The sequence below is a fragment of the Streptomyces sp. NPDC021622 genome, from assembly GCF_040640795.1.
GTDB lineage: Bacteria > Actinomycetota > Actinomycetes > Streptomycetales > Streptomycetaceae > Streptomyces.
On record NZ_JBFACK010000005.1, the window covers coordinates 341,106 to 453,229 of the forward strand.

Annotated in this window: 109 protein-coding genes and 1 pseudogene (2 of these 110 cut by a window edge); 36 read left to right on the plus strand and 74 right to left on the minus strand. The window is 70.8% G+C overall.

What is annotated here, in order from left to right; genetic code table 11:
* From AB0G47_RS12390 to AB0G47_RS12400, 3 genes are all read right to left on the minus strand, one after another.
* Window positions 1-28, minus strand: partial view of a hypothetical protein gene (locus AB0G47_RS12390; RefSeq protein ID WP_360767599.1) — the start only. It extends 134 nt beyond the left edge of the window; the window shows 28 of its 162 coding nt (coding positions 1-28); it begins with the start codon at window positions 26-28; the stop codon falls past the left edge of the window.
* 140 nt (window positions 29-168) lie between these two features.
* The gene (locus AB0G47_RS12395; RefSeq protein WP_360767602.1) at window positions 169-633 is read right to left on the minus strand and encodes a molybdenum cofactor biosynthesis protein MoaE; all 465 of its coding nucleotides are present in this window, start codon (window positions 631-633) and stop codon (window positions 169-171) included.
* Window positions 634-726: 93 nt separating this feature from the next.
* Window positions 727-1,839 (minus strand): SDR family oxidoreductase, encoded by a 1,113-nt coding sequence (locus AB0G47_RS12400; protein ID WP_135334375.1) that lies wholly within the window; start codon window positions 1,837-1,839, stop codon window positions 727-729.
* A 191-nt stretch (window positions 1,840-2,030) separates the two neighbouring features.
* On the opposite strand from AB0G47_RS12400, the gene AB0G47_RS12405 reads away from it, so the two are divergent.
* Window positions 2,031-3,476 carry a zinc-dependent metalloprotease gene (locus AB0G47_RS12405; RefSeq protein WP_360767606.1) on the plus strand — a complete coding sequence of 482 codons (1,446 nt, stop codon included), beginning with the start codon at window positions 2,031-2,033 and terminating at the stop codon, window positions 3,474-3,476.
* Complete coding sequence (locus AB0G47_RS12410) at window positions 3,473-3,997, plus strand: NUDIX hydrolase (RefSeq protein WP_360767608.1); 525 nt, start codon at window positions 3,473-3,475, stop codon at window positions 3,995-3,997. Before AB0G47_RS12405 ends, AB0G47_RS12410 begins: the two co-directional genes overlap by 4 nt.
* An 83-nt stretch (window positions 3,998-4,080) precedes the next feature.
* Here AB0G47_RS12410 and AB0G47_RS12415 read toward each other — a convergent pair whose 3' ends face one another.
* From AB0G47_RS12415 to AB0G47_RS12430, 4 genes are all read right to left on the minus strand, one after another.
* A complete protein-coding gene (locus tag AB0G47_RS12415) occupies window positions 4,081-4,836 on the minus strand; it encodes an AIM24 family protein (RefSeq protein WP_360767611.1) in 756 nt (251 codons plus the stop codon).
* Window positions 4,837-4,852: 16 nt separating this feature from the next.
* Window positions 4,853-5,533: an AIM24 family protein gene (locus AB0G47_RS12420; protein ID WP_135334379.1), complete on the minus strand. Its 681-nt coding sequence runs from the start codon at window positions 5,531-5,533 to the stop codon at window positions 4,853-4,855.
* 11 nt (window positions 5,534-5,544) lie between these two features.
* Window positions 5,545-7,260: a TerD family protein gene (locus AB0G47_RS12425; RefSeq protein ID WP_360767614.1), complete on the minus strand. Its 1,716-nt coding sequence runs from the start codon at window positions 7,258-7,260 to the stop codon at window positions 5,545-5,547.
* A gap of 139 nt (window positions 7,261-7,399) precedes the next feature.
* Window positions 7,400-7,996 carry a M48 family metallopeptidase gene (locus tag AB0G47_RS12430; protein WP_360767617.1) on the minus strand — a complete coding sequence of 199 codons (597 nt, stop codon included), beginning with the start codon at window positions 7,994-7,996 and terminating at the stop codon, window positions 7,400-7,402.
* 211 nt (window positions 7,997-8,207) lie between these two features.
* On the opposite strand from AB0G47_RS12430, the gene AB0G47_RS12435 reads away from it, so the two are divergent.
* Both AB0G47_RS12435 and AB0G47_RS12440 read left to right on the plus strand, forming a co-directional pair.
* Window positions 8,208-9,341, plus strand: coding sequence for a ThiF family adenylyltransferase (locus AB0G47_RS12435; protein WP_360767620.1), 1,134 nt, complete (start codon window positions 8,208-8,210; stop codon window positions 9,339-9,341).
* 41 nt (window positions 9,342-9,382) lie between these two features.
* Complete coding sequence (locus tag AB0G47_RS12440; RefSeq protein ID WP_360767623.1) at window positions 9,383-10,768, plus strand: AarF/ABC1/UbiB kinase family protein; 1,386 nt, start codon at window positions 9,383-9,385, stop codon at window positions 10,766-10,768.
* A gap of 32 nt (window positions 10,769-10,800) precedes the next feature.
* On the opposite strand, the gene AB0G47_RS12445 is transcribed toward AB0G47_RS12440, so the two are convergent.
* The 5 genes from AB0G47_RS12445 to AB0G47_RS12465 form a co-directional block, all read right to left on the minus strand.
* Window positions 10,801-10,992, minus strand: a complete 192-nt coding sequence (locus AB0G47_RS12445) for a hypothetical protein (RefSeq protein WP_360767626.1) — start codon at window positions 10,990-10,992, stop codon at window positions 10,801-10,803.
* Window positions 10,993-11,136: 144 nt separating this feature from the next.
* Complete coding sequence (locus tag AB0G47_RS12450; RefSeq protein ID WP_360767629.1) at window positions 11,137-11,463, minus strand: hypothetical protein; 327 nt, start codon at window positions 11,461-11,463, stop codon at window positions 11,137-11,139.
* The gene (locus AB0G47_RS12455) at window positions 11,460-11,828 is read right to left on the minus strand and encodes a WhiB family transcriptional regulator (protein ID WP_360767632.1); all 369 of its coding nucleotides are present in this window, start codon (window positions 11,826-11,828) and stop codon (window positions 11,460-11,462) included. Before AB0G47_RS12455 ends, AB0G47_RS12450 begins: the two co-directional genes overlap by 4 nt.
* A gap of 170 nt (window positions 11,829-11,998) precedes the next feature.
* A complete protein-coding gene (locus AB0G47_RS12460) occupies window positions 11,999-12,364 on the minus strand; it encodes a hypothetical protein (protein ID WP_360767635.1) in 366 nt (121 codons plus the stop codon).
* A 163-nt stretch (window positions 12,365-12,527) separates the two neighbouring features.
* Entirely contained in the window at window positions 12,528-14,819 is a 2,292-nt protein-coding gene (locus AB0G47_RS12465) for an ATP-dependent DNA helicase UvrD2 (RefSeq protein WP_360768016.1), read from the minus strand.
* Between the two features lie 68 nt (window positions 14,820-14,887).
* On the opposite strand from AB0G47_RS12465, the gene AB0G47_RS12470 reads away from it, so the two are divergent.
* Entirely contained in the window at window positions 14,888-15,130 is a 243-nt protein-coding gene (locus AB0G47_RS12470) for a mycoredoxin (RefSeq protein ID WP_249587883.1), read from the plus strand.
* A gap of 4 nt (window positions 15,131-15,134) precedes the next feature.
* Here the strand turns inward: AB0G47_RS12470 and nudC are convergent, their stop codons facing one another.
* The 6 genes from nudC to AB0G47_RS12500 form a co-directional block, all read right to left on the minus strand.
* On the minus strand, window positions 15,135-16,082 hold the full coding sequence (gene nudC, locus AB0G47_RS12475; RefSeq protein WP_360767638.1) for an NAD(+) diphosphatase: 948 nt from the start codon (window positions 16,080-16,082) through the stop codon (window positions 15,135-15,137).
* A 51-nt stretch (window positions 16,083-16,133) separates the two neighbouring features.
* Window positions 16,134-17,573, minus strand: a complete 1,440-nt coding sequence (locus AB0G47_RS12480; RefSeq protein ID WP_360767641.1) for a dipeptidase — start codon at window positions 17,571-17,573, stop codon at window positions 16,134-16,136.
* Between the two features lie 10 nt (window positions 17,574-17,583).
* Window positions 17,584-21,198 carry a UvrD-helicase domain-containing protein gene (locus AB0G47_RS12485; RefSeq protein ID WP_360767644.1) on the minus strand — a complete coding sequence of 1,205 codons (3,615 nt, stop codon included), beginning with the start codon at window positions 21,196-21,198 and terminating at the stop codon, window positions 17,584-17,586.
* Between the two features lie 76 nt (window positions 21,199-21,274).
* On the minus strand, window positions 21,275-21,970 hold the full coding sequence (locus AB0G47_RS12490) for a hypothetical protein (RefSeq protein WP_360767647.1): 696 nt from the start codon (window positions 21,968-21,970) through the stop codon (window positions 21,275-21,277).
* 109 nt (window positions 21,971-22,079) lie between these two features.
* Window positions 22,080-25,529 (minus strand): ATP-dependent DNA helicase, encoded by a 3,450-nt coding sequence (locus AB0G47_RS12495; protein WP_360767650.1) that lies wholly within the window; start codon window positions 25,527-25,529, stop codon window positions 22,080-22,082.
* A 189-nt stretch (window positions 25,530-25,718) separates the two neighbouring features.
* Window positions 25,719-26,126 carry an MGMT family protein gene (locus AB0G47_RS12500; protein ID WP_360767652.1) on the minus strand — a complete coding sequence of 136 codons (408 nt, stop codon included), beginning with the start codon at window positions 26,124-26,126 and terminating at the stop codon, window positions 25,719-25,721.
* 161 nt (window positions 26,127-26,287) lie between these two features.
* On the opposite strand from AB0G47_RS12500, the gene AB0G47_RS12505 reads away from it, so the two are divergent.
* The 3 genes from AB0G47_RS12505 (at window position 26,288) to AB0G47_RS12515 (ending at window position 32,456) form a co-directional block, all read left to right on the plus strand.
* On the plus strand, window positions 26,288-29,128 hold the full coding sequence (locus AB0G47_RS12505; RefSeq protein ID WP_360767655.1) for a lysylphosphatidylglycerol synthase transmembrane domain-containing protein: 2,841 nt from the start codon (window positions 26,288-26,290) through the stop codon (window positions 29,126-29,128).
* Between the two features lie 116 nt (window positions 29,129-29,244).
* Window positions 29,245-30,789, plus strand: coding sequence for an alpha/beta hydrolase (locus AB0G47_RS12510; RefSeq protein ID WP_360767658.1), 1,545 nt, complete (start codon window positions 29,245-29,247; stop codon window positions 30,787-30,789).
* A 104-nt stretch (window positions 30,790-30,893) separates the two neighbouring features.
* Window positions 30,894-32,456 carry an alpha/beta hydrolase gene (locus AB0G47_RS12515; RefSeq protein WP_360767661.1) on the plus strand — a complete coding sequence of 521 codons (1,563 nt, stop codon included), beginning with the start codon at window positions 30,894-30,896 and terminating at the stop codon, window positions 32,454-32,456.
* Between the two features lie 106 nt (window positions 32,457-32,562).
* On the opposite strand, the gene moeZ is transcribed toward AB0G47_RS12515, so the two are convergent.
* The 12 genes from moeZ to AB0G47_RS12575 form a co-directional block, all read right to left on the minus strand.
* The gene (gene moeZ, locus AB0G47_RS12520) at window positions 32,563-33,741 is read right to left on the minus strand and encodes an adenylyltransferase/sulfurtransferase MoeZ (protein WP_266870597.1); all 1,179 of its coding nucleotides are present in this window, start codon (window positions 33,739-33,741) and stop codon (window positions 32,563-32,565) included.
* Window positions 33,742-33,804: 63 nt separating this feature from the next.
* Window positions 33,805-34,554 carry a spherulation-specific family 4 protein gene (locus tag AB0G47_RS12525; RefSeq protein ID WP_360767664.1) on the minus strand — a complete coding sequence of 250 codons (750 nt, stop codon included), beginning with the start codon at window positions 34,552-34,554 and terminating at the stop codon, window positions 33,805-33,807.
* Window positions 34,542-35,495 (minus strand): NAD-dependent epimerase/dehydratase family protein, encoded by a 954-nt coding sequence (locus AB0G47_RS12530; protein ID WP_266870595.1) that lies wholly within the window; start codon window positions 35,493-35,495, stop codon window positions 34,542-34,544. The genes AB0G47_RS12525 and AB0G47_RS12530 overlap by 13 nt, the downstream gene beginning before the upstream one ends.
* Before the next feature lie 169 nt (window positions 35,496-35,664).
* Complete coding sequence (locus AB0G47_RS12535) at window positions 35,665-37,014, minus strand: hypothetical protein (RefSeq protein WP_360767667.1); 1,350 nt, start codon at window positions 37,012-37,014, stop codon at window positions 35,665-35,667.
* Window positions 37,011-38,774 carry a DUF3492 domain-containing protein gene (locus AB0G47_RS12540; RefSeq protein ID WP_360767670.1) on the minus strand — a complete coding sequence of 588 codons (1,764 nt, stop codon included), beginning with the start codon at window positions 38,772-38,774 and terminating at the stop codon, window positions 37,011-37,013. The genes AB0G47_RS12535 and AB0G47_RS12540 overlap by 4 nt, the downstream gene beginning before the upstream one ends.
* Before the next feature lie 201 nt (window positions 38,775-38,975).
* The gene (locus AB0G47_RS12545) at window positions 38,976-40,586 is read right to left on the minus strand and encodes an ABC transporter ATP-binding protein (protein WP_360767673.1); all 1,611 of its coding nucleotides are present in this window, start codon (window positions 40,584-40,586) and stop codon (window positions 38,976-38,978) included.
* Entirely contained in the window at window positions 40,583-41,572 is a 990-nt protein-coding gene (locus AB0G47_RS12550) for an ABC transporter permease (RefSeq protein WP_360767676.1), read from the minus strand. The genes AB0G47_RS12545 and AB0G47_RS12550 overlap by 4 nt, the downstream gene beginning before the upstream one ends.
* Entirely contained in the window at window positions 41,569-42,561 is a 993-nt protein-coding gene (locus AB0G47_RS12555) for an ABC transporter permease (protein WP_360767679.1), read from the minus strand. The genes AB0G47_RS12550 and AB0G47_RS12555 overlap by 4 nt, the downstream gene beginning before the upstream one ends.
* A 39-nt stretch (window positions 42,562-42,600) precedes the next feature.
* Window positions 42,601-44,328 (minus strand): ABC transporter substrate-binding protein, encoded by a 1,728-nt coding sequence (locus AB0G47_RS12560; RefSeq protein ID WP_360767682.1) that lies wholly within the window; start codon window positions 44,326-44,328, stop codon window positions 42,601-42,603.
* Window positions 44,329-44,465: 137 nt separating this feature from the next.
* Window positions 44,466-44,558, minus strand: coding sequence for an Ms4533A family Cys-rich leader peptide (locus AB0G47_RS12565; protein WP_323178664.1), 93 nt, complete (start codon window positions 44,556-44,558; stop codon window positions 44,466-44,468).
* Window positions 44,559-44,636: 78 nt separating this feature from the next.
* Window positions 44,637-46,034, minus strand: a complete 1,398-nt coding sequence (locus tag AB0G47_RS12570) for a DUF3152 domain-containing protein (protein WP_360767686.1) — start codon at window positions 46,032-46,034, stop codon at window positions 44,637-44,639.
* A gap of 8 nt (window positions 46,035-46,042) precedes the next feature.
* Window positions 46,043-47,038 (minus strand): alpha/beta hydrolase, encoded by a 996-nt coding sequence (locus AB0G47_RS12575; RefSeq protein ID WP_360767689.1) that lies wholly within the window; start codon window positions 47,036-47,038, stop codon window positions 46,043-46,045.
* 186 nt (window positions 47,039-47,224) lie between these two features.
* Here AB0G47_RS12575 and AB0G47_RS12580 point away from each other — a divergent pair, with 186 nt between their 5' ends.
* The 4 genes from AB0G47_RS12580 to AB0G47_RS12595 all read left to right on the plus strand — a co-directional run bounded on the left by AB0G47_RS12580 (window position 47,225) and on the right by AB0G47_RS12595 (window position 49,048).
* The gene (locus AB0G47_RS12580; protein ID WP_360767692.1) at window positions 47,225-47,437 is read left to right on the plus strand and encodes a hypothetical protein; all 213 of its coding nucleotides are present in this window, start codon (window positions 47,225-47,227) and stop codon (window positions 47,435-47,437) included.
* 144 nt (window positions 47,438-47,581) lie between these two features.
* Window positions 47,582-48,223: a TetR/AcrR family transcriptional regulator gene (locus tag AB0G47_RS12585; protein WP_360767695.1), complete on the plus strand. Its 642-nt coding sequence runs from the start codon at window positions 47,582-47,584 to the stop codon at window positions 48,221-48,223.
* 144 nt (window positions 48,224-48,367) lie between these two features.
* A complete protein-coding gene (locus tag AB0G47_RS12590; protein WP_360767698.1) occupies window positions 48,368-48,595 on the plus strand; it encodes a DUF3107 domain-containing protein in 228 nt (75 codons plus the stop codon).
* Window positions 48,596-48,775: 180 nt separating this feature from the next.
* The gene (locus AB0G47_RS12595) at window positions 48,776-49,048 is read left to right on the plus strand and encodes a hypothetical protein (RefSeq protein WP_360767701.1); all 273 of its coding nucleotides are present in this window, start codon (window positions 48,776-48,778) and stop codon (window positions 49,046-49,048) included.
* 75 nt (window positions 49,049-49,123) lie between these two features.
* On the opposite strand, the gene AB0G47_RS12600 is transcribed toward AB0G47_RS12595, so the two are convergent.
* Complete coding sequence (locus AB0G47_RS12600; protein ID WP_135336531.1) at window positions 49,124-49,861, minus strand: ferritin-like fold-containing protein; 738 nt, start codon at window positions 49,859-49,861, stop codon at window positions 49,124-49,126.
* A 462-nt stretch (window positions 49,862-50,323) separates the two neighbouring features.
* On the opposite strand from AB0G47_RS12600, the gene AB0G47_RS12605 reads away from it, so the two are divergent.
* From AB0G47_RS12605 to AB0G47_RS12615, 3 genes are all read left to right on the plus strand, one after another.
* Entirely contained in the window at window positions 50,324-52,513 is a 2,190-nt protein-coding gene (locus AB0G47_RS12605) for a DEAD/DEAH box helicase (protein WP_360767704.1), read from the plus strand.
* A gap of 183 nt (window positions 52,514-52,696) precedes the next feature.
* A complete protein-coding gene (locus tag AB0G47_RS12610) occupies window positions 52,697-53,569 on the plus strand; it encodes an alpha/beta hydrolase (RefSeq protein ID WP_360767707.1) in 873 nt (290 codons plus the stop codon).
* A gap of 43 nt (window positions 53,570-53,612) precedes the next feature.
* Window positions 53,613-54,308, plus strand: a complete 696-nt coding sequence (locus AB0G47_RS12615) for an ester cyclase (protein WP_360767710.1) — start codon at window positions 53,613-53,615, stop codon at window positions 54,306-54,308.
* A gap of 20 nt (window positions 54,309-54,328) precedes the next feature.
* Here the strand turns inward: AB0G47_RS12615 and AB0G47_RS12620 are convergent, their stop codons facing one another.
* The gene (locus AB0G47_RS12620; RefSeq protein ID WP_360767713.1) at window positions 54,329-55,228 is read right to left on the minus strand and encodes an NYN domain-containing protein; all 900 of its coding nucleotides are present in this window, start codon (window positions 55,226-55,228) and stop codon (window positions 54,329-54,331) included.
* A gap of 211 nt (window positions 55,229-55,439) precedes the next feature.
* Between AB0G47_RS12620 and AB0G47_RS12625 the strand changes: the two genes are divergently transcribed.
* Complete coding sequence (locus AB0G47_RS12625) at window positions 55,440-55,592, plus strand: hypothetical protein (RefSeq protein WP_266870575.1); 153 nt, start codon at window positions 55,440-55,442, stop codon at window positions 55,590-55,592.
* Window positions 55,593-55,653: 61 nt separating this feature from the next.
* Here AB0G47_RS12625 and AB0G47_RS12630 read toward each other — a convergent pair whose 3' ends face one another.
* The 3 genes from AB0G47_RS12630 to AB0G47_RS12640 all read right to left on the minus strand — a co-directional run bounded on the left by AB0G47_RS12630 (window position 55,654) and on the right by AB0G47_RS12640 (window position 58,143).
* Window positions 55,654-56,259, minus strand: a complete 606-nt coding sequence (locus AB0G47_RS12630) for a MarC family protein (protein ID WP_360767716.1) — start codon at window positions 56,257-56,259, stop codon at window positions 55,654-55,656.
* 75 nt (window positions 56,260-56,334) lie between these two features.
* The gene (locus AB0G47_RS12635; RefSeq protein ID WP_360767719.1) at window positions 56,335-57,201 is read right to left on the minus strand and encodes a PHP domain-containing protein; all 867 of its coding nucleotides are present in this window, start codon (window positions 57,199-57,201) and stop codon (window positions 56,335-56,337) included.
* Between the two features lie 300 nt (window positions 57,202-57,501).
* The gene (locus AB0G47_RS12640; protein WP_360767722.1) at window positions 57,502-58,143 is read right to left on the minus strand and encodes a DUF6758 family protein; all 642 of its coding nucleotides are present in this window, start codon (window positions 58,141-58,143) and stop codon (window positions 57,502-57,504) included.
* Between the two features lie 172 nt (window positions 58,144-58,315).
* Between AB0G47_RS12640 and AB0G47_RS12645 the strand changes: the two genes are divergently transcribed.
* Complete coding sequence (locus AB0G47_RS12645) at window positions 58,316-59,569, plus strand: MFS transporter (RefSeq protein ID WP_360767725.1); 1,254 nt, start codon at window positions 58,316-58,318, stop codon at window positions 59,567-59,569.
* Between the two features lie 18 nt (window positions 59,570-59,587).
* Here AB0G47_RS12645 and AB0G47_RS12650 read toward each other — a convergent pair whose 3' ends face one another.
* On the minus strand, window positions 59,588-60,172 hold the full coding sequence (locus AB0G47_RS12650; RefSeq protein WP_266870569.1) for a suppressor of fused domain protein: 585 nt from the start codon (window positions 60,170-60,172) through the stop codon (window positions 59,588-59,590).
* 472 nt (window positions 60,173-60,644) lie between these two features.
* Between AB0G47_RS12650 and AB0G47_RS12655 the strand changes: the two genes are divergently transcribed.
* Both AB0G47_RS12655 and AB0G47_RS12660 read left to right on the plus strand, forming a co-directional pair.
* A complete protein-coding gene (locus AB0G47_RS12655) occupies window positions 60,645-61,760 on the plus strand; it encodes a magnesium and cobalt transport protein CorA (RefSeq protein WP_266870568.1) in 1,116 nt (371 codons plus the stop codon).
* Between the two features lie 24 nt (window positions 61,761-61,784).
* Window positions 61,785-62,291, plus strand: coding sequence for a hypothetical protein (locus AB0G47_RS12660; RefSeq protein WP_360767728.1), 507 nt, complete (start codon window positions 61,785-61,787; stop codon window positions 62,289-62,291).
* 109 nt (window positions 62,292-62,400) lie between these two features.
* Here AB0G47_RS12660 and AB0G47_RS12665 read toward each other — a convergent pair whose 3' ends face one another.
* A complete protein-coding gene (locus AB0G47_RS12665; RefSeq protein ID WP_360767731.1) occupies window positions 62,401-63,174 on the minus strand; it encodes a hypothetical protein in 774 nt (257 codons plus the stop codon).
* A 188-nt stretch (window positions 63,175-63,362) separates the two neighbouring features.
* Here AB0G47_RS12665 and AB0G47_RS12670 point away from each other — a divergent pair, with 188 nt between their 5' ends.
* From AB0G47_RS12670 to AB0G47_RS12680, 3 genes are read left to right on the plus strand one after another with little or no spacing between them, the layout of a single operon-like run.
* A complete protein-coding gene (locus AB0G47_RS12670) occupies window positions 63,363-64,643 on the plus strand; it encodes a CBS domain-containing protein (RefSeq protein ID WP_360767734.1) in 1,281 nt (426 codons plus the stop codon).
* Window positions 64,630-65,211 carry a DUF1003 domain-containing protein gene (locus AB0G47_RS12675; RefSeq protein WP_360767737.1) on the plus strand — a complete coding sequence of 194 codons (582 nt, stop codon included), beginning with the start codon at window positions 64,630-64,632 and terminating at the stop codon, window positions 65,209-65,211. Before AB0G47_RS12670 ends, AB0G47_RS12675 begins: the two co-directional genes overlap by 14 nt.
* A gap of 44 nt (window positions 65,212-65,255) precedes the next feature.
* Window positions 65,256-66,389 carry an Mrp/NBP35 family ATP-binding protein gene (locus AB0G47_RS12680; RefSeq protein WP_360767740.1) on the plus strand — a complete coding sequence of 378 codons (1,134 nt, stop codon included), beginning with the start codon at window positions 65,256-65,258 and terminating at the stop codon, window positions 66,387-66,389.
* A gap of 71 nt (window positions 66,390-66,460) precedes the next feature.
* On the opposite strand, the gene AB0G47_RS12685 is transcribed toward AB0G47_RS12680, so the two are convergent.
* The 5 genes from AB0G47_RS12685 to sigE all read right to left on the minus strand — a co-directional run bounded on the left by AB0G47_RS12685 (window position 66,461) and on the right by sigE (window position 71,519).
* Window positions 66,461-67,129 carry a hypothetical protein gene (locus AB0G47_RS12685; RefSeq protein WP_360767742.1) on the minus strand — a complete coding sequence of 223 codons (669 nt, stop codon included), beginning with the start codon at window positions 67,127-67,129 and terminating at the stop codon, window positions 66,461-66,463.
* 175 nt (window positions 67,130-67,304) lie between these two features.
* Window positions 67,305-67,754, minus strand: coding sequence for a sec-independent translocase (locus AB0G47_RS12690; RefSeq protein WP_360767745.1), 450 nt, complete (start codon window positions 67,752-67,754; stop codon window positions 67,305-67,307).
* Window positions 67,755-67,836: 82 nt separating this feature from the next.
* Entirely contained in the window at window positions 67,837-69,606 is a 1,770-nt protein-coding gene (locus AB0G47_RS12695; protein ID WP_360767748.1) for a trypsin-like peptidase domain-containing protein, read from the minus strand.
* 126 nt (window positions 69,607-69,732) lie between these two features.
* Window positions 69,733-70,755 (minus strand): zf-HC2 domain-containing protein, encoded by a 1,023-nt coding sequence (locus tag AB0G47_RS12700; protein ID WP_360767751.1) that lies wholly within the window; start codon window positions 70,753-70,755, stop codon window positions 69,733-69,735.
* Window positions 70,752-71,519 carry an RNA polymerase sigma factor SigE gene (sigE, locus tag AB0G47_RS12705; protein WP_360767754.1) on the minus strand — a complete coding sequence of 256 codons (768 nt, stop codon included), beginning with the start codon at window positions 71,517-71,519 and terminating at the stop codon, window positions 70,752-70,754. The genes AB0G47_RS12700 and sigE overlap by 4 nt, the downstream gene beginning before the upstream one ends.
* A gap of 153 nt (window positions 71,520-71,672) precedes the next feature.
* Between sigE and AB0G47_RS12710 the strand changes: the two genes are divergently transcribed.
* A complete protein-coding gene (locus tag AB0G47_RS12710) occupies window positions 71,673-72,371 on the plus strand; it encodes an O-methyltransferase (RefSeq protein ID WP_135333317.1) in 699 nt (232 codons plus the stop codon).
* Window positions 72,372-72,458: 87 nt separating this feature from the next.
* Here AB0G47_RS12710 and AB0G47_RS12715 read toward each other — a convergent pair whose 3' ends face one another.
* Window positions 72,459-72,626, minus strand: coding sequence for a DUF3117 domain-containing protein (locus AB0G47_RS12715; RefSeq protein WP_003966491.1), 168 nt, complete (start codon window positions 72,624-72,626; stop codon window positions 72,459-72,461).
* A gap of 320 nt (window positions 72,627-72,946) precedes the next feature.
* On the opposite strand from AB0G47_RS12715, the gene AB0G47_RS12720 reads away from it, so the two are divergent.
* Window positions 72,947-73,747, plus strand: a complete 801-nt coding sequence (locus AB0G47_RS12720) for an enoyl-CoA hydratase-related protein (RefSeq protein ID WP_360767757.1) — start codon at window positions 72,947-72,949, stop codon at window positions 73,745-73,747.
* A 7-nt stretch (window positions 73,748-73,754) separates the two neighbouring features.
* Here the strand turns inward: AB0G47_RS12720 and AB0G47_RS12725 are convergent, their stop codons facing one another.
* On the minus strand, window positions 73,755-74,336 hold the full coding sequence (locus AB0G47_RS12725; protein WP_360767759.1) for a DNA-3-methyladenine glycosylase I: 582 nt from the start codon (window positions 74,334-74,336) through the stop codon (window positions 73,755-73,757).
* Window positions 74,333-74,725: a DivIVA domain-containing protein gene (locus AB0G47_RS12730; protein ID WP_360767762.1), complete on the minus strand. Its 393-nt coding sequence runs from the start codon at window positions 74,723-74,725 to the stop codon at window positions 74,333-74,335. Before AB0G47_RS12730 ends, AB0G47_RS12725 begins: the two co-directional genes overlap by 4 nt.
* 149 nt (window positions 74,726-74,874) lie before the next feature.
* Here AB0G47_RS12730 and folP point away from each other — a divergent pair, with 149 nt between their 5' ends.
* A complete protein-coding gene (gene folP / locus AB0G47_RS12735) occupies window positions 74,875-75,735 on the plus strand; it encodes a dihydropteroate synthase (protein WP_360767765.1) in 861 nt (286 codons plus the stop codon).
* Between the two features lie 51 nt (window positions 75,736-75,786).
* Here folP and AB0G47_RS12740 read toward each other — a convergent pair whose 3' ends face one another.
* Together AB0G47_RS12740 and dapE are read right to left on the minus strand one after the other, a co-directional pair.
* Window positions 75,787-76,536, minus strand: coding sequence for a TIGR00730 family Rossman fold protein (locus AB0G47_RS12740; protein ID WP_360767767.1), 750 nt, complete (start codon window positions 76,534-76,536; stop codon window positions 75,787-75,789).
* An 86-nt stretch (window positions 76,537-76,622) separates the two neighbouring features.
* A complete protein-coding gene (dapE, locus tag AB0G47_RS12745; RefSeq protein WP_360767770.1) occupies window positions 76,623-77,714 on the minus strand; it encodes a succinyl-diaminopimelate desuccinylase in 1,092 nt (363 codons plus the stop codon).
* Window positions 77,715-77,776: 62 nt separating this feature from the next.
* Here dapE and AB0G47_RS12750 point away from each other — a divergent pair, with 62 nt between their 5' ends.
* Together AB0G47_RS12750 and AB0G47_RS12755 are read left to right on the plus strand one after the other, a co-directional pair.
* The gene (locus AB0G47_RS12750; RefSeq protein WP_360767772.1) at window positions 77,777-78,697 is read left to right on the plus strand and encodes a heavy metal transporter; all 921 of its coding nucleotides are present in this window, start codon (window positions 77,777-77,779) and stop codon (window positions 78,695-78,697) included.
* Between the two features lie 303 nt (window positions 78,698-79,000).
* Complete coding sequence (locus tag AB0G47_RS12755; protein WP_360767774.1) at window positions 79,001-79,483, plus strand: ATP-binding protein; 483 nt, start codon at window positions 79,001-79,003, stop codon at window positions 79,481-79,483.
* 55 nt (window positions 79,484-79,538) lie between these two features.
* Here AB0G47_RS12755 and AB0G47_RS12760 read toward each other — a convergent pair whose 3' ends face one another.
* Window positions 79,539-80,633 carry a bifunctional succinyldiaminopimelate transaminase/glutamate-prephenate aminotransferase gene (locus AB0G47_RS12760; protein ID WP_360767777.1) on the minus strand — a complete coding sequence of 365 codons (1,095 nt, stop codon included), beginning with the start codon at window positions 80,631-80,633 and terminating at the stop codon, window positions 79,539-79,541.
* 94 nt (window positions 80,634-80,727) lie between these two features.
* Window positions 80,728-81,048: a ferredoxin gene (gene fdxA / locus AB0G47_RS12765; protein WP_030573070.1), complete on the minus strand. Its 321-nt coding sequence runs from the start codon at window positions 81,046-81,048 to the stop codon at window positions 80,728-80,730.
* 143 nt (window positions 81,049-81,191) lie between these two features.
* On the opposite strand from fdxA, the gene AB0G47_RS12770 reads away from it, so the two are divergent.
* The gene (locus AB0G47_RS12770) at window positions 81,192-82,202 is read left to right on the plus strand and encodes a GNAT family N-acetyltransferase (protein WP_360767780.1); all 1,011 of its coding nucleotides are present in this window, start codon (window positions 81,192-81,194) and stop codon (window positions 82,200-82,202) included.
* A 43-nt stretch (window positions 82,203-82,245) separates the two neighbouring features.
* Window positions 82,246-83,082, plus strand: coding sequence for a transglutaminase-like domain-containing protein (locus AB0G47_RS12775; protein ID WP_360767783.1), 837 nt, complete (start codon window positions 82,246-82,248; stop codon window positions 83,080-83,082).
* On the opposite strand, the gene AB0G47_RS12780 is transcribed toward AB0G47_RS12775, so the two are convergent.
* Window positions 83,075-83,899 carry an AraC family transcriptional regulator gene (locus AB0G47_RS12780; RefSeq protein WP_360767786.1) on the minus strand — a complete coding sequence of 275 codons (825 nt, stop codon included), beginning with the start codon at window positions 83,897-83,899 and terminating at the stop codon, window positions 83,075-83,077. The genes AB0G47_RS12775 and AB0G47_RS12780 overlap by 8 nt on opposite strands.
* 121 nt (window positions 83,900-84,020) lie before the next feature.
* On the opposite strand from AB0G47_RS12780, the gene AB0G47_RS12785 reads away from it, so the two are divergent.
* A complete protein-coding gene (locus AB0G47_RS12785; protein ID WP_360768019.1) occupies window positions 84,021-84,446 on the plus strand; it encodes a DUF2000 domain-containing protein in 426 nt (141 codons plus the stop codon).
* Window positions 84,447-84,504: 58 nt separating this feature from the next.
* Window positions 84,505-85,335: a transglutaminase-like domain-containing protein gene (locus AB0G47_RS12790; RefSeq protein ID WP_360767789.1), complete on the plus strand. Its 831-nt coding sequence runs from the start codon at window positions 84,505-84,507 to the stop codon at window positions 85,333-85,335.
* A 502-nt stretch (window positions 85,336-85,837) separates the two neighbouring features.
* Here AB0G47_RS12790 and AB0G47_RS12795 read toward each other — a convergent pair.
* The 9 genes from AB0G47_RS12795 to AB0G47_RS12835 all read right to left on the minus strand — a co-directional run bounded on the left by AB0G47_RS12795 (window position 85,838) and on the right by AB0G47_RS12835 (window position 93,735).
* On the minus strand, window positions 85,838-86,074 hold the full coding sequence (locus AB0G47_RS12795; protein ID WP_360767792.1) for a hypothetical protein: 237 nt from the start codon (window positions 86,072-86,074) through the stop codon (window positions 85,838-85,840).
* A 91-nt stretch (window positions 86,075-86,165) separates the two neighbouring features.
* A complete protein-coding gene (locus AB0G47_RS12800; RefSeq protein WP_360767795.1) occupies window positions 86,166-86,813 on the minus strand; it encodes a response regulator transcription factor in 648 nt (215 codons plus the stop codon).
* Window positions 86,810-87,991, minus strand: a complete 1,182-nt coding sequence (locus tag AB0G47_RS12805) for a histidine kinase (RefSeq protein WP_360768021.1) — start codon at window positions 87,989-87,991, stop codon at window positions 86,810-86,812. Before AB0G47_RS12805 ends, AB0G47_RS12800 begins: the two co-directional genes overlap by 4 nt.
* A 50-nt stretch (window positions 87,992-88,041) precedes the next feature.
* Window positions 88,042-88,776 carry an ABC transporter permease gene (locus AB0G47_RS12810; RefSeq protein ID WP_360767798.1) on the minus strand — a complete coding sequence of 245 codons (735 nt, stop codon included), beginning with the start codon at window positions 88,774-88,776 and terminating at the stop codon, window positions 88,042-88,044.
* A complete protein-coding gene (locus tag AB0G47_RS12815) occupies window positions 88,770-89,684 on the minus strand; it encodes an ABC transporter ATP-binding protein (protein WP_360767801.1) in 915 nt (304 codons plus the stop codon). The genes AB0G47_RS12810 and AB0G47_RS12815 overlap by 7 nt, the downstream gene beginning before the upstream one ends.
* Before the next feature lie 117 nt (window positions 89,685-89,801).
* Window positions 89,802-91,946 carry a hypothetical protein gene (locus AB0G47_RS12820; RefSeq protein ID WP_360767803.1) on the minus strand — a complete coding sequence of 715 codons (2,145 nt, stop codon included), beginning with the start codon at window positions 91,944-91,946 and terminating at the stop codon, window positions 89,802-89,804.
* Between the two features lie 142 nt (window positions 91,947-92,088).
* On the minus strand, window positions 92,089-92,469 hold the full coding sequence (locus AB0G47_RS12825; RefSeq protein ID WP_360768023.1) for a DUF6113 family protein: 381 nt from the start codon (window positions 92,467-92,469) through the stop codon (window positions 92,089-92,091).
* Between the two features lie 89 nt (window positions 92,470-92,558).
* On the minus strand, window positions 92,559-93,509 hold the full coding sequence (gene mshB, locus AB0G47_RS12830; RefSeq protein ID WP_360767806.1) for an N-acetyl-1-D-myo-inositol-2-amino-2-deoxy-alpha-D-glucopyranoside deacetylase: 951 nt from the start codon (window positions 93,507-93,509) through the stop codon (window positions 92,559-92,561).
* A gap of 31 nt (window positions 93,510-93,540) precedes the next feature.
* The gene (locus AB0G47_RS12835) at window positions 93,541-93,735 is read right to left on the minus strand and encodes a hypothetical protein (RefSeq protein ID WP_360767809.1); all 195 of its coding nucleotides are present in this window, start codon (window positions 93,733-93,735) and stop codon (window positions 93,541-93,543) included.
* Window positions 93,736-93,884: 149 nt separating this feature from the next.
* Here AB0G47_RS12835 and AB0G47_RS12840 point away from each other — a divergent pair, with 149 nt between their 5' ends.
* The gene (locus AB0G47_RS12840) at window positions 93,885-96,062 is read left to right on the plus strand and encodes a prolyl oligopeptidase family serine peptidase (protein ID WP_360767812.1); all 2,178 of its coding nucleotides are present in this window, start codon (window positions 93,885-93,887) and stop codon (window positions 96,060-96,062) included.
* Window positions 96,063-96,209: 147 nt separating this feature from the next.
* Here AB0G47_RS12840 and AB0G47_RS12845 read toward each other — a convergent pair whose 3' ends face one another.
* The 8 genes from AB0G47_RS12845 to AB0G47_RS12880 form a co-directional block, all read right to left on the minus strand.
* Window positions 96,210-97,280, minus strand: coding sequence for a dipeptide ABC transporter ATP-binding protein (locus AB0G47_RS12845; RefSeq protein ID WP_360767815.1), 1,071 nt, complete (start codon window positions 97,278-97,280; stop codon window positions 96,210-96,212).
* The gene (locus AB0G47_RS12850) at window positions 97,255-98,280 is read right to left on the minus strand and encodes an ABC transporter ATP-binding protein (protein WP_360767818.1); all 1,026 of its coding nucleotides are present in this window, start codon (window positions 98,278-98,280) and stop codon (window positions 97,255-97,257) included. Before AB0G47_RS12850 ends, AB0G47_RS12845 begins: the two co-directional genes overlap by 26 nt.
* A gap of 6 nt (window positions 98,281-98,286) precedes the next feature.
* On the minus strand, window positions 98,287-99,291 hold the full coding sequence (locus AB0G47_RS12855; RefSeq protein ID WP_360767821.1) for an ABC transporter permease: 1,005 nt from the start codon (window positions 99,289-99,291) through the stop codon (window positions 98,287-98,289).
* A complete protein-coding gene (locus tag AB0G47_RS12860) occupies window positions 99,284-100,207 on the minus strand; it encodes an ABC transporter permease (protein ID WP_360767824.1) in 924 nt (307 codons plus the stop codon). The genes AB0G47_RS12855 and AB0G47_RS12860 overlap by 8 nt, the downstream gene beginning before the upstream one ends.
* Window positions 100,208-100,280: 73 nt before the next feature.
* On the minus strand, window positions 100,281-101,912 hold the full coding sequence (locus tag AB0G47_RS12865; RefSeq protein ID WP_360767828.1) for an ABC transporter substrate-binding protein: 1,632 nt from the start codon (window positions 101,910-101,912) through the stop codon (window positions 100,281-100,283).
* A gap of 579 nt (window positions 101,913-102,491) precedes the next feature.
* The gene (locus tag AB0G47_RS12870; RefSeq protein WP_360767831.1) at window positions 102,492-102,998 is read right to left on the minus strand and encodes a GNAT family N-acetyltransferase; all 507 of its coding nucleotides are present in this window, start codon (window positions 102,996-102,998) and stop codon (window positions 102,492-102,494) included.
* Window positions 102,991-103,188 carry a DUF397 domain-containing protein gene (locus AB0G47_RS12875; RefSeq protein WP_360767834.1) on the minus strand — a complete coding sequence of 66 codons (198 nt, stop codon included), beginning with the start codon at window positions 103,186-103,188 and terminating at the stop codon, window positions 102,991-102,993. Before AB0G47_RS12875 ends, AB0G47_RS12870 begins: the two co-directional genes overlap by 8 nt.
* Window positions 103,189-103,200: 12 nt before the next feature.
* A complete protein-coding gene (locus AB0G47_RS12880; protein WP_360767837.1) occupies window positions 103,201-104,082 on the minus strand; it encodes a helix-turn-helix transcriptional regulator in 882 nt (293 codons plus the stop codon).
* 229 nt (window positions 104,083-104,311) lie between these two features.
* Here AB0G47_RS12880 and AB0G47_RS12885 point away from each other — a divergent pair, with 229 nt between their 5' ends.
* Both AB0G47_RS12885 and AB0G47_RS12890 read left to right on the plus strand, forming a co-directional pair.
* Window positions 104,312-104,860, plus strand: a complete 549-nt coding sequence (locus AB0G47_RS12885; protein ID WP_360767839.1) for an ATP-binding protein — start codon at window positions 104,312-104,314, stop codon at window positions 104,858-104,860.
* Window positions 104,760-104,981, plus strand: coding sequence for a hypothetical protein (locus tag AB0G47_RS12890; protein WP_360768037.1), 222 nt, complete (start codon window positions 104,760-104,762; stop codon window positions 104,979-104,981). The genes AB0G47_RS12885 and AB0G47_RS12890 overlap by 101 nt, the downstream gene beginning before the upstream one ends.
* A gap of 271 nt (window positions 104,982-105,252) precedes the next feature.
* Here AB0G47_RS12890 and AB0G47_RS12895 read toward each other — a convergent pair whose 3' ends face one another.
* The 4 genes and pseudogenes from AB0G47_RS12895 to AB0G47_RS12910 all read right to left on the minus strand — a co-directional run bounded on the left by AB0G47_RS12895 (window position 105,253) and on the right by AB0G47_RS12910 (window position 108,019).
* Complete coding sequence (locus tag AB0G47_RS12895; RefSeq protein ID WP_360767842.1) at window positions 105,253-105,924, minus strand: hypothetical protein; 672 nt, start codon at window positions 105,922-105,924, stop codon at window positions 105,253-105,255.
* Window positions 105,917-106,449, minus strand: a pseudogene (locus AB0G47_RS12900) (SigE family RNA polymerase sigma factor). Before AB0G47_RS12900 ends, AB0G47_RS12895 begins: the two are co-directional and overlap by 8 nt.
* A 117-nt stretch (window positions 106,450-106,566) precedes the next feature.
* On the minus strand, window positions 106,567-107,580 hold the full coding sequence (locus tag AB0G47_RS12905) for an NADPH:quinone oxidoreductase family protein (protein WP_360767844.1): 1,014 nt from the start codon (window positions 107,578-107,580) through the stop codon (window positions 106,567-106,569).
* A 67-nt stretch (window positions 107,581-107,647) separates the two neighbouring features.
* Window positions 107,648-108,019: a MerR family transcriptional regulator gene (locus AB0G47_RS12910; protein ID WP_360767846.1), complete on the minus strand. Its 372-nt coding sequence runs from the start codon at window positions 108,017-108,019 to the stop codon at window positions 107,648-107,650.
* A 176-nt stretch (window positions 108,020-108,195) separates the two neighbouring features.
* Here AB0G47_RS12910 and AB0G47_RS12915 point away from each other — a divergent pair, with 176 nt between their 5' ends.
* Complete coding sequence (locus AB0G47_RS12915) at window positions 108,196-108,738, plus strand: hypothetical protein (protein WP_360767849.1); 543 nt, start codon at window positions 108,196-108,198, stop codon at window positions 108,736-108,738.
* Between the two features lie 87 nt (window positions 108,739-108,825).
* Entirely contained in the window at window positions 108,826-109,425 is a 600-nt protein-coding gene (locus AB0G47_RS12920) for a hypothetical protein (RefSeq protein WP_360767852.1), read from the plus strand.
* Between the two features lie 82 nt (window positions 109,426-109,507).
* On the opposite strand, the gene AB0G47_RS12925 is transcribed toward AB0G47_RS12920, so the two are convergent.
* The 3 genes in view from AB0G47_RS12925 to AB0G47_RS12935 are tightly spaced (at most 11 nt apart) and all read right to left on the minus strand, a layout consistent with a single transcriptional unit that may run on beyond the window.
* Window positions 109,508-110,656 (minus strand): dipeptide ABC transporter ATP-binding protein, encoded by a 1,149-nt coding sequence (locus AB0G47_RS12925; RefSeq protein WP_360767853.1) that lies wholly within the window; start codon window positions 110,654-110,656, stop codon window positions 109,508-109,510.
* A complete protein-coding gene (locus AB0G47_RS12930) occupies window positions 110,649-111,710 on the minus strand; it encodes an ABC transporter ATP-binding protein (RefSeq protein WP_360767856.1) in 1,062 nt (353 codons plus the stop codon). The genes AB0G47_RS12925 and AB0G47_RS12930 overlap by 8 nt, the downstream gene beginning before the upstream one ends.
* 11 nt (window positions 111,711-111,721) lie before the next feature.
* A protein-coding gene (locus tag AB0G47_RS12935; protein ID WP_360767859.1) for an ABC transporter permease crosses the window boundary here: on the minus strand, window positions 111,722-112,124 show its final stretch. It continues 560 nt past the right edge of the window; 403 of the gene's 963 nt are visible here — the last part of the coding sequence; its start codon lies off the right edge, out of view — the gene reads right to left on this strand; it ends in the stop codon at window positions 111,722-111,724.

A 112,124-nucleotide genomic window follows, 5' to 3' on the forward strand; every position in this document is an offset into this window, starting at 1 on the left:
GAATCAGCAACCAGGCAAGTGATGCCATGTCGACCTCCTGACCCCACGAGCGACCGCAACTGACTGATCAGCAGATTAACCATCCGCTCTGTCAACGCTCACGGCAGGGGTCGGGTTACGCAACCGGAAGCTCGTGGGCCGCCTGGCCAGGGAGGGGAGGCGGCAGACTCAGCAGGCGCCGACCCACTCTTCCTGCCCGTCGGAGAAGCGCTGGTGCTTCCAGATCGGCACCTCGTGCTTGAGGTCGTCGATCAGTTTGCGGCAGGCGGCGAAGGCCTCCGCGCGGTGCGGGCAGGAGACGGCGACGACGACCGCCAGATCACCCACGGCCAGGTCGCCGATGCGGTGGACGGCGGCAAGGGCACGTACCGGGAATTCGGCGACGACCTTCTCGGCCACCCGGCGCATCTCCGCCTCGGCCGTGGGGTGGGTCGAGTACCCCAGCTCGTCGACGTCCGCGCCGCCGTCGTGATTGCGCACGGTCCCCACGAAGAGCGCCGTGCCGCCGGCGGCGTCGTCACCGACGGCCCGGAACACCTCGTCCAGGGAGAGCGGGGTGTCACGGATCGCGAGAAGCCGGATCGGATCCTGTGCAGCCTGCTCGCCGGGGTGCTCGTTCGTGGTGCGTGCCATACGGCCATCGTGCCGCACGGCACGGACATCACGGAATACCGTTTTCGCCCGGCACGCACGCGTACCGCTTTGGAGATCCCTACAGGCAGGCCCTCAGATCCGCCGCCGCGCCTTCCGCGCCCGGCGGACCACCGCGGCCGCGCCCAGCAGCGCGACGGTCGCACCCGCGGCACCCGCGGCGGTCGCGTCCTTGCGCCCGAGCCGCCGCCCGGCGACCGTACGCCTGCCGGACACCTCTTCCAGGAGCTCCGCGAGAACCTCCTCGTTGGTCCACTGCGGCCGCCACCCCGCGTCATGCAGCCTGCTGACGCTGACCACCCACGGATACATCGTGTACGCCAGGTCACCGGCCGGAGAGGGAGTGAGACCGATCCGGTGCAGCCGCGCCGCGGCACCGAGCGCGACGGTGGAGGGCAGCTCCATGCGCCGGATCTCGCTGAGCTCCTCGACCTCTTCCTGCTCGAGCCACCCGTCACAGCCGACGGCGAGCTCCCCCTCGACCTTCTCCAGGACGGCGTACTCCAGGGCGCTGCACAGATCCTCGACGTGGCAGAACTGCCAGGCCGGCCGCGACCCCGCCACCACAAGGAGCCGGGGCGACTCGAAGTAGCGCGTGAGGGCCGTGTCCGTGCCGCCCACGAGAATCGCGGGCCGTACGACGGTGACATTCAGACCGGGGTGCGCGCGCGGCGCACGCCGGGCGAGCCGCTCGACCTCCAGGAGATCGCCGACCCCGGTCGCCTCCGCGGTCGCGCGCAATTCGGCGTCTTCGGAGAGGGGCAGTTCGTTCTCGGCCAGCGCTCCGTAGACCATCGCCGACGTGCACAGGACGACACGGTGGACGCCCGCCGCGGCAGCCGCCGTCAGCACGGTCTGTGTACCGCGCACGTTGTACGCCGTACGGGCGGCGGCGTCGGTCTCCAGGTCGAGATCGAGCGCGAGGTGCACCACGACGTCCGCGCCCCGCAGCTTCTCGGCGATCGCGGGGTCCCGTACGTCCAGGATGTGCCACTGGGCCTGGGCGCATTCGCCCCGGCGCTCGTCGATGGCGATGACCTGCTTGATCTCTTCCGACGCCGCGAGGCGCTCGGTCAGCAGCGCGCCCACGCCGGACGCGGCGCCCGTGACGGCTACCACCGGCCCGCGGACGGGGGCCGGAGTTGAGAGGTTTCGCGCTGCGCGAACCTGTGGATCTGGGGAACTCACGGGGCGTCTCCAGCGGTTGTCTTCAGTAGATACGCGAATGACGCGTACGTACCAGGTGGCATCCATCCTGCCGCAGGCCATGAGTAGGCGAAGCACTGAGGCCCGAACCCGTCACGGTGTCTACGCTGGGTGGTGTTGTAGGGCAGCCGCCGCCGGAACCGTACCGGCGGCCTGACGAGCCGAGGAATCCCGTGAGTGACACCCCATTCGGATTCGGCCTTCCGCCGGAGGAGCCGGAAGACGGCGACGAGGGCAAGAAGAAGGACACCCCCGGAGGGGGAGGTCAGGGCGCCGGTGGCCCCGCGAACCCGTTCGGTTTCGGGTTTCCCGGAGCGGGCGGGCAGGGCGGCGACAATCCGTTCGCCGCGATGTTCGGTTCGATGAACCCGAACGATCTGGGTGCCGCCTTCCAGCAGCTCGGCCAGATGCTCTCGTACGAGGGCGGCCCGGTGAACTGGGACATGGCCAAGGACATCGCCCGCCAGACCGTCTCCCAGGGCACGTCCGACGGCGTCAAGGACGCCAGCGTCGGCCCCGCCGAGCGCTCCGCCGTCGAGGAGGCCGTGCGCCTTGCCGACCTGTGGCTGGACGACGCGACGTCGCTCCCGTCGGGCTCCGGCGTGGCCGTGGCCTGGAGCCGCGCCGAATGGGTCGAGGCGACCCTCCCGGTGTGGAAGGAGCTGGTCGACCCGGTCGCCGAGCGCGTGGGTCTGGCCATGGGCGATGTGCTGCCCGAGGAGATGCAGGCCATGGCGGGCCCGCTGATCGGCATGATGCGCTCCATGGGCGGCGCCATGTTCGGCCAGCAGATCGGCCAGGCCGTGGGCGTGCTCGCGGGCGAGGTCGTCGGTTCCACCGACATCGGCCTGCCGCTCGGCCCGGCGGGCAAGGCCGCGCTGCTCCCGGTGAACATCGAGTCCTTCGGCAAGGACCTGGGCATCGACAAGGACGAGGTGCGGCTCTACCTGGCCCTGCGCGAGGCCGCTCACCAGCGACTCTTCGCCCATGTGCCGTGGCTGCGCTCGCATCTGTTCGGCGCGGTCGAGGGGTACGCGCGCGGGATCAAGGTCGACACGGCCAAGCTGGAGGACGTGGTCGGCCAGCTCGACCCGCAGAACCCGGAGCAGCTGCAGGAGGCGCTCCAGCAGGGCATGTTCCAGCCGGAGGACACGCCCGCCCAGAAGGCCGCCCTGGCCCGTCTGGAGACGGCTCTGGCGCTCGTCGAGGGCTGGGTGGACGCCGTGGTGCACGCCGCCGCCAAGCCGCGTCTGGCATCGGCCGACGCGCTGCGCGAGACGCTGCGTCGCCGCCGTGCGACGGGCGGCCCCGCGGAGCAGACCTTCGCCACGCTGATCGGCCTTGAGCTGCGTCCACGCCGGCTGCGGGACGCCTCGCGCCTGTGGGCCTCGCTCACGGACGCACGCGGCGTGGACGGGCGCGACGGCCTGTGGGCCCACCCGGACATGCTGCCGACGGCCTCCGACCTGGACGACCCGGACGGCTTTGTGCACCACGAGCAGCTGGACTTCTCGGAGCTGGACAAGATGCTCGGCGAGGCGGCGGGCGGCGGCGCCGCGAAGCCGGACCTCAAGAAGGACGCCAAGGACACCGAGAACGAGGACGACAGCGACAAGTGAGCCTGCACGACGACGCGGTCCTCGTGCTGAAGGGCTACGAGGACCAGGAAGAGCTGCGCCAGTACTACCTGGACCATCTCGCCGCCCACCCCGACGACGGCATGTGGAAGGCCTGCACGGACGGACACGTGACGGCGAGCGCGCTGGTCATCGACCCGTCACGCGGCCGCGTGCTCCTGACGCTGCACAAGAAGCTGCAGATGTGGCTCCAGATGGGCGGCCACTGCGAGCCGGGCGACGCCTCCCTGGCCGCGGCGGCGCTGCGGGAGGCGACGGAGGAATCCGGCGTCCGAGGGCTGACCCTGCTGCCGGGCGGTCCCGTCCGCCTGGACCGGCACCCGATCCCGGGGCCCTGCACGCAGCATCTCGACGTGCAGTACGCGGCACTGGCCCCCGCCGACGCGGTCGAAGCCATCAGCGACGAGTCCCTGGACCTGCGCTGGTTCGCGTACGACGAAGTGGCGGCGGTGGCCGACGAGTCGGTCGTACGCCTGGTGGAGGCCACGCGAGCGCGGCTGTAAACGCGCCCCTATAAGGGGCGCGGGGAACTGCACGACCAGCCACGTACGGCCCGCAGATCCCCACGCCCCTTCCCCGTGGAGGGTCAACTCCAGACGTTGCCCTGGTTCTGCCCCCGGGCACCCTGCTGCCCCATGCCGAACTGGGCCCTGGCGCCCTGCCCGATAACGGCGTTCTGCGGCGGCAGCAGCTCGCTGGGCTGGACGAGCGCGTAGCCCTGGCCCATGAAGCTGAGCTCCCAGCCCTCACCCGTGTTGCCGCGGCGCCGCCACACGCCCGATGAGTGCGTCTGGGCCTGCATCTGCACCCGCAGACCGTTGGACCAGGCGACGATCGCGTCGGCGTCGGCGTTCACGTACTTGTCGGGCGTGACCTCCATCATCAGCGGCTGCCCCGAGGTCATCAGGGCGACCTTGCCGCGACCGGTGATGTTGAGCTGGTACTTGCCCGAGCCGGAGATGCCGTACTGGCTGTCCACGGCGATGACCTGGTGGGTCAGCGACGAGTCGAGCGCGAGGACATAGCTGCTGTCCACGGTCAGACCGTCCCTGTCCACATCCACTACGTGGATGTACTGGGCGAGGTTGGCGAGATAGACCGTGCCCTGCCCGTGGCAGCGCATCAGGTCGAGGCCCTCACCCGTGTGCGCGCGGGCGCGCTGGTTGCCCTGGCTCTGGTACTCGGCGTCGAACTCGATCAGACCCTGGTAGGCGACCATGGCGCCCTTGCGGGCCAGGATGTCGTCGTGGCCCTCCAGGGCGACCCGCAGCAGCTGCGGGTTCTGGACGGTGTAGCGCTCCTGAGTCTGCTGCTCGGTGTGCGCGAAAAGTGGGCTCTGCATGGTGTGTTGTTCCCCCTCAGCCCCGTGCCCGGAGACGGTCGGTGCTGTCCTCGCTGGGCTGTACGACGACGATGCCCTCTCCGGAGAAGCCCATCTGATAGGCCTCGCCGCTGCCACGCCCGATGAGCGAGCCGGCCTTGAAGCTGCGCTTGCCCTTCACCTTGAGGTTCGGGGACCAGGCGAGCAGCGCGTCCGGGTCGACGTACGTCTCGTCGTCGCCACGGCCGCAGTCGACGACGACCGGCGTGCCACGGGAGGTCAGCGCGACCCAGCCCTGGCCCGAGATCTTGATGTTCCACAGGCCCTGTCCTGCGAACTTGGCCAGGCCCTTGACCCGCTCGACGCCCCACTGGAGGGACGCGTCGAAGGCGAGCAGGTTCGTGCCGTTCACCGAGAGCGAGTCGCCCGCCAGGTTGATGACGACGACGTCGGCTCCGTAGTCGGCGAGATAGAGCAGGCCGTCTCCGGAGCACTTCATCAGAGGTGCTCCCTCGCCGGTCATCCACTCCTTGGCGATCTGGCGGACCGCGGGGGGATTGGGCTCGTACGTGACGAACCCTTCGTAGGCGACCATCGAGCCCACGCGCGCGAGGAGGTCGTTTCCGGTCTGCATGGCCACCTTGAGCATGTGGTTGCCATGGTTCTCCATACGGGCGGCGACAGGCGCCGGGGCAAAGCCCGCGAGTTGCTGATTCATGACGGGCTCCCTCAGACCTCGTACGGCTGGACGATGATGAAGTTGCCGGGCGCGCCCCGGAACTGGAGGTTCACGCTCTCCCCCGTGGAGCCGGCGTACGCGTTGCTGCGCAGCCGCACCTGGCTGGAGACGATCGCCTGGGCGGCCGCCGACCAGGCGACCACGGACTGGCAGTCGGCGAATGTCGTCGGCGTGACGGGCAGGACGACGGGCACGCCGTGCGTCTTGACGATGACCGTGCCGGTGCCCTGGAACTGCATCACGAACAGCGCGCCACCGGGGATGCCGTGGCCCTCGATCCTGCGCACCTCGTGCTGGAGCGTCTCGTCGAACGCGAGGACGTTCTCGGCGGAGACGCAGATCGCGTCCCCCTGGAGCTCGATCGGGTGCAGGTGCGTGGCTTCCTCGGCGAGGAAGACCTGGCCGCGGCCGGTGCAGCGCATCAGCTGCATCTCCTGGCCGGTCTGGTTGCCCACGACGCGGCCCGCGAAGCCCGCGCCCTTGTAGCTGAACTCGACCTTGCCCTGGTAGAGCACCATGCTGCCCTGGCGGGCGAGGATGGCCTGTTCGGCGATGCCGAGGTCGACGCGGATCAGCTTCTCGTTCTGCTGCGTCCAGCGCTGACCCGTGGGCGCCTCGCGGTACTTCTGGAGGGCGGAAGCCACACCGGCGCCCTGGGGTGCCGCGCCCTGCGGGGCGGCGGGCTGGCCGGGGAACTGGCCGCCGGGGGGCTGCTGGCCGTAGCCGGGCGGCATCGGGGCGCCGGGCTGCTGCCCGTACCCGGGAGGCATCGGCGCCTGGGGCTGCTGGCCGTATCCCGGCGGGGGCGGCGCGGTCTGGCCCGGGGCCTGCTGCTGGCCGGGGACCTGGCCGAACTGCGGCGGCTGCGGCGGCTGCTGGCCCGGCTGCCCGTACGGCGCGGCGGGCGCAGGCGGCACGGCACCGGCCGGCGGCTGGTTCATGGGCGCCACGATGGTCTGCGCGGCGTGCACCGACGGGTCGGCGGGAGCGGGCGCCGGAGGCGGCGTCGCACCCTGCGGCGGCGCGAAGTTCTGCGCGGGAGCCGGAGCGGGGGCGGGAGCCGGTGCCGGGGCGGGCGCGCCGCCTGCCGGAGCGCCGAACGCGGGCGGAGCCGCGGCCTGGGCGGGCGGCGCGAAGGACGGTGCGCCGGCCTGCGGCTGCTGCGCGGCGGGCTCCTCTTCGGCGACCTCGCCGCCGAAGTTCCTCAGGAGCGCGTCGAGCCCGCCGTCGAAGCCCTGCCCGATCGCGGCGAAGCGCCAGACGTCCTTCAAGTAGAAGTCGCCCAGCATCACCGCGCGTTCGGTGGAGAACTCGGCGCCGTTGAAGGAGTAGCGGGCCACTTCCTCGCCGCCCGCGACGATCCGGATGTAGCCGGGGGCGACCTGCGACATCTGCCCGGCGCCGTCGATCGTCGCGGTGAACGACAGCTTCTGGATCTTTGCCGGGATCCGGTCCAGCGTGACCCGGAAGGACTCCGTGTCGCCGGCCTGCGCGCCGAGGAGCTGGATGGACTCCTCGGGAGACTTCGGCTGGTTGAAGAAGATGAAGTAACTGTCGTCCGAGAGGCGCTCGTCCGCGTCCAGGCCGAAGCAGCTGATGTCGAAGCTCAGTCCAGGGGCTGAGATCTGCACACCTACGTACAGATCGGTCCCCGAAGTGAGGTCACTGATCTTGGCCTTGTGGCCGCGTTGGAATTCCCTGGCCATACGTAACGACCGTCCCCCATCCCGAATGTAAATGCGTCGCGCCAGGCTAACCGCAAAGTCCGACAGTGAGCCAAGCCGGTACAGACCCGGTACACAACCCCGCCATCCCGCCTACACAACCCCGGCGTCCCGCGGAAGTTCACTCCACGCGGGCGGCGGGCAAATGGGGCAGCCGGTCGGCCGCGACCACACCCTCGAGGTACCCGCGGGCCCGCTCCGTACGGGGATAGGCCTCCAGGAGCCGCCAGAAGCGGGGTCCGTGTCCGGGGACGAGGAGATGCGCGAGCTCGTGGACGAGGACGTAGTCGACGACGTACTCGGGCATGCCCTGCAGCCGGTGCGACAGGCGGATGCTGCCCTCCGACGGGGTGCACGATCCCCACCGGGTGTTCTGGTTTGTGACCCAGCGAACGGACGACGGCCTGGCCCGGCCCTCGAAGTACTGCTCGGACAGCAGCTCGGCACGCCCGGCCAGTTCCGCGTCGCCCAGGACCCGCTTGCTCTCCTGGGCCGCGAGCTTGTCGAGCATGACGTCGACCCAGCGCTTCTCCTCCGCCTCGGACATCCGGGCGGGGATGAGCACAACGGTGCGGTCGCCCTCCCGGTACGCGGAGACCGTTCTGCGGCGGCGGGCGCTCCGTCTGACCTCGACCGCGCTCGCCCCCGAGCCGGGTGACGGCGGGCTGGTCGTGCTGCGCTGTGGATTTCCGGCGCGGTGCAGTGGGTCGGCGGGCACGCCCCGACGTTACCCGCTGCGTGTGGGGGAAGTCCCGCCTCCGGGACGGTTCGGCGGTGTTCCGCTCCCCGTGCGATCGATTAGTACGACGAATACCCACTGCCTGTGGACAATTTTCCGCGGCCGTTCGCCCCGGCGGGCATTCTGGCAGTCGACCGGCGATGCGGACGGGGACCGCGCCGGAGGACATCAGGGGACACGGGGGACGACCATGCATCCGATCTTGAAGCCGGCGCTGCGCCGCGGCTGGCGCGACCTGAACACCGTCCAGTTCGGCGTGGCACCCGCGCACGCGCTGGTGCTCGGCCCGGTGGACACGGCGACCGGCAGCTTCCTCAACCTCCTGGACGGGACACGCGGGCTGCCGCTCCTGCGTGAGGAGGGCAAGCGGATGGGCCTGCCCGACGATCACGTGGACACCCTGGTGCGACGGCTCTCCAGGGCCGGGCTCCTGGACGACGCGACGGGCGGCGGCCCGGCCGCCGACGCCCTGCGCAAGCGGAGCGGGGCCATGGACCGGCTGCGCCCCGATCTGGCCTCCCTGTCGGTGGTGACGCCCGAACCGGGCGACGGCATGCGGAAGTTGGCGGCGCGCCGTGCCATGCGGGTCCAGGTCCGGGGCGCGGGCCGGGTGGGCGCCGTGCTGGCATCGGTTCTTGCGGGGGCGGGTGTGGGACAGGTCGATGTGCGGGACGGGGGCCTCGTCGAAGCGTGGGACGTGGCGCCGGGAGGTCAGCCCGCCGATGCGGTCGGGGACAGGAGGGACGCGGCGGCACGGCGGGCGGTGCGCCGCTCGGCTCCCGACCGGCCACCCCGGCCGGGCAGGACCGATGAAGGGGAGCCGGGCCTCTCCCTCGTCGTCATCGCGCCGCGGGACGGGCTCGACGCCCATGCCCCGGACCCGGTCGCCGCCGAGCCGCTGGTCTCCTCGGGGACACCGCATCTCTATGCGGGGGTGATCGAGGGAACCGGAGTGGTGGGGCCGCTCGTCCTGCCGGGAGCGACGGCGTGTGCGGGCTGTCTGTCGCTGGAGCGGGCGGACCGGGATCCCACCTGGCCGCGCATGCTGGCCCAGTGGCGTTCGGGACGTGCGCGCCATGTGACGGCGTGCGATCTGGCACTGTCGACCACGGTCGCCGGCCTGGCCGCGGCGCATGCGCTCGCCTTTCTGGACGGGGCGGCACCGGCGAGCGCGGGGGTCCGCTGGGAGGCCTCCGTGCCCGGTCTCGACTGGCACACACGGCCGGTGCTCCCCCATCGCACGTGCCCATGCGGGGCGGGTGCGGTGGATAAGGGGGAACACCCCGCCGGGACCCGAGAGCGGCACGACACAATGGCCGGGTAGGCGCCGGACAAGGCGCGGCTGTCTGGGACTTGGAGGGGCGCATGTCTGATCTTCCCCGGAAGGCGGTTACCCGTACCGCCAAACTGGCCGCGCTGCCACTCGGCTTCGCCGGGCGCGCGACCTGGGGGCTCGGCAAGCGGATCGGGGGCAAGTCGGCGGAGATCGTCGGGCGCGAGCTGCAACAGCGCACGGCGGAGCAGCTGTTCAAGGTGCTCGGCGAGCTCAAGGGCGGGGCCATGAAGTTCGGCCAGGCCCTGTCGGTCTTCGAGTCGGCGCTGCCCGAGGAGGTTGCGGGGCCCTATCGCGCCGCGCTGACGAAGCTGCAGGAAGCGGCGCCGCCGATGCCGACGAGCACCGTGCACGCCGTGCTCGAGGAGCGGCTCGGCGAGGACTGGCGCGAGCTGTTCCTGGAGTTCGAGGACAAGCCCGCGGCCGCCGCGTCGATAGGGCAGGTCCACCGGGCGGTGTGGGAGGACGGGCGCGAGGTCGCGGTCAAGGTGCAGTATCCGGGGGCGGGTGAGGCGCTGCTCTCCGATCTGAATCAGCTCAGCCGGTTTGCCCGGCTCCTGGGGCCGCTGATCCCGGGGATGGACATCAAGCCGCTCATCACGGAGCTGCGCGACCGGGTCTCCGAAGAGCTCGACTACGGCCTGGAGGCGCAGGCGCAGCAGGCGCACGCCGAGGAGTTCGCGGACGATCCGGATGTCGTGGTGCCCGCGGTGGTGCACCAGTCCGAGCAGGTGCTCGTGACGGAGTGGATCGACGGCGTACCGCTGTCGGAGGTGATCGCCGACGGCACGGGGGAGCAGCGCGACCGGGCCGGGCAGCTGCTTGCCCGCTTCCTGTTCTCGGGCCCGGCGCGCACGGGCCTGCTGCACGCCGATCCGCACCCGGGCAACTTCCGTCTGCTGCCGGACGAGAAGGACGGCTGGCGGCTCGGCGTCCTCGACTTCGGCACGGTGGACCGCTTGCCCGGCGGACTGCCCGTCACGATCGGCGAATCCCTGCGGATGACGCTCGAGGGCGAGGCCGCCGCGGTCTACGAGATGCTGTGCGAGGAGGGCTTCGTCAAGGAGTCGGTCGACCTCGAGCCGGACGCGGTCCTTGACTATCTGCTGCCGATCATCGAACCGATGCTGGTCGAGGAGTACACGTTCACGCGCGGCTGGATGCGCAGCCAGGCGGCGCGGGTGGCCGATCCGCGTTCCCCCGCCTACCAGTTGGGCAAGCAGCTGAACCTGCCGCCCGCGTATCTGCTGATACACCGTGTGACGTTGAGCACGATAGGGGTGCTCTGTCAGCTCGGTGCGACGGTGCGGATGCGGGACGAGCTCGAGGCGTGGCTTCCGGGCTTCCTGGAGGAGGAGCTTGAGTTCGAGGAGAAGCTTGCGGAGGAGGAGGCCGACGATCCGGCGGCCGGGGCCTGAGGTGACGGCTCGCGCTCACCACCAGGTGGAACTCACCACCAGCTGGAGTCGAGCCGTCCCTCGATGGCTCTGAGGTTCTCGCGCGCGCAGGATTCACAGAAGTAGCGTCGGGCGCCGTTCTCCACGGAGCAGGTCCAGGTGAGCGGCGCGCCGTCGGCGACCGTTCCGCAGCGGGAACACACGAGATTCTCGGTACCCGCGGGCTGAGGAGGCTGCTGGTCCACCCGGCGACCATATCGCCGCTTCCGGAGCTGCGCCCGGCACAACGCACCGCGGGGGCCGGTCCGTTCGGACCGGCCCCCGCGGGCTCTTTCGTGGTGCGCGATGTTCTGGCGCTCAGCCGATGCGTCGGCGTGTCAGTCGCCAGGTCAGTGCATGACCGCCATGGCGAGCGCGCGCCGGGCACGCAGTGACGCGCGCTCCGCGCGGCGCTGCATCCGGCGGGCCGCCATCAGTCGCACGGCCGGACGCTGGGCGTCGGCCTCACGCATGCGTTCGTGCATATGCGCACGCGCCATGGCTTCTGGGATGAGTTGCATCTCGCGGGTCCTGTTCTGGCGCGAGTCGTTCGCGCCGGTGGTGGTGAAGTCCGGGGTGGCCGAGCCGGCGGGCTCGGTCGTGACTGCTGCCTTCATCGGGGCCTGCTTCTGGGGGTCGTGCGTCAGGGGGCGATCAATCGTTCCGGTGGTGCTCATGCCGCGACCGGGTTCTTGCGCGGACGGCCACGCGGCCGCTTGCGGGCCACGACGACACCCTGGACGAAGAGCTCGCCGCCCCAGACGCCCCAGGGCTCACGCCGCTCCTTGGCGCCGGCCAGGCAGGCCTCCATCAGCGGGCAGGTACGGCAGAGGGACTTGGCGTACTCGACGTCCGCCGGCGACTCGGCGAAGAAGACCTCCGGGTCGTAGGCACGGCAGGGGACGGGTACGCCGAGGTTCTCGATGGCGTCGTCGAGCGCGGTGAGCGCAGTGAGGGGAGTCAAGGTGGGGTCCTCCGTGGGAGCGGGCGGGGAGAGAGTCTCTGAAGGCGGTACGGACGGGGCGTGCGCTTCGAGTTGCACGGTGGTGTTCTTCCTCGTCTGGTCGTGCCGGCCTGGGTCGGCCGGTTGGCGGCTGGTACCGGGTCTTGCTCTTGGCCCCTTCGCTCTGTCTCCCTGTTTTGGGGAAAACAGAAGGGCCGCGGATCCCGGGTGGGGTTCCGCGGCCCTGAAGGCGCCGGTCTGATCGAGGATCAGACTGGATCACTCCAGGGTTCGAGCCCACGGAAGGCCCACATCGTGTGGTGGTGCGTCGTCTGCTTCTTGGCTCCGGCACCGGCTGCGGCAAAGGCATAGGCCTGCGCCTGTGCCGTCGCTACTGCTTCCGGTGCCTTGGTCGCTCGCTCGCTGCCTTCATTGACCTCACGCATCGGAAGAACGTTGAGAGCGGTGCGCGGGAGGGACAGAGGCAGGACAGAGGACTCCGGACGGACGGCGGCGGCAGCGATGCCACCGGACAGACCGGTGCCCAGGTTCGAGAAGCCGAGCAGGCAGGAAGCGACGACCGAGCGATCGGTCATTTTCGCGGTGCTGATGAAGCTCTGGTTGATGCTGATCACTGGAATCGCCTCCTCTCGGCGTCTATGGGATCGACCGAAACCGATCCTGCGGGCTATTAAGTACAGCACGGGGCGAGGGCTTCGGAGAAGCCGCCGTTCCCGTGCTTAAGAACCTATGGGTCTTCCTTGCGCATGCGCAAACTATTTTTTCGACGAGTTTGAATCAGTTGTCATCGGCGCCCCTTACAGGCTCTTGACCTGCACAGATGGCGAGGACGTCGGCGCCGAAGCGATGAAACTTACGAACGCCGACGCCGGGGATCCGGGCCAACTCGCCCTCGTCGTCCGGCTCGGCCTCCGCGATGGCGATCAAGGTCTTGTCCGTGAAGACGCAGTACGCGGGCTGTCCCAGCTGCCTCGCCTGGCCCGCGCGCCACTCCCGCAACCGTTCGTAGAGCCCCTCGTCCATGTCGGACGGGCAGTCCTCGCACCGCATGAGCTTCATCTCGCCCGCGTCGGTCAGGGACCGCCCACAGACCCGGCACCGGGCCGGCGTCCTGCTGGTGCGCCGACGGCTCCGGGCACCGCCGCCGCTCCCCTCTGCGGAGCTGCCGCGCTCCACCCCGCCGGGTCCGCCGCCGGCGGCCCGGGCTCCGGCTCCCGCACCGGAGCCCGGACGCAGTCCGTCGAGGAAGCGGCTGGGTCGGCGGTTGGGCCGCCCGCCCGGCGAACGGGAGAGCGCCCAGGAGAGGGAGAGGTGGAGGCGGGCCCGGGTGACGCCCACGTAGAGCAGGCGGCGCTCCTCCTCGATCTGTTCATCGGTCTTGGCGTACGTGATCGGCATCATGCCCTCGGCGAGACCGACCAGGAAGACGGCGTCCCACTCCAGGCCCTTGGCAGCGTGCAGCGAGGCGAGGGTGACGCCCTGCACGGTGGGCGCGTGCTGGGCGGCCGCGCGCTCGTCGAGCTCCGCGACGAGGTCGGAGAGGGTCGCCTCTGGCTTGGCCCGCACGAAGTCCTCGGCCAGGCGCACAAGGGCCGCCAGGGACTCCCAGCGGTCACGGGCCGCGCCGGAGCCCGCCGGGGGCTGGGTCGTCCAGCCCTTCGTGGACAGGACGGCCCGCACCTGCGACGGCAGGTCGACGACGTCGTCCAGGAGCGAGTCGTTCCCCCCGAAACGGGCCGCTCCGCGCAGGGCAGCGCCCGCCTCGCGGACCTCGGTGCGCTCGAAGAACCGCTCGGCGCCGCGCAGCTGGTAGGGCACGCCCGCGTCGGCCAGCGCCTGTTCGTAGATCTCGGACTGGGAGTTCGTGCGGAAGAGGACCGCGATCTCGCTCGCCGGGACGCCGTCGGCGAGCAGGGCGCGGATGCGGCGGGCCGCGCCCTCGGCCTCGGCGGGCTCGTCCGCGTACTCCGTATAGACCGGTTCGGCTCCGGCGTCGCGCTGCGAGATCAGTTCGAGGCGGTGGTCGGCGGCGCGGCCGCGGGCCTGGGAGAGCAGGCCGTTGGCGAGGTGGACCACCTGGGGTGTGGAGCGGTAGTCGCGGACGAGCTTGACGACCGTCGCCCCGGGGTGGCGGGTGCGGAAGTTCAGCAGGTGGTCGGGGGTTGCGCCGGTGAAGGAGTAGATCGTCTGGCTGGCGTCGCCGACGACGCAGAGGCTGTCGCGGTCGCCGAGCCACAGCTCCAGGAGGCGCTGCTGGAGCGGGCTGACGTCCTGGTACTCGTCGACCACGAAGTGCTGGTACTGGGCGCGGACCTGGTCGGCGATGTCGTGCCGGTCCTGGAGGATGCCGACGGCCAGGAGCAGGACGTCCTCGAAGTCGATGACCGCGCGGTCGCGCTTGAGGTCCTCGTACGCGGCATACAGCTGGGCGATCTCCGCCGCGTCCCGGGGGATGAGGCGGCCCGACTTCGCGGCCGCCGCGACATAGTCGGCGGGCACCGTCTGGGTGACCTTGGACCATTCGATCTCGCTCGTCACATCGCGCAGTTCGTTGCGGTCCAGGCGGATGCGGCAGGCGGCGGCCGCGTCGGCGACGAGCTTGATCTTGCGGTCGACGATCCGGGGCAACTGGCCACCGACTGCTTTCGGCCAGAAGAACTGGAGCTGACGCAGGGCCGCAGAGTGGAAGGTGCGCGCCTGGACTCCGGAGGCGCCGAGCTGGCGGAGGCGGCCGCGCATCTCGCCCGCGGCGCGGTTGGTGAACGTGACGGCCAGCACACTGGCGGGCTGGAGGATGCCCGCCCGCACCCCGTAGGCGATCCGGTGGGTGATGGCGCGGGTCTTGCCGGTGCCCGCTCCCGCCAGGACACACACCGGCCCGTGCAGGGCGGTTGCCACCTCGCGCTGCTCTGGGTCGAGCCCGGCGAGCACCGCGTCGGCAGAGTCCGGGACCTGCGGGAAGAGGGTGGAGTGCGTTGCTGATGTCACCCCGCCATGCTGCCAGGTCGGCGGGGGCGGGTGAGCCGGTTGTCCACAGGGAGGCGTACGCAGTCGTACTAATGCGGGAATGGTGGCCGGGTCACGTACGTTCAGGTCATTGCGATGACGCACCCCGAGCAACAAAGGAGCGCGAGAACATGCCGGGCACTGTGACGATGTACAGCACCACGTGGTGCGGCTACTGCCGCCGGCTCAAGGGCCAGATGGACCGCGAGGGCATCACGTACAACGAGATCAACATTGAGCACGACCCGGATTCCGCGACCTTCGTCGAGAAGGCGAACGGCGGAAACCAGACGGTTCCCACCGTTCTCTTCCCGGACGGCTCGACGCTGACGAACCCGTCCCTTGCCCAGGTCAAGCAGAAGCTGGCCGCCTGAGCGACTAGCCGACGGTGCCCGGCTTCGGCAGGGGCTTTCCGTACCAGAGCTCGATCAGTCGGGCCGCAATCGAGATCCCGTACGGAGGCAGGACCTCCCCGGACTCGAATGCGGCCCGCAGGTCTTCCCGGGAGAACCAGCGGGCCTCGGAGATCTCCTCGCCGTCCACGTTGATCTCGTACGACGTGGCGCTGGCCATGAAGCCCAGCATCAGGCTGGACGGGAAGGGCCAGGGCTGGCTCGCGACGTACTCGACGTCGCCGACCGTGACGCCTGCCTCCTCGAAGACCTCGCGCCGCACCGACGTCTCGATGGACTCGCCCGGCTCGACGAAGCCCGCGAGGGTCGAGAACCGGCCTTCGGGCCAGTGCACCTGGCGGCCGAGGAGCGCGCGGTCCTCGTCGTCCGTCACCAGCATGATCACGGCCGGGTCCGTGCGCGGGTAGTGCTCGGCGCCGCACGCCTGGCAGCGGCGGATGTGGCCCGCCGCCGCGATGACGGTGCGCTCGCCGCAGCGCGAGCAGAAGCGGTGCAGGCGCTGCCAGTTCTCCAGGGCGACCGCGTGCACCATCAGGCCCGCGTCACGGGGCGACAGGAGCAGGCCCGCCTCGCGCAGGCCCGCGGGGCGCGCCTGCTGGTCCATGCGGCCCGGCAGGGAGTCCTTCTGGAGCGCGAAGTAGCTGACGCCGTCGTCGTCCGTGCCCAGGAAGTAGCGGTGCGCCTCGGTGAGGGGCGCCTCGAAGGACGGGGTCATCACCAGTTCGGTGTTGCCCTCGGGGGTCTCGTCGATGAGCACCTGGCCGCCGGAGACCACGAAGACCCGAGTCGTCGGGTGGCTCCAGGCGGCGGCCAGCCAGGCCTCGTCGAGGCGGTGGTGGGCCGCGCGATCGATGCCGCTCGGTGCGGTGAGCGAGACGGGACGGTCTGCGGTGCGGTCGGTCCAGGTGGTCACAGGTGCTTCCAACTCCCCCGATGGAACGGTTGATTCAGCAGGGCGGTGAGGTCAGTGTGCATCGCGCCAGTGCTCGGCGAGATCGCCCCACAGGTAGGCCGTCGTCTCGACTCCCTTGAGCAGCAGATCGAGCTCGACCTTCTCGTTCGGCGCGTGCCACCCGTCCGACGGGACGGAGATGCCCAGGAAGAGCACGGGTGCGTCAAGCACGTCCTGGAGATCGGCCGCCGGTCCCGAACCGCCCTCTCGGGTGAAGCGGATCGGCTGCTCGAAGGCCTGTCCCATCGCCCGTACGACGGACTGCAGGGCGGGGTGGTCGAGCGGCGTGAGGCAGGGGCGCGTGGCCGCGCCGAAGGTGATCGTGTGGCTGATTCCGGCCGGCAGCTGATTGCCCACCCAGGTGCGCACGGCCTCTTCGATGCGGTCCGGGTCCTGGCCCGCGACGAGCCGGAAGGAGAGCTTCAGGAGGGCGGACGACGGGATGATCGTCTTGCCGCCCGCTCCTTGGTAGCCGCCGCCGATGCCGTTGACCTCGGCGGTGGGGCGGGCCCAGACGCGCTCCAGGGTGGTGTGGCCCGCTTCTCCGTGGGTGGCTCGTGACTTGGCCGTACGCAGCCAGCGCTCTTCGTCGAAGGGCAGCTCGGCGAAGAGTTCGCGCTCGCGGTCGGTGAGTTCGACGATGTCGTCGTAGAAACCCGGTACGGCCACGCGCGCGTGCTCGTCGTGCAGAGCGGCGACGAGGCGGGCGGCCGCGGTCGCCGGGTTCGGGACGGCGCCGCCGAAGGAACCGGAGTGGATGTCCTGGTCGGGGCCGTGCAGCTCGATCTCGCAGTCGGCCAGGCCGCGCATGCCGGTGCAGACCGTGGGGGTGTCCTCCGCCCACATGCCGGTGTCCGAGACGATCACGGCGTCGGCCGCGATGCGGGCCTTCTGGTCCTCGATCAGCGCGCGGAAGTTCGGTGAACCCGACTCCTCCTCGCCCTCGATCAGGAGCTTCAGGTTCACGGCGGGGGCGGTGCGGCCGGTGGCGGCGAGGTGGGCGCGGACGCCGAGTGCGTGGAAGAACACCTGCCCCTTGTCGTCGGCGGCACCGCGCGCGTAGAGGCGGTTTCCCTGGACGACCGGTTCGAAGGGGTCGGTGTGCCAGCCGTCCTCGCGGGCCGCGGGCTGCACGTCGTGGTGGCCGTAGACGAGGACGGTGGGGGCCTGGGGGTCGCCCGACGGCCACTCGGCGAAGACGGCGGGGGCACCGGCCGTCTGCCAGACCTCGGCGGTCGGGAAGCCGGTCTCCTTCAGCTTGGCCGCCAGCCAGTCGGCACTGCGCCGCACGTCCCCGGCGTGGTCGGGCTGGGCCGACACGGACGGGATGCGCAGCCACTCGGCAAGGTCGTCGAGGAACGCGGCGCGGTGGTTCTGGACATACGTACGGACGGCGCTGACGCCACTGGCGGCGCCGACGTCGCTGACCTCGCTGTCAACGGGCTTGCTCATGGTCACGAGACTAGCCGCCCACCGTGACCCGCTCGTCCGGTGGTTCGTCCCTGCGCCGCTCACCCGATTGCCCGCCCGGGTCACCGCCCGGCTCCTCCAGGAGGATCCGCTCCAGCTCCGCCCGTCCGGGGAGGCCGGCAGGCCGGGACGTCTCGCCGCTGCGGACGTAGAGGAACGTCGCCTTCACGGACTCCGGGGGCACGTCGTGCTGCTCGGCCCAGGCGAGGCGGTAGACGGCGAGCTGCAGGGGGTCGGCGGTGCGGGTCCTGCTGGTCTTCCAGTCGACGATCTCGTACGTCACGTCGTCGCCGTCGACCTCCTTGTAGACGGCGTCGATCCGGCCGCGGACGACCCGGCCCGCGATCGCCAGCTGGAAGGGCACCTCGACGCGGTGCGGGGTGCGGTGGGCGTACTCGGTGCGCTCGAAGGCCTCCTTGAGGGCTGCCAGGTCGCGCTCGTCGGCGATCTCGGCCTCTCCGGGGGCACCGCCCGGCAGGTCCTCCGGGCCGAGCAGCGGGAGCCGGAGCTCTTCGAAGCGGGTCTCCATCCAGGCGTGGAAGCGGGTGCCCCGGCGGGCCGCCGGCTGCGGCGGCCGGGGCATGGGCCGCGCGAGCTCCTGTGCGAAGCCCTCCGGGTCGGCGGCCAGGCGCAGCACCTCGGACGCGGTGAGCGAGGCCGGCACGGGGATGTCCCTGATGGCATCGCGGGCGCGCAGGAGCTCGCCGGTGAGGGCGTCCAGGTCCCGGTCCCAGGAGGCGAGCGTGCGGGCCTCCTCCGGGGTGAGCCGGGTCCGCTCCGGGGCGGCCTCGGCCGGGTGGGGGCGAGCGTCCGGCGCGGAGGCCTGGTGCGGGCGGGCGTCGGGCGCGGAGGCCTGGTGCGGGACGGCCGCCCGGCGCGAGTCCGCCGGACGGGGCACCGTCGGGCGTTCCTGGGGCAGGGCGTCCCAGTCCTCCGGGGCGACGTCCGGGAAGTCGGCCTCTTCATAAGGAGGTTCGTCGTCCTCGGGCGGCGGCGGCCAGTCCGGGTCCTGTGCCGGGGGTGCCTCGTCGTACGCGGAGGGGTGCGCCGACTCGGGCGAGTGGGCGGCCTCCGCTGTCTCGTCGCCCGTCAGGCGGTCCAGGCGGTCCAGGCGGTCCAGATGGTCCAGGACGGTACGGGCAGCGGCCCTGCGGCGCTCCAGGGACGCGTCGTCCAGCGGGAGCGGCCACGCGTGCTCGGCGGACGCCTCCGTCAGCGCGGGGTTCTCCTCGCCCTCCTCCGGCTCGTCGGCCCACGCCTCGATCTCGCCATGGCCCGCGGCGCAGTGGTCGTGGAGCGCCTGGAGGAAGTCCGAGGGGCCGCGCGGCTTCTTCTGGGAAGGGCCCCACCAGTGGCCGGAGCCCAGGAGCAGGGAGCGGGGGCGGGTGAAGGTCACGTAACCGAGGCGGAGCTCCTCGGTGCGCTGGTGGTCCTTCATGTCCTCGTGGAAGGCCTTCATGGACCGGGAGTCCCACGCCTCGATGTCGGGCAGGGTCGCCGCGTCGCCGCGCAGCGCGTGCGGGACGACCTTGCCCTGGGCCGTCCACTTCTCGCGGCCCTGAGTGCTGGGGAACGTGCCTGTCACCAGGCCGGGGACGGCCACGACGTCCCACTCCAGGCCCTTGGACTTGTGGGCGGTGAGCACCTTGACCGTGTTCTCGCCGCCGGGCAGGGCGTTGTCGAGGCCCTTCTCGTACTGGGCGGCCGTGCGCAGGAAGGCGAGGAAGGCGAGCAGGCTCGCGCCGCTGTCGTTCGCGGCGAAGGACGCGGCGACGTCCAGGAAGTTCGAGAGCGTCTCCCGGCGGCGGGCCGCCAGCGCGTGCGGCGACGCGGAGAGTTCGACCTCAAGGCCCGTGACGGCGAGCACCCGGTGCAGTACGTCCATCAGCGGGTCGGCCAACGAGCGCCGCAGGTCGCGCAGTTCGGCGGCGAGGCGGGCGAACCGCACGCGCGCGTCCGCCGAGAAGGGCAGCCCGTCGTCCTCCGTGTCGTCGTCCAGGGGCGTCTCCAGGAACGTGTCGAGCGCGTCCGCGAGCGATATCACCTCGGCCGGGTCGACTCCCTCGACGGCCGCGGCGAGCCGGCTGTCGGGGTCGTCCGGAGCGGCGTGCCCATGGCGTACGAGAAGGCGCGCGCGGCGCCCCAGGAGGGCGAGGTCGCGGGGGCCGATGCGCCAGCGCGGGCCCGTGAGCAGGCGCACCAGGGAGGCGTTCGCACCCGGGTCCTGGAGCACCTCGCAGACGGCGACGAGGTCGGCGACCTCGGGGAGGTGAAGCAGCCCGGAGAGACCGACGACCTCCACGGGGATGTCCCTGGCGACCAGCGCGCCCTGGATCTGCGCGAAGTCCGTCGCGGTGCGGCACAGGACGGCGATCTCGCCGGGGGCCTTGCCGGTGCCCACGAGGTGGGCGATGGAGTCGGCGATCCAGTCGATCTCCTCGGCGTGCGTGCGCAGCAGGGCGCAGCGCACCACGCCGTCGCGCTCGGCGCCGGGGGCGGGGCGCAGCGCCTCCACGCCCGCGTGCATGGCGCGCAGCGGCTCCGCGAGGCCGTTGGCGAGGTCCAGGAGGCGGCCGCCGCTGCGGCGGTTCTCGCTGAGCGCGTGACGCGTGGCGGGGCGCCCGTCGGCGTACGCGAAGTGCTCGGGGAAGTCGTCCAGGTTCGCCACGGACGCGCCGCGCCAGCCGTAGATCGCCTGGCAGGGGTCGCCGACCGCCGTCACCGGATGGCCCGTGCCGCCTCCGAAGAGGCCTGCCAGGAGGATGCGCTGGGCCACGGACGTGTCCTGGTACTCGTCGAGCAGGACGACCCGGAACTCGTCGCGCAGGATCTCGCCGACCTCCGCGCGGGTGCGGGCCAGCGTCGCGGAGAGGGCGATCTGGTCGCCGAAGTCCAGGAGGTCGCGGGAGCGCTTCGCCTCCCTGTAGCGACCGACGAGCTCGGCGAGCTCGAGCCGGGCCGCCGCCGTCTCGGGGACATTGCGCAGGTCGGCGTTGGAGAGCTTGGCGCTCTGGAGGGTGCGCAGCAGTTCGGTGTCGTACGCGCGGAGCCTGTCGGGCCGTACGAGATGTTCCGCGAGCTCGCTGTCGAGGGCGAGGAGGTCGCTGACCAGGTCGGGGAAGGAGCGGGTCAGCGCGGGATACGGACCCGGCGCCTCGCGCAGCACGCGCGCGGCGAGCTGGAAGCGGGTGGCGTCGGCGAGGAGACGGGCCGTGGGTTCGAGCCCTATGCGCAGCCCGTGATCGGTCAGGAGGCGGCCCGCGAAGGCGTGGTACGTGGAGATGACCGGCTCGCCCGGAGGGTTGTCCGGGTCGAGCGCCTCTGCGTCGGTCACCCCCGCCTTGATCAGCGCCTGGCGCACCCGCTCGGCGAGTTCACCGGCCGCCTTGTTCGTGAACGTCAGGCCGAGGACCTGCTCCGGGGCGACCTGGCCGGTGCCGACCAGCCAGACCACGCGCGCCGCCATCACCGTCGTCTTGCCCGACCCGGCTCCGGCCACGATCACCTGCGGGGCGGGCGGCGCGGTGATGCAGGCCGTCTGCTCCGGGGTGAACGGGATGCCGAGGAGCTCTTTGAGCTGCTCGGGGTCGGTGATACGAGGTGGCACGTCAGAGAGGCTAGCGGCGGCCACTGACAATCGGGGCATCTCCGGCTGTCAGTGGCCGCGGTCACTCATGACGACGTCAGGGCTTCATGAGCTCTTCCATGTCCATGACGTCACCCGGCGCCGGCGCCTTGACGGCAACGGGCTTGCCGTAGTCGCTGAAGTACATCGTGCCCGGGTCTTCCTTGCCCGAGGTGACGATCTTCAGGAAGTACGGCTTGCCCTCGGCGGCAACGTAGAAGGTGGTCTTCTTGCCCGAGTCGTCCTTCGTGAGGACGGCCGCCTTCTTGCCGTCGACCTCGGAGTCCTTCTCGCGCTCGAGCTTCTTGAGTTCCTTCGACTGGAACATCGCCTCCGGGGCGCAGACGCCGCCATTCCCGCCGCTCGGCGCCTTGACCCACTTGTCCTTGATGGTCGACGCCTTGCCGCTGCCGCCCATGGCCTTCCAGTACGCCTCGTCACCCTTGATGTACTGGGTCTTGTCGGCCACGAGCAGCTCGGCGGTGCCACCCGCGCCGCCGCCCACCTTGCCCTTGCAGTCACCGGACTTGGCGACCGAGAAGTCGACCTTGACCGTCTCGGTGCCCTGCTTGCCCTCGCCGGTCACCTTGAAGGAGCCCGCGTCCTTGGACGCGTCGGCCGCCTTCTTGGCGATCTTGTCGGCGCTCATGCCCTCGAAGGGGTCCTTGTCGTCCTCGCTGGAGCAGCCCGTGATGCCGACGAACGCGGCGGCACAGGCGACTGCCGCGGCCAGGAGCTTCCGGTTGGCTGCCATGTGTGTTTCTCCTCGAGAGATGTGGAACTTTGCCGCGACTTTAGATGGTCTGTGCTGCTGCTATGAACTCGAGTGCCGCGAGGTGATGTTGGCCACTCGCGCCCGGGTGTCACTCCACGACGTGGCGGCCCTCCGGGCGTGCGCTGCACGAAGCGCGGAAGGCGCAGTGCGTGCAGTGCTGGCCCGTGGTGGGTGAGAAGCGTTCGTCGAGGACCTTGCCGGCCGCCGTGGCGAGCAAGTCGCCCACCCACTCCCCCGAGAGCGGCTCCTGCGCCTGCACCTTGGGGAGGCTCTCTCCGCCGTCCTTCTTGGCGGCGCCCTGGCGCAGCTGCACCAGCTCCGCGCCGCCCGCTTCCGGGCGTACGCCGTCGAAGGCGTCGTCCACCGCGCCTTCGCGGAGGGCGAGTTGGTAGACGGCGAGCTGGGGGTGGCGGGCCACGTCGGCGGCGCTCGGGGTCTGCTTGCCGGTCTTGAAGTCGACTACGTAGGCACGGCCTTCGGTGTCCTGCTCGACGCGGTCCATGGAGCCGCGCACGCGTACTTCGTAGGGGCCTGCTTCGAGGGTCACGTCGAAGTCGTGCTCACTGGCGACCGGGGTGCGGCTCGCGCGGTCCATCACGTGCCACTGGAGGAAGCGTTCGAGCGCCACGCGCGCGTGTTCCTTCTCCTGCGCCGACTTCCAGGGGGCGTCGAAGGCGAGCGAGTCCCAGACCGAGTCGAGGCGCTCCATGAGGACGGCGAGGTCGGCGGGGGTCCTGCCGGACGCGACTTCGTCGGCGAGGACGTGGACCACGTTGCCGAAGCCCTGGGCGGCGGTCGCGGGGGCGTCCGCCTTCACCTCGCGGCCCAGGAACCACTGCAGGGAACAGGTGTTGGCGAGCTGGTCCAGGGCGCTTCCGGAGAGGACGACGGGCTTGTCGCGGTCCCGCAGCGGCACCGCGCTCGCCGTCGGTTCGTACATGCCCCACCAGCGGTACGGGTGCGCCGACGGCACCAGGGGGCGTCCGTCGGCGTCGCTGAGCGCGGCGAGGCGGGCCAGGCGGTGCGCGGCGGCCTCCCTGAGGGTGTCCGAAACCCGGGGGTCGACCGTCGTGGCGCGCAGCTCCGCGACGAGCGCGGAGACCGACAGGGGGCGGCGCGGGCGGCCCGTCACGTCCTTGGGCTCGACGCCGAGTTCGGTGAGGAAGCGGGACGGCTGGTCGCCGTCGTCCGCGGGTGCCTTGACGGCGGTGACGACGAGGCGTTCACGCGCGCGCGTGGCGGCCACGTAGAACAACCGGCGCTCTTCGGAGAGGAGCGCTCCGGGGGTCAGGGGCTCGGCGAGGCCGTCCCTGCCGATGCGGTCGGCCTCCAGGAGGGAGCCGCGGCGGCGCAGGTCGGGCCAGAGGCCTTCCTGTACGCCGGCGACCACCACGAGCCGCCACTCGAGGCCCTTGGAGCGGTGCGCCGTCATCAGGCGTACGGCGTCGGGGCGTACGGCCCTGCGGTTGAGGGAGTCCGCGGCGATGTCCTGCGCCTCGGTCTCCTCCAGGAAGTTGAGGGCGCCGCGCCCTCCGGTGCGCTCCTCGGCGCGGGACGCGTACGCGAACAGGGCGCAGACCGCGTCGAGATCGCGGTCCGCGTTGCGCCCGGCGGCCCCGCCGCGACGTGCGGCGCGCTCCAGGCGGCGCGGCCACGGAGTGCCGTCCCACAGCTCCCAGAGCGCCTCCTCGGCCGTGCCGCCGCCCGCGAGGCGCTCACGGGCCTTGCGGAGCAGGGCGCCGAGCCGCTGGGCGCCACGGGCGTACGCGGGATCGTGCGCGACGAGCCGCTCCGGCTCGGCGAGCGCGCGGGCAAGCAGCTCGTCCGAAGGCGGCGGCAGATGATTCCCCGCGGCGCGCTCCTCCTCGCGCAGCGCGCGGCCGAGCCGGCGGAGGTCGGCGGCGTCCATGCCGGCGAGCGGGGACGTGAGGAGGGTGAGCGCGGTCTCGGTATCGAGCCAGGCGGGCGGGACGAATTCACTCCCCGCTTCACTCCCCGCGTCAGCTTCACTCCCCGCGTCGGCCTCGGGGGCGCTTTCTTCGGAGAGACCCGCTTCGGAGACGCCCTCTTCGGAGACGCCCTCTTCGGAGACGCCCTCTTCAGAGCCACCTCCCACGGAGACATCCCCTCCAGAAGTGACCGCCTCCGCCACCACCCGCAGCGCCGTCAGCAGCGGCGTGACCGCCGGCTCGTGGCGCAGGGCGATGTCGTCGCCGTCTATGTCCAGGGGGACGCCCGCGGCGGTGAGGCTGCGGCGGACCGTGGGGATCGTGTGGGCGCCCGCGCGGACCAGGACCGCCATCTCGCCCCAGGGGACGCCGTCCTCCAGGTGCGCGCGGCGCAGGATGTCCGCGATGTTGTCGAGCTCCGCGCCGGAGGTCGGATATGTGTACGCCTCGACCCGGCCGCCGTCCCGGACGGCGGCCAGCTCGCGGTGGGCCCGCACCTTCTCCGCCGGCAGCCTGGTCAGCGGCATACGGCGGGTGAGCAGCCGGGTGGCGTCGAGGAGACCGGCACCCGACCTGCGCGACGTGGTCAGGACCTCGACCGGCGCCGGGGTGCCGTCCGCGCGCGGGAAGTCGCCGGGGAACTCCAGGATGCCGTTCACGTCGGCGCCCCGGAACGTGTAGATCGACTGGTCCGGGTCCCCGAAGGCGACCAGCGAACGCCCGCCGCCGGCCAGCGCGTCGAGCAGCCGCACCTGCGCGGGATCGGTGTCCTGGTACTCGTCCACGAAGACCGCGTCGTACTGCGCGGCAAGGGCCCGCGCGACCTCGGGGCGCCGCGCGAGCAGCACCGCGCGGTGCACCAGTTCCGCGTAGTCGAGCACGCCCTGCATGTCGAGCACGTCCAGGTACTCGGCGAGGAACGCCGCCGCCGCGCCCCAGTCGGGCCGCCCCGCGCGGCGGGCGAACGCGTCCAGGGAGTCGGGCCCGAGGCCCAGCTCACGGCTGCGGGCGAGCACCGCGCGCACCTCGTCGGCGAAGCCCCGCGTCGTCAGGCAGGCGCGCAGTTCGTCCGGCCAGCGCACGCGGCCGATCCCCTCGGCCTCCAGGTCGATCTGGCCCGCAAGGAGCTCGCGCACGGCCACGTCCTGCTCAGGCCCTGAGAGGAGGCGGAGCGGCTCGACGAACAGATCGGCGTCCTGGTGGGCGCGGATCAGGGCGTAACAGAAGGAATGGAAGGTGGTCGCCTGCGGGGCCTTCGCCGCCCCTATGCGCAGCGCCATGCGGTCGCGCAGCTCCACTGCGGCCTTGCGGCTGAAGGTGAGGACGAGGACCCGCTCCGGTTCCGTGCCCTTCGCGATCCGCGCGGCGACGGCCTCCACGAGCGTCGTCGTCTTGCCCGTACCGGGACCCGCGAGGACGAGCAGCGGTCCTCCGGAGTGGTCAACCACCGCGCGCTGGGGTGCGTCAAGACGAGGGGGATCCACGCGGACCGGCGGGGTACGCACCAGCCGATAGGCACCCGGGGTCCCCTGTCGCACCTGGTGGTGCGACAGGTGCCGGGTGTGCCGAGCTGATGAAGGGGAACTCACGTGGGTCGCCGGTCCTGGTGGGTCTGCTGGTCGAAACTGGTGGGTCTACTGGTCGAAAAACGACTGCGCGATGGCTGCGGGGGGAGAGAAATGCGTGCTGTCGACGCTACGCCAGCGGGCGTGCGGGACGTGTCGCTTCCCCCGTACGGGCCACCGGTCCCCCGTGCGGCCGCCCGATGGCGGAAGCTGTCAGGTGTGAGCCTGAGGAGCCTGCGGGCGATCGGCACCGCCGCCGCCCGCCGCGTCACCGCCGTCCCAGCGCGCCCGCCGCATGTCGAGCCGGGGCAGATGGCCCTCGGCCGCACGGCCCGCCTCGCGCAGGGGCGTGCCCTCCGCGCGGTAGTTGTCGAGCGCCCGCAGTTCATGGCCCGGCAGCAGCACACCGTCCGCGCGCACCACACGCCACCACGGAACCGCCCCTCCGTAGAGAGCCATCACCCGGCCGACCTGCCGGGGCCCTCCCTCCTCGAGCCACTCCGCCACGTCCCCGTAGGTCATCACCCGCCCCGGAGGGATCAGCTCCGCGACCTCGAGAACCCGCTCCGCATACTCTGGGTACTCCGGAAGCCCTTGCTCCGATCGGCTCTCCTCGCTCATCCGGACCATCCTGCCGTACGCCACCGACACCGTGACCGTCCCGCGACAGAGCGTGCAGTACGAGACAAACTGGCGCCCAGGGAACACTTCGCGCCCCCACATCGCACCCTGATGCCCCCCTCTGTCCGCCGGACATGCCACCATCGTGCGGGCGGTGACTGGTGATACGAGATCAAGAAGAGACGACGGAGCAGCAGGATGTGCACCCCGATGAGACGGTGGGCACCCCTGCGGCCGAGTCACACCCGGACACCGGTGGGCACTCCCTGAACAAGAACGAGAAGCACCCGAAGCACCCGACGAACGCGGAAGAGCAGCCCGGCACCGAAGCAGAGGGCGCGCACGCCTTCGTCTCCGACGACTGCGCCGACGAGACGGAGCCGCACACCGACCGCGTCGCCGGTGACGAACCGCTGCTCGCCGCGCGCGTGCACCGTCCTTCGGACCTGATGCGGCTGCTCATCGGCATCCTCGCGATCGCCGTGGTCCTCGCCATCGCCGCGTTCGCACACGGCACGACGTCGGGCCTCGCCCAGGACATCGACAAGGGCACGGACCAGGCTCCCGACGCGCTGATCAGGTTCGCGGGCCTCACCGCGAGCATCGGCGTCCTGCTCGTCCCCGTCGCGTTCGCCATCGAGCGCCTGATCAAACGGGACGGGCTGCGCATCGCCGACGGTGTCCTCGCGGCCGTCCTGGCGCACGGCGTGACGCTCGCCACCGACCTCTGGGTCGCCAGGGCCGCCCCGGACTCCATCCAGGAGGCGCTGACCCGGCCGTCCCCCGGCGATCTGAACGCGCTCACCGATCCTGTGCACGGCTATCTCGCACCCGTAATCGCGTACATGACAGCGGTCGGGATGTCCCGCCGACCACGCTGGCGCGTGGTGCTGTGGGTGGTGCTGCTGCTCGACGCCTTCACCATGCTGGTCACCGGCTACACGACGCCGTTCTCGATCATCCTGACCGTGCTCCTCGGCTGGAGCGTCGCCTACGGAACGCTGTACGCGGTCGGCTCGCCGAACGTCAGGCCCACCGGCCAGACGCTCCTCGCCGGCCTGCGGCACGTCGGCTTCCACCCCGTGAGCGCGGCCCGCGAGGAGTCCCCGGACAGCGGGGAGCACGGCGACCGCGGCCGCCGCTATTTCGTCACCCTGGAGGACGGCCCGCCCCTGGACGTCACGGTCATCGACCGCGAGCAGCAGGCGCAGGGCTTCTTCTACCGCGTATGGCGCAGACTCACGCTGCGCGGCATCACCCAGCGCCGCAGCCTGCAGTCGCTGCGCCAGGCCCTCGAGCAGGAGGCCCTTCTCGCGTACGCGGCGATCTCGGCCGGGGCCGACGCACCCAAGCTGATCGCCACCTCCGAGCTCGGCCCCGACGCGGTGATGCTCGTGTACGAGCACACGGGCGGCCGTTCCCTGGACTCGCTGCCGGACGACGCCATCACCGACGAGCTGCTGTGCGACACCTGGCGGCAGGTGCAGGCGCTGCAGTCGCGGCGGATCGCGCACCGCAGGCTCCAGGGTGACGCGATTCTGGTGGATCGTTCCGGCACGGTGATCTTGACGGACCTGCGGGGCGGTGAGATCGCCGCCGGTGATCTGGTCCTGCGGATGGACATCGCGCAGCTCCTGACCACCTTCGGGCTGCGGGTGGGCGCCGAGCGGGCGGTCGCGACCGCCCTGGATGTGCTCGGCCCCGACACGGTCGCCGACTGTCTGCCGCTGCTCCAGCCGATCGCCCTCACCCGCGCCACCCGCGCCACGCTGCGCAAGCGGGCCCGGGAGCGGTCACAACGCGAGCGCGAGGCCGTGCTCGAAGCGTCCCGCAAGGAGAAGCTGGCCCGCACCGAGGCCGCTTCGGCGACCGCCGAAGCGGCAGAGGCGGAGACCGCGGAGGGCGCAAAGAGCCCCGACCGCAAGGCCGTGCGCGCGGAGAAGCAGGCCGAGAAGCAGGCCATAGACGTGGCCCTGGAGCAGGCACGCGAGGAGGATCTGCTCACCCAGATCCGCCACCAGGTGCTGCTCATCCGGCCGCAGGCGCCCGTCGAGCCCGCTCAGCTCGAGCGGATCAGGCCGCGCACGCTGATCAGTTTCATCGCCGGTGCCATCGGCGCGTACTTCCTGCTCTCGCAGCTCACCCAGGTCGACTTCGGCACGATCGTGGGCGAGGCCGAGTGGGGCTGGGTCGCGGTGGCCGTGGCCTGCTCGGCGCTGAGCTACTTGGCCGCGGCGATGAGCCTGCTCGGCTTCGTGCCGGAGCGGGTGCCGTTCCTGCGGACCGTGCAGGCGCAGGTCGCCGGATCGTTCGTGAAGATCGTGGCGCCCGCCGCGGTGGGCGGCGTCGCGCTCAACACGCGGTTCCTGCAGCGCTCCGGGGTGCGTTCCGGCCTCGCGGTGGCGAGCGTCGGGGCCTCGCAGCTGTTCGGGCTCGGCTCGCACATCATGCTGCTGATGATCTTCGGCTATCTGACCGGTACGGAGAAGACGCCGTCCCTGTCGCCGTCCCGCACCGTCATCGCCGGTCTGCTGTCGGTCGCGGTCCTGGTGCTCGTGGTGACCGCGATCCCGTTCCTGCGGAAATTCGTCGTCACGCGCGTGCGCTCGCTGTTCGCGGGCGTCGTGCCGCGCATGCTGGACGTACTGCAGCGCCCCCAGAAGCTGCTCACCGGCATCGGCGGCATGCTGCTGCTCACCCTGCTGTTCGTCCTGTGCCTGGACGCTTCGGTACGCGCCTTCAGCACTGCGGAGATGAAGCCGCTGACCCTGGCCAGCGTCGCCGTGGTCTTCCTCGCCGGCAACGCGCTCGGCTCGGCGGCGCCCACGCCCGGCGGTGTCGGCGCGGTCGAGGCGACGCTCACCTTCGGTCTGATCGCCGTGGGCGTGCCCAAGGACGTGGCGGCACCGGCGGTGCTGCTCTACCGGCTCCTCACACTGTGGCTTCCGGTGCTTCCGGGGTGGCTGTACTTCAACCACCTGACAAGGAAGGGCCTTCTTTAGGCTTTAGGAATCGGCGCTCCTCTTGAGGAAGCTGCCCTCTTCTTAAGAAGAGCGCCTGATCACGGAAGGCCGAGCCAGCCGTGCGCCCCGTCCATGCCCCCCGCAGGATGGGAAGCATGCCCAACCTGAAGGCGCGTGCCACCGTCCTGGCCGCCATCGTCGCCCTGCTGTCATCGACCGCCACGGCCTGCGGCGGCGACGAGGCCAAGGACGAGGATCTGTCGGCCCAGAAGCTCAGCTGGAAGGACTGCCCCGCGCCCGACGCCTCCGAAGGCGGTGGTGAAGCCCCGTCGCCGCTGCCCGGCGGCGCCGAGTGGCAGTGCGCCACGATGAAGGCCCCCCTCGACTGGGACAAGCCCAAGGGGGACACCCTCGACATCGCGCTGATCCGCGCGGCGGCCAGCGGCGAGAAGGACCGTCGGATCGGCTCGCTCGTCTTCAACTTCGGCGGCCCGGGCGGATCGGGCATCACCACGCTGCCCGCCTTCGGACAGGACTACGCCAAGCTGCGCACCCGCTACGACCTGGTGAGCTTCGACCCGCGCGGTGTCGGCCGCAGCGCGGGCGTGAAGTGCAAGGACGACGAGCAGCTCGACGAGTACTTCCAGCAGGACTCCACGCCCGACGACGACGCGGAGCAGAAGCAGCTCCTCGACAACGTGAAGGGCTTCAACGGCGGCTGCGAGAAGAACTCCGGCGAGGTGCTCCCCCACGTACGCACCACCGACGCGGCCCGCGACATGGACCTGATGCGCCAAGTCCTCGGCGACGACAAGCTGCACTACTTCGGCATCTCCTACGGCACCGAACTCGGCGGCGTCTACGCCCACTTGTTCCCCAAGAAGGTGGGCCGTGCCGTCTTCGACGCGGTCGTCGACCCCACCGAGACGGCGGAGCAGGGCTCGCTGGGCCAGGCCGAGGGCTTCCAGCTCGCGCTCGACAACTTCGCCGAGGACTGCACGTCGAAGGTCGAGGACTGCCCCGTCGGCGACACCGCGCAGGACGTGAAGGACCGGATCGCGAAGCTCCTGAAGGACCTGGACGCCAAGCCGCTGCCCGCCCTTCCGCCGCGCGAACTGACCCAGACCGCCGCCACCAACGGCATCGCCCAGTCGCTGTACTCCAAGGACTTCTGGCCGTATCTCACCGACGGCCTTGAGCAGGCGTACGACGGCGACGGCAGGATCCTGATGACGCTCTCCGACGCCATGAACGGCCGCAACCAGGACGGCTCGTACAGCAACATCCAGGCCGCCAACATCTCCATCAACTGCGCTGACGACAAGGCGCGTTACACCGCCGACTACGTCAAGGAGAAGCTCCCCGAGTTCCGTGAGGCCTCCCCGCTGTTCGGCGACTACCTGGCCTGGGGCATGGTCGGCTGCACCGACTGGGCGGTGCAGGGCGCCGCCGACCACCCGGACGTCAGCGCGTCGGACGCGCCGCCGATCGTCGTCATCGGCAACACGGGCGACCCCGCGACGCCGTACGAGGGCGCGAAGAAGATGGCTCAGGCGCTGGGCGAGGGCGTCGGTGTCGAGCTGACGTACAAGGGCCAGGGGCACGGGGCGTACGACAGCAAGAACAAGTGCGTGCGGGAGGCGGTGAACGGCTATCTGCTGGACGGCACGGTGCCGAAGGCCGGCACGGTCTGCGCATAAGCGACACATACATAAGCGACACATAAGGGACCAAGCCCGCCCAGGGCACTGTCAGAGGCCCCGCCTACTATGGCTTGACTGTCTTCCAAGGGGGGAAGCGCTCCATGCCGCGTTTCGTACGGTCAGCAGCTCTGGCTGTCGCAGGGGTCCTGGTGGCGGGGCTCGCCGTCGGCTGCGGCGGTTCGTCGGACGGCGGCGAGGACGACGCCAAGCCGGCCCCGACCGGACCCGAGCAGGAGCCGAGGCCCGATCCCTCCTCCACGCTGCCCGCCACGATCAACGCCCAGAAGCTCGACTGGGGCGGCTGCAAGGCATCGGGCCAGGACCCCGCGCCCGGCTCCGAGTGGCAGTGCTCGACCCTCAAGGTCCCCCTGGACTACGCGAAGCCGAACGGCGAGACGATCGACATCGCGCTGATACGCGCCCGGTCCACCGGCAAGGGCGAGCGCATCGGCTCGCTCGTGTTCAACTTCGGCGGTCCCGGCGGCTCCGGCGTCTCCATGCTGCCGTCGTTCGCCGACTCGTACGACACGCTGCGCGAGCGGTACGACCTGGTGAGCTTCGACCCGCGCGGTGTCGCGGGCAGCGAGGGCGTGCGCTGCCGCAGCGACAAGGAGACGCAGGCCGCGGAGTCCGTCGACCTCACTCCTGACACCCCGGCCGAGGAAGCGGCGTACTTCAAGGACGCGGCCGACTTCGGCGCGGGCTGCGAGCGGAACTCGGGCAAGCTCCTCGGCCATGTCTCGACGGTCGAGGCGGCCCGCGACATGGATGTGATGCGCCAGGTGCTCGGCGACGAGAAGCTGCACTACATGGGCATCTCGTACGGCACCGAACTGGGCGGCACGTACGCGCACTTGTTCCCCAAGAAGGTGGGGCGCCTCACCCTGGACGCCGTCGTCGACCCGAGTGCGGACTCGGTGGGCCACGCCAAGAACCAGGCGCGGGGCTTCCAGCGCGCCCTGGAGAACTATCTGAAGTCGTCGGGCCAGGACCCGAAGGCGGGCTCGCAGAAGATAGTGCGCCTCCTGAAGCGCCTGGACGCCGAGCCGCTGCCAGGATCGGGCGACCGGAAGCTCACCCAGTCCCTGGCGCTCACCGGCATCACGGTCACGCTCTACAGCCGGCAGAGCTGGCCCGCCCTGACGCGCGGCCTCGAGCAGGCCGAGAAGGGCGAAGGATCGGCGCTGCTGCAGCTGGCCGACGCCTACAACGAGCGGGACCCGTCCGGCGGTTACAGCACGCAGAGCCACTCGCAGCGCTCCATCTCCTGCCGCGACGGCAAGGCGCGCCCGACGCCCGCGCAGGCGAAGGCGCAGCTCGCCGACTTCCGTGAGATATCGCCGGTCTTCGGCGAGTTCATGGGCTGGGACACGGCGGGCTGGTGCCATTCCTGGCCGGTGGCCGGACTGCACGACTCCCCCGACGTCTCCGCCCCCGACGCGGACCCGATCCTGGTGGTCGGCAACACCGGAGACCCGGCGACGCCCTACGAGGGCGCGCAGAAGATGGCCGACGAGCTCGGCAAGGGGGTCGGCACGATGCTGACCTGGAAGGGCGAGGGACACGGGGCCTACGGCAGCGGCAGCGACTGCGTGGACGACGCGGTCGACGGCTACTTCCTGAACGGAAAGGTGCCGCAGGACGGCAAGGTCTGCGAGTCCTGAGACACCAGCCCACTCCAGCCCGTCCGGCGTTTGAGGACGAGCCGTCAAGGCGATGGGGCCCCGCACCTCATAGGTGCGGGGCCCCATCTCCGTTCAGGCGCTACGCCTAGTAGACCGGCTTGTCGGGCTCGATCTGGTTGACCCAACCGATCACGCCGCCGCCCACATGCACCGCGTCCGCGAAGCCCGCGGACTTCAGTACGGCGAGGACTTCCGCGGACCGGACACCCGTCTTGCAGTGCAAGACGATCTTCTTGTCCTGCGGGAGGCTCTCCAGGGCGGTGCCCATGAGGAACTCGTTCTTGGGGATCAGCCGGGCACCGGGGATCGAGACGATCTCGTACTCGTTCTGCTCGCGCACGTCGATGATCTCGATCTTCTCGTCCGCGTCGATCCACTCCTTGAGCTGCTTGGGAGTGATCGTCGAGCCGAGCGCCGCCTCCTGCGCCTCGTCGGACACGACGCCGCAGAAGGCCTCGTAGTCGATGAGCTCGGTGACGGTGGGGTTCTCGCCGCAGACCGCGCAGTCGGGGTCCTTGCGGACCTTGACCTGGCGGTACTGCATCTCCAGGGCGTCGTAGATCATCAGGCGGCCGACCAGCGGGTCGCCCACGCCGGCCAGGACCTTGATCGCCTCGGTGACCTGGATGGAACCGATCGACGCGCAGAGCACGCCGAGCACGCCGCCCTCGGCGCAGGACGGGACCATGCCGGGCGGCGGGGGCTCCGGGTAGAGGCAGCGGTAGCACGGACCGTGCTCGCTCCAGAAGACGGACGCCTGGCCGTCGAAGCGGTAGATCGAACCCCACACGTACGGCTTGTTGAGCAGCACGCAGGCGTCGTTGACCAGGTAACGCGTGGCGAAGTTGTCCGTGCCGTCGACGATCAGGTCGTACTGGCTGAAGATGTCCATCACGTTCTCGGCCTCGAGCCGCTCTTCGTGGAGGATCACGTTCACGTACGGGTTGATGCCGAGGACGGAGTCCTTCGCGGACGCGGCCTTGGAGCGGCCGATGTCGGCCTGGCTGTGGATGATCTGGCGCTGCAGGTTCGACTCGTCGACCTCGTCGAACTCCACGATGCCGAGCGTGCCCACGCCCGCCGCGGCGAGGTACATCAGCGCCGGTGACCCGAGGCCGCCGGCGCCGACACACAGCACCTTGGCGTTCTTCAGCCGCTTCTGCCCGTCCATCCCGACGTCGGGGATGATCAGGTGGCGGGAGTACCTGCGAACCTCGTCGACGGTGAGCTCAGATGCTGGCTCGACCAGGGGTGGCAGCGACACGGGGACTCCGTTGGTCGGTATTTCGGAACGGTGGTTCTGCGTGTAACACTGCCACGGCCTTCTTCATTCCGAGACACCCGTTCCGATACGCGAGACGATTTCGTCCCAGTAGGCGGGCATGGACTCCCAGGGGTCGCTCGGTCCGCCCCGCTCTATCCGGTCGGTGAAGTAGATCGTCGAGGCCCCCTGCCAGCGCGCGATGCGCAGCGCCTCGTCGAGATGGCCGCCCGGCATGCCGTGCACGAAGTGGCAGAAGCGCTCGGGCGGGTAGTCGGCGGTCCACTCGGCCACCTGGGACCAGCGGTAGTCGCTCCAGGGGCCGGAGAAGGTCACCAACTGGTCGGCGGATTCGGCGTATCCGGGATACGGATGGGTGCCGTGCCCGAGGACGATGTGCGCGTCGTCGCAGAGCGCGCGCAGGGTCGTGACCGTCCGGCGCACCTCGGGAAGCGCGGCGCGCTCGGTGGGGCAGCGGTCGAGGGAGAAGCCGTCGACCTGGTACCAGTCGAGGTAGCGGTGCGCGTCCGCGATCATCTCGCCGAAGGGGCGGGCGCCGTAGGTCGCGTCGAGGTGACCGAGAACACGGACGCCCGCGTTCCGCAGCCGCCCCGCCGCTTCCAGGCAGTGCGAGTCGGGCCGGTCCCCCGGGCCGCCCGCCACATTCAGGACGACCCAGTGCAAAGGGGTGCCCGGACGGGTGAGTTCGGACCATTCGACGGGCGCGACGAGCGGGTGGGCGAACCCCGGGACGCCGAAACCGAGTCGTACGTCCGTGTGCGCGGTGCCCATGGCTGTGCTGGTCAGATGCGGCATGCCGCCTCCATCCAGATGTCGGCGAGTGACTCTTCCAGGTTGATCCGGGGGCGCCAGCCGAGGCGGTCGCGCGCGGTGCGCACATCCGCCTGCTGCCAGCTGCCGCAGCCGTCCGGGTAGGGGTAGGCGGCCGGTCCCCCGTGGTCGGATTCGGAGCGGGGGTGCCCGATGGATTGCCGCAGGGGCCCTTGGTCGAGCTCGTGCAGGGCTCCGCCGTACCCCGCGACGCGCGCCAGGACGGCGGCCGCGTCACGCAGACGTACGGCGCGGCCGGCGCCGATGTTCACGATCCCCTGGGCGGCGGAGAGCGAGGCGGCGTGCACGGCGCGCGCCACATCGCGTACGTCGATGAAGTCCCGCTGCACGCCGAGCCCTCCGAGCTTCAGCTCGCCGTCACCGGACTGCATGGCCCGCCGCATGGCCTCGGCGAGCCGCCCGAGCGGTGATCCGGCGGGGGTGCCGGGCCCCGCGGGCGAGAACACCCTAAGGACGACGGCGTCGAGCCCCGCCCCCAGCACGAGCTCGGTGGCGGCGAGCTTGCTGACCCCGTAGGGCCCACCGGGCCTCGGCACGGCGTCCTCGGCGGTCGATGAGCCCGGCTGGCTCGGCCCGTACTCGGCGCCGCAGCCCAGCTGCACGAGCCGCGCCCCGCAGCCGCTGCGGCGCAGGGCCTCGCAGATGGTGGCGACGGCCACCGTGTTGTGCCGGGTCAGCTCGCGGGCGCCGCCGCGGGTGGCGCCCGCGCAGTTGATGACGACTCCGGGGTGCACGGCGTCCAGGAAACGGGTGAGCGCGCCGGGGCTGCCGCTCGCGAGGTCGAACCGTACGTCCGAGTCGTCGCCGCGCCCGAGCGCGGTGAGCTGCACGGCCGGGTCGGCGAGCAGCCGGTCGGCGACGAAACGGCCGAGGTATCCATTGGCTCCGATCAGCAGCACCCTCATCGGGCGGCTCCCGGGTCGGATTCTCGGATGCTGAGGGTGCTCATCTGGGGTTCTCCTTCAGGGGGTTGCCGTTTGTCACGGGGTAAGGCCCGCGGTGCCGGCCCCGCGGGAGAGAAAGATCTTGGGTGGGAACGGCGCTCCGCTGCCGGGCGTCCGTCGGATGGCACCCTCACGGCGCCCCACAGGAATGCGCGGAGGCACGGGTCAGGGTCCGGCCGCAGTGCAGCAACAGCACGAGCGCCGCGGCCCCGCAGGCGACCAGCGGGACCACCCCGGGCCCCCACGCGTCGACCGCGCCCTCCACCGGTACGGCCAACCACTCGACCCCCGGCAGCCGCCCCGCGAACACGGAGGCGACGGCCCCCGCCTCCGCGACCCCCACGGCCCCCAGCATCAGCAGAGGCGCCCGGGTGAAGCCGTACGAAGAAAGCAGCCAGGCCGGCAACAGCAGCACCCCGAGCGCCCCGGCCCCGGCGCCCGCCCCGCCGCCCGCGGGGACCACCGCGGCGGACACCGCGAGCAGCACCCCCAGCGCACAGCCGAAGAGCAGGACGACGCCCAGGAGCAACGGCCGTGCGGAGGAGGCGAATTCGTCGAGCCCCCGGCTGGTGGCGAGCCGCCCGCGCGCCCGCACGGCGAACAGCCGGGCGCACCAGATCGCCGGCGCGACAGCGAGCGAGAGCCCCAGAGCGGTGGCCGTCGAAGCCGCCCACGGCCCGTCGGGCCCGCCCGAGACGGCGCCCCGCAGCAGCCCGTCACCGAGAACCGCGTACGCGACCAACCAGCACACCCACGCGCGCGTGGCCGGCGGCGCGTGGTGCACGCCACCCGAAGGACCGGCTCCCGCCCGCGGCGTCCCATATCGAAGCGCGACCCGCAGCGCCACAGCCACGGCGAGCGCTCCGCCGAGCCCCACCGCGAGCCGCGCACGCCCCTCGGTCAGCTCGGCCCCGGCGACAGCGAGCCCGCACACCCCTCCCGGCAGCAGCGCGAACAGCGCCCACCCGGCGGAGGCACCGGGCGTTCCCGGCGAGGGCTGCGTCACGGGGAGGTTCCGTTCGTCGTCGTCGCGGGGCACGCGCGCGTACATCTCCTCGGCGAGCGCGAAGACGTCCCGGTGCCGGAACCGCGCCGCGGTCCGGTCGGTCACCCCGTGCGCCTCGAGCCCCGCGGCGATCTCCAGCGGGTCGACGGCGCGCTCGCACAGCTCACGGTGCCGGTGCATCAGCGCCTTCACGGGGTCGACGGCGCCGCGGCGCGGGGTCCTGCCACGCCCGGCGGCGCCTGAGGCCGCCGAAGCCTCCGGGGCAGACGAAGCCGCCGGAGCAGTCGAAACCTCCGACGCCTCCGGGGCAGCCGAAACCGCCGATCCACCGAAGGCCGCCCGCCAAGCCGCAGGCTCCCCCATGATCGCCTCCGACTCCCCGAACGCCTCCGCCGCCAGATCCGCCGAGCGGGCGTCCCACCCGGCGGCGCCCTCCGGGGCTCTAGGCGCGTCCACCTTCTGCTGCCGTGTCATACGCCCGCCCCTCTCAACTGCCCCTGCTCCTCGACGTCTTGCGCCACGGGCACAGCCGCCGTCGGCTCCGGCACCGCCCAGCTGGGCACGCCAGGAGCACGCGCGTCCACAGCCCCGCCGTCCACAGCCCCGCCCCCCGCGGCCCACCGCCCCGGCACATACGCCTCCGCCGGATTGCCGAACGGCACCGGCTCGCCCGCGTCGTCGACCGCGTCCCTGCGCACCGGGCAGTGCGAGACGATCTCCAGGTAAATGCCGCGAAACGCCTCGACGTTCTGCTCCACGGTGAACAGTTCGAGCGCCCGCGCACGCGCCGCCGCGCCGAGCCGCTCGCGCCGGCCCGGGTCCCGCAGGAGCGCCACGCACGCCTCGGCGAGCGCCCGCGGATTGCGCGGCGGCACCACGAGCCCGGTGCCGCCGATGACCTCGACGACCGCGCCGACGTCCGTCGAGACCGTGGCGCGCCCGCAGAACATCGCCTCGACCAGGCTGATCGGAAAGCCCTCGACGACGCTGGAGAGGACGACGACGCTCCCCGCCTCGTACGCGTCCGCGAGGTCGGGCGTCGCGGGCGCCCCGATCTCCTCGAAGGACACGGGGTTGTCCCCGACGGCGTGCACGCCCGCCGCCTCGTCGGGGAAGAGCTGCGCGGCGAGCACCCCGCAGTGCGCGAGATACGCGGCCGCCTCCGGGCCTTCCGCGGGCGCCCCGACGATCCGCAGCCGTGCCTTCGGCTCCTCCTTGCGGATCTCCGCGAAGGCGTGCAGGAGCGAGATCAGGTCCTTGGCGGGTTCGATGCGCCCGACCCAGAGGAGGGTGTCGGGGTCGCCCGGGTCCTCCCGCTCGCCGACCTCCGCGAAGCGGGACACCTCCATGCCCGGGTAGACCGTCCGCAGCTTCGACCGCTCGGCACCGCACCGCTCCTGCCAGCGCCGCGCGTGCGTGTTGCCCGGCGTGACGATCGCGGCCTGGCGGTACACCTCGGCCGCGAGCCGCCCGTGGAAGGAGGTGAGCAGCGCCCGCGCGGGCGCACTCGGCGCCTCGTCGCCCGCCGCCAGGTAGTGCGCCCGCAGCTGCACGCCGTACTCGGTGACCAGAAGCGGCACTCCGGAGAAGTGCTTGGCGAGGAGTCCGGGGAGCGCCGCGGGGCCGCCGGACGTGGCGTGGCAGAGGTCCACCGCGCCGAGGTCGTCGTCCTCGTACCAGTCGAGGGAGAGGGGCCGCAGCGCGCGCTCGACGAGGGACGCCACCGTGAGCAGATCGGGCACCCGCGCGGTGCGCACGGCCCGCAGTGCGCCGGGTGCGCGGCAGGCGGCCTCCAGGGCGCGCACGGCCGCCTCGGAGCGCAGCGCGCCGACCAGACCGCCTTCGTCGCGGGCGAGTTCGGCGAGGCCGTACAGGGCGCTGCCGAAACGGTCCGCCAATTCGTCCGAGTCCTCGGCGCCGCCCGCCGCCCCGGAGCGGCAGATCACCGCGGCCAGCTCCCCGAAGGACTCGGCGAACCGCCGCCGCGCCCGCCGTCCGTACCCCGAGCCGAGGGCGATGCCGTCGCCGTCGACGGTCCACAGCGGCGCCGTCCGCACGCTGCCGACCTGGGGCGGCAGCTCGATCCAGCCCTGTGCCTCCTGCCGCTCGCTGCGGCTGAGGGCGTAGATGTCGAATTCGTGCTGCCCGAGCCCGCGCACGAGCCGGTCGCACCAGAGCCTGGCCTCACCGCTCACATACGGATAGCCACCCTCCGTAAGCAGTCCGATGCGCACGCGTACACCCCCGATCTCCCATGTGGGGAGCCGCCGTTGACTCGGCGGCTCGCAGCGGGACGAACGTATGCGGACATGACGGTGGCGTGATGGACGGTTGTCCATCACGCCACCAAAAGGGGTGAACGGCCGTAACTTTCCCGTGCCGGTTGCGTTCTGTCGCGCTAAGGCACGCCGAAAGCGCTCTTCAGCTACGGAGAGTCATGCTGCGGCCAGCTCCCTGCGGGCCGTGCGGCGGCGCGCCGCCGCGTCCGGATCGAGTGCGGGGACGGCCGCCAACAGCTGTCTGGTGTACGCCTCCTGGGGCGCGCCGTACACCGCGTCGACGGTGCCGGACTCGACGATCCGCCCCTGCCGCATCACCGCGACCCGGTCGCTGACCTGGCGTACGACCGCCAGATCGTGCGCGATGAAGACCAGTGCGAGCCCCAGCTCCTGCTGCAACTCGGCGAGCAGGGCCGTCACTTGGGCCTGGGTCGTCACGTCGAGCGCCGACACCGGCTCGTCGCACACGATGATCCGCGGCTCGGCGGCAAGCGCCCGCGCGATCCCGACGCGCTGCCGCTGGCCGCCGCTGAACTCGTGCGGATAGCGCCCGTAGTGTGCCGGATCGAGCCCGACGCGCGCCATCAGGTCCCGTACGCGATCGCGCACCGCCGGCTCATCGTGCCCGCCCCGCGCGCGCAGCGGATCGGCGATGGACTCCCCCACCCCGCGCCGCGGGTTGAGCGAGGAGACGGGGTCCTGGAAGACCATCTGCACATCGGGCCGTACGCCATGACCTGCGGAGCCCGCGTGGCGGATCTCCCCGGCCGTCGGTTCGAGGAGCCCGACCAGCATCCGCCCTAGCGTCGTCTTGCCGCTGCCGCTCTCGCCCACGACCCCGAGCGTCTCGCCCCTGCGGACCGTGAGCGAAACCCCGTCGACGGCGGCGAACGCCCGCTTGCCGCGCCCGAACTCCCGCCGCAGACCGACCGCTTCGAGTACGACGTCGCCCTGCGCGCGGGAGACCTCCGAGCGGGAGACCTCCGAGCGCGGCGCGTCGACGCGGGGCACCGCCCCGAGCAGCTCCCGCGTGTACGGCTGCGCGGGCGCCCCGAGCACCTCACGCACGGGCCCGTGCTCGACGGCCCGACCGTGCCGCATGACCAGGACGTCGTCGACGCTCTCCGCCGCGACGCCCACGTCATGGGTGACCAGGAGCAGCCCCATCCCCGTCTCGGCCCGCAGCGAGTGCAGCAGGTCGAGGATCTGGGCCTGCACGGTGACGTCCAGGGCGGTCGTCGGCTCGTCGGCGACCAGAAGCTGGGGCTCGCAGGCCAACGCCATGGCGATGAGCGCCCGTTGGCGCATGCCGCCGCTGAACTCGTGCGGCCGGGAGCGCGCCCTGCGCGGCGCGTCCGCGATGCCCACCCGGTCGAGGACGTCGACGGCACGCGCGCGTGCCGCCCGCCGCGATGCTCCCGTGTGGACGCGGTACACCTCGGCGATCTGGTCGCCCACCGCGTAGTACGGGTCGAGGGACGACAGCGGGTCCTGGAAGACCATCGCCGCTTTCCCGCCCCGCAGCCGCCGCAGCTCCTCACCGGACGCTTCTTGTACGTCGATGCCGCCGACCCGCACCGTGCCGCCGACGTCCGCTCCGGTGCCCCGGTGCAGCCCGAGCAGCGCGGAGGCCACCGTGCTCTTGCCGGACCCCGACTCGCCGACGAGGCCGAGCGCGGCGCCCTCGGCGAGCGTGAAGGAGAGCCCGTCGACGGCGCGCGTGTCCCCGAAGTCGACCACCAGGTCCGTCACTTGAACCAGGCTCATGACAGGACCACCCTTCGGTCGGCCACCGCGTACAGGACGTCCGCGACGGCGTTGGCGAGCACCACGAAGAAGCCGGTCGCCAGGACCATGCCGACCACGACCGGCAGATCGACGACGCGGACCGCGTGCACGAGTTCGCGCCCCATGCCGGGCAGACCGAAGAGCGTCTCGCTGAGCACGGCGCCGCCGAACAGCGTCCCGAAGTCGTTGGCGCTCAGCGCGATGACCGGAGCGACCGCGCCCCGCAGCGCATGCCTGCCGATGATCGAGCGCTCCCCGACGCCGTACGCGCGGAAGGTCCGCACATGGTCGTCGGCGAGGGTCTCCAGCATCGAGGCGCGGGTCAGGCGCGCGTACTTGGCGGCCTCGATCAGCGCGAGGGAGAGCCAGGGCAGCAGCAGGTTCCACGCCCACTGCTGAGGGTCGTCGGTGAACGCGACGTACTGCGGGAAGGGCAGCCAGTTCAGCTGGCCGCAGACCACGATCATCAGCAGCAGACCGATGACGAAGACGGGCGTGGCCATGCCGGCGAGCGTGACGGCGGTCAGGACGCGCTCGGTGACGCGCCCGCGCCGCCAGGCGGAGAGCACACCCGTGCCGACCCCGAGGATCAGCCACATCACCATGGCGCCGAGCGCGAGCGACCCGGTGACCGGCAGCTTCGCCAGGATCAGCTGGGTGACCTGCTGGTCGCTCTGGTAGGAGAGCCCGAGGCAGGGGGCGTCGCAATGCTCGACGCTCGTCCCGGTCGAGTAGTCCTGGCCGACGAAGATGCCCTGCAGGAAGTCCCAGTAGCGGACGTACACCGGGTCGTCGAGCCGCAACTGCTCGGAGACCTGCGCGACTTGGCCCGGTGAGCAGCGCGGACCGCAGGTGATCTGCGCGACGTCGCCGGGAGCGACGTAGAAGACGGCATAGATGATCACGGAGATGGCGAACAGCGTGACGACGGCGCCCGCCGAGCGCCGCAACAGGAAGCCGGTCATGCCTTGCCCTCCCGCTTGCGCCCGGTCCCGATCCGCAGCCGCGACGCGGCGCGCGGGTCGAGCGCGGTCCGCACGCCGTCCCCCAGGACGGTCAGCGCGAGCACGGTCACGAACAGCGCGCCCGCCGGAAGCAGCAGGTACTGCGGCGCCGCCTGGTACCAGACGTCGGCCGAGGTCAGCATCTGCCCCCAGGACGCGGTGGGCGGTTTCACCCCGACGCCGAGGAAGGACAGCGCGGCCTCCACGGTGATGTTCATCGGGACGAGCAGCGCCGCGTACGTGATGACGGGGGCGGCGAGCCCGGGCAGGAGTTCGCGGCGCGCGATGCGCCAGGTGCTCCAGCCGCTGAGCCGGGCGGCGGCCACGTAGTCGAGCTCCTTCAGGGTGATGGTCTGCGCGCGCACGATCTTGGCGGTGCTGCCCCAGGCGACGAGACCAATGACGAGGGCGACGAGGACGGGGCGCGGGAAGCCGCTCGGCACGATCGCCATCAGGGCGAGCGAGAGGACCATCAGCGGCATGGAGACGATGACGTCGGTGGCGCGGCTGAGCACCTGGTCGACCCAGCGGTTGCCGAGCCCGGCCGCGATGCCGACGCCGACGCCGAGCAGCACCTGCACCACCGTCGCGGCGAGCGCGACGCCGAGGGAGACCCGGGCCCCGTACACGAGACGGGCGAACAGGTCGCGCCCGGTCTGCGGTTCGACGCCGAGCCAGTGCTCGGCGCTGATCCCGCCGAACGGGCCGATCGGCACACCGCCGCGCCCGGAGTCGATGAGGTCGGGGTGGTACGTACTGGGGTCCTGGCCCTCGATGGCGGTGAGCAGCGGCGCGGCGAGCGCGACCAGGACGAGCAGCGCGACGACGGCCGCCGCGACGAGGGCGGCACGCTGCGCACGCAGCCGCCGCCAGAACTGACGGGCACCGGAAGCCGGGGCGGGCGCCTGCGCACCCGTCCCCGCTTCCAAGGCCAACAGGGCCTCGCTCATGGTGAGTTGACCGATCTCATGGTGAGTTGACCGATCGCCCTACTTGACCGCGACCTGGGAGATGTCAAGGACACCCGTCCAGTCGCTGATCACGACGTTCTTCACGTCCTTGCCGTACAGACGCTTGTAGACCGGGTGGAAGAGCGGCACGGTCAGCGCCTGCTCGCCGATCTTCTTGTCGAGGGCGCCCCAGCGCTTTGCCGCGGCGTCCAGGTCGGTCAGCTTGTTGATCGCGTCGATCTCGTCGTTGACCGACTTGTCGTCAAGGAAGCCCGTGTTGAAGTTGGCGCCGTCCTTCACGATCTGCCGCCCGTCGAAGATCGGGGCGAGGAAGGGGCCGCCGGAGGGCCAGTCGGCACCCCAGTGGGCGAGGAAGAGACCCGGCTCGTCCTTGGCGCTGTGCACCTTGTCCTTGTAGTCGTTGTCCTCGAGACCCTCCAGCTTGACCTTGATCCCGGCCTTCTTCAGGGCGTCCTGGACCGCGGTGGCGATCTCCGGGCTCGTCTCGAAGTCCTTGGCGTTGGAATGGGTCAGCGTGATGGTGAGCCCGTCCTTGTGACCGGCTTCCTTCAGGAGCTCCTTGGCCTTCTTCGGGTTGCCGGCCTTGCCCGCGGGGAAGTGGTCGTACTTCGTGTATCCGAAGGACTTCTGGTTCGGCAGATACGTCGTCGCGGGCTCGGCGAGCGAGGAGCCGCCTGCGGCGTTGACCACGGAGGAGCGGTCGACGGCGTACGAGACGGCCTGGCGCACCTTCGGGTCGTCGAACGGCTTCACCTTCGGGTTGAAGGCGAGGTAGTTGGTGTAGCCGAAGTGCCCGGTGCCGACGCGCGATGCGAGGTCCTTGTCGCCGGTGACCTTGGCGAGTTCGGCGGGGCCGAGGTTCGTGTCGGTGGTGACGGCGGCGGCGTCCTCGCCCTGTCCTGCCGAGAGCCGCTGGTTGATGACGGACGGGTTGAGCCCGGACCGCACGTCGATCTTGTCCGGGTAGGCCTTGCGCTCGGGGTCGGTCTTCGCCGACCAGTGCGGGTTGCGCTCCAGGGTGAGCCGCTCGCCGTCGTTCTCGTTCTTGACGACCTTGTACGGCCCCGAGGAGACCGGATGCTCCTCGTACTTGGTGCCCTTGTCCTTGCTCTTCGGTACGGGCGTGAACTGCGTCTGGGTGGCCAGGTACGGGAACTCGCCCTCGGGCTTGTTCAGACGGAAGACGATGGTCCGCTCATCGGGCGTCTCGATCGACTTCAGACCCTTGCCGCTCTTGTCCTTGTAGGGCCCGGCGTACTTGTCGCCGCCGATCAGCCAGTCCCTCAAGTACGGGGCCCCACCGGAGAGTTCACCGGCGAAGGAGCGCTCGATGCCGTACTTGATGTCGGCGGAGGTGATCGGCGAGCCGTCCTCGTACTTGAGGCCCTTCTTCAGGGTGTACGTCCACACCGTGGCGTTCTTGCTCGGCCTGCCGAGGTCGGTGGCGAGGTCCGGGACGACCTGCGCGCCCTTGGCGCCGTCCTCCCGGTTGCGGGTGGTCAGCGTACGGAAGACCAGCGAGGGGACGTTGCCGCCACCGGAGGTGTAGAGCCGCGCCGGGTCGAAGTCGACCTGCGGGGCGCTGTTGAGGACGGTGAGCGTGCCGCCCTTGGCGGGCTTGCCGTCGGCGCCGCCGCTCCCGGCGTCGTTGCCCTCGGGGCCCGCGCAGGCGGCGGCGCCCGCGGCCAGGACCAGGCTGACGGATGCCGCTGCCACGCGGCGGGCTATGACGGACGGTTGACGCATGGGAAAGGACCTCTCGGAGAATCGAGCAGGGGAATGAGCAGTGGAAATGAGCAGAGCTCGCCCCGGGGTCGCCGAAGAGGGTCAGGACCTGAGAAAGGTCATGAGAATGCAAGCGACGCACGCGCCAGGGGCGGGCGTCAGCAACAGTGAATGTCGGACACGCAGTGCGCGGTCACGCCAAAGAGCGCCAGCTCAAGGGCGGCGCGCGAGGAGGCGTGACGAGGCGACATGCGGAGAAATATGAACGAACTTTCGGCGGATGTCAAAGCCGCCGATCACGGCCCGACCGCACGCCGATCGTTTCCGTCTCAACTCTTGGGAAACGCCCAGGGGTTGGCCTTGCACTTGATTCCGTCGTGGTCGAGGAACTTGGTCTGCTGCTGCATGACCGGGGCGAGTTCGCCGTTCTTCGTGCAGTCGACGTGATTGAAGCCGAGCCGGTGGCCGACCTCGTGGTTGATCAGCATCTGGCGGTACGGGTGGATGCGGTCGCCGTACGTCTTGGCGCCCTGCGCCCACCGATAGGCATTGATCATGACGCGGTCGGTGGCCGCGGAATCGCAGGACACGTTCTGTTCGAGCGTGTCGAGTCCCGACTTCGCGCACCATTTCGCCGTCGTACCGGGACTGGCCAGCGTAATGACGAAATCGGGCTTCCCGGAGGAGATCCGCTCGAAGGTCCGGCCGCCGCTGTGTGCCCAACTCCGGTCGTCGTTCAGGGTTTTCTGCACGGCCGCCGCGAACAGCTCGCCGTCCAGGCCCATCCCCTTCTCGACATCGACGCGGTAGCGGAACAACTGCCCCTTGCCCGGGGCCTTGTCGAACCCCGCGATCGCGTCGAAGTCACCGGACGCGGTGAGCTTCGCGTCGAGCGGGTACTTCTCGCCCATCTTCGACTCGTACGTCGCCGGGGCGGCGTCAGGAGGAGTGGGACGGTCGTCCGAGCGGGACGCCGGGTCGTCGGCCTCGCGCTCCTCCTTGCCCTGCGCGGCCCCGGCCTTGGGCGCCGGGTCCTTGGGCCCTTCGGTCACCTGTCCTGCCACGACCACGGCGAGCACGGTCGTGACCGCGGCGGCCGCAATGCCGGTGAAGGTGCGGCCCTTGCCGCCCTTGCCGTCCCGCTCGTCGCCGTCGTCGACGCCATCGGACCCGCCGATCCCGCCCGCCCCTTCGGACCAGAGGTCGCCGTGGGCGTCCTCCTCCGCGTCGACCGCGCGGTCCCAGTCGGTGACGGAGGCGTACGGATCGCGGGGCGTCCGCATGGGCGGCAGGGCCGCCGTGCCGGGGTCGCCGGGCACTGCTCCCGGTGCTCCCGGTGCTCCCGGTGCTCCCGGTGCGAACAGGTCCTCGTCCACGAACTCGTCGCCGAACGCGTCCACGTACTCGCGGCGCGGCCCCGGCACGTGCGGCGCGGTCCCCGTGCCCGGGACCCCGTACGAGGCCCCCATCCGCGAACCGGTGCCCCAGCCGCCGCCCGGCTCACGCTGCTCGGGGTGACCGCCGCGGACGTGCGGCACGCCGTGCGGAGGAGTGGCCTGCGGGACGCCGTGCGCCGGGGTGGCACCGGCCGGCGGGCCCACGCGCCTGCGCCGCCCGGTGCCGGGCCCCGGCGGGCGCGCTCCCTGTGCCGGCGGAGTACCAGTACCGCTCGTGCTGCTGCTGTTGTCTGCGAGGTCGGCCGAACCCCGGCGGCTGTGACGTCCCACGTGCCGCCTCAGCTCCCCGAACCCGCGTCGCCGGTATCGCTTTCGCTCAACTCGCCCGTGTCCACGAGCAGTTCACGGAAGGCGGTGGCCACCGTGTCGGGATACTCCATCATCGCCACATGCCCCGCGTCCGGCAGCGTGAGCAGCCGTGAGTCGCGGAACGCGGCGGCCGCCTTGCGGGCCATCCGGTACGAGACGAGCAGATCACGGCCGCCATAGATGAGCAGCGTCGGCGCGAGCACCCGCTCCGCCTGTCGCCACAGACCGTGCTGGCCGCCCAGCGTGTACGCGTTCACGATGCCGCGCGCCGAGCGCGTCATCGCGTCCCACATATAGGGCAGCGCGAGCCTGCGCTCCATCTCGCGGACCGCAGCGGCGAAACCTTCCGGCGTGATCCGGGCCGGGTCGCCGTAGCAGAGCGCCATGACACCGCTGACCCGCTGCTCGGCCGTCCAGTCCTTGGTGAGCTTGGTGAACAGGCCCGCGACGCCGGGCACCGCGAGCAGCCCGGTCGGCATCGCCGTGCGCTGCACCCGAAGCTCGGGCAGCGCGGGGGAGATCAGCGTGAGCGTGCGTACGAGGTCGGGGCGGACCGCGGCGACGCGGGTGGTGACCGCGCCGCCCAGCGAGTTGCCGACCAGGTGGACGGGGCCGCGGTCGCTGGCGTCCAGGTAGCGGATGACCGCGCGCGCGTGGCCCGTGACCGAGTAATTGCCGTCGTCGGGCGGCGGTGAGTCCCCGAACCCGGGCAGATCCAGCGCCTCGCAGTCGACGACGGACTCGACCCGCGGCATCAGCGCCGACCAGTTCTGCGAGGACCCGCCGAGCCCGTGCACGAACAGGGCGGGCGGCAGCCCTGCGCGGACGGCAGGCCTGGAACGTACGGAAAGCGTGAGTCCGGGAAGGCCGACCGAGTCGAGCCGCTCGCCCGCCGCGACGCCGACGGCACCCGGCTTGGGCGCGACGGTGGCGGCGAGCACGTGCGGCAACTCGGTCGAAGACATGCGGGCAATGTTACGAGACGATCACGCGGTGGTTCGTGTGTTCGCCGTCACAGATCCGGCCGATGTCGTGAGGAGATCGCGTAGCGCCTGGTTCGGCAGTCTCCTAGGCTCATAGGAGAGGGGCTCATAGAAGAGGGCGAACAGGGCACTCGCACCACTAGTAGTGCGCTAGGGAAGAGAGTGACGATGACCGTCGACCCGTCCGACCCCGACACCTTCGAGGTCGAGGAGACCGAGAGCAGCGCCGAGACCCCCGAGACCGACGCCGCCGAGCAGCACACCGACCTCGCCCCGAGCCAGGACGACTCCTTGCAGGACGCCGACCCGAACGCGGCCAACGAGGCCGACCTGGCCGAACAGGCCCGCGTCGTCAGTATCGACGAGGACGACTATCGCTGACCTGCCCGTGTTTGCCCTGCTACGCACGGCTTCCACGGCCATCCAGTCCGTGAAATTCTCCGCTCGTACCGCGCACATCACGGTTACCGAAAAGTACGATGGCGGCGCGGCGCACACCGCACGTTCACGATCATGGGAGGCGGCGTGACAGCCATCGAGCAGACAGAGGCAGCACGCCCGCGGGGCACACGCCTGCCGCGTCGTGCCCGACGCAATCAGCTCCTGGGCGCGGCGCAGGAGGTCTTCGTCGCGCAGGGGTACCACGCTGCGGCGATGGACGACATCGCCGAGCGGGCCGGTGTCAGCAAGCCGGTGCTCTACCAGCACTTCCCCGGCAAGCTCGACCTGTACCTCGCACTGCTCGACCAGCACTGCGAGTCGCTGCTGCAGTCCATCCGCACGGCCCTCGCGTCCACGACGGACAACAAACTGCGCGTCGCGGCCACGATGGACGCGTACTTCGCGTACGTGGAGGACGAGGGCGGCGCGTTCCGACTGGTCTTCGAGTCCGACCTGACCAACGAGCCCGCGGTCCGCGAGCGCGTGGAGCGGGTGACGCTCCAGTGCGCCGAGGCGATCTGCGAGGTCATCGCCGAGGACACGGGCCTGCCCCGCGACGAGGCGATGCTGCTCGCCGTGGGCCTGGGCGGCTACTCGCAGGTGGTCGCGCGCTACTGGCTCTCCAGCGGCAGCACGGTCCCGCGCGACAAGGCGGTGCAGCTGCTCACCTCGCTGGCCTGGCGGGGCATCGCGGGCTTCCCGCTGCACGGCACGGAAGGCCACTGACCGGCGGCGGTGCTCCCTGTTCCCGTTTTCTGTTCGCTACTGGCGTGCGGCGGCGGCACCGTGAGCATCGCTTCACCGGGCTAATGTGTGCTGAGTACGGCGCGGACGGCCGCGCACATCACTGACCGTCGGAGGGACATAGCCGTGGAGGTCAAGATCGGCGTGCAGTACGCGCCCCGCGAGATCGTGCTGGAGAGCGGCCAGACGGCCGAGGAAGTCGAGCACGCGGTGTCCGAGGCGCTGACCGGCAAGTCGCCGTTGCTGAGCCTCGTGGACGACCACGGCCGCAAGGTCCTGGTTCCGGCCGACCGCCTCGCGTACGTCGAGCTCGGCGAGCCGACCGCGCGCAAGGTGGGCTTCAGCGCCCTGTAAGCAGGGTGCGCACGCAAGGCGCACAAGGAGAACGGCCCGGTGGATCACCACCGGGCCGTTCTCGTCGCCATATCTATCTCGTTGTACGTACCTGACCTCGCTCGGAGGGTTGCGTTCCGGCCGCCAGGGGTAATACCGGCTACGACCGTTTTGCACCTGGCCGCGAGGGAGGGACACCCTGTGATTCTGGAAGCACTCGGCTCCACACTGCTCGGTTTCGCCCTGGCATGGGCCGCGGCCCACCGCCTGCCCCACCGGCTCCCCGCGCGCAACCTGGTCCTCGCGACCGGCACAGCGGGCGCCCTGATCGGCTCCTTCGTCGCACATATGGCCCTGGGCGCGGGCCACGCGGCGGCGACGATCGCGGGCGCGGTGGCAGTGTCGGCAGCCTTGCTGTCCCTACTGCTCCGCCCGAGCCGCAACAGACTGAGCCGTCGCTCGGCGACGGCGTAGCGGGACCGCGCCCCCGAAGGGGCGCGGGGAACTGCGCGACAAGCCACAACGCACCCGCAGCCAAAGACGAGACCCCTAGGCGGCCAAGCCCAGCGCAGCCATCCGCTTGGTGTGCGCCTCAGTGATCCGAGAGAACATCCGCCCGACCTCGGCAAGGTCGAACCCATCGGCAACGCCCCCGACCAGCATGGTCGACAACGCATCCCGGTCGGCCACAACCCGCTGCGACTGCGAAAGCGCCTCGCCCATCAGGCGACGGGCCCACAGCGCAAGCCGCCCGCCCACGCGAGGATCCGCGTCGATCGCCGCGCGCACCTTCTCCACCGCGAAGCTCGCGTGCCCCGTGTCGTCGAGCACGCCGAGCACCAGCCCGCGCGTGTCGCCGTCGAGCCGCGCCGCGACCTCGCGGTAGAAGTCACTGGCGATCGAGTCGCCGACGTACGCCTTGACCAGGCCCTCGAGCCAGTCGGAGGGCGCCGTCTGACGGTGGAAGCCGTCGAGCGCCGCGACGAACGGCTCCATCGCCTCGGTCGGGTCCGCGCCGATCGCCGAGAGCCGGTCCCTGAGCTGCTCGAAGTGGTGGAACTCCGCCGACGCCATCTTCGCGAGCTCCGCCTTGTCGCCGAGCGTCGGCGCCAGCTTCGCGTCCTCGGCGAGCCGCTCGAAGGCCGCGAGCTCTCCATAGGCGAGCGCGCCGAGCAGATCCACCACCGCGGCGCGGTAGTGCGGCTCGGCGGAAGCGGTCGCCCAGTCCTGGGCGGCGACTCCGGTCGGTTCGGCGGGCGTGTCAGCGGCGGTGTCAGGCGTCTCCATAAACCGCACAATAGCCCGCTCGCAGCAACGCGTAAGGGCCTGGTCAGTGACTGTGACTACGACTACGTGACCAATTCGCCAGACACGGCTGCGCGATTCCGGGGTACAGTGATAAAGCGCCCGCCGAATATTCGTCGGGCCGTATGAATGAGGATGCCCGGTCGGAGGCCCGATCGGCTCCGACCCGACAGCCCTCCAGGCGGTACGCACAGTGCGTACGGCACGAGGAGGGAACCTCAGCGGTATGAGCGCTCGAGCGCAGGCAGTGGTCCCGCGCCCCCGGCCCGCCCCCCAAGCAGCCGGCGGTAGTGGCACGGTCACGACCCCCAGCGTTCGCCTCAGGCCGCGTCTCACAGAAGAGGCAATGCCCTGACTACGACTTTCCGCGATCTCGGGATTCTCCCCGAGACGGCCGAGGCCCTCGAGGCCGTCGGCATCATCAGCCCGTTCCCCATCCAAGAGATGACGCTCCCCGTTGCCCTCTCCGGCACCGACGTCATCGGCCAGGCCAAGACCGGCACCGGCAAGACGCTCGGCTTCGGTCTCCCGCTCCTGGAGCGCGTCACCGTCCCCGCGGACGTCGAGGCGGGCCGGGCCAAGCCCGAGCAGCTGACAGAGGCGCCGCAGGCCCTCATCGTCGTCCCCACGCGTGAGCTGTGCCAGCAGGTCACGAACGACCTGCTGACCGCCGGCAAGGCGCGGAACGTACGCGTCCTCGCCATATACGGCGGCCGTGCCTACGAGCCGCAGGTCGAGGCGCTCAAGAAGGGCGTCGACATCGTCGTCGGCACGCCGGGCCGGCTGCTCGACCTCGCCGGTCAGCGCAAGCTCGACCTCAAGCACGTCAAGTGCCTCGTCCTCGACGAGGCCGACGAGATGCTCGACCTGGGCTTCCTGCCCGACGTCGAGCGGATCATCAACATGCTGCCGGCCAAGCGTCAGACGATGCTGTTCTCGGCGACCATGCCGGGCGCCGTCATCGGCCTTGCGCGCCGCTACATGTCGCAGCCCACGCACATCCGCGCCACCGCGCCGGACGACGAGGGCCAGACCGTCGCGAACACCGCGCAGTTCGTCTACCGCGCGCACTCGATGGACAAGCCGGAGATGATCGCGCGCATCCTGCAGGCCGACGGCCGCGGGCTCGCGATGATCTTCTGCCGTACGAAGCGGACCGCCGCCGACATCGCCGAGCAGCTCGAGCGCCGGGGCTTCGCCTCGGGCGCCGTGCACGGCGACCTCGGGCAGGGCGCCCGCGAGCAGGCGCTGCGCGCCTTCCGCAACGGCAAGGTGGACGTGCTCGTCTGCACCGACGTCGCCGCACGCGGCATCGACGTCGAGGGCGTCACGCACGTCATCAACTACCAGTCCCCCGAGGACGAGAAGACGTACCTGCACCGCATCGGCCGCACCGGCCGCGCGGGCGCCAAGGGCATCGCGATCACGCTGGTCGACTGGGACGACATCCCGCGCTGGCAGCTGATCAACAAGGCGCTCGACCTCGGCTTCGCCGACCCGGTCGAGACGTACTCGAGCTCTCCGCACCTCTTCGAGGAGCTGAGCATCCCGGCGGGCACCAAGGGTGTCCTTCCGCGTGCCGAGCGGACCCGTGCGGGTCTGGGCGCGGAGGAGATCGAGGACCTGGGCGAGACGGGCGGACGTGGCGCCCGCGGGGGCCGCGGCAACGGCCGCTCGCAGGACCGTGGCCGTTCTTCCGGTCCCGCTGCCGCTCCCGCGCCCGAGGAGCGTCCGGCTCGTACGCCGCGCCGTCGGCGCCGTACGCGCTCGGGCAGCCCGCTGGACGCGACGGCGACCCCGTCGGTCGAGACCCCGGCGTCCCCGGAGCCGGCGCCCGCCGCCGCTCCGCTGGAGCCGACCGAGCCGCGCACGCCGCGCCGTCGTCGCCGGACGCGTTCCGGTGAGGCCGCGGAGGCTGCGGTCGCCACGGTCGAGGCCACCACGGTGCCGGAGGCCGAGCCCGAAGCTGAGGCTCCCGCGAAGCCGCGTCGCCGTACGCGGAAGGCCGCGGAGACCGTGGTCGACACCGTCGAGGCGGTGGAGGCCGAGGCCCCCGCCAAGCCGCGCCGCCGCACCCGCAAGGCCGCGGAGACCGTCGTCGAGACTGCGGAGGTCGTGGAGGCAGAAGCCCCCGCGAAGCCGCGTCGCCGTACGAAGAAGGCTGCGGAGACCGTCGTCGACACGGTCGAGGCAGTGGAGGCCGAGGCTCCCACGAAGCCGCGCCGCCGCGTGAAGAAGGCCGCCGAAGCCGTCGTCGACACCGTCGAGGCAGTGGAGGCCGAGGCCCCCGCCAAGCCGCGCCGCCGCACGAAGAAGGCCGCCGAAGCCGTCGTCGAGGCCGTGGAGGCGGAAGCCCCCGCGAAGCCGCGCCGCCGTACGAAGAAGGCCGCGGAGGCCGTCGTCGACACGGTCGAGGCAGTGGAGGCCGAGGCCCCCGCCAAGCCGCGTCGCCGTACCAAGAAGGCTGCGGAGACCGTCGTCGAGGCGGAGATCCCCGCGCAGCCGACGGAGGAGTCGACGCCGCGTCGCCGTACGCGGAAGGCTGTTGCCGCCACGGCTGAGGGCGACGCCCCCGAGGCGACGATCGCGAAGCCTCGTCGGCGTACGCGGAAGACCGCGGAGGCGGCCGAGTAGGCTCGGCCCGTTGCCTTACGAAGGCCCGGTTCCCCTTGGGGTACCGGGCCTTCGGCGTTGCGGTCCGCTCCCACCTGGCCCGCCGCTCCGCGGCGGATCTTTCCCGCCCACCCGCCCGATCACCCCGCAGCACCCGGGCCATCCCCAAGCCCCCCAGCCCGCCCCTGCCGATAGCCTCAAGCCATGAGCAGGCCCCCCACCTTCACCCCGCCCCCCGGCGTAGCCGCCCACGCCCTCCGCACCGCGCGCGGCGACTTCGCCACCCTCGACGCCCGCCCGGCCGGCGAGGCCAAAGGCACCGTCCTGCTGCTGCCCGGGTTCACCGGCAGCAAGGAGGACTTCATCGCCCTCCTCAGGCCCATCGCCGACGCCGGGTACCGCGCGGTCTCCGTCGACGGCCGCGGACAGTACGAGAGCACCGGCCCGGCGGACGACGAATCCCCTTACGCCCAGGGGGAGTTGGCAAGCGACGTGCTCGCCCAGGCCGCAGCGGTCGGGGGCGGCCCGCTCCACCTCCTCGGCCACTCACTCGGCGGCCAGATCGCCCGCGCGGCGGTCCTGCGGGCCCCCGGCGCCGACGCGGGCCCCTTCGCCTCGCTCACCCTCATGTCGTCGGGCCCCGCCCAGATCTCCCCCTCCCAGCAGGCCCGCGCCAAGATGCTGACCGACGCCCTCGCCGTACTGTCGATGGCCGAGGCCTGGGAGGCCATCCAGGCCCATGACCCGCCGGAGGACACGGACCTCGACGGCGACGAGGCGCTCCGCGAGCGCTGGCTGCGGCACAGCCCGGCCCAGCTCATCGCCACCGGCAAGCAGCTCTGCGCCGAGCCCGACCGCGTCAGGGAACTCGCCGCCACGCCGCTGCCCAAGCACGTCATCTCGGGCGAGCGCGACGACACCTGGCCCGTCCCCTGGCTCGATGACATGGCGGACCGGCTGCGCGCCCACCGCACCGTCATCACCGGCGCCGAGCACTCCCCCAACACCGACCGCCCGGCAGAGACCGCCGCCGCGCTCCTCGCCTTCTGGGAGGACAGCCACCTGGGGCGGGCCTAGCCTGAAAGTGCTACGTACGGCCCCATAACAGGAGGCAGGCGTCATGACATTCGTCCAGGTCATCGACTGCAAGACACATCAGATCGACGCGCTGAACAAGGTGATGGACACCTGGGTCGAAGCCACCAAGGGCAAGCGGACGGCCACCCACGCGATGATGGGCAGGGACCGCTCCGACTCCACTCACCTGATGGAAATCGTGGAGTTTCCGTCCTACGAGGCAGCGATGGCGAACTCGCAGCTGCCGGAGACGGACCGGATCTTCCGGGAGATGGTCGCGCTCTGCGACGAGGCGCCGTCGTTCACCGATCTCGACGTGCTGCGCGACGAGCAGCTGAACAAGAGCGTGGTCAGCGGCTTCTTCGAGGAAGTGGTGAACAAGGGCGACATCGACGCGATGGACGGGATGTGTACCGCCGACTATCGGGAGCACGACCCGTCGCAGGCCTCCTATGACGCGGGTCTGGCGGAGGTCAAGGTCTCGAACCGGGAGATCATAGAGGGGTTCCACCCGACGGTCACCGTGAAGAGCCTGATGGCCGACGGCGATCTGGTGTGCGCGCGGTTCTCGTTCAAGGGCCGCCACGTCGGCCCGTACCAGGGCCTGGAGGCGACCGGCCGCGATGTCGCAGGCACCGGCCACGCGACCTTCCGCTGCAAGGGCGGCAAGATGGCGGAGAGCTGGTGGAACGTGGACGACCTCGGCCTCATGCAGCAGCTGGGCGTCGTCGAGAGCTGACCCGCTGCCCCCCAGTCCACTCAGTACTGCGTCTGCAGGTGTTCCCAGAAGCCGTCCCGCAGCGCCCGCCGCAGATCCGACTGGCCCCGCAGCGAGTAGGCAAGCAGCTTCTCCGCCTCCACCAGGAGTTCCTGGTCGACCGAACCGGGCAGGTAGGGGTGTCCCGGCAGCAGGTCCACCAGCGCCTCGCGCCCCCGCGCGGCCAGCCACTTCGCGGCGATCTGCGCGCCCACGAAGCGCACGTCCTCGCGGGAGGGCCGGGGCGTGCCGAGCGTCTCGTACGTTGCCGCGACGGTGCGCCGCGACACGTACGGCTTGAAGAACTCGAGGTCGAACGTCCGCTGGCTGTCGACCTCCCACAGCAGTGGCTCCGCCTGGTTGCGGCCGCCCTCGGACGCCTCGATGCCCCAGAGATGGACCCGCGCGCCGTACCCCTGCGCCGCCTCCACCGCCGAGACCAGGTCCTCGTCGCCCCCGATCAGTGCCGCGTCGCTGATCGCGCGGTGCCTGGCCAGTGACTCCAGGTCCGTCCTGATGAGGGAGTCGACGCCCTTCTGCTGGTTGTTCGCGTTGAGGTTGCCCAGGCGCACCTTGACGTCCGGGAGCTCCGCGATCGACTGCTGCTCCATCGTGTGGATGCGGCGCCGCGCACCGTCGTACCAGTAGACGCGCAGCAGCCTGCTGTCCGCGAAGATCGTGCGGGCCTTGTCGATGAACGCCTCGATCAGGCCCTCCGCGTCCAGGTCGAAGGCCCGCCGGTCCTCGGTGCCGACCGCGAGCCGGCCCGCCGCCGCGTACACATACCCCGCGTCGACGAAGATCGCGTGCGTCGACGGCGTCTTCGCCACCTCGGCGAGCATCCGCTCGAGAAGGCTGTTGGCGCGCTCAAGCTGGGCTCTGATCTCGGTTTCTGCGTCCATTGGTGCACATTGTCCCGCTGGTCACGCTGCGAACACAACCGGTCTCGCTACCCGCGAGTAATTAGGCTGTCGAAAAATTTCTTTAGCGTAGGGAATGTTTGCATGAGGCAACCCGTTGTACCCGTATGGAACGCGGGACACCGATGCCCCGCGCTCCGCTCACTCCAGTAGTTCTCCTTCAGGAGGATGACCAGACGAAGGGAGAAGCCTTATGCGCTTCGAAATCATGCGACTCGACGACGTCGACGGCGCTGCCGTGGACCGGACCGTCGTAGACGCCGCCTCCGTCAACCGGATGGTGCAGCAGGCCGCAGCGATCGGCCAGCGCATCTACATCCGACCGGCCGAATCCCCGGCCTCGTAACGCAGACGTCGAAGGGCCCCCGTACTCAGTGGAGTACGGGGGCCCTTCGTATGCCCGGCGGCTAGCTGCCCTGGATCACCTGGGTCACGCCGTTGATGATCTGCTGCACGGCGATCGCGGAGAGCATCATGCCCGCGAGCCGGGTCACCAGGACCACGCCGCCGTCCTTGATGACGCGGATGATCAGCAGCGAGTAGCGCATCACCAGCCACAGCACGACGTGCATCGCCACGATCGCCGCCCAGACGGAGATCTGCGTACCGACGCTGTCGGCGTTCTGCACGGCCAGGATGACGGAGACGATCGCGCCGGGCCCGGCGAGCAGCGGCATGCCGAGCGGCACGAGGGCGACGTTGACGTCCTTGGTCTGCTTCGGCTCGTCCGTCTTGCCGGTGAGCAGGTCGAGCGCGATGAGCAGGAGCAGCAGACCGCCCGCGATCATCAGCGCGGGAACGGAGACATGCAGGTAGTCGAGGATCTGATGGCCGAGGAGCCCGAAGACCGCGATCACGCCGAAGGCGACGCACACGGCCTGGAAGGCCATCTTCTTCTGCACCTTGGCGGGTCGGCCGGAGGTGAGCCCGAGGAAGATCGGGGTGATCCCAGGGGGATCCATGATGACAAAAAGGGTGAGGAAGAGAGAGCCGAAGACGGCGACGTCGAACACAGTGATGGCCTTGCAGAGAGAGTCGTACGAAGACGCCGCGGCGGGAGGGCGACGGCGAAAAGGTGGAAGTGAGGACTACACGGAGGGGCGCCCACCGGCGCCCGGCACGGGGAACGCCCCGGTCGCGCGGCGCGTGATCTCCCCGTAGATCTCGGGGTCGGTGGTGAACTCCCCGAGCACGCACGTCTTGCGGCTGCCGTGGTAGTCGCTCGACCCGGTGGCAAGCAGGCCGAGGTCCGCGGCGAGGCCGTGCAGCCGGGCGCGGGTGGCCGGGTCGTGGTCCATGTGGTCGGCCTCGACGCCGTCCAGGCCCGCCGCGGCGAGCTCCGCTATCGCGGCCTCGGGCACGACCTGGCCGCGCTTGACGGCCGCGGGGTGCGCGAAGACGGTGACGCCGCCCGCCGCCTTGACCAGGCGGATCGCGTCGAAGGGGTCGAGCTCGTGCTTCTCGGCGTACGCGCGGCCGCCGTCGGCGAGCCAGTCGGGCGTGAAGGCGTCCGAGACGCTGCGTACGACGCCCAGTTGCACCAGGGCCTCGGCGATGTGCGGGCGGCCGACCGAGCCGTCGCCCGCGATGCGCGCCACCTGCTCCCAGGTGACGGGGACGCCGAGCTCCTGGAGCTTGCCGATCATCGTCTTCGCGCGCGGCACCCGGTCGTCGCGCACGAGCTCGCGCTCACGGGCGAGTTCGGGCTCGTCGGGGTCGAAGAGATAGGCCAGCATGTGCAGGCCCACGCCGTCGAGGCGGCAGGAGAGTTCGGCGCCGGTGACGAGGGTCAGTCCGGCGGGCAGGGCCGCGACGGCCTCCGCGTGTCCCCGCGTCGTGTCGTGGTCCGTGAGCGCGACGACGTCGAGCCCGGCGGCGGCAGCGCCCCGAACCAGCTCGGCCGGGCTGTCCGTGCCGTCGGAAGCGGTGGAGTGGGTGTGCAGATCGATGCGCACGACGCGGACTCCAGGCTCTGACGGGGCGGACGAGGGGGACGCTCAAGGATAACGGGAATCGAACGCTCCCCCGGCCGTCACCGGGGAGGCTCTGCTCACGCCGGAGAGCTCTCCCGGCGGACGCCCTCAGCAGTCGCAGGGTGACCGGGTGGGCGGGCGGGAAGCCCGCCGCGGAGCGGCGAAGAGCGGGTCGACCTGACGGCGGGTACACCTCACGACGGTCCGCCCACAGCAAGAGCCCCCCGGCACAGCAGGAACCCCGGCCGCGGAGAACCACCGCTCACCGCCCCGGAGGGACCCTCAGGGCATCAGGATCCGCGGCGAAAGCGCCCCGCACGGCAGCAGGTCCACCTCGGCGCCCGCGTCGCGCAGATCGGTCAGGACCAGCTCGTCGTACATCAAGAGCCCCGACTGCTCCGGCCACGCGACCGCCCACAGCCAGAGCCCGCGCGCCTCGCCCGCGAAGACGGCCCGGTCGTCCGGCGTGCCCGCCACATGCCACATCGGAGTCGGCCGCCCGGCCGCGAGGACCTTGGCCTGCGGCGGCTTCTCGACGTTCAGATAGGGACCGGGGTCCGGGCCGTCGATGCCGGCGTAGCGCGCGCCGAGGCCGACGCCGAGCTCCTCGGCGACCAGGACGAGTTCGCCGATGCCGCCGAGCGGTGCGGGACCCGAGCAGGCCACGGCGGTCGCACGGCCGCCGCTTCTGTCGTCGCCCGCGCAGGCCACGCCCGTGAAGAGCCAGCCCACCGGCAGCGGCCACGGCATCCACACGGGCACCTGCGCACGGTGCACCACGACTTGGAGGGCCTCGACGCTGGGCGGGATCACAGGCTGCAGCGGATGCACGGTCCCGTGCACATCGCACTGCCAGGAGTCGGCAAAGAGACCGGGAGCCCTGACCCGGCCACCACACTTCGGGCAACTGGGTTCGCCCCTCATAGCGCCCAACGGTCCTCCCCGGTCGTCGCCGCGTCAAGGACGATCACCCGTCCGGAGTCGACGGCGTACCACCCGCCACCGGGCAAACCTAGGTGTAGCTTGCATCTTTTAGCCTTGCTAATTAATATGTGCATACGTCAACGATCCCGCCGGCAGCCGCGAAGGAGCAGGCATGAACAGCAGCACAGGAGGCCCCACAGAAGGGGATCCGTTCGACGAGGGGGCGACCGGCCTTCTGCGCCAGCCGAAGGCCGTCTGGGCCACGGCAGGCGCGTCCGTCGTCGCCTTCATGGGCATCGGGCTCGTCGACCCGATCCTCCCCTCCATCGCCAAGGGCCTTGACGCGTCGGCAAGCCAGGTCTCCCTGCTCTTCACCTCGTACTTCCTGATCACCGCCGTCGCGATGCTGGTGACCGGCTTCGTCTCAAGCCGCATCGGCGGCAAGAAGACCCTGCTCCTCGGCCTCGCGCTCGTCGTGGTCTTCGCGGGCCTGGCCGGCACATCGGGCTCGGTCGGTGAACTCGTCGGGTTCCGGGCGGGATGGGGCCTCGGCAACGCGCTCTTCGTGTCGACCGCGCTCGCCGTCATCGTCGGCGCGGCGGCCGGCGGCAGCGCCGCCGCGATCCTGCTGTACGAGTCGGCGCTCGGCCTCGGCATGGCGTGCGGCCCGCTGCTCGGCGCGGTGCTCGGCAACGCCAGCTGGCGTTACCCGTTCTTCGGCACGGCGGCCCTGATGGCGGTCGGCTTCCTCTGCATCACGGCGTTCCTGAAGGAGCAGCCGAAGCCCGCGCGGAAGACGTCACTGCTCGCGCCGATCAGGGCGCTCGGCCACGGGGGCCTCGCCTCCGCCGCGGCCTCCGCGTTCTTCTACAACTACACGTTCTTCACGGTCCTGGCCTTCACGCCGTTCGTGCTGAACATGACGCCGTACAAGTCGGGTGCGATCTTCTTCGCCTGGGGTCTGCTGCTCGCCGTGTTCTCGGTGCTCGTGGCCCCGCGGCTGCAGGCGCGGTTCGGCTCGCTGAAGGTGCTCGGCGGCTCGCTGGTACTGCTCGCCGCGGACGTGCTGGTGCTCGGGTACGGCGACCACGCCACGGCCATCGTCTGCACGATCCTGTCCGGCGCCTTCATCGGCGTGAACAACACCGTCTACACCGAGCTCGCCCTCGGGGTCTCCGACGCGCCGCGCCCGGTGGCCAGCGCCGGCTACAACTTCGTCCGGTGGTTCGCCGCGGCCGCCGCACCGTTCTTCGCGCCGAAGATCGAGGAGTGGAGCAACATCCACATCCCCTTCGCAGTCGCGGCCGTCACGGCGGTGCTCGGCGCGGTCGTGGTGTGGGCACGCAAGGACGCCCTCACGCACGAGGCGGAGAAGCTCGAACCGAAGCACGCGACGGAGGACAGCGTCACCGTCTTCGCCAACTGAAGCCCCCGGTAAGGAACTTCAGTCCAGGGAAACGGACTTGCGCAGCGGATCGCGCAGGTCCGTTCCGCTGTTCAGCCAGCGCTCCTGGAGCGCCCCCGCGCCGTGCACCCGCTTCCACGCGGCCTCGTTCGGCGTCATGGGCAGCAGCGGCAGGAAACGTACGGGATCCATCGGCTCATCGAGGTCCAGGTCCTCCACCAGGCCGCCCGGCTCCGCGACCAGTACGGACGTGAACTGCGCTCCGGGCCACAGCGGTTCGCCCACGTCGAGCGAGGCGCCCGGGGCCACGACGAGCCCCTCGACCTGCGGGGACGCGGCAAGCACCGCGAGCGGGCGGAGCACCTTGTCCGTGTCGGCGATGCCGCCGCGCACCGACAACACCAGTTCCGCGCGCGGGCCCTTGACCGGGTCGGCGAGAGCGGCGGTCGGGTCGGTCATCGGATGGACCGACATGCCGAGAGTGGCGTACCTGACCACGTCCCCGTCTGTGAAGCGCAGCACTTCGACGCGGTCGGTGCCGAGGAAGGTCACCGCGGCGCGCGCGTCGGGTTCGCCGAGGCCAGTACGGAGACGGGCCTCCACCAGAGCAAGAACATCAGCCATGAAGCGAGCATAGAACTCGTCAGTGGTGGGTAAAGGCGGGGCTTGACCTTTCAGTCGGCTGATAGTGTTGGCAGCTGGTTCCGGGCAGCACGCAGAGCGCGCTCTCCAGCCCGGGCAGATGACTTCGCGCGCGCTACGCGCTTGGGACTTCCCCTACGGGGGACCGGCCGGAGGAGGTGGGGCTGCCATGGATCGAAGTCGACCGTGCAGTACCACCCGTTCTTCCGTCTGACACCTCACGCAGCCCTGTAGCTGCCACTGTGCGTGCGTACTCCTCGTGCCGCGTGCGACGGAAGAGCACTTCGTTTCCACCTGATCTCTCTGAGTTCTCCGGTCTGAGTCAGTAGCGAAGCTGCCACCGCGACGGTGCGGTGCTCCCCGCTTTGTGGACGTGCCAAACATCCTCAGCAGGACGTCCCCATTCCGGGCAGTTCCAACCGTCGCCGGCGGCCTCCGTCAAAGGAGCCTGCCCATGTCGATGATCCGCGACCTGCGTGCCGCAGTCCGTCCCGCGCCCCGCAAGGACGGCAACACCTACATCTCGTACGACGCGACCCGCGAGGCCGCGTCCGCCGTCGTCGACTGTGCGGTCTACCGCGACGGCCGCCGCGCCGCCTGCGACGACACCCTCACCCCGCACGAGGCGATGCTCCAGGTGCGCCGTGACGGCGGCTTCGCCTGGATCGGTCTGCACGAGCCGACCGAGGCCGAATTCGCCGGTATCGCCGCCGAGTTCGGGCTGCACCCGCTTGCCGTCGAGGACGCGGTGCACGCGCACCAGCGGCCCAAGCTTGAGCGTTACGACGACACGCTCTTCACCGTCTTCAAGACGATCCACTACGTGGAGCACGCCGAGCTCACCGCGACCAGCGAGGTCGTCGAGACCGGCGAGGTGATGTGCTTCACCGGGCGGGACTTCTTCATCACCGTGCGGCACGGCGGGCACGGCTCGCTGCGGGCGCTGCGGCGGCGGCTCCAGGAGGAGCCCGAGCTGCTCGCCAAGGGCCCCTCCGCCGTGCTGCACACCATCGCCGACCATGTCGTCGACGGCTATCTCGCGGTGGCCGACGCGATGCAGGACGACATCGACGACGTCGAGAGCGAGGTCTTCTCCGCGCCGAGCAAGGGCAAGGGCTCCGCGCGCGGTGTCGACGCCGGGCGGATCTACCAGCTCAAGCGCGAGGTCCTGGAGTTCAAGCGGGCCGTGTCACCGCTGCTTCGGCCCATGCTGCTCCTGAGCGAGCGGCCCATGCGGCTCGTCGACCCCGACATCCAGAAGTACTTCCGTGACGTCGCCGACCACCTGGCGCGCGTCCAGGAGCAGGTCGTCGGCTTCGACGAACTGCTCAACTCGATCCTGCAGGCCAACCTCGCGCAGGCCGCGGTCGCGCAGAACGAGGACATGCGCAAGATCACCTCCTGGGCGGCGATCATCGCCGTGCCGACGGCGGTCTGCGGGGTCTACGGCATGAACTTCGACCACATGCCCGAGCTGCACTGGCGGTACGGCTACCCCATGGTGCTCGGCCTCATCGGCGGCGTCTGCTGGGCGATCCACCGCACCCTGAAGCGCAACGGCTGGCTGTAGCAGCCCACTCGGTAGGCTGCGCGCATGACAGAAACGCTGCTCGACCGGGCCCTCGTCGAGGAGGCCACCAAGAAGTCGGGCCTCATCTGGGTGCGCGGCGAAGGGCCGGTCCGCGCCCTGTGGCACGTATGGCACGAGGGCGCGGTCCACCTGGTCGGCGACGGCCCCGGCGAACAGCCGCTGCCCGGTCTCGCCGACGGTTCCACCGCCGAAGTGACCGTACGCAGCAAGGACAAGGGCGGGCGCCTCATCGCCTGGACGGCTGCCGTGAGCGAGCTCGCGCCGCGCTCGGAGGCGTGGGAGGCGGCCGTCGCGGAGCTCAAGGGCAAGCGGCTGAACGCGCCCGACGCGGAGCGGATCGCTGAGCGCTGGGCCGCCGAGTGTCGAGTCGTGCGCCTCGCCCCGAAGGACGTCCTCAAGGATCTGCCCGACGGGTCGCTCGCTGCGGCGCCGCTGGTGACCAGGGCTACGACCCGTCTTCCCGTGCCGGATGCGTTGCCGCGGCTGCTTTTCAAGCGGAAGAAGCGGTGAGCGATCCGCTGGGAGCGCTGTATTCGTCTGCGGGTTCGTCGTGGCTTGTCGCGCCCACGCGGCGGAGCCGCATGTGTCACAGCCCCGCGCCCCTTCGGGGCGCTGCCCCCTACGACGTCGGCAACTGCTCCCCGTAATCCACCATCTCGTCCTTGCTCGGCTCGCTGAGTGTGAAGTCCTTGCCCCAGTCGGTGAGCCGGAGCGTGCCGGCGTCGCCGCCGCGCTGCAGGCTCAGCGGGTAGGGCTTGCCCTGGAGGGAGACGTCCAGGGTGCCGCCCGCGCCCTTGTCGCCGGTGATCTTGATGCTGGGGATGCCGCCGGTCCTGCCGCGCTCGCCGGTCTCCAGCTTGCCGTGCAGGGTGAGCATGCCCGACAGGAGGACGTCCTTGTCCGTGAAGCCGCTCAGCTGCTTGTAGGCGGCGTCCTCCTGGGGAACCTTCACGTACTTGCCGTCGAGCTTGGCCGCGGCCTCGTCGTCCGCCTTGCCGGGCTTCTCGCCGTCCTTGGCGTTCGCGTGCGTCCAGAAGCCGGAGTCGGCCATCAGATACAGCTGCTTGCCGACGCGCAGCAGCTTGAACGTGTCGCCCTTCGAGGTGACCGAGCCCTCGCCGCCCTCGCCCTTGAGCCGCATGTCGAGCTTGTACGTGTGCCCCTTGCTGACCACCGTGCCCGAGAGCCGCACCGCCGTCGCCGCGTCGGCGGCCGCGGCGGACTTGCGCTGGATCTTCGTCGCGGAGAGCTTGCCGACGCCGTTCGTGCCCGCGTCCGGATCCTCCTCGCTGCTGCACCCGGTGAGACCGGTGATCCCCACGACGAGACCCGCGCACAGCACGCTCACGACTGCCGCCTTGCGGGTGCGGCGGGCCAGGGGAATCGCAGTCACAGGTGGCACTGCCTCTCGTGGGGACGACGGCTACGGCAGTACGGCAGCGTACCTGGGCCGACTACGCCCTTCGGCCCCAGTCCGTCCGGACGCACCGCCGGGGCGTATCCGACCGGGACGGGCTAGCCTGAAGCCCGTAATACCGGACAGGACGGCATAAATCCCTACGGGTGGAGGAGGCGTGCGTGATGGCGGCAAGCCCCTCCCGGATCTTCGTCTCGCACCTCTCCGGCATCGCCGTCTTCGACCCCAACGGCGACCAGGTGGGCCGGGTCCGCGACCTGGTCGCGATGTTGCGGGTGAGCCGCAGACCGCCGCGCCTTCTCGGCCTCGTCGTGGAGCTGTCCACGCGGCGCCGCATCTTCCTGCCCATGACCCGCGTGACCGGCATCGAGTCGGGCCAGGTCATCACCACCGGCGTACTGAACGTGCGGCGCTTCGAGCAGCGGCCCACCGAGCGGCTCGTGCTCGGCGAGATGCTCGACCGCCGGGTCAGGCTCGTCGAGACCGGTGAGGAAGTGACCGTCCTCGACGTGTCGGTGCTTCAGCTGCCGGCCCGCCGGGACTGGGAGATCGACCGGGTCTTCGTACGGAAGGGCAAAGGGGGCACCTTCCGGCGCAAGGGCGAGACGCTCACCGTCGACTGGTCCGCCGTCGACGGATTCTCCCTGGAGGAGCACGGCCAGGGCGCCGAGAGCCTGCTCGCCACCTTCGAGCAGCTGCGCCCCGCCGACCTCGCCAATGTGCTGCACCACCTCTCGCCCAAGCGGCGCGCGGAGGTCGCGGCCGCGCTCGACGACGACCGGCTCGCCGACGTGCTCGAAGAGCTCCCCGAGGACGACCAGATCGAGATCCTCGGCAAGCTCAAGGAGGAGCGTGCCGCCGACGTCCTGGAGGCGATGGACCCGGACGACGCCGCCGACCTGCTCGCCGAGCTGCCCGAGGACGACAAGGAGCGGCTGCTGACCCTCATGCAGCCGGACGACGCCGCCGACGTGCGGCGTCTGATGGCGTACGAGGAGCGCACCGCCGGCGGTCTGATGACGACCGAGCCGATCGTGCTCAGGCCCGACGCCACGGTCGCCGACGCCCTCGCGCGCGTGCGCCAGCAGGACCTCTCCCCCGCGCTCGCCGCACAGGTCTACGTGTGCAGGCCGCCGGACGAGACGCCGACCGGCAAATACCTGGGCACCGTGCACTTCCAGCGGCTGCTCCGCGATCCGCCGTACACCCTGGTCGGCTCGATCCTCGACGACGATCTGCAGCCGCTCACCCCGGAGACCGCGCTGCACGGGGTCGCGGGATTCTTCGCCACGTACGACATGGTCGCGGCCCCGGTGGTCGACGAGGGTGGCTCGCTGCTCGGGGCGGTCACCGTCGACGACGTGCTCGACCACATGCTCCCGGACGACTGGCGCGAGACGGAGTTCCACCTGGAAGCGGAGGAGGCACGCCATGCCGGCGGCTGACCGCGAGCGCGAGCGGGAGAGCCGCGCCGCCGAGCCGCGGCCCGCCCGCTTCCGCCTCGATCTGCCGCGGCCGCGGCGCCGCAAGCTGCTCCCCGAGTACGACCCCGAGGCCTTCGGGCGGCTCTCCGAGCGCATCGCGCGGTTCCTGGGCACCGGGCGCTTCATCGTCTGGATGACGGTCACCATCGCGGTCTGGGTCGTCTGGAACGTCACGGCGCCCGACGCGCTGCGCTTCGACCCCTTCCCGTTCCTCTTCCTGACGCTCGCCCTGTCCCTGCAGGCGTCGTACGCGGCCCCGCTGATCCTCCTCGCCCAGAACCGGCAGGACGACCGGGACCGCGTCAATCTCGAACAGGACCGCAAGCAGAATGAGCGCTCCATCGCGGACACCGAGTATCTGAGCCGCGAGATCGCCTCCCTGCGCATGGGCCTGGGCGAGGTGGCCACCCGCGACTGGATCCGCTCCGAGCTCCAGGACCTGGTCAAGGAGCTGGAGGAGCAGCGGACGGCGAACCGCGTCGTATTCCCGGCCGAGGAGCGCGGCGTACGTGATGTAGGCGACCGCTGACGGGGCTTTCCGACCCACGGTTACCGCGCCGTACTATCGGTCGTATGGCTACGGAAGACGCTGTGCTTGAAGCACTGGCGACAGTGAACGACCCCGAGATCCAGCGACCGATCACCGAGTTGGGGATGGTCAAATCGGTGGAGATCGGCGCTGACGGCGTCGTGGCCGTCACGGTCTACCTCACGGTCTCCGGCTGCCCGATGCGCGAGACGATCACAAAGAACGTGACGGACGCGGTCGCGCGTCTGGACGGCGTCACGCGCGTCGACGTCACGCTGGACGTGATGAGCGACGAGCAGCGCAAGGAGCTCGCGACGGCGCTGCGCGGCGGCACCGCCGAGCGTGAGGTCCCCTTCGCCAAGCCCGGCTCGCTGACCAGGGTCTACGCGGTCGCGTCCGGCAAGGGCGGCGTCGGCAAGTCCTCGGTGACGGTGAACCTCGCGGCCGCGATGGCCGCGGACGGCCTGAAGGTCGGCGTCGTCGACGCGGACATCTACGGCCACTCCGTGCCCCGCATGCTGGGCGCCGACGGAAAGCCCACCCAGGTCGAGAACATGATCATGCCGCCGTCGGCGAACGGCGTGAAGGTCATCTCCATCGGCATGTTCACGCCGGGCAACGCGCCGGTCGTGTGGCGCGGCCCGATGCTGCACCGCGCGCTCCAGCAGTTCCTCGCGGACGTCTTCTGGGGCGACCTGGACGTGCTCCTGCTCGACCTGCCGCCGGGCACCGGTGACATCGCGATCTCCGTCGCCCAGCTGGTCCCGAACGCCGAGATCCTCGTCGTGACGACCCCCCAGCAGGCGGCGGCCGAGGTCGCCGAGCGGGCGGGATCCATCGCCGTACAGACCCACCAGAAGATCGTCGGCGTAGTCGAGAACATGTCGGGTCTGCCCTGCCCGCACTGCGACGAGATGGTCGACGTGTTCGGCACGGGCGGCGGCCAGAAGGTCGCCGACGGCCTCACCAAGACCACCGGCGCCAACGTCCCGGTGCTCGGCTCCATCCCGATCGACGTCCGCCTGCGCGAGGGCGGCGACGAGGGCAAGCCGGTCGTCCTGACCGACCCGGACTCCCCCGCGGGCTCGGCCCTGCGCGCCATCGCGGGCAAGCTGGGCGGCCGCCAGCGCGGCCTCGCGGGCATGACGCTCGGCATCACGCCGCGCAACAAGTTCTAGGTCTTCCTCCGTACGCCGATGGGGGCGCCGCTCGTCATGAGCGGCGCCCCCATCGGCGTAACCGGAAGTCGTCAGGCCGCGTACTCGGCGATGTCCTTGACCACCGAGAAGCCCAGGCCGTACGCGCTCATGCCGCGGCCGTAGGCGCCCAGGTGGACGCCCTCCTCGGTGGACCCGGCGAGCACCCAGCCGAACTCGGACTCGCGGTAGTGGAACGAGGTCGGCACCCCGTCCACCGGCAGCGAGAGCGTCGACCAGTCCTCGCCCTGCAGATCGTCCGCGAGCACCCAGGCCGTCTCGGTCTGCTGGTCCAGCCAGCGGTTGCGCAGATTGTGGTCCATCTGGGCCGGCCAGGTGACGGCGAGCAGCCCCACCCCGGCGAGCCAGGCGGCGGACGACACCGAGGTCGCCTCAAGCAGGCCCGTGCCGTCCTCACTGCGCCGAACGGGGTTGGCCTCGACGGTCACCACGACCGCGAAGCGCTCCTTGTCGTTCGTTCCCAGCGGCCCCTCGCTGCGGACCGACGGCTCGTCGCCGTGGCCGATGGAGCCGTGCGCCACCTCGCCGTCCGCGGTGCCGACCTGCATCAGCCAGCGCTGCCCCGTGAAGGCCTCGTCCAGGCCGTACCAGGGGAAGGACGCCTGCAGATAGCCGTCGACCGTGTGCCGGGCGGAGGGCGCCGCTTGTGCGGCACCGTCCGCGGCCGGCGCCTGTGCGCCTTCGCGACTTGTCGTCTCCATGTACCCGGCCGCCTCCTTGTTCTCGTCGGTCCGCAGGGCCCGCCCCCCTCGGGCGTCCTCAGCCGGACAACAAGGCAGGATAGCCACACCGATTGCGGAAGCCGGGACGCCGGTCGGCATACGGGTGTCTCACGGGGTGTGCCGCGGGGCGCACCGAGGGTGCGCAAAGAGGAGGTCAGGTGGCGTCGGCGTCGAACGGCGGGCGCTCGACGGCCGGGGCCTGCCCGGACTTCTTCGTCATGTCGATCCGGCCACCCGGGGCCGCGTCCGACGATCCTTCTGAGCCGCTCTCGGACTCGCTCTCGCGCCCGTGCACGGCGTCCGTGACCTCGGCCATCTCTTTCTTGAGGTCGAAGCCGTTGCGGATTTCCTTCAGGCCGAGCTCGTCGTTGTCGAGCTGCTTGCGGATGAAGGTCTTCGGATTCAGGTCCTCGAACTCGAAGTCCTTGAATTCCGGGCCGAGTTCACTGCGTATATCAGCCTTCGCGCTGTCCGAGAATTCACGGATCTTACGGATGGTGCGCGAGGCGTCCTGAATCAGCTTGGGCAGCTTGTCCGGGCCGAAGACGAGCACGGCGAGGATGATCAGCGCCACTACCTCGAGCGGGCCAATGTCTGAGAACACCTTGAACTCCTTGCCATCCGGACCGGGTCCACGGTACCCGGCGTTCCTGTCCGTCCGGTAGCCGCTGGGCGAAAGGCGGGGATCAGCTGCCGCCCGCCGCACCGAGCACGAGGGTCACTTTCCGGTCCTTTCCGTCGCGCTGGACGGTCAGTTCCAGGCTGTCCTTCGGACGGTGGGCGCGAATCTTGACGATCAGCTCGTCGCCGGAATGGATGCGCTGGCCGTCCACTTCGGTGATGACGTCGCCCGGTTCGATTCCGGCGCGGTCGCCCGGACCGCCCTTGTTCACGGCGGGGCCGCCGTTCTTGCCCTTGGCGCCGACGCGGGCGCCGTCGCCCGTGTACTCCATGTCGAGCGTGACACCGATCACAGGGTGCGTGGCCTTGCCGGTGTTGATCAGCTCTTCGGCGACGCGCTTGCCCTGGTTGATGGGGATGGCGAAGCCGAGCCCGATGGAGCCGGCCTGGCCGCCGCCGGGCGCCGAGCTGTCGTCGGCGGAGCGGATGGCGCTGTTGATGCCGATGACGCGGGCCTGGGCGTCGACCAAGGGGCCGCCGGAGTTGCCCGGGTTGATCGGGGCGTCGGTCTGCAGCGCGTCGACGTAGCTGATGTCGCTGCCGTCGCCCTTCTCGCCGCCCGCGGTGATCGGGCGCTCCTTGGCGCTGATGATGCCGGAGGTGACGGTGTTGGCGAGGTCGAAGGGGGCGCCGATGGCGACGACGGGGTCGCCCACCTGGACGCTCTCGGAGTTCCCGAGGGGCAGCGGCTTGAGTCCGCGTACGCCCGACACCTTGACGACGGCCAGGTCGTACCCGGAGTCGCGCCCGATGACCTCGGCCTCCGCCGTCTCGCCGCCGCTGAACGTCACCGTTATCTCGCCGCCGGTGCCCGCGGGCTCGACGACGTGGTTGTTGGTGAGGATGTGGCCCTTGCCGTCGAGGACGAAGCCGGTGCCGGTGCCCTGTGCCTCGTCGCCGCTGACGTGCAGGGTCACGACGCCGGGCAGCGAGCTCGCGGCGATGCCGGCCACGCTGTCCTTGGCCCGCCCCTTGGCCTCCGCGTCCACCTGCGGCAGCTCGACCTCCGTGCCGCCGTTGCGCTCCAGGTAGGCGCCGATGGCTCCGCCGATGCCGCCGGAGACGACGGCGATGACGGCGACGAAGACCAGGAGCGTGCGGTTCGCGCGCTTCCGCTTCTTGACCGGGTCGACGGGGACGGCGCCGCTCTGCTGAAGCGGCGCGTTCCAGGGGTCGTACGGCTGCCGGGGCGGGGCCGCTTGGGTCTGCGGGTCCGGGTGCGGCTGCTGGGCCTGGGCCACCGGCTGCTGCGGGGGCGTGGGGTGCGCGGTGCCGTGGGGCGGGGTGCCGCCGTGGACAGGGGCGGGGGCCTGGCCCTGGGTGCCGTGGGGCGGGGTCGCGCCCGGGGCGGCCGCCGGGAGCTGCGTGCCGTGGGCGGGGGTCGCCACCGGGTGCTGGACGGGCGGGGCGGGGGCCCAGGGGCCGGGCTCGCCGTAGGGCGGCGTGCTGTACGGATCGGGGTCGTGCAGCGGGCGGGGGCGGTCCGCGGGGGCCGTGTCGACCGGGGCGGGGACCGTGTCGGCCTGTGCCGGGGCCGGGGCGGAGGCCGTCTCGGCGGGGGCGGCCGGGGCCGGTGGGTTCGCTGCCGCCAGGGTGAAATCGCCCGAGGTGGCCGTCTGCGCCGCCGGTCCGGCGGCGGCTATCGCGTCGTCGGAGCCGCCCGGCTCGCCCGTGGGCCCGGTGCCCGTGTCGCTCGCTCCGCCGTCGGGCGCGGACGCCGACGCCGGCCGGGGGCGGCTCCACCACTTCGCCTTCGTGGGCTTGCCCTCGTCCATGCTCTCCCCACAACTGGCCTGCGGCGGACGCCGATTACGTGCTCAACTCCGCGCCCGCCACGAATCCTGGGCAGGCACGGCCCACCCAGGATTCAATCAGGTTCCCGCGCCGAAGCGCAGAGCACGTCAGCGGATCTGTGAAGTGCCCTGCAGTGTGCCCTCTATCGGCGAGGATGCGGAGGTGCGCGCCGGGTCCGCCGACTGCCCCGGAGCCGCGGGCCCCGGGGTCGGCGGTGCGGCACCGGAAGCGACACCGGGAGACATGCCGCCCGGCGCGAGCGGAGCCACCGGCCGTATCAGCGGGGACATAACCGCCGCGCCGGTGAAGAGCGGCGCCGTGGCCTGGGCCGGCTCCGGTACGCGTGGACCCCGTCCCTGCCCGCCGGGCAGCAGCGGCCCCGTCGCCTCCGTCGGCGCGACCGGCGCCGCGAGGACGCCAGGGCGCTGGCCCTGCACGGTGAGCGGGCCGCTGCCGCGGCGCCGCGAGGAGTCGGCGGGAGCCGTGCCGGTACCCGAGCCCTGCGAACGCAGCGGCGACGCGTTGCTGTTGCTGCTGCTTCCCGAGCCGCCCGCACGCGGGTCGCCGGGATCGGCGGGAATGCCCGTCGTGACGCCGCCCAGCGCTATCGCGGCCAGCGACACCGCGCCCGCCGCGGCGAACGCGAAGCGCCTGCCGCGCCACGGCGACCGCTCGGCCTCGTGCCGGCTGACGTCATGGATGCGGAAAGCGCGCCCCGCGCCGGGCAGCACCGTGGCATGGGCGCCCGACGGCACATAGCCGAAGCTCTCGCCCTTGACGCCGAAGACCCCGGTCGGGGGCAGCCCTGACTCGGTGTCCGTGGTGGCAAAGCCGCCGCCCGGCGCACGCGGGCCGCCGGGCGGCTCGCTGCCGCCGCCGGGAAGCCCTTGGAGACGGGCGAGGAAACTCTCGGAGGGAGGCGGCGGCGCCACCTCCGCGAAAACACTCTTGAGCCGCCGCTGTGCGTCGGCCTCGGTCTTGCACTTCGGACAGGTCGCGAGATGAGCGAGAACCCGCTCACGCGCGTCATGGCCCAACTCTCCGTCCACCAGGGCGGCGAGTCGGTCCCCCAGATGCTGCTCGGCCTCGGCTAGATGCCGTTCGGCAGGATTCGACCGTGATCCACTCACGCGGTCGCGCCCCCTCCTCCCAGCGCCATGGCTCCGGCGAGCGAACGCCGCTCGGCGCGGGCTTCGGGCGACCGGTGCTGAAGGGCCTTGCGCAGCTGCGAACGGCCACGGTGGATACGGCTGCGGACCGTACCCAGCTTCACGCCCAGGGTCGCGGCGATCTCCTCGTACGAAAGACCTTCGATGTCGCACAGGACCACGGCCGCGCGGAACTCGGGAGCGAGGGTGTCGAGCGCCTGCTGCACGTCCGCGTCGAAATGCGTGTCGTTGAAGACCTGCTGCGGCGACGGCTCACGGCTGGGAAGGCGCTCCGCCGCGTCGTCCCCGAGGGCGTCGAAGCGGATGCGCTGCTTGCGGCGCACCATGTCCAGGAAGAGGTTCGTGGTGATGCGGTGCAGCCAGCCCTCGAAGGTGCCGGGCGTGTACGTGGAGAGGGACCGGAAGACACGGACGAAGACCTCTTGCGTGAGGTCCTCGGCATCGTGCTGGTTGCCGGTCAGGCGGTACGCGAGGCGATAGACCCGTCCGCTGTGCGTGCTGACGATCTCCTCCCAGGTGGGCGGAGTCCACGCCTGCGATTCCGCTTCAGCGGCAAAGGTCGCGGTCTGAGCGGAGCGGGCAGCGTGGGATCGGTCAGCGGTGTCGGTCACGGATTTCGGCTCACCCGCCAACCTGAGAAAGCGCCTCAGCGCTCCTCCCCGATCCGCGGACGCAGCCGCACCTCCCCTGTCGGCTCTGGTGGTGTCCAGTGGAGCCCCTACCATAACCACCTCGCCCGTTAGCTCCGGATAAGCGTTTTTACTGGAATTTGGTACGGGCTTCTCGCCAGGTGTCCTGCCTGGCCGAAGGGCCCGCGCCCAGTCTTGATCCATTCGTTACCCCCGCTGTCCTCACACCCTTACTAAACGCCCGGTCCCATCTGCGGGTTCCCACCCCCAACGGATACAGTCACGGCCAGGCATCCACGGGGACAGGAGAGGGCCATTACCGGCAACCGGCAGACGAGCTGGGCGTTCGCCGACGCCTTTGTCGCCGAGGACGAAGCTCTGCGCTGGGCCCGTGACCGGGCCCGGGAAGCGGGGCTGCCCTCGGTGTCGCCCGGTACCGGCGCCGCGCTGCGGATGCTCGCCGCCACCGCGGACGCGAAGGCCGTGGCCGAGATCGGGACGGGCACAGGGGTGTCCGGAATCCATCTCCTGCACGGCATGCGGCCCGACGGAGTGCTGACCACCGTCGACCCGGAGCCCGACCGCCAGCAGTTCGCCCGGCAGGCCTTCCGCGCCGCCGGTTTCGCCGGCAACCGCGCGCGCTTCATTCCCGGACGCGCCCTGGACGTACTGCCGCGCCTCGCGGACGGCGGCTACGACCTCGTCTTCTGCGACGGCGACCGCACGGAGTACCTCGACTACCTCGCTGAATCGTTGCGCCTGCTGCGCCCCGGCGGGCTCGTCTGCTTCGAGGGCACGTTCGCGGACGGCCGCACCGTGGACTCCGGGCCGCAGCCCGCCGAGGTCCTGCGCATCCGCGAGCTGTTGCGCGCCGTACGCGAGAGCCAGGATCTGATGCCCTCGCTGCTGCCGGTCGGCGACGGGCTGCTCTGCGCCGTGAAGCGCTAGCTTCGGGGCGCCCGAACCCCGGATACAGCACCGCCCCGGCACCTTTTACGATGCCGGGGCGGTGAAAAGTTTGGGCGCGCTTCCGCGTCAGCCGACGACCTTCTTCAGGGCGTCGCCGAGTGCATCGGCCTCGTCCGGAGTCAGTTCGACGACAAGTCGTCCGCCGCCTTCGAGCGGAACGCGCATGACGATGCCCCGCCCCTCCTTGGTCACCTCGAGCGGGCCGTCGCCCGTCCGCGGCTTCATGGCCGCCATGCTCGTTCCCCTTCCTGAAACCAGCTCATCGCAGCCGACAACCCAGGTGTCACCGGCATCGAACACATTGCTTCCAGGCCATTATCCCGCATGGCGGGACCCGATGACCAACATCGGTCTGCATCGCTTGCGCAACGCGCGCCCGCAAAACCACTCAATTCGGCGATGTGGCTGCGATACTTCGCCGCTTCATAGCCTTGCAGGGCCCGGAATTCTTTGACGCAGGTCACATATCTCCCCTCATGTCGGAGGTCGATGATCTCCGACATGCTGGGGGCGGACAAAGATGGCAAGGACAGGACCACCGGAGGGGATTCACCATGGCCGACACCGTGCTCTACGAGGTGAGCGACGGACTCGCGACGATCACGCTGAACCGCCCCGACGCGATGAACGCGATGAACACCGAGGCCAAGGTCGCCCTGCGGGAGGCGGCGCAGTCGGCCGAGTCGGACCCCGCGGTGCGCGCCGTACTGCTCACCGCGACCGGGCGCGCCTTCTGCGTGGGGCAGGACCTGAAGGAGCACGTGGGTTCGCTGCTCGCCGACCGCGAGGCGGGCACCCGGCAGACGATGAGCACGGTGCGCGAGCACTACAACCCCATCCTGAAGGCGCTCACCGGGATGGCCAAGCCGGTTGTCGCGGGCGTCAACGGCGTCGCGGCCGGCGCCGGGCTCGGCTTCGCGCTCGCCGCGGACTACCGGATCGTCGCGGACACCGCGCGCTTCAACACCTCCTTCGCCGGGGTCGCGCTGACCGCCGACTCGGGGGTCTCCTGGACGCTGCAGCGCCTGATCGGCCCGGGCAGGGCCGCCGACCTGCTGCTCTTCCCGCGCAACATCAGCGCGCAGGAGGCGTACGACCTGGGGCTCGTCAACAAGGTCGTCCCCGCGGACGATCTCGCGGCCGAGGCCGGGCAGCTGGCCCGCACGCTCGCCGAGGGCCCGACCCTCGCGTACGGCGCGCTCAAGGAGTCGCTCGCCTACGCGGCCGGGCACACCCTGGAGGAGGCCCTGGAGAAGGAGGACGAACTCCAGGCGAGGGCGGGCGCGTCCGAGGACCACGCGATCGCCGTACAGGCCTTCCTGGACAAGGCCAAGCCCAAGTACCTGGGCCGGTGACGCCTGCCTAGGGGACCCGTATCACGCAGTCCTCGAGGTGGTCGTTGACCAGGCCGCAGGCCTGCATCAGGGCGTATGCCGTGGTGGGGCCGACGAACCGGATGCCGCGCTTCTTCAGGGCCTTGGACAGGGCCGTGGACTCGGGTGTGATCGCCGGTACGTCGGCCAGCCTGCCCGGTGCCTTGCGGGACGCCGGGTCCGGGGCGTGCGACCAGATGAGCTCGTCGAGCTCGCCGTCGGCCCAGTCGGCGAGCACGCGCGCGTTGGCGAGCGTCGCGTCGACCTTGGCGCGGTTGCGGATGATGCCGGGGTCGGCGAGCAGCCGCTCGCGGTCGGCGTCCGTGAACCGCGCCACCTCGGCGATCTTGAAGCCGGCGAAGGCGGCGCGGAAGCCCTCGCGGCGGCGCAGGATCGTGATCCAGGACAGGCCCGACTGGAAGGCCTCAAGACAGAGGCGTTCGTACAGCGCGTCGTCCCCGTGGACCGGGCGGCCCCACTCCTCGTCGTGGTACGCCACATAGTCCTCGGTCGAAAGACCCCAGGGACAGCGCAGTCTGCCGTCCGGGCCCGCCACCGCGTCGCCGCTCACTGGTCGTTCTCCTCCTCGGCCGCGTCCCGCACCGGCTCCGTGTCCTTGCCGTGCGTCTTGAACAGGCCGGGGCCGCCCACCGCGGCGGCCTGTGCGCCGGCCAGGGCGGCTTCGAGCTCCGCGATGTGGGCGTCCCGCTCGGCCAGTTCGGCGCCGAGGCGGCCGAGCGCGTCGTCCACGTCCGCCATGCGGTAGCCCCGCACGGTCAGCGGGAAGCGCAGCGCCTCGACGTCGGCGCGGCGCAGGGCGCGGTCCCGGGGCAGCGGATCGGTGAACCGCTCGGGCGACACGTCGGGCAGCGCGGCGCGATCGCCGCCGCCCACCACCGCGAGCGTCACCGCGCCGACCACCACCACAAGGGCGATGACCAGGAACAAGAACAAGACCATCTCTTCGGGCCCCCACGCTCGACTGCCCATGCAGCAACTCGGTGCTGAATCTGTCAGGGTCCGATCGTGCCATGCGGCTGTGACAGTTAAGGTCGCAGGCGGCCGAGCAGCGGGCCGCTGACGGCACCGACAGAGGAGGTTCACAGGGGATGCTCAGGCTTGGCAGGCGTGAATTCGACGCGCACGAGCCGGTGATCATGGCGATCGTGAACCGGACCCCTGACTCCTTCTACGACCAGGGCGCCACGTTCCGCGACGAGCCCGCGCTCGCCCGCGTGGAGCAGGCGGTGTCAGAGGGTGCTGCCATCATCGACATCGGCGGGGTCAAGGCCGGTCCCGGCGAGGAAGTCACGGCCGAGGAGGAGGCGCGGCGGACGGTCGGTTTCGTCGCCGATGTGCGGGGGCGCTTCCCCGATGTCGTCATCAGCGTTGACACGTGGCGGCACGAGGTCGGCGAGGCGGTCTGCGAGGCCGGGGCGGATCTCCTGAACGACGCCTGGGGCGGCGTCGATCCGAAGCTGGCGGAGGTCGCCGCGCGGTACGGGGTGGGGCTCGTGTGCACGCACGCCGGCGGCGCCGAGCCACGGACCCGGCCGCACCGGATCGCGTACGAGGACGTGATGGCCGACATCCTCGACGTCACCGTCGGTCTTGCCGAGCGCGCCGTGGAGCTCGGGGTCCCGCGCGAGTCCGTGATGATCGACCCCGGGCACGACTTCGGGAAGAACACCCGGCATTCGCTGGAGGCGACCCGGCGGCTCGGCGAGATGGTGGAGACGGGGTGGCCGGTGCTCGTCTCCCTCTCCAACAAGGACTTTGTCGGCGAGACGCTGGACCGGCCGGTGAAGGAACGGGTCATCGGGACGCTGGCGACGACCGCGGTCTCGGCGTGGCTGGGGGCGCAGGTGTACCGGGTGCACGAGGTCGCGGAGACCCGGCAGGTCCTTGACATGGTGGCGACGATCGCGGGGCACCGGGCCCCGGCCGTCGCCCGGCGCGGACTGGCGTGACACCGGGCGGGCGCGTGGGCGGGCGGGAGAGACCCGCCCGCCCGGCAGGGCCTAGCGGCCGACCTCCTTGGTGACCAGGGCCACCGCCTCGTCCACGTCGTCCGTGATGTGGAACAGGTGCAGATCGTGCTCCGACGCCTTGCCGCCCGCCACCACCGTGTTGCGCAGCCAGTCGACGAGGCCGCCCCAGTACTCCGAGCCGAACAAAACGATGGGGAAGCGGGTCACCTTGCGGGTCTGGACGAGGGTGAGCGCCTCGAAGAGCTCGTCCAGGGTGCCGAGTCCGCCGGGCAGCACCACGAAGCCCTGGGCGTACTTCACGAACATGGTCTTGCGTACGAAGAAGTAGCGGAAGTTGACGCCGATGTCGACGTGGTCGTTGAGCCCCTGCTCGAAGGGCAGCTCGATGCCGAGGCCCACGGAGATGCCCTTGGCCTCGCGCGCGCCCCGGTTCGCGGCCTCCATCGCGCCGGGGCCGCCGCCGGTGATCACCGCGAAGCCCGCGTCGACCAGTGCCTTGCCGATGCGGACGCCCGCCTCGTACTCGGGCGAACCGGGCGGCGTACGCGCCGAGCCGAAGACGCTGATGGCGCTGGGGAGTTCGGCGAGCGCGCCGAAGCCTTCCACGAACTCCGACTGGATGCGCATGACCCGCCAGGGGTCGGTGTGCACCCACTCCGAGTCGCCCTCGGTGTCGAGCAGCCGCTGGTCGGTGGTGCCGGGAGTGATCTGTTCACGCCGCCGCACCACAGGCCCCAGGTACTGCTCCTCCGGCGGCCCCTGTGCTTCTGGATTACCCATGAACATCCCCTTCCGCTGCGGTCACGCTCACTTGCCGCTTCAGCGTAGGTCTCTGGGCGTTACAAACGACGCATCCTTGCGGGAACTCACGATGTCAGCCAGGCGGTGAGCCGCTTCTCCGCCTCCGGGATCAGCGCGGCCTCGACCCGCTCGTCGACCTTGTGGGCGAGCAGCGGTGCGCCGGGACCGTAGTTCACCGCGGGCACGCCGAGCGCGCTGAAGCGGGAGACGTCCGTCCAGCCGAACTTGGGCCGCGGAGTGCCGCCGACCGCCGCCACGAAGGCCGCCGCCGCGGGGTGGTTGAGGCCGGGCCGTGCACCGCCGGTGTGGTCGTCGACGATGAACTCGGCGATGTCGCAGTCGGCGAAGTAGTCGCGTACGAAGGCGAGCGCCTCGTCCTCGGTGCGGTCGGGCGCGTAGCGGAAGTTGACGACGACGGTGCACTCGTCGGGGATGACGTTGGTCGCGACGCCGCCCTCGATCCGTACGGCGTTGAGTCCCTCGTGGAACTGGAGCCCGTCGACCACCGGCTTGCGCGGCTCGTACGCGGCCAGCTTGTCGAGGATCGGCGCGACCTTGTGGATGGCGTTGGAGCCCATCCACGCGCGTGCGGAGTGCGCGCGCTCGCCCTTCGTCTTCAGGAACACCCGCAGCGTGCCCTGGCAGCCGCCCTCGACCTGGCAGTCCGTGGGCTCCAGGAGGACCGCGAAGTCGCCCGCGAGCCAGTCGGGGTGGGCATCGGCGACATGGCCGAGGCCGTTGAGGTGGGCGGCGACCTCTTCGTTGTCGTAGAAGACGAAGGTCAGGTCGCGGTTGGGCTCGGTGACCATCTGCGCGATGCGCAGCTGCACCGCGACACCCGACTTCATGTCGCAGGTGCCGCAGCCCCACAGGATTCCGTGCTCGTCCAGGCGGGACGGCACGTTGTCCGCGATCGGCACGGTGTCGATGTGCCCGGCGAGGATCACGCGCTCGCCGCGGCCCAGGTTCGTGCGGGCCACGATGTTGTTGCCGTGCCGGTCGACGGTGAGGTGCGGCAGACCCCGCAGCGCGGTCTCGATGGCGTCCGCGAGCGCCTTCTCCTCGCCGCTGGGCGACGGGAAGTCGACGAGCCTGGCGGTGAGCTCGGCGGCGTCGAGCGTGAGGTCGAGCGGGGGCTGATGCGAGGTCTGAGCCATGACTTCGACCCTAACGCCCCTCGGCGCGCCGCCTTGTCAGTGGCCTCCAGTACCTTGGTCGCGTGCCTGAGCCCCCCACCCTCGTCCGGCGCGGCCGCCTCCTCCGTATCGGGGCGGCCGTCGCGGTCCTGCTCGCACTCGTCGGCTATGTGGTGGTGCAGTACGTATCCGGGGGCAAGCCCGCGCCACGCTGCGAGGTCGTCTCGGGCAACGGCGACGGGGCGTCGTACGAGTTCTCGGCCGAGCAGGCGGAGAACGCCGCGACGGTCGCCGCCGTGGGCACGTCGCGCGGCATGCCCGAGCGTGCGGTGACGATCGCCCTCGCGACCGCCCTGCAGGAGTCCGGTCTGCGCAACATCACCCATGGCGACCGGGACTCGCTCGGCCTCTTCCAGCAGCGGCCTTCGCAGGGCTGGGGCAACGAGGAACAGATCATGGACCCGGCATACTCGGCCGCCCGTTTCTACGCCCACCTCGACAAGGTCCCCGGCTACTCCCGCCTCCCCCTGACGGTCGCCGCCCAGCGCGTGCAGCGCAGCGGCTACCCCCAGGCGTACGCGAAGCACGAGCCGGACGCGGCGCTGCTTGCCGCCGCGCTGACCGGCCGCGCCCCCGCCACCCTCAGCTGCGAGGGCCGGGAGCCCGCGGAGCCGGGCGATCCGGCTCAGGTGCGGGCCGCGCTCGTACGCGACTTCGGCCGCGATGTGTCGCCCGAGGGTGACGGCCGCGCGGTGACCGTGCCGGTGTCCGCGACGGCGGGGGCCGGCGGGGGCCGCGCCGGACAGCGGGGCTGGGAGCTGGCGCACTGGGCGGTGGCCCAGGCGTCCGCGCTCGGCATCGAGAAGGTGTCGTACGCGGGCCGGGAGTGGCGGGTCGGGGATTCCGGCAAGGAATGGCACAAGCCCGGCAAGGCGGGCGCGGACGAGTCGGGCACGGACGCCGGGAACGGCGCGGGCGAGGTCCGCATCGTCACTGGACAGTAGTACGACGCTTCGCCCGATCTGACCACGCTGATCACTCAGGGGCGACGCACCGTCCAGGTTTTCGCGCACTGCCCGCCAGGTCCGCCAAACCCCTTGCGAACACAGGGCATTGACGATTCAGCAGGCTCGCGCGAGGCGAGTCCTTTGCCCGTCTTTATCCGCAGCCGATTATGCGATGCATTGCCAACTCTTTACGTTGGGCCACCGCAACCTTCGCGGGCTTCGAGCGGTATTCACTGCGTCCGAACGCCGGGCCCCATCCGGCCGGACACACCCACGTTCTCTCCCGTCTGAAGGAGCATCATGTCCCTCCCCCTGACCCGCCGGATCGCCCGCGCCGCGCTGCTGATCGCAGCGGGAGCGGCTCCCGTGGTCGGTGCGGCCGGCTCCGCAAGCGCCGCCGAACTCCCCGCCACCCCCAACCTCGGCGGCGTCACCGCCCTCGACGGTGCCGGCCTGGGCAGCGCCGTCGACGGCGCAGCACAGAACGTCACCCGTCTCGCGGGCGAGACCGGCAGCAAGGCCGTGAAGAAGTCCGTGCCGACCGCGGACAAGGCCGTGAAGAAGTCCGTGAAGAAGTCCGTGCCGACCACGGGCAAGGCCGTCCGCTCGGGCACCAAGGCCACCCCCGCGGCGCAGAAGGCCGCCGGCGGCGTCGCGGGCAGCACGGGCAAGTTGCTCGGCGACACCGCGAACGCGGCCACCGAGGGCGGCCTGCCCACCGGCGCCGTAGGCGGTGGCCTGGCCACCGACCAGCTGCCGGTCAAGGGCCTCCCGCTCGGCTGACCGCCAGGCATGTGAGAGGGCCCGGAGCCGCTGGCTCCGGGCCCTCCCGCATGCCTCAGGCCAGTCGCTCGACCGCCGCGGCCACCCGCTCGTCGGTCGCGGTCAGCGCCACACGGACGAAGCGGTCGCCCGCGGGGCCGTAGAAGTCGCCGGGCGCGACGAGGATGCCGAGCTCCGCGAGGTGGCCCACCGTGTCCCAGCAGGACTCCTCGCGGGTCGCCCAGAGGTAGAGGCTCGCCTCGCTGTGCTCGATGCGGAAGCCGTGCTTCAGGAGGGCTTCGCGCAGGGCGGCGCGGCGGGCGGCGTACCGCTCGCGCTGCTCGCGCACGTGCTGGTCGTCGCCGAGCGCCGCGACGACGGCGGCCTGCGTCGGCGCGGACGTCATCATGCCGCCGTGCTTGCGGATCTGGAGCAGATCGCCGAGGACGCCCTCGTCACCGGCGATGAACGCCGCGCGGTAGCCCGCCAGGTTCGACCGCTTGGAGAGCGAGTGGACGGCGACGATGCCCTCGTACGAGCCACCGCACACGTCCGGGTGGAGCACCGAGACCGGCTCCGCGTCCCAGCCGAGTTCCAGGTAGCACTCGTCGCTGAAGAGCAGGACGCCGTGCTCGCGCGCCCAGGCGACCGTGCGGGTCAGCTCGTCCTTGGACAGGACGCGACCGGTGGGGTTCGAGGGCGAGTTGAGCCACAGGAGCTTCAGGTTCGTGGGGTCGAGCTCCATCGGGTCGTCGTACGCGACATAGTCGGCGCGCGCGAGACGGGCACCCACCTCGTACGTCGGGTAGGCGAGCCGCGGGTAGGCGACGACGTCGCCCGGCCCGAGGCCCAGCTGGGTCGGCAGCCAGGCCACCAGTTCCTTGGAGCCGACGACCGGCAGCACGTTCCGGTGCGTGATGCCGCGTGCCCCCAGGCGCCGCTCGCACCAGCCGGTGATCGCGTCGCGCAGCTCGGGCGTGCCCCACACCGTCGGATAGCCCGGCGAGTCCGCGGCCGCGATCAGCGCTTTCTGGATCAGCTCGGGCACCGGGTCGACCGGCGTGCCCACCGACAGGTCGACGATTCCGCCGGCGTGCGCGGCGGCCGTGGCCTTGTAGGGCTCGAGCTTGTCCCAGGGGAAGGTGGGAAGGCGATCAGAGACTACGGACACGTGCTGACTCCCGTAAGTACGCGGGTGGACAAATGCCTCGGTCCCGTGCGGCAGGACGTGCCGTACGGGACCGGGGCGGCGCTTCAAGCAGCCGTTACTGGTTCTGCGGCGGCAATGCGGCGATGAAGGCGTGGTCGCGCTCGATCAGGCCGAGCTTGCTGGCACCACCGGGCGAGCCGAGCTCGTCGAAGAACTCGACGTTCGCCTTGTAGTAGTCCTTCCACTCTTCCGGAGTGTCGTCCTCGTAGAAGATCGCCTCGACCGGGCAGACCGGTTCGCAGGCTCCACAGTCGACGCATTCGTCCGGGTGGATGTACAAGGACCGGGAGCCCTCGTAAATGCAGTCGACCGGGCACTCCTCGATGCACGCCTTGTCCTTGACGTCGACACAAGGCTGCGCGATGACGTAGGTCACGCTGTCGTTCCTCCTCGATACGGGCGTTGGCGGGCCGTCCTCAGGCTCCGCTCGCCTGGCGCGCGGGAGCGCGGCGTCGTCGATGCCCACCTCTAGTATCTCCGTTCCCGAGCATGATCCGAACAGGAGGGGCGTACAGAGCTGTGGAATTCACTGCGGGCGGACGGCTTGAGGTGCGGATTACCCCTGCTGACGTGGGCCGGAGGGTCTCCGTGCGGCAGTTGAACGCAGGGGCCGAGACGGGCGGTAAGTTCACCGACACGGTGGGTGTTCTCACATCATGGAACGAGGGTGTGGTACTGATCACACGCCGCGACGGCCAGCGTGTCCGCATCGTGGAAAGCTCCCTTGTCGCGGGCAAGGTCGTACCCCCGGCTCCGGCCCGCAGGCGTGGTCCCGCGGCGTCCTACCCGGAGCTGGCCCGGGTGTCCGCGCGCGCCTGGCAGCCGGTCGAGAGCGAGCTGCTCGGCGAGTGGGAGCTGCGGGCGGCGGCCGGCTTCACCCGGCGGGCCAACTCCGTGCTGCCGCTCGGCGATCCCGGCCGACCGCTCGACGAGGCACTCGATCACGTACGCCGCTGGTACGCGGAGCGGGAGCTGCCCGCGTACATCCAGACCGCGACCGGGGCCGATGGCACCCAGGAGATGCTCTGCGCCGAGCTCGAAGAGCGGGGCTGGGAGCGCGAGGTGAGCGCGGAGCTGCACATCGGCGCCCTCGCGCCGCTCGGCGATCTGGAGGCGGAAGTGGAACGGGTGCGGCTCTCGCGCTCCTGCGACGACGCGTGGCTGCGCCGCTACAAGCGATTCGGGGTGCCGGGAGCTCATGTGCTCAAGGTGCTGGCGAGCGGCCCCTCGGTGTGGTTCGCTTCCGTGCCCGGGGCCTCTCCCGACGCGGGCCCCGCGGCGATCGGCCGGTGCGTGGTGGACGGGCGCTGGGCGGGGTTCATGGCGGTCGAGGTCGATCCGGCGCACCGGCGCCAGGGGCTCGCGACCGCGGTGATGGCCGCGCTGTCCCGGCAGGCGCTCACCGAGGGCGCTTCGGCGGCCTGGCTGCAGGTCGAGGACGACAACGAGGGTGCGCGGGCGCTGTACGGCGGTCTTGGCTTCGCGGCGCACCACACGTACCACCACTATCGATACCCGTCGGCTCGGTAGGTTCCCGCCGGGGCCGGCTCGGTAAGTAAGGCACGAGGCACGCATGCACGAGGAGTCAAGGACGTCCGCGACGCGGCGGAGGTTCGCCGAGGAGGCCAGGTCCGAGCGGCCCGACCTGTCCCTGCTGTGCCTGTTGGTGAGTGCGGAGGCCGATCCGGAACTCGGCGACGACGGCATCGACGCCGCGCAGATCGAGCTGGACGACCTCGCCGGGCAGCTGCCCTACCGGCCCGGCGGCGCCCGGGAGTGGGCGGCCGCGCTTGCCGAACTCCTCGGCGCGCGCTGCGGGTTCCTGGGGACACCCGCCGACTACCAGCGCCTGGAGTCCTCCCTCCTGCACGAGGTGCTTCGGCGGCGCCGCGGCCTGCCGATCCTCCTCTCGGTGGTGTGGATCGAGGTCGCGCGCCGGGCGGGCGCGCCCGTCTACGGCGTCGCGCTGCCCGGCCACTTCGTCGTCGGCTTCGGGCCGCGCGAGGAGCAGGTGCTCACCGACCCGTTCGCGGGCGGGCGGCTGCTGAGCGGCTCGGACGCGGAGCTGCTCGTCGCCGGTTCGTCGGGCGGCACGATGAACCCCTCGATGCTCAGACCCGCCGACCCGCTCAACATCGTCCTGCGCATCCTCAACAACATCCGCGCCTGGGCGGCGGCCCGCCCCGAGCGCTCGGACGTCGCGCTGTGGGCGGTCGAGCTCTCCCTCCTGCTGCCCGCGCACCCGGCGCGGCTGCGCTACGAACGGGCCCAGCTGCTCGTCCAGCGGGGCGACTTCCTGGGCGGCGCGGCGGAGCTCGAGACGTACGCCGATGTGGTGACGGCGGTGGAGCCGACCACGGCGGACCGGGTGCGGGACCAGGCGCGGGCGGCCCGCGCGATGCTCAACTGACGGGCGCGGAGGGCCATTTGGCGCCCTTCGCGGTGCGGGCGTACCGCCCCGGCGCGATGCCCACCACCCGCTTGAAGTGCCGGGTGAGATGCGACTGGTCGTAGAAGCCGGCGGCGGTCGCCACCTCGCCCGGCGGCCGGCCCGCCAGGAGGAGACTGCGGGCGCGGTCGACGCGGCGGGACATCACGTACTGGTGCGGTGCGATGCCGAAGGCCCCGCTGAAGGCCCGTACGAGATGGGTGGGGTGGGCGTGCACCAGGCGTGCGGCCTCGGCCAGGGTGACGCCGTCGAGCAGCCGCTCGTCGAGGAGTTCGCGGAGGTTCTGGGCGACGCCGCCGGGGCCCGTGGTGCCCGTGGTGAGCCTGGGGCGCAGGTGGCCGCGCAGCCGCTCGGCGATCAGGGCGAGGCGGCTCTCGGCCTCCAGCTCGTCGCCGCGGCGCGCGAGGGCCGCGTGCAGCTGCCCCACGCGTCGGCGCAGGACGGGGTCCACCAGGTCGGGGCCGTCCACCGCCGGGCCGATGAAGCTCGCGTCGAGCTGCGTCATGTCCAGGTAGAGCACGCGCTTGCGGAAGCCGTCGGGGGTGGCGGGCGAGCCGTTGTGCGGGACCTGCGGAGGGAGCAGCGAGACGGTGTCGCCCGGCGTGCCGTGCTCGTGGCGCTCCAGGTCGTAGCGGACCGCTCCGTCGTCCACGATCAGCAGGGTCCACGCGTCATGGACGTGCATCGGGTACGTGTGCTCGGTGAAGTGGGCGTGGAAGACCTCCACGATGCCCGCGACCGGCGGGCGCCATGCGGAGATCTCCTGCCGGGCCACCATGCAAGGAACGTACAAGACGCGCGAGCGGGCCACTCGGCAGTCTCGAAGCATGAGAAGCACCGCTGAGATCACCGCTGAGATCACCGCTGAGACCACCGTTTCGACAGAGACCGCCGGGGCCATGGAAACGGCGCCCGTCCGCTTCGACACGAAGATCGCCGTGCTGCTCCGCGACGACCTGGAGCCCTGGCAGCGCCTGAACGTGACCGCGTTCCTGGTCAGCGGGCTCGGTGCGGCGGCGCACGAGGTGATCGGAGAGCCGTACGAGGACGCCGACGGCACCCCCTACCTGCCGATGTTCCGCCAGCCCGTCCTTGTCTTCGAGGGGACGAAGGAGACGCTGACCGCCGCGCACGGGCGTGCGCTGTCCCGCTCGCTGCCGAGGGCCGTCTTCACGTCGGATCTGTTCGGCACCGGCAACGACCGGGACAACCGGGCGGCGGTGCGGGCCGTGCCGAAGGACCAGCTCGATCTGGTCGGGCTTCTGGTGTACGGGCCACGCAATGGCGTGGACAAGGTCCTGAAGGGGGCGAAGATGCACCCCTGAGCACCCCTGAGCGGAGATCGGAGCGCTAGCGATCGGCCCGGCCGGGCACCAGGCACGTATGCACCCCCGATCCCCGGAGCGGCGACGCCTCTTCGCCGATCAGGCACGGTCCGCGCGGCCCGATCTCGCGCGTCTTTGCCTGCTGATCGGCGCGGAGGCGGACGCGGAGCTCGACGACGCGGGCATGGACGCGGCCTGCCGGAAGCTGGACCGGCTCGCGGAGCTGCTGCCCGGGCCACCCTGCGACCCCCTGCTGTGGGCCATGGAGCTCGCCGAACTCCTCGGCGGGCGCTGCGGGTTCAAGGGCAGGCCCGGCGACTACCAGCGCCTGGAGTCCGCGCTCCTGCACGAGGTCCTGCGGCGCGGCCGCGGCCTGCCGATCCTGCTCTCGGTGGTGTGGATCGAGGTCGCGCGCCGGGCGGGCGCGCCCGTCCACGGGGTCGCGCTGCCCGGCCATTTCGTCGTCGGCTTCGGCGCGGGCGACCAACGGGTCCTCGCCAACCCGTTCGACGGAGGCCGGGTCCTGACGCGGGCCGATGTGGAACTGCTGGTGGTAGGCGCCACGGGCGCACCGCCCCAGCCGGCGATGCTGAGCCCCGCGGAGCCGGTCGAGATCGTGCTGCGGGTCCTCAACAACATCCGCGCCTGGGCGGCGGCCCGCCCCGAGCGCACGGACGTCGCACTGTGGGCGGTCGAGCTCTGCCTCCTGCTGCCGTCGCCGCAGCACCGGCTGCACTACGAACGGGCCCGGCTCCTCGTCCAGCGCGGCGAGTTCCGCACCGGCGCTGCGGAGCTCGAGACGTACGCCGAGGAGGTGGCCGCCACGGACCGGGCGGCCGCCGACACACTGCGCCGGGAGGCCCGGGCGGCACGGGCGATGCTGAACTGAGGCCCAGACCCCTCAGAGCCAGCCCTTGTCCCGGGCGACGCGCACCGCATCCGCGCGGTTGCGGGCCGCCACCCTGGATCACCGGTCGCGGCCACCGCCGGCCAAACCGCCACCGACACACTGCGCCAGGAGGCCACGGCAGCGCGGGCAATACTGAACCGAGGCCGGGGCCCCTCAGAGCCAGCCCTTGTCGCAGGCGACGCGCACCGCATCCGCGCGGTTGCCGGCCGCCAGCTTCTGGATCATCGGTCGCGGCCACCACCGACCGGGCCGCCGCCGACACACCGCGCCCGGAGGCCCGGGCGGCGCGGGCGATGCTGAACTGAGGCCCGCGCCCTCAGAGCCAGCCCCTTGTCGCAGGCGACGCGCACCGCATCCGCGCGGTTGCCGGCCGCCAGCTTCTGGATCACCGGTCGCAGCCACCACCGACCGGGCAGCCGCCAACACACCGCGCCCGGAGGCCCGGGCGGCACGGGCGATGCTGAACTGAAGCCCAAGCCCCTCAGAGCCAGCCCTTCTCGCGGGCGACGCGCACCACGTCCGCGCGGTTGCCGGCCGCCAGCTTCTGGATCACCAGTCGCAGCCACCACCGACCGGGCAGCCGCCAACACACCGCGCCCGGAGGCCCGGGCGGCACGGGCGATGCTGAACTGAAGCCCAAGCACCCCAGAGCCAGCCCCTTGTCGCAGGCGACGCGCACCGCATCCGCGCGGTTGCCGGCCGCCAGCTTCTGGATCACCGGTCGCAGCCACCACCGACCGGGCCGCCGCCGACACACCGCGCCCGGAGGCCCGGGCGGCGCGGGCGATGCTGAACTGAGGCCCGGGCCCTCAGAGCCAGCCCTTCTCGCGGGCGACGCGCACCGCGTCCGCGCGGTTGCGGGCCGTCAGTTTTTGGATGGCCGTCGAGAGGTAGTTGCGGACCGTGCCCGGGGAGAGGTGCAGGGTCGTGGCCAGTTCGGCGTTGGTGGAGCCGTCGGCCGCCGCGCGGAGGACCTCGCGCTCGCGGTCCGTCAGCGGGTTCGCGCCTCCGGCGAGCGCGGCCGCGGCGAGTGTGGGGTCGATGACCCGCTCCCCCGCGAGGACCTTGCGGACCGCTTCGGCGAGCTGGGCCGCCGGCGCGTCCTTGACCAGGAAGGCGTCGGCTCCCGCCTCCATGGCGCTGCGCAGATAGCCGGGGCGGCCGAAGGTCGTGAGGACGACGATCTTCAACTCCGGGAGCTGCGTGTGCAGTTCGGCTGCCGCCTCGATTCCGGTGCGGCCCGGCATCTCGATGTCGAGCAGCGCCACATCCACCGCATGGGCGCGGGCCGCCGCCAGCACCTCGTCGCCGCGGGCCACCTGGGCGACCACGTCGATGTCCGGTTCCAGGCCGAGCAGCGCGGCGAGCGCCTCGCGGACCATCGACTGGTCCTCGGCGAGCAGCACTCTGATGTCCGTGCCGCCGCCCTGGGCCTTCTCGCTGTTCGCGCCGCTCATGTGGGAGATCCTATGGCCGAGGCGTCGCGGGTCCCGGCCGCTTCCTGCCCCCGCGGCACCCACGCCGCGAGCCGGAAGCCGCGGCGCCCGGCGGGACCCGTCTCGAGCACACCGCCGACCGCCTCCAGGCGTTCCGCGAGGCCCGTCAGACCGTTGCCCTGTGCGGCACCCGAGCCGCCCCCGCCGTCGTCCTCCACGGACAGCTCGACGATCGGCCCGTCGAGGGTCTGCCGCGAGGTGAACGCCACCGTGCAGCGCCGCGCCCCGCTGTGCCGCACGACGTTCGTCACCGCCTCGCGCAGGGCCCAGGCGAGCGCCGCCTCCCCCTCCTCGCCCGGCAGTTCGGCGGGGGCCTCCAGGGGGACGTCGGCCTCGACACCGGCGGCGGCGAGCGCCGTGCGGGCGCCCGCCAGTTCCCCGGCGAGGGTGCGCCTGCGGTAGCCGGAGACCGCCTCGCGGACGTCCACCAGGGCCTGGCGGCTGACCTGCTCGATGTCGGCCACCTGCTGCGCCGCCTTGTCGGGGTGGTCCGGGAGCATCCGCCCGGCCAGCTCGCTCTTCAAAGTGATCAGGGACAACGAGTGCCCGAGAAGGTCGTGCAGATCCCTCGCGAGCCTCAACCGCTCCTCGTTGGCGGCCAGTTGGGCGACGGTGGCCCTCGCCTGCCGCAACTGGACCGTCGTACGCACCAACTGCCGCACCCCCGTCATCGCGAAGCCGACCAGGAGGGTCAGCACGGCGAGGCTGCCAAGGAGGTCCCCGAGGCTGTCGGTGCGCAGGCCGACCGCCACCATCACACCGGTGACGGCCGGGATGACCCACATCGCCTGCCCCATCGGCAGCACCGCCCCGGCGGACACGGCGACGTACACGAAGAGCCCGAGCCAGGCCGTCCCGAACGCGAACGAGAGGACCACGGCGAGCGCGAGGAGCGCAGTGAGCGACCAGCGCACCACACGCCAGTCGAAGACCTTGGCGGTGTACCGGAACACCACGGACAGATAGCAGGCCACGAAGGCGGCCAGGCCGAGCCAGCCGAGCACGGTGGCCACGCCGCTCCGTTCGCTCTCCACCAGGTCCCGCACCGGACTGGCGAGGAAGACCAGCCAGATGCCGATCCACAGCGCCTTCGTCAGCAGCTGGCGGCGGTCCCGCACCGGCTGTCCGAAGCTGTGCAGGGGGTGGTCCCGCTCGGTGCCGTCGGTGCCGTCGGTGCCGTCGGTGTCGTTCACGCCTTCAGGGTGTCCTTCCGGTACAGCCATGCCGCGCCACCCGCGAAGAGGACGAAGTACCCGGCGAGGAGCGCGATGTCCTTCGCGTGCGGGGCGTCGCCCAGTTCGATGGCCTGTCCGAGGGCAGCGTATGCGTGGGTCGGCAGCCAGGACGCGATGTCGCGCAGCCACTGCGGGAAGGTGGTCGTGGGCATCCACAGGCCGCCGAGCACGGAGAGACCGAAGTACACGATCATCGTGATCGGGCGGACCGCGTCGCCGGTCGCGAGATAGCCGATGGCCACCCCGAGCGCCGCGAAGCAGAGGCTGCCCGCCCAGATCGCCCCGGTCAGCGCAAGCCACTGCCAGGCCTCCAGGCGGACGTCCTTGACGGCGGCCGCGACCGCGAACACCACGAGGATCGACGGCAGGCTGACCACCGCCGCGCTCGCCGTCTTCGCCAGGACATAGCCGCGCCCCGGCAGGCTGGTCAGGCGCAACTGCCGCACCCAGCCGCTCTCGCGCTCCTTGGCGATGCGCTCGCTGTTGCCCATCAGGACGGCGGTCAGCGCCCCGAACGACGCCATCGAGACCATCATGAAGGCGGGCACGCCCAGACCCGTGCCGCCGACCTTGTCGGTGGCGTCCTGGCCGCCCGCGATGAGCAGGAAGAGCAGCGCGGGATAGAGCACCGAGAAGAACAGGAACTTCTTGTTGCGCAGGGCGCGGATGATCTCCAGCCTGATCAGCATGCCCTGGCCTCCTCGGCCTCGGTGATCGCCACGAAGGCCTGCTCCAGGCCGAGGCCCGTGACCTCCAGGTTCCGGGGGTACAGAGCCAGTCCGTAGAGCGCGTGCACGGTGGCGTCGGCGTCCGTCGTCCGGAGCCGGACGGTGTGCCCGGACACGTCGGCGGCGGTCACGCAGGGCAGCGCGCGCAGCTCGCGGGCGCCGGCCTCGTCGACGGTCTCCAGATCGAAGGAGACCTTGCGGGCCCCGGCCCTCGCCTTGATCTCGGCGGCGGTGCCGTCCGCGACGAGCCGGCCCCGGTGCAGCACGAGGACGCGGTCCGCGATCGCGTCGGCCTCCTCCAGGTAGTGCGTGGCGAACAGGACGGCGCGGCCCTGGTCCGCCTGCTCGCGCATGGTGGCCCAGAAGGCCTGGCGGACGGTGACGTCCATGCCGGTGGTCGGCTCGTCGAGGACGATCAGGTCACTGGCTCCCGCGGTCGCGAGCGCGAAGCGGACCCTCTGCTCCTGGCCGCCGGAGAGCTTGTCGACCTTGCGGTCGGCGAGCTGGGTGACACCCGCCCGGGCGAGCACGTCGTTCACGCGGTGCGGCCTGGGGTGCAGATCGCAGGCGAGCCGCACCAGTTCGCGGACCGTGACCTCGCCCATCAGGCCGCCGCTCTGCAGCATCGCGCCGACCCGCCCGGCGGTGATCGCCTCGCGCGGACTCGTGCCGAAGACCCGCACGGTGCCGCTGTCCGGCTGCCGCAGACCGAGCAGCAGGTCGAGGGTGGAGGACTTGCCGGCCCCGTTGGGCCCGAGGAGCGCGACGGTCTCGCCGGGGGAAAGGCCGAGCGTGAGGCCGTCCACGGCACGGACGTCCCCATAGGCCTTGGTCACTTGGTCGAAGCTCACTGCTGTCATGTGATCCATCGTCGCCAGGGGCGGTGCGACGGCGGCAGTGTCATGTGTTGCGGGTCCGGGATGACAGATGTCATACGAAAACCGGGGCGCCCCCTCAGGGGCGCCCCGGCTGTTCCGGCGAAGCGCTCAGCTCGCGTTGGTCTCGATCACGCCGATCCGCTCGGCAGGCGTCTTGCCGATCAGCGCCTTGTTCATCGCGTTGGCCACGTCCGTCGGCTGGACCGGCGTCTTGTCGCCGTTGCCGCGCTGGATCAGTACGCCGTCGAAGACGTTGCCGTAGAGCTTCTTGAGCTCGACGAGGTTGTAGTGCGGCTGCAGCGTGCCGTTCTTGAGGACCTGCGTTTCCAGGACCTTCGGGAGCGACTTCGCCGGACCGAACGGGATCGACTTCGTGCCCGCCTTGATCGTGACGTTGGCGGACATCGCGGGCTCGGCGAACCGGGTCATGAACTTGTCGACCTCGGCGTTCGAGACCGTCGGCTTGCGCGTGGTGACGGGCAGCTCGACGGTGCCGGCGCTGCCGGTCTCGACCTGCTTCTTGTACGCCTCGGACACCGCAGTGGTCGCGGCGTCGACGTCGATGCCCTTGCCCTCCTTGCCGTACACCGGGACGGCCTTGCCGGGCACGAACTTGACCGAGCCCTCCTTGGCCGAGCCGGACGCGCCCGCGGCGCGCTCCAGGGCGGCCGCCAGCTTCTCCTCGTCGACCGGCATCTCGGCCTCGGCGACGCGCTCGCCGCCGAAGAGCGAGCCGATCACCGACACGGGGTTGTAGTCGCTGCCCGCGGCGTTGCGGACCGTGGCCTGGCTGTCCACCGTCAGGCCCGACTGCTCCGGCTCGAGCGTGACCTCTTCGCCGTCGACCGACACCTTCAGGGGCTTGACGACGTCCTTGCCGATCGCCGCGTCGAGCTTCTTGACGGCCTCGTCACGGGTGCCGCCGCCGATGTCGACGCCGAGCACGGTGGTGCCCTTCGGCACGTCGGCGTGGTTCATCAGCAGTCCGGCGCCGTACGCCCCGCAGGCCACGACGAACACGGCTCCGCCCACCAGGACGAGCTTGTTGCGCCCCTTCTTCTTGGGGGCGGGAGCCGCGGACGGCACGTTCGGCTGCACCGGCTCGGGGAGCTTCGGCGGCGTGTGCGGCACGGGTGCTTCGGGGTGCGGGCCCGTGGCGAACGGCGAGTTCTGGGCCGGCGGTACGACGGGGATGCCGCTGGTGAGCGTGTCGCCGGAAACATTGGCTCCGGGCCCGGGCGCGGTGGGGCCGCCCGGGATGGAGACGGGGCCGCCCTGGCCGTCGACGGGGGGCCGCGGGGCGCCGCCGGGGCCCGTGACGGGGCCCGCCTTCTGGGGCGTGAGGATGGCGGTGTCGTCGCTCATGCCGGTGCCCGTGCCCGCGCCCGGACGGGCGCCGGGGGCCGCCGGGTTGGGGCGAGCTGCCGGGTTCGACGGGGGCGTGGGGCGTGCGGGGGGCGTCAGCGGCCCTTCGCCGGTCACCGGGCCGCTCGTCGGTCCAGCGGGGCCACGCCCGCCGTCGCCCGCGGCGCCTCCGGTGAAGTACGGCAGATCCCCGCGCTGCCGGTCGCCGTTCTGCGGGGCACCCGTGCCGAGGGGGCCCGACGCCACGGCGCCGGACACGTCGAAGGCTCCCGTACCGGAGCCGTTGGAGCCCGAACCGGCGGGCGCGGAGCCGTTGGAGCCCGAACCGGCGGGCGCGGAGCCGTTGTTGCCTCCGGAGCCGCTGCCGGGGGAACCGGCACCCGGGCCGCTCGCGCCGCCGCCCGCGCCGCCACTCGTCGCGCTGCTGCTCTTGCGCGGCGCGAACCAGTCGCTCGTCTTCTCCTCCGGCTGCGCGGGGACGGATCCACCCGCGGCGGGCGCGGAGCCCCCGGCGGCCTGCCCGCCCGCGGGGCCGCCCGGAGCGGGCACGGAAGCAGAGGCGGAGGCGCCCGCGCCGTTTCCGGCGGCGAGGCCGTCCGTCGCGTTGCCCGCGTCCTCCGGGCGCCCGGGAGCCGCGTCGCCGTCGCCGACGGGCGTACGCATGACGACCGGCGGGATGGGGCGCGAGCCGGGGATGTTGATCCGGATGCGCGTGGTCAGCGTGGTCTCGGTCTTGGGTTCGTCGGGCCGCTCGTCGGCGGTCTGCCGCTGCGCGCCGTCCACGGCGCCGTCCGAGGCGGGGGAGCCGTACGGCGGCGTCCCCGAGGGGTAAGCGGCTCCACCGCGCCCCTGGGGCCCGGAGGACGAACTGTCAGTTTCACGACTCAAGGCAGGTTCTCCCGGTTGGCTCCGCCGCCCGTCTCGTCCTAACGCGGGCGGCTCGGCGGCGCGCACCACCATACTGGCCGCCGTCGGCAGTCATCCTGTGACCGCCGTCAATCCCGTACGGGGCACGGGCTGAAGTGGTACGTCACTTGCCAAGTCGGGCGGCGGGCCCGCCTGGTTGCGGCCGCTGGCCGAGGGTGGCACACATCACAGCGACCGCCATTCCGCCGAGCAGGAAGGCGTACGAGCCGGCTCCCGCACCGAAGAGGAAGTCACCTTCGGGGCGGCTGGCCGTGAGCAGCATGACGGCGACGAACCAGCCCGCCGCGGGCGCCACCGCCCCGGCTCTGGTGCCGGTCGCGCGCGACCCTCCGTAGAACAGCCCCGCGGCTCCGAGCAGCGCGAGCAGCAACCCGCCCGGGATCCAGCCCCCTTGGACGAGTGCCCCTGCGGCGCCGATCACCGCGCCGAGCACGAAGAACAGGACATAGGCCGCGATCCGCCCGGCGTTGACCGGCTGGGCGATGCCGCTGCCGCCCGCCGGGGCGAGGGCCGAAGCGGAGGCCGAACCGGCACCTTTCGGGCCACCGGCGGACGAAGCGCGCGAACGGGTACTCACAGCGCCGTCACCCCTTCGTGCCCCTCGTCATCGCGCCCCTCGTCATCGCGCCCCGCGGCTTCGAGCCCCGCGAACAGATCGTTCTCGCGCTCACCCTCCACAGCACCGGCCTCTCCTCGCACCAACTCGTAGTACTCCACGTCGAAGATCGGCTGCGCGAGCCCGTTCGAGAGGACGAACAGCGGCCCCTGCACCTCGATCTGGGTGGCGTGCGCGCGCATCGCCGCCGCCTTCGCCTGCCGGAACGCGGTCCCGTCGATCTCCGTCGTGATCCGCTCGTCGTCCGTCACACCCGGCACGTCGGCGACCACGGCGGCGTCCGTGAACGGCGAGTGCCGCAGGGCGTCCGCCATCCACCGGAACCGCTCTTCGACGACCGAGCGGGGCGCACGGTTCCAGTAGATCTTGCCGATGGTGTGCGGTTCGCCGAGATCCGAGCGGAAGGCGTCCTCACCCGCGAGGCCGGCCGCGCGCATCGCGACGCGGTGCGCCTGGATGTGGTCGGGGTGGCCGTACCCCCCGTCCGGGTCGTACGTCACAAGCACCTGCGGACGCACCTCGCGGATCACCTCGACGAGGTGCGCGGCGGCCGCGTCGAGATCGGCGGACCAGAAGGCGCCGGGGCGGTGGTTCTGCTCGACGCCCATCATCCCGGAGTCGCGGTAGCGTCCGGTGCCGCCGAGGAATCGGTGGTCGGTGACGCCCACTTCCTTCATCGCGGCGGCCAGTTCCCCGATGCGCTGCGCGCCGAGGCTGTCCTCGCGGTCGGGCGCCAGGTGGGCGAGCTCGGGCGGGATGACCTCGCCCTCCTCGCCGAGCGTGCAGGTCACCAACGTGACATGGGCGCCTTCGGCCGCGTACTTGGCCATGGTCGCGCCGTTGTTGATCGACTCGTCGTCGGGGTGCGCGTGCACGAGCAGCAGACGCCGGGCGGGCAGTTCCGTCATGGGACCACCCTACGAGCACCCCGACGGCAGGTCAGAACTTGATGTCGCCGATCATCCCCGCCACGTTCGTCGTCAGCTCGTTGATGGTCGGGGCGACGGACGAGCTCGCCAGATAGAAGCCGAGCAGCACACAGACGATCATGTGGCCCGTCTTCAATCCTGACTTCTTGACCAGCAAGAAGACAATGATCGCCAGCAGCACCACCGCCGAAATCGAGAGTGCCACGGCGGCTCACCTCCAAGTCCAAGACCCTGCACCAGTGCGGACGCCAGCAGGTTCATACCCACTAAGCGCTACGGATCATAACTATCCGTGGGTCCGCATGACTCGGAGCACGGCAGCACAAGGGGGCGCATGCCCCATAGGCTCGGAGAATGACCATCGAGACCCATGGATCCGACGGGCCCGCAGAGAGTCCCGCGCAGCGGCTCTCCTTCCCGCGTCAGCACGCCCGCACACAGCGCTTCACGCTCGGTGCGCCCCGCGCGTTCACGGTGGCGCCCGACGGGTCCCGTGTCGCCTTCCTGCGCTCTTCGTCCGGCACCGACCGGGCGAATCAACTCTGGGTCCTGGACCTGGCGGACGGTGCCGTCGAACGCGTCGCGGCCGATCCCCAGGCGCTGTTGAACGGCGCCGCCGAGCGGCTCTCCGCCGAGGAGCGGGCCCGGCGCGAGCGCAGCCGCGAGGGCGGCGCGGGCATCGTGGGCTATGCGACGGACGCGGCGGTGGAGCTCGCCGCCTTCGCGCTCTCCGGCCGGCTCTTCACCGCGGAGCTGCGCGCGGGCACGGCACGCGAACTGCGCACCCCGGCCCCGGTGATCGACCCCCGCCCCTCCCCCGACGGCCGCCACATCGCGTACGTCGCCGGGGGCGCCCTGCGGGTGACGGGCGCCGACGGCGAGGGCGACCGGGCGCTTGCGGAGCCCGAGGGCGAGGGCGAGGGCGAAGGGACCGTCACGTACGGCCTCGCGGAGTTCATCGCGGCCGAGGAGATGAGCCGCTCGCGGGGCTTTTGGTGGTCGCCGGGATCGGACCGGCTGCTTGTCGCGCGGGCCGACGACGCCGCCGTACGGCGGTGGTGGATCGCCGATCCCGCGCACCCGGAGAGCGAGCCGACGAAGGTCGCGTACCCGGCGGCGGGCACGGCGAACGCGGACGTACGCCTCTTCGTCGTGACGCTGGACGGCGCGCGCACCGAGGTGACGTGGGACCGCGCCCGGTACCCGTATCTGGCCCGTGTGCACTGGTCGTCGGCGGGCGCACCGCTGCTCCTCGTCCAGTCGAGGGACCAGCTCAGCCAGCTGTACCTGGCGGTGAACCCGGACGACGGCTCGACGCGGATGGTGCACGCGGAAGAGGATGCGGAATGGCTGGAACTCTTCCCCGGCGCCCCGTCCTGGTCCCCCAGCGGCAAGCTGGTGCGGATCGTCGACGAGGGCGGCGCGCGGGTCCTCGCGGTGGGTGAACGGCCGCTGACGGGGCCGCAGTTGCATGTCCGCGCGGTGCTCGACGTGGCGGACGACGACGTACTGATCTCGGCGTCGGCGGGCAGCGCGGCCGCCGCCCCCGAGACCGGCGAGGTGCACGTCTACCGCGTCAATGAACTCGGCGTCGAGCGCGTCTCGCAGGAGGCCGGGGTCCACTCGGCGGTGCGCTCGGGGGGCCTCACGGTCCTCGTGTCGGCCACTCTGGACCAGCCGGGCACTCGCGTCCAGGTACTGCGCGACGGCAAGCAGACGGCGACCGTCGCCTCACACGCCCAGCGTCCGGGGCTCACGCCGCGCGTGACGCTCGCCGAAGGGGGCGCACGTAAGATCCCGTGCGCCGTCCTGCTCCCCACGGATTACCAGGAGGGATCGGGTCCGCTGCCGGTCCTGCTCGACCCGTACGGCGGGCCGCACGGCCAGCGGGTGGTCGCGGCGCACAATCCGTACCTCACGTCGCAGTGGTTCGCCGACCAGGGCTTCGCCGTGATCGTCGCGGACGGCCGGGGCACTCCGGGGCGCTCCCCCGCGTGGGAGAAGGCGGTCCGCAAGGACTTCACGCTCACCCTGGACGACCAGGTGGACGCGCTCCAGGGCCTGGCTTCCTCCTTCCCCCTGGACCTGGACCGGGTCGCCATCCGGGGCTGGTCCTTCGGCGGTTACCTCGCGGGGCTCGCGGTCCTTCGCCGCCCCGACGTCTTCCACGCGGGCGTTGCGGGCGCGCCGGTGACGGACTGGCGCCTCTACGACACGCACTACACGGAGCGGTACCTGGGCGACCCCGGGGCGGATCCGGACGCGTACGCCCTCAACTCCCTCGTCACCGAGGAGGGTTTGGCGGCTCCGGAGAACCCGCACCGCCCGCTGATGATCGTGCACGGCCTCGCGGACGACAACGTGGTGGTGGCGCACGCCCTGCGCCTCTCCTCCGCCCTGCTGGCCGCGGGCCGCCCCCACGAGGTGCTCCCGCTCTCCGGGGTGACGCACATGACCCCCCAGGAACAGGTGGCGGAGAACTTGCTCCTGCTCCAAGTCGACTTCCTGAAGCGCGCGTTGGCCCTGCCCTAGCCCCCGGCAAACGGCGACCGGCCGGGGCGACATGGCTTGCCCCGGCCGGTCTACGGCACCCGCACGGCCGTACGTCCTTCACCATGCCGCGCACGTATATCGCGTACGCGACGGTGCGATTGCCCACGTGTTAAGCCACAAGCTGCCCTACGGCACCACTTGCTTCTCCTCCGCGAAATGGCACGCCGAGTCATGGGCCGCCGGTCCCTCGACGCCACGGAACTCCGCCGGCACGGCCAGCGCCGGGATCTCCAGGGCGCACCGCTCCTGTGCCTTCCAGCAGCGCGTGCGGAAGCGGCAGCCCGACGGGATGTTCGCCGGCGACGGCACATCCCCGTGGAGAATGATCCGCTCCCGGTGCTCCCGGGCCTGGGGATCCGGCACCGGCACCGCCGAGAGCAGCGCCTGCGTGTACGGGTGTGTCGGGTGCTCGTAGATTTCCTCGTCGGAGCCGATCTCGACGATCCGGCCCAGGTACATCACCCCCACCCGGTCCGAGATGTGCCGCACGATCGACAGGTCGTGCGCGATGAACACGTACGACAGATTGAACTCGTTCTGCAGCTGGTCGAGAAGGTTGACCACCTGCGCCTGCACCGAGACGTCAAGGGCGGATACCGGCTCGTCGGCCACGATGATCTCCGGCCGCAGCGCCAACCCCCGTGCGATCCCGATGCGTTGCCGCTGCCCGCCGGAGAACTGGTGCGGATAGCGGTTGATGTACTCGGGGTTCAGCCCGACGACGTCCAGCAGGTCCTGGACCCTCCCCCGCCGCGACCCCTTCGGCGCGACCTCGGGATGGATCTCGTACGGCTCCCCGATGATGTCGCCGACCGTCATACGGGGGTTGAGGGACGTGTACGGGTCCTGGAAGACCATCTGGATGTTGCGGCGCACCGCCTTCAGCGCGCGCCCTGACAGCTTGCTGACGTCCTCGCCCTTGTAGCGGATCTCCCCCGCCGTCGGCCGTTCCAGGTTCACCAGCATCTTCGCGACCGTCGACTTGCCGCAGCCCGACTCCCCGACGATGCCGAGCGTCTCGCCCTGGCCGAGGTCGAAGTCGACGCCGTCGACGGCCTTGACCGCGCCCACCTGCTTGCGGATGATCACGCCCTGGGTGAGCGGGTAGTGCTTGACCAGGCCCCGCACCTGGAGGATCGGCTCACCCTCCGGGTGCTTCTCGCTGACGTGCTCACCTTGCGGCGTCGGCGTCGGCATCGAGCGTCTCCTTCCAGAAGTAGCAGGCGCTCCGGCGGTCGGCGGTCAGGCCCTCGTACGTCACTTCGAAGAGCGGCGGCACATCGGTCCTGCAGATGTCCTGGGCCATCGGGCAGCGGGGGTTGAAGGCGCAGCCGGGCGGGATGTTCATGAGGTTGGGCGGCAGGCCCTTGATCGCGTAGAGCTCCTGGCCCTTCTGGTCGAGACGGGGGATGGATTCCAGCAGGCCGCGCGTGTAGGGGTGGGCGGGCGCCTTGTAGATCTCGTGCACCGGGGCCTTCTCGACGATGCGGCCCGCGTACATGACGGCGATGTTGTCGGCGACGTCCGCCACGACGCCCAGGTCGTGGGTGATGAGGATCAGGCCCATGTGCAGCTCGCGCTGGAGCTCGGCGAGGAGGTCCATCACCTGGGCCTGGACGGTCACGTCGAGGGCGGTCGTAGGCTCGTCGGCGATGATGAGGGAGGGTTCGAGCGCCAACGCCATGGCGATCATGATGCGTTGGCGCATGCCGCCGCTGAACTGGTGCGGATACTGCCCGACCCGTTCCTTGGCGGCCGGGATGCGGACGCGGTCCATCAGCTCGATGGCCTTGGCCTTGGCGTCCTTCTTCGACATCCCCTGGTGGACGACGTACATCTCGCCGAGCTGCTGGCCGACGCTGAGCACCGGGTTGAGCGACGACAGGGCGTCCTGGAAGATCATCGCCATTCCGGCGCCGCGCGTCTTGCGCCGCTCCTCCTCCTTGAGCTTGAGGAGGTCCTTGCCCTGGAAGATGATCTCGCCGCCGGTGATCTTTCCCGGCGGGATGTCGAGGATGCCCATGATGGCCTGTGCGGTCACCGACTTGCCGGATCCCGACTCGCCGAGCACGGCGAGCGTCTCGCCCTCCCTGACGCTGTAGTCGACGCCGTTGACGGCCTTCGCGACGCCGTCCCTGGTCCTGAACTCCACGTGCAGATCGCGCACTTCGAGCAGCGTGGGCGATGTGGGTGACATGGGCGGCTACCTCAGCTTGGGGTCGAGGGCGTCGCGCACCGCGTCGCCGAGCATGATGAACGCGAGCACGGTGATCGCAAGGGCTCCCGCGGGCCAGAGCAGCATGTGCGGGGCGTTGCGGATGTACTGGGAGGCGGCCGAGATGTCGATGCCCCAGGAGACGGTCGGGGGTTTGAGACCCACGCCCAGATACGACAGCGTCGCCTCCAGTGCGATGTACGTGCCGAGCGCGATGGTGGCGACGACGATCACCGGGGCGACCGCGTTCGGCGCGATGTGCCGAAGCAGCATCCGCGAGTTGGAGGCGCCGAGGGCGCGCGCCGCCTGGACGTAGTCGTTCTGCTTGGCGGTGATCACCGAGCCGCGGGCGATGCGGGAGAGCTGCGGCCAGCCGAGCAGCACCATGAAGCCGATCACCGGCCAGACCGTGTTGCTGGTGACCACCGACAGGAGCACCAGGCCGCCGAGCACGACGGGGATGGCGAAGAAGACGTCGGTGATGCGGGACAGGATCGCGTCCCAGCCCCCGCCGAAGAACCCCGCGAGCCCGCCGAGGACGCCGCCGAGGATCGCGACGCCGACCGTGGCGCAGACGCCGACGGTGACCGAGGCGCGGGCCCCGTACACGGTCCGCGTATAGACGTCGCAGCCCTGCCCGTCGAAGCCGAAGGGGTGCCCGGACGTGGAGCTCTTCTGGGCGTTGGCGAGATCGCAGTCGAGCGGATTGCCGGAGGCGATCAGGGAGGGCCAGATCGAGATGATGACGAGGAAGATGATGATGAGGCCCGAGATGATGAAGATCGGGTTGCGCCGCAGCTCGCGCCAGGCGTCGGACCACAGACTGCGGGCGGGGGCCGATGGGCCCGTGCCTTCCGGCCCGCCGGGTGCCCGTCCGCCGGAGGCGGCTGATGACTGCTGCTCGAGCGTCGTGCCCTCGCTCGCGGCGAGGTCCATCGCGCCTCCGGCACCGGTCGGGGCGATGGCTCCGTCTGGCTCCTTGGGTTCAGGCATAACGGATCCTCGGGTCGAGTACGGCGTACAGGAGGTCGACGACCAGGTTGGCCACCAGGAAGACAAGGACGAGTACGGTCACGAATCCGACGACGGTCTGTGTGCTCTGCCGCAGGATCCCCTGGTAGAGCTGGAACCCGACGCCGTGGATGTTGAAGATCCGCTCGGTGACGATCGCGCCGCCCATCAGCGCGCCGATGTCGGTGCCGATGAAGGTGACCACCGGGATGAGTGAATTGCGCAGCAGGTGCCGGGTGATGACGCGGCGCCTCGGCAGTCCCTTGGCGATGGCGGTACGGACGTAATCCGCCCGGCGGTTCTCGGCGATGCTCGTCCGGGTGAGGCGGGTGACGTACGCCAGGGACACCGAGGCGAGGACGAAGCCCGGCACGATCAGCTCGTTGAAGGGCGCCTCCGACGAGACGGAGGGTTTGATGATCCCCCACTCGACACCGAGCAGCAGTTGGAGCAGCAGACCGGTGACGAAGGTGGGGATCGCGATGACGACGAGCGTGAGGAGCAGCACGATCGTGTCGATGGGACGCCCGCGCCGCAGCCCGGTGATGACACCGAGCGTGATCCCGATGACGATCTCGAAGAGAATGGCGACGATGGTCAGCCGAATCGTCAGCGGGAAGGCCGTCGCCATCAGCTCGGTGACCTCCTGCCCGTTGAACGCGGTGCCGAAGTCGCCGGTGAAGACATTGCCCATGTACGTCACGTACTGCTGCCACACGGGCTTATCGAGGCCGAATTCCTTCTCCAGCTGAGCGGCAGTCGCGGGGTCGCACTTGCGGTCTCCGCACAGGCCCGCGATGGGGTCGCCCATCACGTTCACCATCAGGAAGATCAGCAGCGTGGCGCCGAAGAAGACCGGGATCATCTGCAGCAGACGCCGGATCACATAACGTCCCATGAGGGCTCCGGAAGTAGTGGAAGCGACCGCCCGGCGCGGTTCTCGCTCTCGCCGGACGGCCGCTTCCGATGCCTCAGCTGACCTTGATCTCGTTGTAGACCGGGACGCTGAACTGGTTCAGCTCGACGTCGGAGACCCTGTCCGAGTAGCCGGCGCTGCCGTTCTGGTACCAGAGCGGAATGACGGCCATGTCCTTGGCGAGGACCTTCTCGGCATCCTGGAACGTGGAGACGGCCTTCGCGGTGTCGGTCTCCGCGTTGGCCTTGTCGACGAGCTTGTCGAATTCCTCGCTCGAGTACTTTCCGTCGTTGGACGGGGCGTCCGTGTAGTACAGCGGCTGCAGGAAGTTCTGGATCAGCGGGTAGTCCATCTGCCACCCAGCGCGCCAGGCACCGTCCAGCTTCTGCTGCGAAGCCTGACTACGGAAATCGGCGAACGTCCCGACGGGATTCCCGACACAGGACTTGTCATTGCCGAGAGCCTTGTTGATGGAGTTGCAGACCGCGTCGACCCATTCCTTGTGCGAGCCGGTGTCCGCGTTGTACGTGATCTTCAGCGTGCCGCCGGGGATGCCGCCGCCCTCGCTGATCAGCTTCTTCGCCTCGTCGGCGTCGTACTTGCAGGGGTCGCCGCAGAGCCCGGACTTGTAGCCGCCGGCTTCGCCGAGCACCGGCGATGTCCAGTCGGTGGCGGGCGTACGCGTCTTCTGGAAAATGGTGTCGGTGATCTGCTCGCGGTTGATCGCCATGGAGAGCCCCTGCCGGACCTTCGCCGCCTCCGGCTTCGACCACGCCTCGTTGTAGAAGGGGAAGGCCAGCGTCTGGATGATCCCGGCCGGGGTGTTGATGTACCGGTCACCCAGGTCACTCTTGGCATTCTTCAGCTGGGAGGCGGGAACGTCGTCCACGAGGTCGAGGTTGCCCGCCATCAGATCCGTATAGGCGGTGTTGTTGTCGGTGTAGACCTTGAGATCGACCCCGCCGTTCTGCGCCTTGTCGGGACCGGTGTAGTCGTCCCACTTCCGCAGGGCCATCTTCGAGCCCTTGGCGTACGAGTCCACGGTGTACGGGCCATTGCCGACGGGCTTGGAGAGCCAGGCGTCGTGGTCGTCGTAGAACGCCTTGGGCAGTGGCGCGAACGCCGGATATCCGAGGGTCTTGGGCCAGGTGGAGAACTTCTGTGTGAGCTTGACGGTGAAGGAGGTGTCGTCGACGACCTTCAGCCCGGAAAGGTTGTCGGCGGTGGCATCCCCCTTCTCCGGGTGGACCTTGTCGTACCCCTCGATATAGCCGAAGAAGTAGGCGTTCTTCTGGTTGTTCTTCAGATGCGCGCCGTAGTTCCAGGCGTCGACGAACGACTTCGCGGTGACGGCCTCTCCATTGCTGAACTTCCACCCGGACTTGATCTTGACGGTGAAATTCTGCGAGTCCGAGGTGTCGATGCTCTCGGCGACCATGTTCTTGGCCTCGCCGGTCTTCGGGTCGTACCGCACCAGACCCCGGAAGATCATGTCGAGGACCTTGCCGCCCTGCACCTCATTGGTGTTGGCGGGCTCCAGCGGATTCTGCGGATCACCCCACGAGGACCCCACGATCCCGGAGCCGTCGCCACCGCCACCGCTGTCGCCGCCTCCACCGCAGGCAGTCGCCGCGAGAGCGACGGTCACCGCACATGCGGCCCACTTGGCGTGCGTGGCTCCACGCATGGAGTGCCTCCCTTTCGGGCCTGAGTCCCTAGATGCCCATTTAGATACTTAGGCCCAAATACACCCCAAACGGTGACGCACCGCATCTTTGAGGCGGCTTTCCGGGGCTAGTACGACGGGGATACGTCCGGATGGCGGGCGCGGGGTGCGAAGCCCTGCGGGGGGGGCGGGGCTTTGGGGACCCGGCGGTGGTGATGTTGCCGGGGCCGCCCGGTTGTCCTGAGGTTGGCGGTTCCGGGCCGGGTGTAAAGGGCGCTCCTTCGTCGCGTCGGCTGCGCCGATTCCGCTTCGCTCCACCCTTGACACCCGTCCCTCCACCGCGAGAAGCGTGATGACCGGGCGGCCCTGGAAGCGGGGCTCTCGGGGACCACCCGGCGGGTCATCAGGCTTGAGCGCCGGGTGCGGACTTGTTCGTCGCAGCGTGCCGCCGGGCTGGAGGGGTGGGGGACCTACTTTGGCAGAGTTGCGTTCCGACAGAAGAGGGGCGCACGCGATGCGTTACGCGCCTTCACGAAGGCGAAGGTAGGTGCTGGTCTCGTCGATAACGTGGGTTGCCGGACTTCCTTGCACATCGTGGCGTCACACCGGATCGGAAGCCAGCCGCGCGTGCAGCTCCACGTCGTAGCGGGCCCCGTCATACGAGAGCTTCTGGCGCTGCACGCCTTCCGCCGCGAAGCCGGCGCCGTGGGCCACCCGGCAGGACGCCGGGTTGTTGATGCGATGCCCCAACTCGAGCCGGAACAGCCCGAGTTCACCGAAGGCCCAGCTCGCCAGTGCGGCGCAGCCCCACGTCGCAACGCCGCGTCCCCTCGCCGAGGGCGCCGTCCAGTAGGACACCCAGCCGATGGCGTGGGTGAGGTTCACCGCGCCTACGGAGACATTGGCCAGCGGGGTGTCGTCGGCGTCGACCACGGCGAAGGCGTAGGCGGTGCCGTCGTTGCGTTCCTCCTCGCGGCGCGCGATCCAACGGGACGCCGCGTCGATGGAGTTCACCGGCTCGTCGGCCTGCCTCGCCATTTCCGGGGCGGAGAAGGCGGCCAGGACGGAGGGGGCGTCCGGGCCGCTCCAGGGGCGGAGGTTAGGCACGGGGCGTGAGGTCGCCCGTCTTGATGCCCCGTAGGAGTACACGCAGAGCCGCTGGGTTCGTAGTGGCAACCTGGGCGGGCCGGTCGCTCTCGCGGAAGCAGACGTCGCCGACGGCGTTGATCGCCAACTCGACGCATTCGCCGCTGTCGCCGGTACTGAACGAGGACTTCTGCCAAGCGAGCTGGGACATCGGACTCCCTACCTACAGTTCGTACATGACGTGCTGGATCAGGCTCAGTGAGTCCCGGCCATCATGGGACTCGGGCGCTGACTCCGGGTCGACCGGGGCGTGAGCCAGGCCAGCGAGCCGTTCGAACATTTTGCCGTACTCGTCATTGCGTTCTCTATCCCCCAGGAACACCGAATGCAGGGGGTGTTCGAGGTAGGCGGTCTCCAACTCCCTGGACGGACCGCCGAAGAGGATGAACGGACGACTGAAGGCCGCGTACGCACCTTGCTCGAAAGGGAAGATCTGCAGGGTTACGTTGGGAAGCCTGGCCAGCTCGATCAGCCTGAGCAACTGCTTGCGCATGGTCGTGGGCCCGCCGGTATGCACACGCAGCGCGGCTTCGTGAACAACAGCGTGGTACGGCACAGCCCCAGGGGCTGTCAGAACTTGCTGCCGCGCCATGCGGAATTCGACGTACCGATCGATGCGCTCCCGGTCCTTGCCCGTCGCCATGGTCACCGCGTACGCGTAGTCCTCAGTCTGGAACATGCCCGGGATGAAGAGCGGTTCGTGCATGCGGATACTGGAACAGCGCGCCTCCAACTCGGCGAGGTCCAGTGCGCTACGGGGGACGATGTCGCGGAACTCGTCCCACCATCCCGTCCCCCGCCCCTGCGCCATCTCCATCAACCCGTCGAAGTAGGCGCCGTCCGGGCACCCGTACTCCCGTAGCAACTTATAGAGCCGGTTGCGGGAGACATCGATCCGGCCGGCCTCGATGTTGCTGATCCGCGTACGGTCGGCGTCCAACAAAGCTCCAGCCCGGTCGCCGGACAGGCCCGCGTCGTTCCGCAGCTTGCGAAGTTCGAGGCCGAGTCGGCGTTGCCGCTCGCTCGGGTTACTCCTGGGTGGCATGTCTGACCTCCTTCACAGCGGAGTCTTCCGGGCCGAACACCCTTGGTCCACAAGGTAGTTCGTTCATCACCCACACCAGTGACATACGTAGGAAACGGTTGCACCTGACAGAACGCGTTGCCTACCTTCGAGATCGACCCACTCACCCGCGCCGCAAGTGGAAGTACCCCCACCAACAAGGGAGTTGGCGGACAACGGTCACCGCGACGCGCGCCCCGAGGAGGCCCTCATGGAGGACCAGCCCCACCCGCATCCCCGCCCCACCGACGTATCCCTCGTCTTCCCGCCCCACCCCGCATGGGTCCGCGCCGCGCGCGAAACGGTCCGCACCCTCCTCGCCGCAACGGGTCGCACCGAACTCACGGACACAGCAGTCCTGTTGACCTCGGAAGCCGTCACGAACGCGATCAACGCCTGTGCGGCCAAACACTGCACGGCCCCGGTGACCCTCTTCGCGGGCTACGCGAACCCCGGTGACCACCTCCGCATCCTCATCCACGACGAGGCACCCGGACTCCCCCGCTGCCAGACCCCTGCCGAGGACGACGAGACGGGCCGGGGCATACAGCTCATCTCCTTCGGCGCCGACGCCTGGGGCATCTGCACGCACGGCCCCGGCAGCGGCAAGGCGACCTGGTTCGAGCTGGGACACGGCCATCCCCGCACCGGCCACCCGCATGCGGTTCCTGTCCGAGGTGAACCTCGCGCCGATAGACGAACTGCGCGCGGTCGCGGCGAAGTGGCAGAAGGTGGCCGAGGAGCTCACCGCCGGCTATGAGCGGGCGATCGAGGTGCGGGACTACGTGGAGAAGCACGGCGAACTGCCCCCCGAGTTCGTCCGCGTCTCCCCGGCCGAGCTCCGGGAGACTGCCGGTCTCGACTCGAAGGGCGCTGCGTGATCTACGACCTTCACTGGGACCCGGAGCTCTACAAGACGTACGCGTCATTACCTGCCCCAGCACGCCGGGAGTCGGCCGCCGCCTTGATCGACGCGCAGTCGGACCCGCTGAGCGCGACACTCCCGTACGGGCACGACGACGGAGTCATCCGACTCCTTGAGACCGGCAGCACCCTCTGCCCTCACCGTGCTCCTCATCTGCCATACGAAGATGAAGGTGGCGCCGGTCCAGATCACCTTCATCGGATGACCCGGCGGGGCCCAGCCCTCTGTCAGCCCGGGTTCATCCCCTGAGTCACTCCCCGGACCTCCAGCACCGAGGTCCACCGCTCCCCATGGTCCAGCTGGACCAGAATCCCCTGGCCGTCCTTGTCCTTGCCCGAGTAGATCGTGCCCGGAGCCTTGCCGTGTCGCTTGAGGCCGCAGGAAATCAACGCCTTGCGCAGGGCGTCGAGTTCGACTGTGGCGTCGGCCGGCCGGTCGTACTCGATGTAGCGCTGGCGTGCACGGGAATGCCGGTCGCCGATGAAGGATGCGGTGGCCCGCTCCTGGTTACGCACGCCGTCGATCTCGTGTGGCTGAGGTGCACCCGCAGGGCAGTCCGACCCGAATGACAGCTCCGGCAGCGGGGAGTCGGCGCCCTGCTCGGGGCTCGGCTTCCAGTGCCGTACGTCGTCCAGCGGTAGCTGGTTGGCTGTCAGGAGGTGGATCACTCCGTCAGTCTTGTACGGGTTGTCACCCACGTCCGCCGCAGGCCGCACCTCCCTCCCCCGGCCGTCCCCAGGCATCGCCACCCACGTCACCGCCCCCGCCACCACCGCCGTGACCGCCGCGGCCACAGCGGCCCGGCGCCGGACCGTCCGCCGACGCCCCCGCGCCCGCAGCTCCGCCCCGCTCGGCATCCGCACCGTTACGTCGTCCAGCAGTTCCTCGACCTCAGCCATGGCGGGTCACCCCTTCCGCGGTGAATGCAGTCGTGTCGGTCAGGCGCTCCCCCAGCGCCTTGCGGGCCCGGCTCAGCCGGGTGCGGACCGCTCCGTTCGATGCGCCCGTCTCGCGGGCGACCTGCTCGACGGGGAGGTCGAGGAGGTGGTGCAGGACCACCACCTGCCGTTGCTGCGGGGGCAGTTCGCGCAGTGCTGCAAGGAGCGCCACCCGGTCCGCGGAGAGCTCAGGGACGTCCGGCGCGGCGCCGTGCCGGAACTGCGCCCGCAGCCGGTTCCGCGTCCGCCGCCAGGTGCTGATCGCCAGGCGGGACGCCACCGTCCGCACCCACGGCAGCGGATCCCCCTCCCGCGTCAGCCGTTCCCAGCGCTGCCACGCCCGTACATACGCCTCCTGCACCGCGTCCTCCGCCTCCGCCAGATCGCCGGTCATCGCTAGACCGTGGCGACCAGCCTCTTGGCGGTGGCGGCGTAGAACGCGTCGAACTCCGCGGAGTGGTCCGGTTCTCTCGACCGCGTCGTCATCGTCCCCCGTCCGTCCATCTGTCCGTCCCGTGGTTCGGCTGTCTCTGACCTAGACACGCCTGGGGGCGCCCGCATGTTACGTACGAAAATGGGGGCGCGGTCAGGCACACGCCGGGCCTAGCGCCAGGGATCGAGGGCGTGCTTGCCGCGGGTCCGGCCGGCTTCGAGTTGCCGGAGCACTGCCGGGCCCTCGGCCAGGGGATGCAACTGGGGGGTGCCGGGCGGGTACACGCCCTGGGTGATGAGCGCCTCGAGCTCCACCAGCAGCGACTGGTAGAGGGCCGGGGCTTTGGTCGCCAGCGCGCCGATGTGCAGGCCCTGGATCCGGACCTGGTGGGTGAAGACCAGGTCGTGTGTGGTCAGACTGGCGTCGCCGGAGGCGGCACCGAAGACGACGACGCGTCCGGTGAAGGGTCTGGTGACCGACAGGCTGGTCTTGAACGTGGCCTGCCCTACCGATTCCAGGACCAGGTCGACTCCGCCGGTCAGGCGGGTGATCTCCGCGGCCAGGTCGGGGCGGCGGCTGTCCAGGACCTCGTCGGCGCCGAGCGCTTTGACCGTGTCGTGCTTGGCCGGTGATGCCGTCGCGATGACGCGTGCGCCGTAGTGGCGGGCGAGGCGGACGGCGGCCTGCCCCACGCCTCCGGCCGCGGCATGAACGAGCACCACGTCACCGCTCTTGATCTCGCCGAGCGGCTTCAGTGCCGCCAGGGCGGTGGCCCAGTTCAGCACCAGGCCGAGAGCTTCGGCGTCGCTCCAGCCGGAAGGCACCGGGAGCACACCCGCGGCCGGCATCGTCATGTACTGCGCGAAGGCGCCCGGGCCGGCTCCGACGACGTGGGTGCCGAGCTGAAGCGGGCTCTCGGTGTCCGGGCCGACGGCCACGATCTCGCCGGCGGCTTCGAAGCCCGCCACGTAGGGTGCCTGCGGCCCGCCGCCGTACGTTCCGTGCGTCTGCATGACGTCCGCGAAGTTGACTCCGGCGGCGCCGACGCGGATCAGGTACTGGCCGGGCCCCGCGGCGGGGCGGCGCTGATCGGTCGTGAGGGTCAGGTCCTTCGGTCCGCCATGTGACCGCTGGACCAGTGCTCGTACGGTCTGCTCAGCAGGGTGCTGCTCGTTGATCTCCATGTGCTGAACGTAGGAGTCTCACACTTACGTCAAGGTCAAGGTCAAGTTTTCAAGATCGAGCGGCGAATCATCGATCCGCGCCACCGGCTTCCCGCAAGTAGGCGTCGAGTGCCGCCTGTTGATCGCTGAGAACGGCGATACGCGCGGCGAGCCGATCGCGATAGCTCCGCACCTCGTGCAGGAACTCCTCGCACACCCCATCCACATCCGTGCCGACATCTCGCTCGTCAGTGAGGCTGGGCAGAAGTTCCCTGATCAACCGCACCGGCAGCCCGGACTCAAGCAGCGAGCGGATGACGAGCACCCGGTCGACCGTGGACTGACAGTAGTCGCGGAACCCATTGCTGCAACGACCCGGGACGATCAGGCCTTCCTGCTCGTAGTGCCGCAACGACCGCGCACTCACGCCGCTGACTCTGGAAGCCTCACTGATCTTCATGCCTGGAGACAACGCCCAGGCACACCTCCGTCTTCCGGCTGATTGCCCGAACGGGCAGTGCCCAAAAGGACAATGGGGGAACAGCGGCTGGGGTTGCCCCGGCGCAAGCCGCGCAGAGCGGTGCGAAGGACGACCGCGTCACGGCCGCTTCGGCGCAGTCGGCGCAGGACGTCGCGGTGCAGGCTTCGTCGAAGTACAAGGTCCTCAAGCAGTTCGACTACTCCCGCTCGAAGCAGCATCAACTGCCGTTGCGTCTGGGGCAGTACTACCGCAAGAGCAACGGAAAGATGGTCGGCTGGGGCTGGACCAAGATCAAGAAGAAGCACAACATCACCAAGTACGGCATCATCGGCTGGCTGGCCAAGTCGCCGAACATCGACCCCGTCAGGGGACACCGCTACAACCTCACCGGATGGGCCCACCGTGTGAAGTGCGGGCCGGGTGGCTGCAAGGTCGTCGACCGGCGGAAGATGCTGCTGGCCACGGACGAGACGATGACGGCCGGCGGAGGCCCCCGATTCGCGTACTTCGGCGCGGTGACCGCATTCTGCAAGGGCAGCGTCAAGTGCCCGACCTGGGTCAACACCAAGTTCAGGCCCAGGACGTCCACCGCGCCGCTGAACACGGCGGCGCTGAACGCGTCGGATAGCGGCGAGCAGACCGTCTTCACCTACAAGCCGCTGGTCGAGAAGAAGGGCCGCCTGGCCCTCGCCTCCTGATCACGAGCGCACCCCATTGAGTAGCGTGGATGCCGCCGCGGGCAAGCAGCCCGTGGCGGCATCCGCACATGACGGGAGGCTCCGCCGATGGGACGCGGCAAGCGACGACCGCACCAGACGTACACGGTGGGCTCGTACGAACCCCTGGGCGGGAATCCACCGAGCGGCACCGACACCGCACAGGACACGGCCACCGCCGCGCTCCTCCAAGACGTGGCCGACATGGTCTTCAAGGGCGGCCCACTGGGAGCGGAACTGTCCCAACTCGACCTGGAGACACGCACGTTCACCTTTCGTCACCTGGCCGAACCCGACCCGCGGCCACTGACCGGCGAGTCCGGTGAGGTACCCGTGGACGACCACGAGCGAGCCGCGACCGGATGGACCCCACAGCCCGGCTCACCGGCCTGGGCGCACCTGGCCCACCTCCTGGAGGAACTGCCGTTCATCGCCTCGTTCCGCGAGTACGGACCCCACGGCGGCCCCACCGTGCTGGGCATCGAATCGCCGACACGGCAGTACGCCGACGTCCTGGTGGAACACAAGGACACGACATGGCGGGTCCGCGTACAACTCGAAGGCAGGCAAGAACCGCTGGAGTTCCCCGGCATGACGATCGGCGAACTCTTCGGCGAGAACCGCCACCACGCACTGCTGCGCGAGGGCGTGGTGGCGGCCGGAATCTGACCCACGAACGCGGGGGCGCCCCGAGCCGACTCAGGCTCGGGGCGCCCCCGTTCACGTACACATCAGGTACGTCCGTGGAGATTCACGCCGCGTGCACGACGTCCTTCTCCTCCGCGAAGTGGCACGCCGACTCGTGTGCCGCCGGAGTGTCCTGGCCCGCGAACCGCTGCGGGATCGCGAGCAGCGGGATCTCCTCCGCGCACTTCGCCTCCGCCTTCCAGCAGCGGGTGCGGAAGCGGCAGCCGGAGGGGGGATTGGCCGGGGACGGGACGTCTCCGGTCAGGATGATGCGCTCGCGGCCCTCGCGCGCCTCCGGGTCCGGCACCGGCACCGCGGAGAGCAGCGCCTGCGTGTACGGATGCGTCGGGTGCTCGTAGATCTGCTCGTCCGAGCCGATCTCCGCCATCTTGCCGAGGTACATCACGCCCACGCGGTCCGAGATGTGCCGGACGATCGACAGGTCGTGCGCGATGAAGAGGTAGGAGAGGTTGAACTCGTCCTGCAGCTTCCCCATCAGGTTGATGACCTGGGCCTGGACGGATACGTCCAGGGCCGAGACCGGCTCGTCGCAGATGATGATCTCGGGGTTGAGCGCCAGACCGCGCGCGATGCCGATGCGCTGGCGCTGGCCGCCCGAGAACTGGTGCGGGTAGCGGTTGATGTACTCCGGGTTCAGGCCCACCACGTCCAGGAGGTCCTGGACCTTCTGGCGGCGCGAACCCTTCGGGGCCACCTCGGGGTGGATCTCGAAGGGCTCCCCGATGATGTCGCCCACCGTCATACGGGGGTTGAGCGACGTGTACGGGTCCTGGAACACCATCTGGATGTTGCGGCGCACCGCCTTCAGGGCGCGCCCCGAAAGCTTGGTGATGTCCTGGCCCTTGTAGAAGACCTCGCCGGCCGTGGCGCGTTCGAGCGTCATCAGGAGCTTGGCGACCGTGGACTTGCCGCAGCCCGACTCGCCCACGATGCCCAGCGTCTCGCCCTGGAAGAGGTCGAAGGAGATGCCGTCGACGGCCTTGACCGCACCGATCTGCTTCTTGATCAGGATTCCCTGCGTGAGCGGGAAGTGCTTGACCAGGTTGCGGACCTGGAGGATCGGCTCGCCGCGCTCGACCGGCGCCTCGATCGCCGCCACGGCCTCTTCGGCGGTGGACGCGTCGACCGTTTCCACCTCGGAGACGTTCGGGGTCGTGTCCTGAGGCTCGTCAGTCTTCTTGAGCTCAGCCATGGATCGTCTCCTTCCAGAAGTGGCACGCGCTGCCGCGGCCCGGCAGCTCCGCGCCGTCCCGCTCGCTCACCGGCACCAGGGCCGGGATGTCCGTACGGCAGATGTCCTGCGCCTTGGGGCAACGCGGGTTGAAGGCACAACCGGACGGGACGTGCAGCAGGTTGGGCGGCAGGCCCTTGATCGCGTAAAGCTCCTGGCCCTTCTGGTCGAGCCGCGGGATCGACTCGAGCAGACCGCGCGTGTACGGGTGCGCGGGGCGCTTGTAGAGCTCGTGGACCGGGGCCGTCTCGACGATCCGGCCCGCGTACATGACCGCGATCTTGTCGGCCACGTCCGCCACCACACCGAGGTCGTGGGTGATGAGGATGAGCCCCATGTTGTACTCGCGCTGCAGTTCCGCGAGCAGATCCATGACCTGCGCCTGGACCGTCACGTCGAGCGCCGTGGTGGGCTCGTCCGCGATGATCAGGTCCGGCTCGAGGGCGAGCGCCATCGCGATCATGATGCGCTGGCGCATACCGCCGGAGAACTGGTGCGGGTAGTCGTTCACCCGCTCCTTGGCGGCCGGGATCTTGACCTTCTCCATCAGTTCGATGGCCTTGGCCTTGGCCTGCTTGCGGCTCATGCCGTCGTGCACCCGGAACATCTCGCCGAGCTGATAGCCCACCGAGAGAACGGGGTTGAGCGAGGACAGCGCGTCCTGGAAGATCATCGCGATCTTGCGTCCGCGGGTCTTCCTGCGCTCCTCGTTGGACATCTTCAGCATGTCCTGGCCGCGGAAGAGGATCTCGCCCTGCGGGATCTTGCCGGGCGGCATGTCGAGGATGCCCATGATCGCCTGGGCGGTGACCGACTTGCCGGAGCCCGACTCACCGAGCACGGCGAGCGTCTCGCCCGCGTCCACGCTGTAGTTGACGCCGTTGACTGCCTTGACCACACCCTCGCGGGTGTGGAACTCGACGTGCAGGTCCTTGACGTCCAGCAGCCTGCCGCTCTTTTCCTCGCCCGAGCGGGGGGCGGGAACCGAGTCTTCCTTGATGTCGATGCTGGTCATTTACGCCTCCCTCAGCGCAGCTTCGGGTCGAGGGCTTCGCGTACGGCGTCACCCATCATGATGAACGCCAGCACCGTGATACTCAGCATTCCTGCCGGGAAGAACAGCGTGTGCGGGTTGTTCCGGATGTCCTGCGTCGCGTCGGAGATGTCGCCGCCCCACGAGATGGCGCCGTCACCGAGACCGAGGCCCAGGTACGACAGCGTCGACTCGGCCACGATGTACGTACCGAGCGAGATGGTCGCCACGACGATCACCGGAGCCAGCGCGTTCGGCAGGATGTGGCGGAACAGGATCCGCTTCGTCCCGGCACCGAGCGCGCGGGCCGCCACCACGTAGTCGGCGTGCTTGGTGGTGATCACCGCGCCACGCATCACGCGGGCGATCTGCGTCCAGCCGAGGAAGGCAAGCGCG

Bases quoted from the DNA above. Each gene is read 5' to 3' on its own strand.
- AB0G47_RS12425 (WP_360767614.1), bottom strand. From the start codon at position 7,260: ATGGCCAGGGAATTCCAACGCGGCCACAAGGCCAAGATCAGTGACCTC.
- AB0G47_RS12620 (WP_360767713.1), bottom strand. From the start codon at position 55,228: ATGGACGCAGAAACCGAGATCAGAGCCCAGCTTGAGCGCGCCAACAGC.
- AB0G47_RS12875 (WP_360767834.1), bottom strand. From the start codon at position 103,188: ATGTCCCAGCTCGCTTGGCAGAAGTCCTCGTTCAGTACCGGCGACAGC.
- AB0G47_RS12575 (WP_360767689.1), bottom strand. From the start codon at position 47,038: ATGTCTTCGACCGAGTTGCCGCACGTGCTCGCCGCCACCGTCGCGCCC.
- AB0G47_RS12880 (WP_360767837.1), bottom strand. From the start codon at position 104,082: ATGCCACCCAGGAGTAACCCGAGCGAGCGGCAACGCCGACTCGGCCTC.
- AB0G47_RS12550 (WP_360767676.1), bottom strand. From the start codon at position 41,572: ATGACCGGCTTCCTGTTGCGGCGCTCGGCGGGCGCCGTCGTCACGCTG.
- AB0G47_RS12510 (WP_360767658.1), top strand. From the start codon at position 29,245: ATGCCCAACCTGAAGGCGCGTGCCACCGTCCTGGCCGCCATCGTCGCC.
- AB0G47_RS12845 (WP_360767815.1), bottom strand. From the start codon at position 97,280: ATGCCGACGCCGACGCCGCAAGGTGAGCACGTCAGCGAGAAGCACCCG.
- AB0G47_RS12535 (WP_360767667.1), bottom strand. From the start codon at position 37,014: ATGACACGGCAGCAGAAGGTGGACGCGCCTAGAGCCCCGGAGGGCGCC.
- AB0G47_RS12730 (WP_360767762.1), bottom strand. From the start codon at position 74,725: ATGGTCTTGTTCTTGTTCCTGGTCATCGCCCTTGTGGTGGTGGTCGGC.
- AB0G47_RS12480 (WP_360767641.1), bottom strand. From the start codon at position 17,573: ATGAGCAAGCCCGTTGACAGCGAGGTCAGCGACGTCGGCGCCGCCAGT.
- sigE (WP_360767754.1), bottom strand. From the start codon at position 71,519: ATGGTAGGGGCTCCACTGGACACCACCAGAGCCGACAGGGGAGGTGCG.
- AB0G47_RS12440 (WP_360767623.1), top strand. From the start codon at position 9,383: ATGTCTGATCTTCCCCGGAAGGCGGTTACCCGTACCGCCAAACTGGCC.
- AB0G47_RS12890 (WP_360768037.1), top strand. From the start codon at position 104,760: ATGCGGTTCCTGTCCGAGGTGAACCTCGCGCCGATAGACGAACTGCGC.
- AB0G47_RS12675 (WP_360767737.1), top strand. From the start codon at position 64,630: ATGCCGGCGGCTGACCGCGAGCGCGAGCGGGAGAGCCGCGCCGCCGAG.
- AB0G47_RS12775 (WP_360767783.1), top strand. From the start codon at position 82,246: ATGCACGAGGAGTCAAGGACGTCCGCGACGCGGCGGAGGTTCGCCGAG.
- AB0G47_RS12785 (WP_360768019.1), top strand. From the start codon at position 84,021: ATGGAAACGGCGCCCGTCCGCTTCGACACGAAGATCGCCGTGCTGCTC.
- AB0G47_RS12800 (WP_360767795.1), bottom strand. From the start codon at position 86,813: ATGAGCGGCGCGAACAGCGAGAAGGCCCAGGGCGGCGGCACGGACATC.
- AB0G47_RS12555 (WP_360767679.1), bottom strand. From the start codon at position 42,561: ATGAGCGAGGCCCTGTTGGCCTTGGAAGCGGGGACGGGTGCGCAGGCG.
- AB0G47_RS12600 (WP_135336531.1), bottom strand. From the start codon at position 49,861: ATGGAGACGCCTGACACCGCCGCTGACACGCCCGCCGAACCGACCGGA.
- AB0G47_RS12560 (WP_360767682.1), bottom strand. From the start codon at position 44,328: ATGCGTCAACCGTCCGTCATAGCCCGCCGCGTGGCAGCGGCATCCGTC.
- AB0G47_RS12895 (WP_360767842.1), bottom strand. From the start codon at position 105,924: ATGGCTGAGGTCGAGGAACTGCTGGACGACGTAACGGTGCGGATGCCG.
- AB0G47_RS12565 (WP_323178664.1), bottom strand. From the start codon at position 44,558: ATGTCGCCTCGTCACGCCTCCTCGCGCGCCGCCCTTGAGCTGGCGCTC.
- AB0G47_RS12640 (WP_360767722.1), bottom strand. From the start codon at position 58,143: ATGAGGGGCGAACCCAGTTGCCCGAAGTGTGGTGGCCGGGTCAGGGCT.
- AB0G47_RS12605 (WP_360767704.1), top strand. From the start codon at position 50,324: ATGACGCTCCCCGTTGCCCTCTCCGGCACCGACGTCATCGGCCAGGCC.
- AB0G47_RS12645 (WP_360767725.1), top strand. From the start codon at position 58,316: ATGAACAGCAGCACAGGAGGCCCCACAGAAGGGGATCCGTTCGACGAG.
- AB0G47_RS12660 (WP_360767728.1), top strand. From the start codon at position 61,785: ATGACAGAAACGCTGCTCGACCGGGCCCTCGTCGAGGAGGCCACCAAG.
- AB0G47_RS12420 (WP_135334379.1), bottom strand. From the start codon at position 5,533: ATGAATCAGCAACTCGCGGGCTTTGCCCCGGCGCCTGTCGCCGCCCGT.
- AB0G47_RS12670 (WP_360767734.1), top strand. From the start codon at position 63,363: ATGGCGGCAAGCCCCTCCCGGATCTTCGTCTCGCACCTCTCCGGCATC.
- dapE (WP_360767770.1), bottom strand. From the start codon at position 77,714: ATGGCTCAGACCTCGCATCAGCCCCCGCTCGACCTCACGCTCGACGCC.
- AB0G47_RS12450 (WP_360767629.1), bottom strand. From the start codon at position 11,463: ATGAGCACCACCGGAACGATTGATCGCCCCCTGACGCACGACCCCCAG.
- AB0G47_RS12920 (WP_360767852.1), top strand. From the start codon at position 108,826: ATGGGACGCGGCAAGCGACGACCGCACCAGACGTACACGGTGGGCTCG.
- AB0G47_RS12885 (WP_360767839.1), top strand. From the start codon at position 104,312: ATGGAGGACCAGCCCCACCCGCATCCCCGCCCCACCGACGTATCCCTC.
- AB0G47_RS12680 (WP_360767740.1), top strand. From the start codon at position 65,256: ATGGCTACGGAAGACGCTGTGCTTGAAGCACTGGCGACAGTGAACGAC.
- AB0G47_RS12500 (WP_360767652.1), bottom strand. From the start codon at position 26,126: ATGAGCGAGGAGAGCCGATCGGAGCAAGGGCTTCCGGAGTACCCAGAG.
- AB0G47_RS12415 (WP_360767611.1), bottom strand. From the start codon at position 4,836: ATGCAGAGCCCACTTTTCGCGCACACCGAGCAGCAGACTCAGGAGCGC.
- AB0G47_RS12490 (WP_360767647.1), bottom strand. From the start codon at position 21,970: ATGGCAGCCAACCGGAAGCTCCTGGCCGCGGCAGTCGCCTGTGCCGCC.
- AB0G47_RS12610 (WP_360767707.1), top strand. From the start codon at position 52,697: ATGAGCAGGCCCCCCACCTTCACCCCGCCCCCCGGCGTAGCCGCCCAC.
- folP (WP_360767765.1), top strand. From the start codon at position 74,875: ATGCTCAGGCTTGGCAGGCGTGAATTCGACGCGCACGAGCCGGTGATC.
- AB0G47_RS12695 (WP_360767748.1), bottom strand. From the start codon at position 69,606: ATGGACGAGGGCAAGCCCACGAAGGCGAAGTGGTGGAGCCGCCCCCGG.
- AB0G47_RS12625 (WP_266870575.1), top strand. From the start codon at position 55,440: ATGCGCTTCGAAATCATGCGACTCGACGACGTCGACGGCGCTGCCGTG.
- AB0G47_RS12545 (WP_360767673.1), bottom strand. From the start codon at position 40,586: ATGAGCCTGGTTCAAGTGACGGACCTGGTGGTCGACTTCGGGGACACG.
- AB0G47_RS12780 (WP_360767786.1), bottom strand. From the start codon at position 83,899: ATGGTGGCCCGGCAGGAGATCTCCGCATGGCGCCCGCCGGTCGCGGGC.
- AB0G47_RS12865 (WP_360767828.1), bottom strand. From the start codon at position 101,912: ATGCGTGGAGCCACGCACGCCAAGTGGGCCGCATGTGCGGTGACCGTC.
- AB0G47_RS12740 (WP_360767767.1), bottom strand. From the start codon at position 76,536: ATGGGTAATCCAGAAGCACAGGGGCCGCCGGAGGAGCAGTACCTGGGG.
- AB0G47_RS12860 (WP_360767824.1), bottom strand. From the start codon at position 100,207: ATGGGACGTTATGTGATCCGGCGTCTGCTGCAGATGATCCCGGTCTTC.
- AB0G47_RS12580 (WP_360767692.1), top strand. From the start codon at position 47,225: ATGACCGTCGACCCGTCCGACCCCGACACCTTCGAGGTCGAGGAGACC.
- AB0G47_RS12755 (WP_360767774.1), top strand. From the start codon at position 79,001: ATGTCCCTCCCCCTGACCCGCCGGATCGCCCGCGCCGCGCTGCTGATC.
- AB0G47_RS12815 (WP_360767801.1), bottom strand. From the start codon at position 89,684: ATGGATCACATGACAGCAGTGAGCTTCGACCAAGTGACCAAGGCCTAT.
- AB0G47_RS12905 (WP_360767844.1), bottom strand. From the start codon at position 107,580: ATGGAGATCAACGAGCAGCACCCTGCTGAGCAGACCGTACGAGCACTG.
- AB0G47_RS12810 (WP_360767798.1), bottom strand. From the start codon at position 88,776: ATGCTGATCAGGCTGGAGATCATCCGCGCCCTGCGCAACAAGAAGTTC.
- AB0G47_RS12435 (WP_360767620.1), top strand. From the start codon at position 8,208: ATGCATCCGATCTTGAAGCCGGCGCTGCGCCGCGGCTGGCGCGACCTG.
- AB0G47_RS12790 (WP_360767789.1), top strand. From the start codon at position 84,505: ATGCACCCCCGATCCCCGGAGCGGCGACGCCTCTTCGCCGATCAGGCA.
- AB0G47_RS12655 (WP_266870568.1), top strand. From the start codon at position 60,645: ATGTCGATGATCCGCGACCTGCGTGCCGCAGTCCGTCCCGCGCCCCGC.
- AB0G47_RS12470 (WP_249587883.1), top strand. From the start codon at position 14,888: ATGCCGGGCACTGTGACGATGTACAGCACCACGTGGTGCGGCTACTGC.
- AB0G47_RS12685 (WP_360767742.1), bottom strand. From the start codon at position 67,129: ATGGAGACGACAAGTCGCGAAGGCGCACAGGCGCCGGCCGCGGACGGT.
- AB0G47_RS12395 (WP_360767602.1), bottom strand. From the start codon at position 633: ATGGCACGCACCACGAACGAGCACCCCGGCGAGCAGGCTGCACAGGAT.
- AB0G47_RS12930 (WP_360767856.1), bottom strand. From the start codon at position 111,710: ATGACCAGCATCGACATCAAGGAAGACTCGGTTCCCGCCCCCCGCTCG.
- AB0G47_RS12925 (WP_360767853.1), bottom strand. From the start codon at position 110,656: ATGGCTGAGCTCAAGAAGACTGACGAGCCTCAGGACACGACCCCGAAC.
- AB0G47_RS12615 (WP_360767710.1), top strand. From the start codon at position 53,613: ATGACATTCGTCCAGGTCATCGACTGCAAGACACATCAGATCGACGCG.
- AB0G47_RS12650 (WP_266870569.1), bottom strand. From the start codon at position 60,172: ATGGCTGATGTTCTTGCTCTGGTGGAGGCCCGTCTCCGTACTGGCCTC.
- AB0G47_RS12855 (WP_360767821.1), bottom strand. From the start codon at position 99,291: ATGCCTGAACCCAAGGAGCCAGACGGAGCCATCGCCCCGACCGGTGCC.
- AB0G47_RS12840 (WP_360767812.1), top strand. From the start codon at position 93,885: ATGACCATCGAGACCCATGGATCCGACGGGCCCGCAGAGAGTCCCGCG.
- AB0G47_RS12850 (WP_360767818.1), bottom strand. From the start codon at position 98,280: ATGTCACCCACATCGCCCACGCTGCTCGAAGTGCGCGATCTGCACGTG.
- AB0G47_RS12715 (WP_003966491.1), bottom strand. From the start codon at position 72,626: ATGGCGGCCATGAAGCCGCGGACGGGCGACGGCCCGCTCGAGGTGACC.
- AB0G47_RS12720 (WP_360767757.1), top strand. From the start codon at position 72,947: ATGGCCGACACCGTGCTCTACGAGGTGAGCGACGGACTCGCGACGATC.
- mshB (WP_360767806.1), bottom strand. From the start codon at position 93,509: ATGACGGAACTGCCCGCCCGGCGTCTGCTGCTCGTGCACGCGCACCCC.
- AB0G47_RS12515 (WP_360767661.1), top strand. From the start codon at position 30,894: ATGCCGCGTTTCGTACGGTCAGCAGCTCTGGCTGTCGCAGGGGTCCTG.
- AB0G47_RS12530 (WP_266870595.1), bottom strand. From the start codon at position 35,495: ATGAGGGTGCTGCTGATCGGAGCCAATGGATACCTCGGCCGTTTCGTC.
- AB0G47_RS12910 (WP_360767846.1), bottom strand. From the start codon at position 108,019: ATGAAGATCAGTGAGGCTTCCAGAGTCAGCGGCGTGAGTGCGCGGTCG.
- AB0G47_RS12525 (WP_360767664.1), bottom strand. From the start codon at position 34,554: ATGCCGCATCTGACCAGCACAGCCATGGGCACCGCGCACACGGACGTA.